This window comes from Streptomyces sp. NPDC090083 (assembly GCF_044747445.1).
Lineage (GTDB): Bacteria > Actinomycetota > Actinomycetes > Streptomycetales > Streptomycetaceae > Streptomyces.
Window position 1 is genome coordinate 1 of the sequence record NZ_JBIVED010000019.1, and the last position, 100,523, is coordinate 100,523.

The 100,523-nt window shown below is 71.0% G+C and carries 97 protein-coding genes; 39 read left to right on the plus strand and 58 right to left on the minus strand.

Annotated features, from left to right (window positions below):
• Positions 1-202: 202 nt before the first annotated feature.
• From ACIPTO_RS40765 to ACIPTO_RS40775, 3 genes are read right to left on the minus strand one after another with little or no spacing between them, the layout of a single operon-like run.
• Positions 203-778, minus strand: a complete 576-nt coding sequence (locus ACIPTO_RS40765) for a hypothetical protein (RefSeq protein WP_401200510.1) — start codon at positions 776-778, stop codon at positions 203-205.
• Positions 779-785: 7 nt separating this feature from the next.
• Complete coding sequence (locus ACIPTO_RS40770; protein WP_401200513.1) at positions 786-2,534, minus strand: serine/threonine-protein kinase; 1,749 nt, start codon at positions 2,532-2,534, stop codon at positions 786-788.
• A gap of 59 nt (positions 2,535-2,593) precedes the next feature.
• Complete coding sequence (locus tag ACIPTO_RS40775; RefSeq protein ID WP_366326399.1) at positions 2,594-3,442, minus strand: menaquinone biosynthesis protein; 849 nt, start codon at positions 3,440-3,442, stop codon at positions 2,594-2,596.
• A gap of 286 nt (positions 3,443-3,728) precedes the next feature.
• Between ACIPTO_RS40775 and ACIPTO_RS40780 the strand changes: the two genes are divergently transcribed.
• On the plus strand, positions 3,729-3,932 hold the full coding sequence (locus ACIPTO_RS40780; protein ID WP_003992177.1) for a cold-shock protein: 204 nt from the start codon (positions 3,729-3,731) through the stop codon (positions 3,930-3,932).
• A gap of 165 nt (positions 3,933-4,097) precedes the next feature.
• Here the strand turns inward: ACIPTO_RS40780 and ACIPTO_RS40785 are convergent, their stop codons facing one another.
• From ACIPTO_RS40785 to ACIPTO_RS40805, 5 genes are all read right to left on the minus strand, one after another.
• The gene (locus ACIPTO_RS40785; protein WP_366326397.1) at positions 4,098-4,634 is read right to left on the minus strand and encodes a hypothetical protein; all 537 of its coding nucleotides are present in this window, start codon (positions 4,632-4,634) and stop codon (positions 4,098-4,100) included.
• The gene (locus ACIPTO_RS40790; RefSeq protein ID WP_401200517.1) at positions 4,612-5,886 is read right to left on the minus strand and encodes a WXG100 family type VII secretion target; all 1,275 of its coding nucleotides are present in this window, start codon (positions 5,884-5,886) and stop codon (positions 4,612-4,614) included. The genes ACIPTO_RS40785 and ACIPTO_RS40790 overlap by 23 nt, the downstream gene beginning before the upstream one ends.
• Entirely contained in the window at positions 5,886-6,188 is a 303-nt protein-coding gene (locus ACIPTO_RS40795) for a DUF6317 family protein (protein WP_366326393.1), read from the minus strand. Before ACIPTO_RS40795 ends, ACIPTO_RS40790 begins: the two co-directional genes overlap by 1 nt.
• Positions 6,188-6,676, minus strand: a complete 489-nt coding sequence (locus tag ACIPTO_RS40800; protein ID WP_401200519.1) for an SAV_915 family protein — start codon at positions 6,674-6,676, stop codon at positions 6,188-6,190. The genes ACIPTO_RS40795 and ACIPTO_RS40800 overlap by 1 nt, the downstream gene beginning before the upstream one ends.
• Before the next feature lie 236 nt (positions 6,677-6,912).
• The gene (locus ACIPTO_RS40805) at positions 6,913-8,826 is read right to left on the minus strand and encodes an AMP-dependent synthetase/ligase (RefSeq protein WP_366326389.1); all 1,914 of its coding nucleotides are present in this window, start codon (positions 8,824-8,826) and stop codon (positions 6,913-6,915) included.
• Between the two features lie 353 nt (positions 8,827-9,179).
• On the opposite strand from ACIPTO_RS40805, the gene ACIPTO_RS40810 reads away from it, so the two are divergent.
• Entirely contained in the window at positions 9,180-10,028 is an 849-nt protein-coding gene (locus ACIPTO_RS40810; RefSeq protein WP_401200522.1) for a MaoC family dehydratase, read from the plus strand.
• Between the two features lie 207 nt (positions 10,029-10,235).
• The gene (locus ACIPTO_RS40815) at positions 10,236-11,528 is read left to right on the plus strand and encodes a DUF6716 putative glycosyltransferase (protein WP_401200524.1); all 1,293 of its coding nucleotides are present in this window, start codon (positions 10,236-10,238) and stop codon (positions 11,526-11,528) included.
• 21 nt (positions 11,529-11,549) lie between these two features.
• Here the strand turns inward: ACIPTO_RS40815 and ACIPTO_RS40820 are convergent, their stop codons facing one another.
• The 6 genes from ACIPTO_RS40820 to ACIPTO_RS40845 all read right to left on the minus strand — a co-directional run bounded on the left by ACIPTO_RS40820 (position 11,550) and on the right by ACIPTO_RS40845 (position 15,680).
• Entirely contained in the window at positions 11,550-12,215 is a 666-nt protein-coding gene (locus ACIPTO_RS40820; protein WP_366326383.1) for a TetR/AcrR family transcriptional regulator, read from the minus strand.
• Positions 12,216-12,261: 46 nt separating this feature from the next.
• Positions 12,262-12,585 carry a DUF4229 domain-containing protein gene (locus ACIPTO_RS40825; RefSeq protein WP_366326381.1) on the minus strand — a complete coding sequence of 108 codons (324 nt, stop codon included), beginning with the start codon at positions 12,583-12,585 and terminating at the stop codon, positions 12,262-12,264.
• Between the two features lie 108 nt (positions 12,586-12,693).
• Positions 12,694-13,218 (minus strand): GNAT family N-acetyltransferase, encoded by a 525-nt coding sequence (locus ACIPTO_RS40830; RefSeq protein WP_401200528.1) that lies wholly within the window; start codon positions 13,216-13,218, stop codon positions 12,694-12,696.
• 8 nt (positions 13,219-13,226) lie between these two features.
• Positions 13,227-14,390 (minus strand): aminofutalosine synthase MqnE, encoded by a 1,164-nt coding sequence (gene mqnE, locus ACIPTO_RS40835; protein WP_366326410.1) that lies wholly within the window; start codon positions 14,388-14,390, stop codon positions 13,227-13,229.
• A gap of 93 nt (positions 14,391-14,483) precedes the next feature.
• Entirely contained in the window at positions 14,484-14,939 is a 456-nt protein-coding gene (locus tag ACIPTO_RS40840) for an Lrp/AsnC family transcriptional regulator (RefSeq protein WP_328830872.1), read from the minus strand.
• Positions 14,940-14,990: 51 nt separating this feature from the next.
• The gene (locus tag ACIPTO_RS40845) at positions 14,991-15,680 is read right to left on the minus strand and encodes a UbiX family flavin prenyltransferase (RefSeq protein ID WP_366326377.1); all 690 of its coding nucleotides are present in this window, start codon (positions 15,678-15,680) and stop codon (positions 14,991-14,993) included.
• Between the two features lie 91 nt (positions 15,681-15,771).
• Here ACIPTO_RS40845 and ACIPTO_RS40850 point away from each other — a divergent pair, with 91 nt between their 5' ends.
• Positions 15,772-16,380 (plus strand): rhomboid family intramembrane serine protease, encoded by a 609-nt coding sequence (locus tag ACIPTO_RS40850; RefSeq protein WP_401200531.1) that lies wholly within the window; start codon positions 15,772-15,774, stop codon positions 16,378-16,380.
• 29 nt (positions 16,381-16,409) lie between these two features.
• On the opposite strand, the gene mqnP is transcribed toward ACIPTO_RS40850, so the two are convergent.
• Positions 16,410-17,312, minus strand: coding sequence for a menaquinone biosynthesis prenyltransferase MqnP (mqnP, locus tag ACIPTO_RS40855; protein ID WP_366326373.1), 903 nt, complete (start codon positions 17,310-17,312; stop codon positions 16,410-16,412).
• Positions 17,309-18,763 (minus strand): menaquinone biosynthesis decarboxylase, encoded by a 1,455-nt coding sequence (locus tag ACIPTO_RS40860; RefSeq protein WP_401200535.1) that lies wholly within the window; start codon positions 18,761-18,763, stop codon positions 17,309-17,311. The genes mqnP and ACIPTO_RS40860 overlap by 4 nt, the downstream gene beginning before the upstream one ends.
• Positions 18,764-18,851: 88 nt before the next feature.
• Here ACIPTO_RS40860 and ACIPTO_RS40865 point away from each other — a divergent pair, with 88 nt between their 5' ends.
• Together ACIPTO_RS40865 and ACIPTO_RS40870 are read left to right on the plus strand one after the other, a co-directional pair.
• Positions 18,852-19,151 carry a PLD nuclease N-terminal domain-containing protein gene (locus tag ACIPTO_RS40865; protein ID WP_366326369.1) on the plus strand — a complete coding sequence of 100 codons (300 nt, stop codon included), beginning with the start codon at positions 18,852-18,854 and terminating at the stop codon, positions 19,149-19,151.
• A gap of 96 nt (positions 19,152-19,247) precedes the next feature.
• A complete protein-coding gene (locus tag ACIPTO_RS40870) occupies positions 19,248-20,690 on the plus strand; it encodes a purine-cytosine permease family protein (RefSeq protein WP_401200538.1) in 1,443 nt (480 codons plus the stop codon).
• A gap of 52 nt (positions 20,691-20,742) precedes the next feature.
• Here the strand turns inward: ACIPTO_RS40870 and ACIPTO_RS40875 are convergent, their stop codons facing one another.
• The gene (locus tag ACIPTO_RS40875) at positions 20,743-21,537 is read right to left on the minus strand and encodes a VOC family protein (RefSeq protein WP_401200541.1); all 795 of its coding nucleotides are present in this window, start codon (positions 21,535-21,537) and stop codon (positions 20,743-20,745) included.
• 208 nt (positions 21,538-21,745) lie between these two features.
• Between ACIPTO_RS40875 and ACIPTO_RS40880 the strand changes: the two genes are divergently transcribed.
• The gene (locus ACIPTO_RS40880) at positions 21,746-22,354 is read left to right on the plus strand and encodes a TetR/AcrR family transcriptional regulator (RefSeq protein ID WP_366326365.1); all 609 of its coding nucleotides are present in this window, start codon (positions 21,746-21,748) and stop codon (positions 22,352-22,354) included.
• A 17-nt stretch (positions 22,355-22,371) separates the two neighbouring features.
• Here ACIPTO_RS40880 and ACIPTO_RS40885 read toward each other — a convergent pair whose 3' ends face one another.
• Complete coding sequence (locus ACIPTO_RS40885) at positions 22,372-23,676, minus strand: PucR family transcriptional regulator (protein ID WP_401200544.1); 1,305 nt, start codon at positions 23,674-23,676, stop codon at positions 22,372-22,374.
• Between the two features lie 101 nt (positions 23,677-23,777).
• On the opposite strand from ACIPTO_RS40885, the gene ACIPTO_RS40890 reads away from it, so the two are divergent.
• The 4 genes from ACIPTO_RS40890 (at position 23,778) to ACIPTO_RS40905 (ending at position 28,992) form a co-directional block, all read left to right on the plus strand.
• A complete protein-coding gene (locus ACIPTO_RS40890; protein WP_401200547.1) occupies positions 23,778-24,236 on the plus strand; it encodes a nucleoside deaminase in 459 nt (152 codons plus the stop codon).
• Positions 24,229-25,194, plus strand: coding sequence for an isopenicillin N synthase family dioxygenase (locus ACIPTO_RS40895; protein WP_401200550.1), 966 nt, complete (start codon positions 24,229-24,231; stop codon positions 25,192-25,194). Before ACIPTO_RS40890 ends, ACIPTO_RS40895 begins: the two co-directional genes overlap by 8 nt.
• A gap of 127 nt (positions 25,195-25,321) precedes the next feature.
• Positions 25,322-27,454 (plus strand): hypothetical protein, encoded by a 2,133-nt coding sequence (locus ACIPTO_RS40900; protein ID WP_401200553.1) that lies wholly within the window; start codon positions 25,322-25,324, stop codon positions 27,452-27,454.
• Positions 27,451-28,992, plus strand: a complete 1,542-nt coding sequence (locus tag ACIPTO_RS40905; RefSeq protein ID WP_401200556.1) for an ABC transporter substrate-binding protein — start codon at positions 27,451-27,453, stop codon at positions 28,990-28,992. The genes ACIPTO_RS40900 and ACIPTO_RS40905 overlap by 4 nt, the downstream gene beginning before the upstream one ends.
• A 74-nt stretch (positions 28,993-29,066) precedes the next feature.
• Here the strand turns inward: ACIPTO_RS40905 and ccsB are convergent, their stop codons facing one another.
• From ccsB to hemL, 7 genes are all read right to left on the minus strand, one after another.
• Positions 29,067-30,185: a c-type cytochrome biogenesis protein CcsB gene (gene ccsB, locus ACIPTO_RS40910; RefSeq protein ID WP_401200559.1), complete on the minus strand. Its 1,119-nt coding sequence runs from the start codon at positions 30,183-30,185 to the stop codon at positions 29,067-29,069.
• Positions 30,182-32,011 (minus strand): cytochrome c biogenesis protein ResB, encoded by a 1,830-nt coding sequence (locus ACIPTO_RS40915; RefSeq protein WP_366326352.1) that lies wholly within the window; start codon positions 32,009-32,011, stop codon positions 30,182-30,184. Before ACIPTO_RS40915 ends, ccsB begins: the two co-directional genes overlap by 4 nt.
• Positions 32,012-32,014: 3 nt before the next feature.
• Positions 32,015-32,776: a cytochrome c biogenesis protein CcdA gene (locus ACIPTO_RS40920; protein WP_352111894.1), complete on the minus strand. Its 762-nt coding sequence runs from the start codon at positions 32,774-32,776 to the stop codon at positions 32,015-32,017.
• A 6-nt stretch (positions 32,777-32,782) separates the two neighbouring features.
• Complete coding sequence (locus ACIPTO_RS40925; RefSeq protein ID WP_366326350.1) at positions 32,783-33,385, minus strand: TlpA disulfide reductase family protein; 603 nt, start codon at positions 33,383-33,385, stop codon at positions 32,783-32,785.
• Between the two features lie 77 nt (positions 33,386-33,462).
• On the minus strand, positions 33,463-34,755 hold the full coding sequence (locus tag ACIPTO_RS40930; protein ID WP_366326348.1) for a hypothetical protein: 1,293 nt from the start codon (positions 34,753-34,755) through the stop codon (positions 33,463-33,465).
• Between the two features lie 147 nt (positions 34,756-34,902).
• A complete protein-coding gene (locus ACIPTO_RS40935) occupies positions 34,903-35,583 on the minus strand; it encodes a histidine phosphatase family protein (RefSeq protein WP_366326346.1) in 681 nt (226 codons plus the stop codon).
• Positions 35,580-36,887, minus strand: coding sequence for a glutamate-1-semialdehyde 2,1-aminomutase (hemL, locus tag ACIPTO_RS40940; RefSeq protein ID WP_366326408.1), 1,308 nt, complete (start codon positions 36,885-36,887; stop codon positions 35,580-35,582). Before hemL ends, ACIPTO_RS40935 begins: the two co-directional genes overlap by 4 nt.
• A 370-nt stretch (positions 36,888-37,257) precedes the next feature.
• Here hemL and ACIPTO_RS40945 point away from each other — a divergent pair, with 370 nt between their 5' ends.
• Positions 37,258-37,956, plus strand: coding sequence for a hypothetical protein (locus tag ACIPTO_RS40945; protein WP_366326344.1), 699 nt, complete (start codon positions 37,258-37,260; stop codon positions 37,954-37,956).
• A 276-nt stretch (positions 37,957-38,232) separates the two neighbouring features.
• On the opposite strand, the gene ACIPTO_RS40950 is transcribed toward ACIPTO_RS40945, so the two are convergent.
• Positions 38,233-40,374 carry a glycogen debranching N-terminal domain-containing protein gene (locus ACIPTO_RS40950; protein ID WP_401200565.1) on the minus strand — a complete coding sequence of 714 codons (2,142 nt, stop codon included), beginning with the start codon at positions 40,372-40,374 and terminating at the stop codon, positions 38,233-38,235.
• A 121-nt stretch (positions 40,375-40,495) separates the two neighbouring features.
• Here ACIPTO_RS40950 and ACIPTO_RS40955 point away from each other — a divergent pair, with 121 nt between their 5' ends.
• The 7 genes from ACIPTO_RS40955 to ACIPTO_RS40985 all read left to right on the plus strand — a co-directional run bounded on the left by ACIPTO_RS40955 (position 40,496) and on the right by ACIPTO_RS40985 (position 48,152).
• The gene (locus ACIPTO_RS40955; RefSeq protein WP_401200567.1) at positions 40,496-41,602 is read left to right on the plus strand and encodes a LacI family DNA-binding transcriptional regulator; all 1,107 of its coding nucleotides are present in this window, start codon (positions 40,496-40,498) and stop codon (positions 41,600-41,602) included.
• 314 nt (positions 41,603-41,916) lie between these two features.
• On the plus strand, positions 41,917-43,158 hold the full coding sequence (locus ACIPTO_RS40960) for an extracellular solute-binding protein (RefSeq protein ID WP_401200570.1): 1,242 nt from the start codon (positions 41,917-41,919) through the stop codon (positions 43,156-43,158).
• Between the two features lie 6 nt (positions 43,159-43,164).
• Positions 43,165-44,355 carry a sugar ABC transporter permease gene (locus ACIPTO_RS40965; RefSeq protein ID WP_366326336.1) on the plus strand — a complete coding sequence of 397 codons (1,191 nt, stop codon included), beginning with the start codon at positions 43,165-43,167 and terminating at the stop codon, positions 44,353-44,355.
• A complete protein-coding gene (locus tag ACIPTO_RS40970; RefSeq protein WP_366326334.1) occupies positions 44,352-45,284 on the plus strand; it encodes a carbohydrate ABC transporter permease in 933 nt (310 codons plus the stop codon). Before ACIPTO_RS40965 ends, ACIPTO_RS40970 begins: the two co-directional genes overlap by 4 nt.
• 155 nt (positions 45,285-45,439) lie before the next feature.
• Positions 45,440-46,258 (plus strand): SAM-dependent methyltransferase, encoded by an 819-nt coding sequence (locus tag ACIPTO_RS40975; RefSeq protein WP_401200574.1) that lies wholly within the window; start codon positions 45,440-45,442, stop codon positions 46,256-46,258.
• 228 nt (positions 46,259-46,486) lie between these two features.
• The gene (locus tag ACIPTO_RS40980; RefSeq protein WP_401200577.1) at positions 46,487-46,639 is read left to right on the plus strand and encodes a hypothetical protein; all 153 of its coding nucleotides are present in this window, start codon (positions 46,487-46,489) and stop codon (positions 46,637-46,639) included.
• Between the two features lie 136 nt (positions 46,640-46,775).
• Positions 46,776-48,152 (plus strand): histidine-type phosphatase, encoded by a 1,377-nt coding sequence (locus ACIPTO_RS40985; RefSeq protein WP_401200579.1) that lies wholly within the window; start codon positions 46,776-46,778, stop codon positions 48,150-48,152.
• 33 nt (positions 48,153-48,185) lie between these two features.
• On the opposite strand, the gene ACIPTO_RS40990 is transcribed toward ACIPTO_RS40985, so the two are convergent.
• The 4 genes from ACIPTO_RS40990 to ACIPTO_RS41005 all read right to left on the minus strand — a co-directional run bounded on the left by ACIPTO_RS40990 (position 48,186) and on the right by ACIPTO_RS41005 (position 52,307).
• Positions 48,186-49,646 carry an ATP-binding protein gene (locus ACIPTO_RS40990; protein WP_401200582.1) on the minus strand — a complete coding sequence of 487 codons (1,461 nt, stop codon included), beginning with the start codon at positions 49,644-49,646 and terminating at the stop codon, positions 48,186-48,188.
• A complete protein-coding gene (locus ACIPTO_RS40995) occupies positions 49,647-50,417 on the minus strand; it encodes a response regulator transcription factor (protein WP_366326324.1) in 771 nt (256 codons plus the stop codon).
• Positions 50,418-50,610: 193 nt separating this feature from the next.
• Positions 50,611-51,207 (minus strand): FMN reductase, encoded by a 597-nt coding sequence (locus ACIPTO_RS41000; protein WP_401200585.1) that lies wholly within the window; start codon positions 51,205-51,207, stop codon positions 50,611-50,613.
• A complete protein-coding gene (locus ACIPTO_RS41005) occupies positions 51,204-52,307 on the minus strand; it encodes an LLM class flavin-dependent oxidoreductase (protein WP_366326320.1) in 1,104 nt (367 codons plus the stop codon). Before ACIPTO_RS41005 ends, ACIPTO_RS41000 begins: the two co-directional genes overlap by 4 nt.
• Before the next feature lie 218 nt (positions 52,308-52,525).
• Between ACIPTO_RS41005 and ACIPTO_RS41010 the strand changes: the two genes are divergently transcribed.
• The 3 genes from ACIPTO_RS41010 to ACIPTO_RS41020 all read left to right on the plus strand — a co-directional run bounded on the left by ACIPTO_RS41010 (position 52,526) and on the right by ACIPTO_RS41020 (position 55,351).
• Positions 52,526-53,338 carry a DUF6597 domain-containing transcriptional factor gene (locus ACIPTO_RS41010; RefSeq protein WP_401200588.1) on the plus strand — a complete coding sequence of 271 codons (813 nt, stop codon included), beginning with the start codon at positions 52,526-52,528 and terminating at the stop codon, positions 53,336-53,338.
• A gap of 106 nt (positions 53,339-53,444) precedes the next feature.
• Entirely contained in the window at positions 53,445-54,620 is a 1,176-nt protein-coding gene (locus ACIPTO_RS41015; protein WP_401200591.1) for a sensor histidine kinase, read from the plus strand.
• Entirely contained in the window at positions 54,617-55,351 is a 735-nt protein-coding gene (locus ACIPTO_RS41020; RefSeq protein ID WP_401200593.1) for a response regulator, read from the plus strand. Before ACIPTO_RS41015 ends, ACIPTO_RS41020 begins: the two co-directional genes overlap by 4 nt.
• A gap of 73 nt (positions 55,352-55,424) precedes the next feature.
• Here the strand turns inward: ACIPTO_RS41020 and ACIPTO_RS41025 are convergent, their stop codons facing one another.
• The 3 genes from ACIPTO_RS41025 to ACIPTO_RS41035 all read right to left on the minus strand — a co-directional run bounded on the left by ACIPTO_RS41025 (position 55,425) and on the right by ACIPTO_RS41035 (position 57,226).
• Complete coding sequence (locus ACIPTO_RS41025) at positions 55,425-55,952, minus strand: DUF1062 domain-containing protein (protein WP_401200595.1); 528 nt, start codon at positions 55,950-55,952, stop codon at positions 55,425-55,427.
• Positions 55,953-56,165: 213 nt separating this feature from the next.
• A complete protein-coding gene (locus ACIPTO_RS41030; RefSeq protein ID WP_366326310.1) occupies positions 56,166-56,639 on the minus strand; it encodes a MarR family transcriptional regulator in 474 nt (157 codons plus the stop codon).
• Positions 56,640-56,749: 110 nt separating this feature from the next.
• Positions 56,750-57,226 carry a hypothetical protein gene (locus ACIPTO_RS41035; protein ID WP_401200598.1) on the minus strand — a complete coding sequence of 159 codons (477 nt, stop codon included), beginning with the start codon at positions 57,224-57,226 and terminating at the stop codon, positions 56,750-56,752.
• A gap of 124 nt (positions 57,227-57,350) precedes the next feature.
• Here ACIPTO_RS41035 and ACIPTO_RS41040 point away from each other — a divergent pair, with 124 nt between their 5' ends.
• The 3 genes from ACIPTO_RS41040 (at position 57,351) to ACIPTO_RS41050 (ending at position 58,701) form a co-directional block, all read left to right on the plus strand.
• Complete coding sequence (locus ACIPTO_RS41040) at positions 57,351-57,686, plus strand: YnfA family protein (RefSeq protein ID WP_401200600.1); 336 nt, start codon at positions 57,351-57,353, stop codon at positions 57,684-57,686.
• Between the two features lie 80 nt (positions 57,687-57,766).
• The gene (locus ACIPTO_RS41045) at positions 57,767-58,543 is read left to right on the plus strand and encodes an SDR family NAD(P)-dependent oxidoreductase (RefSeq protein WP_366326304.1); all 777 of its coding nucleotides are present in this window, start codon (positions 57,767-57,769) and stop codon (positions 58,541-58,543) included.
• Positions 58,543-58,701 carry a hypothetical protein gene (locus ACIPTO_RS41050; RefSeq protein WP_366326302.1) on the plus strand — a complete coding sequence of 53 codons (159 nt, stop codon included), beginning with the start codon at positions 58,543-58,545 and terminating at the stop codon, positions 58,699-58,701. Before ACIPTO_RS41045 ends, ACIPTO_RS41050 begins: the two co-directional genes overlap by 1 nt.
• A gap of 28 nt (positions 58,702-58,729) precedes the next feature.
• Here ACIPTO_RS41050 and ACIPTO_RS41055 read toward each other — a convergent pair whose 3' ends face one another.
• Positions 58,730-59,923, minus strand: a complete 1,194-nt coding sequence (locus ACIPTO_RS41055; RefSeq protein WP_366326300.1) for an RtcB family protein — start codon at positions 59,921-59,923, stop codon at positions 58,730-58,732.
• Positions 59,924-60,169: 246 nt separating this feature from the next.
• Here ACIPTO_RS41055 and ACIPTO_RS41060 point away from each other — a divergent pair, with 246 nt between their 5' ends.
• From ACIPTO_RS41060 to ACIPTO_RS41070, 3 genes are all read left to right on the plus strand, one after another.
• Positions 60,170-61,030 carry a DUF3558 domain-containing protein gene (locus ACIPTO_RS41060; protein WP_401200605.1) on the plus strand — a complete coding sequence of 287 codons (861 nt, stop codon included), beginning with the start codon at positions 60,170-60,172 and terminating at the stop codon, positions 61,028-61,030.
• A 133-nt stretch (positions 61,031-61,163) separates the two neighbouring features.
• Positions 61,164-62,114, plus strand: coding sequence for a DUF3558 family protein (locus ACIPTO_RS41065; protein ID WP_401200608.1), 951 nt, complete (start codon positions 61,164-61,166; stop codon positions 62,112-62,114).
• A gap of 199 nt (positions 62,115-62,313) precedes the next feature.
• A complete protein-coding gene (locus ACIPTO_RS41070) occupies positions 62,314-63,630 on the plus strand; it encodes a DUF2637 domain-containing protein (protein ID WP_401200664.1) in 1,317 nt (438 codons plus the stop codon).
• Between the two features lie 58 nt (positions 63,631-63,688).
• On the opposite strand, the gene lysS is transcribed toward ACIPTO_RS41070, so the two are convergent.
• Positions 63,689-65,431: a lysine--tRNA ligase gene (gene lysS / locus ACIPTO_RS41075; RefSeq protein ID WP_401200611.1), complete on the minus strand. Its 1,743-nt coding sequence runs from the start codon at positions 65,429-65,431 to the stop codon at positions 63,689-63,691.
• A 433-nt stretch (positions 65,432-65,864) separates the two neighbouring features.
• Here lysS and argS point away from each other — a divergent pair, with 433 nt between their 5' ends.
• Positions 65,865-67,634 carry an arginine--tRNA ligase gene (argS, locus tag ACIPTO_RS41080; protein WP_401200614.1) on the plus strand — a complete coding sequence of 590 codons (1,770 nt, stop codon included), beginning with the start codon at positions 65,865-65,867 and terminating at the stop codon, positions 67,632-67,634.
• A 132-nt stretch (positions 67,635-67,766) separates the two neighbouring features.
• On the opposite strand, the gene ACIPTO_RS41085 is transcribed toward argS, so the two are convergent.
• Positions 67,767-68,204, minus strand: coding sequence for a peptidoglycan-binding protein (locus ACIPTO_RS41085; RefSeq protein WP_366326986.1), 438 nt, complete (start codon positions 68,202-68,204; stop codon positions 67,767-67,769).
• A gap of 293 nt (positions 68,205-68,497) precedes the next feature.
• Between ACIPTO_RS41085 and ACIPTO_RS41090 the strand changes: the two genes are divergently transcribed.
• Genes ACIPTO_RS41090 through ACIPTO_RS41100 form a run of 3 tightly spaced genes read left to right on the plus strand, consistent with a single transcriptional unit; the run spans position 68,498 to position 70,424 of the window.
• Entirely contained in the window at positions 68,498-69,262 is a 765-nt protein-coding gene (locus ACIPTO_RS41090) for a peptidoglycan-binding protein (RefSeq protein ID WP_401200618.1), read from the plus strand.
• Positions 69,259-70,137, plus strand: coding sequence for a helix-turn-helix domain-containing protein (locus ACIPTO_RS41095; RefSeq protein WP_401200620.1), 879 nt, complete (start codon positions 69,259-69,261; stop codon positions 70,135-70,137). The genes ACIPTO_RS41090 and ACIPTO_RS41095 overlap by 4 nt, the downstream gene beginning before the upstream one ends.
• Before the next feature lie 14 nt (positions 70,138-70,151).
• Positions 70,152-70,424 (plus strand): hypothetical protein, encoded by a 273-nt coding sequence (locus tag ACIPTO_RS41100; protein ID WP_401200622.1) that lies wholly within the window; start codon positions 70,152-70,154, stop codon positions 70,422-70,424.
• 19 nt (positions 70,425-70,443) lie between these two features.
• Here ACIPTO_RS41100 and ACIPTO_RS41105 read toward each other — a convergent pair whose 3' ends face one another.
• Positions 70,444-73,152 carry a protein kinase gene (locus ACIPTO_RS41105; protein WP_401200624.1) on the minus strand — a complete coding sequence of 903 codons (2,709 nt, stop codon included), beginning with the start codon at positions 73,150-73,152 and terminating at the stop codon, positions 70,444-70,446.
• A 70-nt stretch (positions 73,153-73,222) separates the two neighbouring features.
• Complete coding sequence (locus tag ACIPTO_RS41110; RefSeq protein WP_366326976.1) at positions 73,223-73,609, minus strand: ATP-binding protein; 387 nt, start codon at positions 73,607-73,609, stop codon at positions 73,223-73,225.
• Between the two features lie 122 nt (positions 73,610-73,731).
• Here ACIPTO_RS41110 and ACIPTO_RS41115 point away from each other — a divergent pair, with 122 nt between their 5' ends.
• Genes ACIPTO_RS41115 through ACIPTO_RS41125 form a run of 3 tightly spaced genes read left to right on the plus strand, consistent with a single transcriptional unit; the run spans position 73,732 to position 75,595 of the window.
• Positions 73,732-74,541, plus strand: a complete 810-nt coding sequence (locus ACIPTO_RS41115; RefSeq protein WP_366326974.1) for a helix-turn-helix transcriptional regulator — start codon at positions 73,732-73,734, stop codon at positions 74,539-74,541.
• Complete coding sequence (locus tag ACIPTO_RS41120; protein ID WP_366326972.1) at positions 74,541-74,780, plus strand: DUF397 domain-containing protein; 240 nt, start codon at positions 74,541-74,543, stop codon at positions 74,778-74,780. Before ACIPTO_RS41115 ends, ACIPTO_RS41120 begins: the two co-directional genes overlap by 1 nt.
• Positions 74,781-74,809: 29 nt before the next feature.
• On the plus strand, positions 74,810-75,595 hold the full coding sequence (locus ACIPTO_RS41125) for a DUF4253 domain-containing protein (RefSeq protein ID WP_401200629.1): 786 nt from the start codon (positions 74,810-74,812) through the stop codon (positions 75,593-75,595).
• Positions 75,596-75,619: 24 nt separating this feature from the next.
• On the opposite strand, the gene ACIPTO_RS41130 is transcribed toward ACIPTO_RS41125, so the two are convergent.
• The 4 genes from ACIPTO_RS41130 to ACIPTO_RS41145 form a co-directional block, all read right to left on the minus strand.
• Positions 75,620-76,456, minus strand: coding sequence for an arylamine N-acetyltransferase (locus ACIPTO_RS41130; RefSeq protein ID WP_401200631.1), 837 nt, complete (start codon positions 76,454-76,456; stop codon positions 75,620-75,622).
• Positions 76,457-76,510: 54 nt separating this feature from the next.
• Positions 76,511-78,415: an FHA domain-containing protein gene (locus ACIPTO_RS41135; RefSeq protein WP_401200634.1), complete on the minus strand. Its 1,905-nt coding sequence runs from the start codon at positions 78,413-78,415 to the stop codon at positions 76,511-76,513.
• A gap of 132 nt (positions 78,416-78,547) precedes the next feature.
• On the minus strand, positions 78,548-79,750 hold the full coding sequence (locus ACIPTO_RS41140; protein WP_401200637.1) for a PLP-dependent aminotransferase family protein: 1,203 nt from the start codon (positions 79,748-79,750) through the stop codon (positions 78,548-78,550).
• 68 nt (positions 79,751-79,818) lie between these two features.
• On the minus strand, positions 79,819-80,721 hold the full coding sequence (locus tag ACIPTO_RS41145) for an SAM-dependent methyltransferase (RefSeq protein ID WP_366326962.1): 903 nt from the start codon (positions 80,719-80,721) through the stop codon (positions 79,819-79,821).
• Positions 80,722-80,992: 271 nt separating this feature from the next.
• Here ACIPTO_RS41145 and ACIPTO_RS41150 point away from each other — a divergent pair, with 271 nt between their 5' ends.
• The gene (locus tag ACIPTO_RS41150; protein WP_366326960.1) at positions 80,993-81,178 is read left to right on the plus strand and encodes a hypothetical protein; all 186 of its coding nucleotides are present in this window, start codon (positions 80,993-80,995) and stop codon (positions 81,176-81,178) included.
• Between the two features lie 23 nt (positions 81,179-81,201).
• On the opposite strand, the gene ACIPTO_RS41155 is transcribed toward ACIPTO_RS41150, so the two are convergent.
• From ACIPTO_RS41155 to ACIPTO_RS41185, 7 genes are all read right to left on the minus strand, one after another.
• Complete coding sequence (locus ACIPTO_RS41155) at positions 81,202-81,567, minus strand: DUF805 domain-containing protein (RefSeq protein ID WP_366326958.1); 366 nt, start codon at positions 81,565-81,567, stop codon at positions 81,202-81,204.
• Positions 81,568-81,840: 273 nt separating this feature from the next.
• Positions 81,841-82,833 carry a porphobilinogen synthase gene (gene hemB / locus ACIPTO_RS41160; protein WP_366326956.1) on the minus strand — a complete coding sequence of 331 codons (993 nt, stop codon included), beginning with the start codon at positions 82,831-82,833 and terminating at the stop codon, positions 81,841-81,843.
• Between the two features lie 201 nt (positions 82,834-83,034).
• Entirely contained in the window at positions 83,035-84,744 is a 1,710-nt protein-coding gene (locus ACIPTO_RS41165; protein ID WP_401200643.1) for a uroporphyrinogen-III synthase, read from the minus strand.
• Positions 84,741-85,700, minus strand: coding sequence for a hydroxymethylbilane synthase (gene hemC / locus ACIPTO_RS41170; protein WP_366326952.1), 960 nt, complete (start codon positions 85,698-85,700; stop codon positions 84,741-84,743). Before hemC ends, ACIPTO_RS41165 begins: the two co-directional genes overlap by 4 nt.
• On the minus strand, positions 85,697-87,409 hold the full coding sequence (locus ACIPTO_RS41175) for a glutamyl-tRNA reductase (RefSeq protein WP_401200646.1): 1,713 nt from the start codon (positions 87,407-87,409) through the stop codon (positions 85,697-85,699). The genes hemC and ACIPTO_RS41175 overlap by 4 nt, the downstream gene beginning before the upstream one ends.
• Positions 87,406-88,167 (minus strand): redox-sensing transcriptional repressor Rex, encoded by a 762-nt coding sequence (locus ACIPTO_RS41180; protein WP_366326948.1) that lies wholly within the window; start codon positions 88,165-88,167, stop codon positions 87,406-87,408. Before ACIPTO_RS41180 ends, ACIPTO_RS41175 begins: the two co-directional genes overlap by 4 nt.
• 235 nt (positions 88,168-88,402) lie before the next feature.
• On the minus strand, positions 88,403-88,642 hold the full coding sequence (locus tag ACIPTO_RS41185; RefSeq protein ID WP_266769718.1) for a glutaredoxin family protein: 240 nt from the start codon (positions 88,640-88,642) through the stop codon (positions 88,403-88,405).
• 114 nt (positions 88,643-88,756) lie between these two features.
• Between ACIPTO_RS41185 and ACIPTO_RS41190 the strand changes: the two genes are divergently transcribed.
• The 3 genes from ACIPTO_RS41190 to ACIPTO_RS41200 all read left to right on the plus strand — a co-directional run bounded on the left by ACIPTO_RS41190 (position 88,757) and on the right by ACIPTO_RS41200 (position 92,247).
• Positions 88,757-89,701: an HAD-IB family hydrolase gene (locus ACIPTO_RS41190; RefSeq protein WP_366326946.1), complete on the plus strand. Its 945-nt coding sequence runs from the start codon at positions 88,757-88,759 to the stop codon at positions 89,699-89,701.
• A gap of 315 nt (positions 89,702-90,016) precedes the next feature.
• Positions 90,017-90,790 carry an ECF subfamily RNA polymerase sigma factor, BldN family gene (locus tag ACIPTO_RS41195; protein WP_366326944.1) on the plus strand — a complete coding sequence of 258 codons (774 nt, stop codon included), beginning with the start codon at positions 90,017-90,019 and terminating at the stop codon, positions 90,788-90,790.
• 233 nt (positions 90,791-91,023) lie between these two features.
• Positions 91,024-92,247 carry a DUF5667 domain-containing protein gene (locus ACIPTO_RS41200; RefSeq protein ID WP_366326942.1) on the plus strand — a complete coding sequence of 408 codons (1,224 nt, stop codon included), beginning with the start codon at positions 91,024-91,026 and terminating at the stop codon, positions 92,245-92,247.
• Between the two features lie 230 nt (positions 92,248-92,477).
• Here ACIPTO_RS41200 and ACIPTO_RS41205 read toward each other — a convergent pair whose 3' ends face one another.
• From ACIPTO_RS41205 to ACIPTO_RS41245, 9 genes are all read right to left on the minus strand, one after another.
• A complete protein-coding gene (locus ACIPTO_RS41205) occupies positions 92,478-93,557 on the minus strand; it encodes a lysophospholipid acyltransferase family protein (RefSeq protein WP_366326940.1) in 1,080 nt (359 codons plus the stop codon).
• Between the two features lie 14 nt (positions 93,558-93,571).
• Entirely contained in the window at positions 93,572-94,633 is a 1,062-nt protein-coding gene (locus ACIPTO_RS41210) for an NAD-dependent epimerase/dehydratase family protein (protein WP_366326938.1), read from the minus strand.
• A gap of 194 nt (positions 94,634-94,827) precedes the next feature.
• Complete coding sequence (locus ACIPTO_RS41215) at positions 94,828-94,926, minus strand: 30S ribosomal protein bS22 (protein WP_003948845.1); 99 nt, start codon at positions 94,924-94,926, stop codon at positions 94,828-94,830.
• Between the two features lie 111 nt (positions 94,927-95,037).
• Positions 95,038-95,250 carry a helix-turn-helix domain-containing protein gene (locus tag ACIPTO_RS41220; protein WP_004984898.1) on the minus strand — a complete coding sequence of 71 codons (213 nt, stop codon included), beginning with the start codon at positions 95,248-95,250 and terminating at the stop codon, positions 95,038-95,040.
• Between the two features lie 129 nt (positions 95,251-95,379).
• Complete coding sequence (locus ACIPTO_RS41225; protein ID WP_401200653.1) at positions 95,380-96,195, minus strand: phosphatase; 816 nt, start codon at positions 96,193-96,195, stop codon at positions 95,380-95,382.
• Positions 96,196-96,550: 355 nt separating this feature from the next.
• Positions 96,551-97,723, minus strand: coding sequence for an acetoin utilization protein AcuC (locus ACIPTO_RS41230; protein WP_401200656.1), 1,173 nt, complete (start codon positions 97,721-97,723; stop codon positions 96,551-96,553).
• Positions 97,674-98,885 carry an MFS transporter gene (locus ACIPTO_RS41235; protein ID WP_401200658.1) on the minus strand — a complete coding sequence of 404 codons (1,212 nt, stop codon included), beginning with the start codon at positions 98,883-98,885 and terminating at the stop codon, positions 97,674-97,676. The genes ACIPTO_RS41230 and ACIPTO_RS41235 overlap by 50 nt, the downstream gene beginning before the upstream one ends.
• A 67-nt stretch (positions 98,886-98,952) precedes the next feature.
• Complete coding sequence (locus ACIPTO_RS41240; protein ID WP_401200660.1) at positions 98,953-99,648, minus strand: VC0807 family protein; 696 nt, start codon at positions 99,646-99,648, stop codon at positions 98,953-98,955.
• 93 nt (positions 99,649-99,741) lie between these two features.
• Entirely contained in the window at positions 99,742-100,386 is a 645-nt protein-coding gene (locus tag ACIPTO_RS41245; RefSeq protein WP_401200662.1) for an HAD family hydrolase, read from the minus strand.
• Positions 100,387-100,523 lie beyond the last annotated feature (137 nt).

Sequence of the window (100,523 nt, forward strand, 5' to 3'; positions counted from 1 at the left end):
CCGAGCGCGTGCAGCGGGGCGTCGCGGTAGAGGTCGAGCGCCTCTTCGGGAGTGATGCGCCCGCCCTCGGCGGCACGGTCGAGGACGGACTGAAGCTCGGCCTTCTCGGTCACCGGGAGGTCCCTTTCGTCAAGGGTTGCGGACGGGCAGATGGTGCTCACGGACCTTGTCAGCCTACGCCAGCGGTTTTCCCGCCCGGACCTCAGGCCGTGTACGCGCCGACCAGCAGCCCGAGGAAGGCACCGGCCAGCAGAAACGGACGAAAAGGGACGGTGGCGGGTCCGCGCCGGGCCAGGAGGCCTCCGTAGACCGCCCTGATCAGGAACCCCGCGAAGGCCCCGAGCATCACCGTCGGCCAGCCGTACCACCCGAGCGCCACGCCCGCGCAGACCGCGAGCCGCGCCTCCCCGAGCCCCAGTCCACCGCCTCCGGGGTCGATACGGGTCAGCCCGTGGAAGCCGGCGCCGAGCGCGAGGCCGCCGAGGAGCGCGGTCATCCAGTGCCCCGCGTGCTCGGGCAGGAAGGTGACGAGGCCGAGGAGCGCGAGGGCGCCGCCCGCGAGCGGAAGTCCGGCCCCGGGCGCGGCCACCGCGAGGGGCGCGAGCAGCAGCCACACCGCCAGTTCGGGCCGGGTGCCGGTGGCGGCGGCGAGCGCGACACACACCAGCACCACGAGGAGCGCGGTGCCGGCTCCGCGCCGGCCGGCCCGCGCCACCACCGCCCCTGCCCCCGCGCCCCACAACCCGGCGCCGGCGATGAGCAGTTGGTCGTAGTCCACGCGGCCCCTACTCGACCCTGGACATCCGCGCGGTCGGCGAGCCCTCGGCCGAGCTGTCCGACGCGTACGTGAGGTCGTCGCCGACGGGGGTGAGGGTGACGGTGTGCGCGGCCTGGTTGCACACGTCCCGGTTCGTCTTCGCCCCGGCCGCCGCCGCCACGAGCCGCGTCTTCGTCACCTGTTTCAGGGTCAGCACGTCGTCGCAGACCCCGCCGAGCTGGTCGGTCTGCCGCAGCACCCCCAGCCGCTGCCCGACGTCCGCCCTGGCGATGGTGAGCCGGAAGGTGCCGTCCGGGAGGGTGCCGCCGAGCGCGGTGCCCTCGCCCTCCCAGGTGCCGAGGTAGGAGGCGGGGACGGACTGCGCCGAGGTGGCGCCGGGCGAACTCGGCGCGCGGGTCGGCTCGGCGCTGGTTCCGGTGCTGGTCCCGGTGCTGGGTTCGGTGCCGGCCGTGCTGCCCGGCCCGCCGGTCGAGGTCGCGCTGGGGGCCGAGCCCGCGGAGGTGTCCGAGCCCTTGTCTCCCGGCAGCATCCGGTACAGGAAGACGGAGCCCACGGTCACCGCGGCGAGCGCCCCGGCGACGGCGAGCGCGAGGGTGCAACTGACCCGGCGCCCGCGGCCGTCGGCCCCCGGAGCGGCCGTGGCGGCGAGGGAGACGGAGACCTTCCCCGGGCGGTGGCCGGGCGCCGGGGGCAGCGTGTCGTGCGGGGGCGCGTCACGGGGTTCGGGCACGAGGCCGGGCGTGACCGTGGGCGTCATCGGCATCACCGGCGCCGGACCGAACACCCCGGCACCGGCCCCCGCACCCACCGAAGGACTGCTGAACCCCACCGGCCCCGAGGGCATCCCCTCGGCCACCCCCGCCGCCTCAAGGTTCAGCAGCTGTACGGCACTTCGGCTGACCTGCTCGACCAGTGCCCCCGGCAGCCAGCCACCGGCCACCAGCCGGGCGGCCCCGTCCGGGGCGAGCCGCCGGGACACCTCGCCCGGAGTCGGCCGTGAGGCAGGGGACTTGGCGAGACAGGCCACCGCCAGCTCCCGCAACTCCCCGTCCATCCCGTCCAGTTCCGGTTCCTCGTGGACGACCTTGTAGAGGAGCGCGGCGGAGGAGTCGCCGGGAAAGGGGGACACGCCGGTGGCCGCGTACACCAGCACGGCGCCCAGCGAGAAGACGTCGGAGGCGCCCGTCGCCCCCTTGCCGAGGATCTGCTCGGGAGCCATGTAGCCGGGCGAGCCGACGGAGACGCCGGTGGAGGTGAGGGAGGCGGTGCCGTCGGTGGCACGGGCGATGCCGAAGTCGATGAGCAGCGGTCCGTCGAGGGTCAGCAGCACGTTGGACGGCTTCACGTCCCGGTGCACGAGCCCCAACTCGTGGACGGCGATGAGCGCTTCGGCCAGCCCCGCGCCCAGCGCCCGTACGGTCGCGACGGGCAGCGGGCCGCCGTCCGTCACGGCGGCGGAGAGGGCGGGCCCGGCGGCGTAGGCCGTGGCCACCCAGGGCACGGCGGCCTCGGGGTCGGCGTCCAGCACGGGCGCGGTCCAGGCGCCGCCGACCCGGCGGGCGGCGTCGACCTCCCGGCGGAAACGGGCGCGGAACTCCTCGTCGAGCGCGAAGTGCGGATGCACGATCTTCACCGCGACCGTACGGCCGCCCGCGCTGCGCCCGAGGTAGACCCGGCCCATCCCGCCGGAGCCGAGCCGGCCGAGCAGCCGGTAGGGCCCCACCACCGTGGGTTCGTCGTCTCCGAGCGGCTGCATGCCGTCCACCCCTCCCCCGTACGACTTCCAGCAGGGTAGTGCGCACACCCCGCCGCTGATTACGGCTGGAGCAGATCCACGGTCACGTCCGCCGGGAAACCGGTCGTGGGACCGACGCGGCGGGCGAACTCGGCGACCGCGGCCAACTGGTGGGCGCCGAAGCGGAAGTCGAGGGTGGTGAAGTACCGCTCCAGGACCTCCTCGTCGAACTCCTCCCAGCGGGCGGCCTGTTCGGCGACCTTGCCGACCTCTTCGAGGGAGAGGTTGCGGGAGGCGAGGAAGGCCTCGTGCACCTTGCGGGTGATGACCGGCTCGCGCTCCAGGTAGTCGCGGCGGGCCGCCCACACGGCGAAGACGAACGGCAGCCCCGTCCACTCCTTCCAGAGCGTGCCGAGGTCGTGCACCTCCAGGCCGAAGCGGGGCCCGTCGAGCAGGTTGGCGCGCAGGGCGGCGTCACCGATGAGGACGGCGGCGTCGGCCTCCTGCATCATCAGGCTCAGGTCGGGCGGGCAGGTGTAGTAGTCGGGCCGGACGCCGTAGCGCTCGGCGAGCAGGAGCTGTGCGAGCCGCACGGAGGTCCGCGAGGTCGAGCCGAGGGCGACCCGGCGGCCGTCCAGCTGGTCCAGCGGCACCTGCGAGACGATCACGCAGGACATCACCGGGCCGTCGCAGCCGACCGCGATGTCGGGGAAGGCGACCAGGTCGTCCGCGTTGCGGAGGAACTCGACGAGCGTGATGGGCCCGATGTCGAGGTCGCCCTGCACCAGCTGCTCGCTGAGCTTCTCCGGGGTGTCCTTGGTCAGCTCGAAGTCGAGAAGCGTGCCTGTTCTCGCGAGCCCCCAGTACAGAGGCAGGCAGTTCAGGAACTGAATGTGGCCGACGCGCGGCCGGGTGCGAGAATTGTCCACAACGTGAGGCTAGACCTCATGCGGTACGCTCCATACTTCGGCCCCACAGTCAAGCCTTTGGCGATCTTCAAACGTCCGGGTGATGTGATCTTGGCCTCTATTGCTTTCGGCTGCCCGCGTGCTAGGCTCGCCGCAAGTTGCAGTTTGGTTTCCCTTGCAGTACAGAGCCTGCGGAGCATGTAACCGCGGGCTCTAGTCGTTTTCAGACGTATGCAGTAGTGCGGGACTTGTTTTCACACTTGCAGGGTTCTGGAGCAGGGCAACCCTTTGGGCCCAAGGAGGGCTTATGGCTACCGGAACCGTGAAGTGGTTCAACGCCGAAAAGGGCTTTGGCTTCATCGCCCAAGAAGGCGGCGGCCCCGACGTCTTCGTTCACTACTCCGCGATCAACGCGAGCGGCTTCCGTTCGCTGGAGGAGAACCAGCAGGTCTCCTTCGACGTGACCCAGGGTCCGAAGGGCCCGCAGGCGGAGAACGTCACCCCCGTCTGAGTCACCTGATCGCAGTTTCTTCGGTCTCGGAGCCTGGTGCTTTGATCCGGAACAGATAGCAGTACCCAAGGAGCCCCGTGCCGCAAGGCAACGGGGCTCCTGCCTTGTGCCCCCGGCGGTCGGGCGGGCGGTCTTCGGGCTCGGACCAGGGCCTGGTGGGCCGGGTCAGGTTCCGGACGGGTGCTCCCGCATCCAGCGGCGGGCGCCGACCTCGCTCGGGTACTCGCGGACGGTGGTCCAGGAGGCGAGCCGACCGACGAAGTACGCGGCGACGGCCGGGAGGACCGGAACCAGGAGCAGGATCATCCAACGGCCGGCGAAGGCACGCCCGGGTGCCTGCCGGTTGTGGTCGCGCTTCGCCCGGACGGCCTGCGCGGGAGTGGGTGGGTCCGACAGCGCCTCACGGTGCTCCCCGCGCTGCGTCCGCCATCCCTGGACCAGGGCCCCGCAGGACGCGACCACGGTCGCCCAGTTCCACACGGTACGGACGGCCGGCGACCACTCACTGGTGAAGCCCCGGTAGAGGCTGACCGCGAACACGCTGACCACGCCCATCAGGATGAGCAGGAAGACGGTGGTGCGGACCCGGCACAGCCAGTAGGGCGCGCCACGCTCGTACCAGGTCCTGCCGAGCCTCGGCAGTGCCGGGATCCGGACGGGCGTACCGGGAGCCGGAGCCTCAGAAGATGCTCGTGACGCCATGCCACATGTCCTTTCCCAGCCGCCCGATGTCGTCACCGGTCTCGGTGGCCACATGCCCCGCACCGGTCAGCACACCACCGACCACACCGTGGTCATGGATGTCCTCGCTCCAGTGCTCGTGGAACGTGTGGTCGAGGACGTCCGTGGCGACGATCGTCGCGCCCACTCCCACCAACGCCACCCCCACCGCACCCTCGACCGGCGCCGCGGCCACCGCCAGTGCCCCCACGGCGACGCCTCCCACGGCCACTCCGACGTCCACCGTCACCGAGTGCTGCCACGACCACCCCTTGTCATGGTCGTCCTTCGCCTCCACCAGCCCGCATGCGGCGGCGGCAGCGACATCGATGACCGGGACCTCCTTGAGGAACTCCGGGAGTGCCTCCAGCCCCTTGCCCAGCCGCAACGCGTCCGCCGCGTCGGCGAGTTTGACGTTCAGGAGGCGGTCGTAGGGGAGCTTGCTGCTGCCGACGTCGGCACGGGCGATGGCCTCTTCGAGGGAGTCGACCTTCATGACCGCGTCACGGTAGGCGCCCTTGGCCGGGAGGTCCTTGGGCAGCGAGCGGCCCGCCTTCTGGTACGCCTTGCGTTCCGCGCGGAGTTCCTTCTTCGCCGTCTGCTCCGCCGACTTGGCGTCGTCCAGCTCGGCGCGCGCCTTCTTTCCGCCGGCCCGAGCGTCCTCGGCGTCGTAGGCGTACAGCCCGCGCAGCGCATCCGCGATGGTGATCTTGTCGCCGGTCGACACCGGCGCGGTGACCTGGGCGTACAGCCCGCGCAGCTTGTCCGCGGCGGCCAGGCGGGCGTGCTGGGCGGTGTGCATCACCTGCCTGCGGACCGTGTCGTACTCGGTCATCGCGGAGATCGTCTTCTGGTCCGCCGCGCTGGGCGGGTTCGCCGTGACCATGGGCAGGGGCACGCCCTTGGCGCCCATGGGAACGCCTTTGCCGGTGGCGACGTGCTCCGCGTTCTGCAGTGCCGTCTCGCAGGTGGACAGCGCGTCGGCGAGGGTGCCGAGGATGTCCCCGGCCTCGAAGACCAGGCTGGCGAAGGCGCCCGCCGTCAACGCGTCCTCGCTCCACTTCGCGCGGAACTCCTCCGCCGCGTCGCCCTTCCAGCCCGCGTCGTCGACGAGCGACTCGACGGCGGTGGTGACCGGGCGGACGACGTCGTCGAGCTGGTCCTTGGCGTTCTTGTACGTGGTGGCCATCGTGTGCAGTCCGCCGATGTCGCCGCCGACCCAGCTGTCGCCCATCAGTCCTCTCCCACCATCAGGTCCTCGAACACACCGTGGACGTCGACGTCGTGCCGGTGGAACGAGTCGCGCGCGTACGCGACCTTGTCGCCGTGGTCGTCCAGCCGGTCCGCGAAGCCGGTGTGCAGGCCGAGGATGAGATGGGCGACCTCCTTGATCGCGTCGTCGAGGCCCGCGTCGCCGCCGCTCACAAGGGGCGGCGAGACCTGGGGTTCCAGCTTCCGGTAGTCCGTGGCCTGGTCGTGGAACGTCGAGGCCATCGACGTCAGGTCGCTCAGCACCGCCTTGAAGTCGGCCGGCATCAGCGCATCTCCCGTGTGTACGCGGCCAGTTCGGCCGGTCGCCAGTTGGGTCGACCCCGGGCGACCTTCGGATCGAGGACGACGGTGCCTCCGTGCTCGCTCAGCGCCTCGGCGAGCGGCCCGATCGAGGTGCCGACCCAGGGCTGGGCCTCGCCGAACGCGGCCACGAGCTTCTCCAGGGTGCTGAAGGCGTAGGCGGCGGTCTGACGCTCCGGATGCTCGAACAGCTCGTAGACGACGAACGGCACCCGCACCGCCCGCCCGTCCTCGTCCACCGCGTCGACGTACCGCGGATGCGCAGGCACGAAGACCGGCGTCTCGTACGGCGGGACGCCGGGCCGGGGTCCGGGTCGGCCGTCGGACGCCGGGCGGGGGCTGGGCGCGGCTTCGGCGTAGTCGAGCAGACTCGACCGGCGTGCCTCGGGCGCCCCGGCCGTCGCCGGCCCTCGCGTGTAGTCGAGAAGGCGTGAACGGTCCGGCTCCCCCACCGCCTTCTCCTCTTCCCCGTCGGTCTTGGGTCCTCGTGCTCGCTCGGTCTTCGGCGGCGCCGCAGACGTGTTCGCGCCATCACAGTAGCCATCGAGGGAGGTCTCAAATCCGGCTATGTCAGCCCTGTCGACCCGTTGCATGCGCAATGCATACGGCCACTTTGACCGGCCCTGGCCGTCCCTTGACCGACTGATGACCGGGGCCGGCCGGGGCCCGTCACCGCCGCGCTCGGCGTCTAGTTGGCGTACAGCTGCTCGATGTCCTGGGCGAAGTCCCGCATGATGACCTCGCGCCGCAGCTTCATCGATGGCGTCAGCTGTTCGGCCGCCTCGGTGAAGGCCACTGGCAGGACGCTGAAGCGGCGGATGGACTCGGGCCGGGAGACCAGCTTGTTGGCGTCGTCGACGGCCCGTTGCAGGACCGCGAGCAACTCCTCGTCGTTGACCAGGAGTTCGGCCGGCACCGGGTGCTTGCCGTTCATCTGGCGCCAGTGGGTGATGCCTTCGGGGTCCAGGGTGATGAGGGCGGCGACGTAGGGGCGGCGGTCGCCGACGACCATGCACTGGGCGATCAGCGGGTGCGAGCGGAGCCAGTTCTCCAGCGGGGCCGGTGCCACGTTCTTGCCGCCCGCGGTGATCAGGATCTCCTTCTTGCGGCCGGTGATGGTGAGGTAGCCCTCGTCGTCGAGGCGGCCGATGTCGCCGGTCGCGAACCAGCCGTCCTGGGAGGCGGGGATCACTCCGTCGCCGTGCGGGTCCCAGTAGCCGCGGAAGACCTGTCCGCCGGAGAGCAGGATCTCGCCGTCCGACGCGATCCGCACCCGGGTGCCCGGCATCGGCCAGCCCACCGTCCCCAGCCGGGGTTTGAGCGGCGGGGTGCAGGTCGCCGCCGCCGTGGTCTCGGTGAGGCCGTAGCCCTCGAAGATCTCGATGCCCGCGCCGGCGTAGAACGCGGCGAGGCGGCGGCCGAGCGGGGAGCCGCCGCAGATGACGTAACGGAGCTTGCCGCCGAGGGCGTTGCGGATCTTGCGGTAGACCAGCGGGTCGTAGAAGGCGCGGGCCGTCCGCAGCGGGCGGGTCGGGCCCGGCCCCTTGCCGGACTGCCGGGCCTCCAGGGCCTCGCCGTAGCGGCGGGCGACGCTTGTCGCGCGGTCGAAGACCTTGCCGCGACCGCCCTTCTCCGCCTTCGCCCGGGCGTTGTTGAAGACCTTCTCCAGCATGTACGGGATGGCCAGCAGGAAGGTCGGCTGGAAGCTCGCCAGGTCCGCGAGCAGGTCCTCGGCCTTGAGGCTCGCCGCGTGGCCGAGGCGGACCCGGGCGCGGACGCAGGCGACGGCGACCATGCGGCCGAAGACGTGGGAGTAGGGGAGGAAGAGGAGGGTGGAGGGCTCTTCGTCCGCCTTGTTCTTGAAGACGCCGTAGAGGAGTTCGATCGCGTTGTCGATCTCCGCGAGGAAGTTGCCGTGGGTGATCGCGCAGCCCTTGGGGCGGCCCGTGGTGCCGGAGGTGTAGATGACGGTGGCGAGCGTGTCGGGCAGCAGCACCCCGCGCCGTACGGCGACTTCCTGGTCGGGGACGGTCCGGCCCAGCTCGGCCAGCCGGTCCAGGTGGCCCTTCTCGAAGACCCACATGTGCCGCAGGTCGGGCAGCCGGGGTGTCTCCGGGCCGAGCGCCGCGGCCTGCGCGACCGTCTCGGCGGCCATCGCGACCGCGCCCGAGTCCTGGAGGATCCAGCGGATCTGGAAGAGGGAGGAGGTGGGGTAGATCGGGACGGTCACCAGTCCGGCCGCCCACGCGGCGAAGTCGAGGAGTGTCCACTCGTACGACGTCCGCGCCATGACCGCGATCCGGTCCCCCGGTGAAAGGCCTTCCGCGATCAGCCCTTTGGCCACGGCCCGGACCTGGTCGGCGAACTCGGCGGCCGTGACGTCCTGCCAGTTCCCTTCGTCGTCCTGCCTGCTGAGGACCCGGTGCCCGGGGGCGGCGACCTCGTTCTCGAAGGGGATGTCGGCGAGCGAGCCGTGTGTCGCCGGGGGCACCAGCGGCGGTACGGCGACCTCCCGCACCACGCCGTCCAGCCGCCGGATCTCGGGCTCGACGAGCACGGGTGCGCCGTCGTAGTCGTAGCCGGAGGGGTAGACGAGGGACATGGCAGCTCCTGTGGCGTGCAGCTTGTACCGCTCTGCTGCGTTAGGTACGCATGGCGCGTACCGAGGTGTTCATCCCGGCTCGCGGCCAGGGGTGTTACCCCGGGTCAGGTCGAAGATCGTACGGGCCCCTCGTGGGGAGTTCGTGCGGGTTCGGGGGTGGTCCGGAGCCGGGCCTGTGCAACCTCGGCGGGTTCGCGAGGCTGTGTCGGCCGCGGGTCGACGCCGTGTCGCCGGTACGTCGGCCATGCGTCCGCCCTGGGCCGCCGGGCTGGCCCCACTTGGACTTACCTGCGGTAACCTTACTGCGAAGTAAGCCGAAAAGAGCCACCCAGGACGCCACCCGGGAGTGGGACATGGCCGACCTCCACCCGACCCTCACCGACACCCCCGCGCTCACCCCGCTCCTCCTCCGCGGCGCCCTCCTCTCCCCCTTCAAGAGGCCCCGCGCCGACGCCGAGTTCCCCCGCACCCGGCTCGTGCTGCCCGGCGTCCGCGTGGACCTGGCCCGACTGGCCGCCTACGAGCGGGTCTGCGGCTTCCCCACCGGCGACGACGCCCTCCCCGTCACCTATCCGCACGTCCTCGGCTTCCCGCTGGCCATGCGCCTGATGAGCCGCCGGACCTTCCCGCTGCCGCTGCTCGGCCTGGTCCACACCTCGGTCGAGATCACCCGACACACGGCGACACCGGCCACCGGGGAATACGAACTCACCGTGTACGTGGAGGAGTTGACCCCGCACCGGCGCGGCACGGAGGCGACGGTCAGCACCGAGATGCGGACCGGGGACGCCCTCGTCTGGGAGTCACGGAGCACCTATCTCGCCCGGCACCGCACCGAGGACCGCACGCCCAGGACGACCGAGGCGCCGGACCCGCTGCCCACCGTCGCCGAGTGGCGGCTCGGCGAGGACGTGGGCCGGCGCTACGGCGCCGCGTCCGGCGACCGCAACCCCATCCACCTCCACCCGCTCACCGCCCGCCTGTTCGGCTTCCCCCGTGCCATCGCGCACGGCATGTGGACGGCGGCCCGCTGCCTCGCCGCCCACGGGACCCCCGAACGCACCCTGGTCCGGGCCGAGTTCAGGGCGCCCGTGCTGCTGCCGGGCACCGTCGAGTACGCGGCGCTCGACGAGCGCTTCGCCCTGCGGGACGCGACCGGGCGGATCCACGTCGAGGGGTACGCGCGCCCGGCCGCCGCCTGAACCCGCATGAACACTGGGCGAACAACAGACGTCCGCTGCCCGGCGGCGTAGCACGAAACTCCAGGTGAACAACGGTCACTTGAGGATTCCGCACAGGTGAACCCCAGCCCGCCCAAGGCAGTTTCAAGACATCGCTCATACGTTCCTCAGGGTTCCTTCCTACCTTCGGCTCACTTCGCCGGACCCGCCAGGAAGGGCCCCTGAGCCATGCCCCCCAGACGCATCGCCGTACTCGCCGACTCGGACACCCGCTGGAAGTGGGGTGCCTCCGTGGCACAGCAGATCGCCCCCGGGCACGCCCTCGACGCGTACTTCCTGCACGGCCGGTCGACCCCGACCGAGCGGCAGCTCGCCGAGATCGGCATCGCACCCGACAGCAGACGCGAACTCCCCGCCGCCGCACTCGTCGACGACCCGGACCTGGCCGACGCCGCGATCGTCGTCATGGCCGTCTCCGGCGGCACGGTCCTCGCCCTCACCCACAGCCTCGGCCTCGCCTGGGCCGGCCGCGAACACCGGCCGGTCACCGTCACCGGCTACGTCGGCGTCGTCTACGAGAAGATGGTCGACGGCCTGCTCACCCGCGGCGGCACCGACATCGTCCTCGCCAACTCCACCTACGACGCACGCCGGTTCGCCGCCGCGTTCGCGAGCGTCGGCGTCGACCCGGACTCGGTCGTGGAGTGCGCGCTGCCCTTCCTCGGCGGCGAACCCTACCGGCCGTCCACCGAGCGGCCGTTCACCCTCACCTTCGCCGTCCAGCCCTCCGTGCCCAAGAGCAGGCAGGACCGGCTGCGGCTGCTGGAACGGGCCGCGGCGCACGCCCGGCGCCACCCCGACCGCCAGGTCCTGATGAAGCTCCGCAGCCTCCCCGGCGAACACACCACCCACGTCGAGGCCGACCCCTACCAGCTCCTCGTCCAGAACCTGGCCCAACCCGCCCCCGCCAACCTCCAGCTGGTCTACGGCAACATGAGCGAGGTCCTCGACCGCACCGACCTGCTGGTGACCGTCAGCTCCACCGCCGCGCTGGAGTCGATGCAGCGGGGCATCCCCACCGCGATCCTCACCGACTTCGGCGTCCGCGAGGCACACGGCAACCACTACTTCATCCACTCCGGCTGCCTGGCCTCCTGGGACGAACTCGACGCCGGCGCCCTGCCGTCGCCCGACCCCGCCTGGGCCGACGCCCAGGGCATCGGCAAGAGCGACCCCTACGCCGCCGCCCGCGCCCGGGTGGCCGCGCTGCGCGCCGCGGGACCGCTGCCGACGCTGCGCCCCTACTACACACCCGAGCGCGCCGGCATCTACCTGAGCGGTCTGCTGACCCGCAACGGCTTCGACGAGAAGGGCCGCCCGCTCGGCACCCCGCCGGGCGCGGGCGGTCCGGGCCGGGTCGGGAGGGCCGTACGGGGAGCGGCCAGGCGCGGCGCCAAGGCCGTGTACCGGGTGGGCCACCAGCGGGTCGCGCCGACGCTGCGCAAGTGGGGAGCCGTCTGAGGCGCACGGCGTGCGGGCCGGTTAGGGACGCTCCTCGGTGTCCGCCGGCGGTGACCAGGGCCGCCCCTCCATCAGGTTGCCCAGGCCCGCCCACGCGAAGTTCATCAGGGTCGCCGCCGTCTGCCGGGCGGTGACGCCCGGGGTCGCGTTGGACCAGGCGGCCAGCGACTCGGCGGCACCGACCAGCGCCTCCGCGAGACCGGCCACCTCGCGCTCGGCGAGGTCGGGGTCGCGACCGTGATGCGCCTCGCGGGCGGTGTCCGCGATCAGCTCGGTGACGAACGCGACGAGTTCGGCGCGCAGCGCGGCCACCTCCGCCGCGAAGGGCTCGCCGTGGGTGCGGGCCTGCAGATGCAGGACGGACCAGCCGTCCGGGTGCTGGGCGGTGTGGACGAAGAACGCCCGCAGCCCGTCCCAGAGCTGGCGGTCGGCGGGCGTGCGGGTGTCGACACCGGCCCGCACCGCCTCGGTGAGCGCCTGGCCCTCGCGCCGGATGCACGCGGTGAACAGGTCTTCCTTCGAGTTCAGGTAGAGATACACCAACGGCTTGGACACGCCCGCGAGTTCGGCTATCTCGTCCATCGACGCGGCCATGTAGCCCCGCTGTCCGAAGGTCCGCACGGCGGCGTCGAGCATCTGCTGCTCACGGACCGCGCGCGGCATCCGTTTGGTCTTCACGGCACCCATGGGGCAAGGGTAGTTGGACCGGACCGCACGGCTGCCGACAGAACTTCTAGGAGGCCTGGCCCTGCGGGTGGGAGGCGGGCTGGGCGGCCGGCTGGGGGGCGTCCGCCGTCTCGTCCTCCTGGCTGCGGTTGGCGTCCAGGTTGGCCTTCATCCGGTCGACCCGCTCGACGATCTGCACCGAGGCCCGGTCCCGCACCCCGCGCAGCACCACGAAACTGATCGGCGCCGAGATCACCAGCGCCAGCAGCACGATCCACATGCCGTTGGAGTCGCCGAAACCGCGTGGGAAGACGCCGAGATAGACGAGGCCCCAGACGACGCCGAGGCAGCCCGCGAAGACCCCGAGGCGCCACAGTGTGTAGCGGAACATCTCAATCCACTCTTCCGTAGCGAACAGACCTGACCGAACAGACGTGAGGGAACGGTCCTCTTCAGTGAAGCACGCGCCGCCGCCGATCTTCGGGCGGGGTCGGGGGGCTCACAGCAGCGGCAGCAGCATGAAGATGTCGTCCCGGTCGTCCCCCGGGGCGACCCGGATCGCGCCCGGCACCCGGCCGACCTCCTTGTAGCCGCAGGAGCCGTAGAACCGCTCCAGGCCGTGCCCGCCGCGGCAGGTGAGGCGGATCGCCTCGATGCCGTCGAGGCCGCGCGCGGCCCCCTCGGCGGCGGCGAGGAGGTCACGGCCGTACCCCTTGCCCTGATGGCGCGGGTGGACCATCACCGTGTACAGCCACAGCCAGTGCCGCATCAGCCGGTGCGAGTTGAACGCGAGGAACACGGTCGCGGCGACCGTGCCCGACTCGTCCCGGCCGACCAGCAGCCGGGTGCGGCCCTCCGCCATCGCGACGAAGTGCCGGACCAGCTCGGGCCTGACCTCGTCCACCGTGACCGGTGCGACGAACCCGACGGAACCCCCCGCGTTCGTGACATCCACCCAGAGGGCGAGGATCTCCTCCCGCAGGGCAGGGGTTATCGCCGGGTCCAGTTCGAAAGTGAGCGCCATCGTTCCGTTCAGACTCGCATCGGCTGCGGGGACTCGCGCCGCGCCGGGTCCGGGCCGTCGTACTCGCGGATGATCTCGTAGCGCGTGTTCCGCTCGACCGGCCGGAAACCGGCGTCGCGGATCAGGTCGAGGAGGTCGTCGCGGGTGAGCTTGTTCGGGGTGCCGTAGTTGTCGGCGTCGTGCGTGATCTTGTACTCGACGACCGAGCCGTCCATGTCGTCCGCGCCGTGCTGGAGCGCGAGCTGGGCCGTCTGGACGCCGTGCATGACCCAGAAGACCTTGACGTGCGGGACGTTGTCGAAGAGCAGCCGCGAGACGGCGAAGGTCTTCAACGCCTCGGCGCCGGTGGCCATCTGGGTCCGCGCCTGGAGGCGGTTGCGGACCTTGCCGTCCTTCATGTCGACGAAGTCGTGCTGGTAGCGCAGCGGGATGAAGACCTGGAACCCGCCGGTCTCGTCCTGGAGTTCACGCAGCCGCAGCACGTGGTCCACGCGGTGGCGGGGCTCCTCGATGTGGCCGTAGAGCATGGTGCACGGGGTCTTGAGACCCTTCTCGTGCGCCAGCCGGTGGATCCGCGACCAGTCCTCCCAGTGCGTGCGGTGGTCCACGATGTGCTGGCGGACCTCCCAGTCGAAGATCTCCGCGCCACCGCCGGTCAGGGACTCCAGGCCGGCCTCGATCAGCTCGTCCAGGATCTCGCTCGCGCTCAGCCCGGAGATGGTCTCGAAGTGGTGGATCTCCGTGGCCGTGAAGGCCTTCAGCGAGACCTCCGGGAGGGCCTTCTTCAGCTCGCTCAGCGACCGCGGGTAGTAGCGCCAGGGCAGGTTCGGGTGCAGGCCGTTGACGATGTGCAGCTCGGTGAGGTTCTCGCCGCGCATCGCGGTCGCGAGCCGGACGGCCTCCTCGATGCGCATCGTGTACGCGTCCTTCTCGCCCGGCTTGCGCTGGAACGAGCAGTAGGCACAGGACGCGGTGCACACGTTGGTCATGTTCAGGTGGCGGTTGACGTTGAAGTGGACGACATCGCCGTTCTTCCGCGTCCGCACCTCGTGCGCGAGTCCGCCCAGCCAGGCCAGGTCGTCCGACTCGTACAGCGCGATGCCGTCCTCACGGGACAGCCGCTCACCGGAGCGGACCTTCTGCTCCAGCTCGCGCTTGAGCCCGACATCCATGCCCATACCTCTTCCTCAGACAGACTCGATCAACGGTACTCCCCCGCCCTTCGGGCACGAGATGCCCCCGGACGGCGCGTGCGCGGCCAGGCCTTAGACCTCTTCGGGCAGTTCCCCGACCCGGTTCTCCCACTTCGTGGAGAGCACGATCGTGGTACGGGTCCTGGAGACTCCCTTCGTCCCGCTGAGCCGCCGGATGGTCTTCTCCAGCCCGTCCACGTCGGGCGCCCGCACCTTGAGCATGAACGAGTCCTCGCCCGCGATGAACCAGCAGTCCTCGATCTCGCTCAGGTCCTTCAGCCGGCGCGCCACGTCCTCGTGGTCGGCGGCGTCGGAGAGCGAGATGCCGATCAGGGCGATGACGCCGAGGCCGAGGGAGGCCGAGTCGACGGTCGCGCGGTACCCGGTGATGACACCGGCCGCCTCCAGCCGGTTGATGCGGTCGGTGACACTGGGTCCCGACAGGCCGACGAGGCGCCCCAGCTCCGCGTAGGAGGCCCGGCCGTTCTCTCTCAGGGCCTGGATGAGCTGCCTGTCCACCGCGTCCATGCGATCGATCGCCTTCCGATTCGTACCAGTGAATAGATGAGGTGCCGTACGTCAGGTGGTGGTGCGGGAACCCCCGAGGTCGCCCTTCCACCGCCGGTACAGCCCGTGCGGGACGCCCGCCGAGTCCAGCACCCGCCCGGCGACGAAGTCCACCAGGTCCTGGATGTGGGTGGCTCCGGCGTAGAACCCCGGCGAGGCGGGCACCACGGCCGCGCCCAGGTCGTCCAGGGTCACGAGGTGCCGCAGCGTCTGCCCGTTCAACGGCGTCTCGCGTACGGCGACCACCAGCTTGCGCCGCTCCTTCAGGGTCACGCTCGCCGCCCGCTGCAGCAGGTCCTTGCTCAGCCCGAGGGCGATCCCGGCGACACACGCGGTCGACGCGGGCACCACGATCATCCCCTTCGAGGGATACGACCCCGAGGACGGCCCCGCCGCCAGGTCGCCCGCGCTCCAGTGCCGTACCGCGCCGGTGTCGACGGCGGGCTGGAAGGTGCCGGGCTTGCCGTCGGCGCCGCGGGCCAGCCATTCCCGCAGGTCGTCCTGCCAGTGCGCGTCCCGGTAGGAGATCCCCGTCTCGTCCAGGAGCGTCAGCCGGGACGCGCGGGACACCACGAGGTCGACGCTCTCGCCGGCGTCGAGGAGCGCGCGCAGCACGGCAGCCGCGTATGGGGTGCCGGAAGCGCCGGACACCCCTACGATCCAAGGCGTACGCGGCGTCTCTCCTGGCTTGACTGGGTTCACGACACCGAGCCTAGCTGGCGTCGCGAGGCGGGAACCGGCCAAGGGTGCCGGGGCGTTCTTCAGTGGGGACGAGTCAGTCGTGGGGGGTGCCATGTCCGGTGCGGGGTCGGAGTGGTCGCGGGGCGACCGCGCGAAGGCCGCGGCCAAGCTGATGGTGGGCTGGGTCGCGCTGTTGTGGCTGCTGGAAGCGGTGGACGTGGTGTCCGGCCATGCCCTCGACAGCCTCGGGATCATCCCGCGCGAACCCTCCGAGTTGATCGACATCGTGCCCGCGGCGTTCATCCACTTCGGCTTCGCCCACGTGGCGGCGAACAGCGTGCCGCTGCTGGTGTTCGGTTTCCTCGCCGCGCTGGGCGGCATCCGGCGGTTCGCCGCGGTCTGCGCGCTGATCATCGTCGCGGACGGCCTCGGCGTGTGGCTGCTGTCCCCGGCACACACGAACACGGCGGGCGCGTCCGGCCTGATCTTCGGCCTGTTCGGCTTCCTGCTGATCGGCGGCTTCGTCGAGCGCCGGCCGCTCGGCATCGTCGTGGGACTGCTCATCGGCGCGGTGTGGGGCGGCTCGATCCTGTTCGGGCTCGCGCCGACCCAGTCGGGAGTGAGCTGGCAGGCACACCTGATCGGGCTGGTGGCGGGGGTGGGCGCGGCGTTCGCGTTCCGGCGCGGACCCACCCCGCGGGCTTCGCTCACCGCCGCCTAGCCGGTGAGCGGGACGGCGGGGCGGGTCGCCTACACCGTCAGTCCGCGCACCAGCAGATCCAGCAGCGCGCACACGAACAGCGCGATGCCGATGAACCCGTTGACGCTGAAGAACGCCCTGTTCAGCCGCGAGAGGTCGTGCGGCCGGACGATCGAGTGCTCGTACACGAACGCGCCCGCGACGATCAGCAGGCCGAACCAGAAGAAGGCACCGGCGCCGGTCGCCGCGCCGTACCAGGCGAGCAGCGCGGTCGTGATCGTGTGGCAGACCCGCGCGCCCCAGATCGACGCCGGGACGCCGAAGCGCGCCGGCACCGACATGACGCCGATCTCGCGGTCGGTCTCGATGTCCTGGCAGGCGTAGATCAGGTCGAAGCCGCCGATCCAGATGCCGACGGCGAGACCGAGGATCACCGCGTCCCAGGACCACTCGCCGGTGATCGCCAGCCAGCCGCCCACCGGCCCCATGGCCTGGGCGAGGCCCAGGATGGCCTGCGGGAAGTTCGTGAACCGCTTGCCGTAGGGATAGACGACCATCGGGATCACCGCGATGGGCGCCAGCGCCAGGCAGAGCGGGTTGAGGAGCGCCGCCGAGCCCAGGAAGACGACGAGGGCGACGAGCGCGCCCGTCCACGCGTGCTTGACCGACATCGCGCCGGTGACCAGCTCGCGGTGCGCGGTGCGCGGGTTACGGGCGTCGATCTCACGGTCGATGATCCGGTTGACGGCCATCGCGAAGGTCCGCAGACCGACCATGCAGATCGTCACCAGCAGCAGCCGCCCCCAGTGGATGTTCCTGTCCAGCTCGAACATCGCGGTCAGCGCCGCGATGTAGGCGAAGGGCAGGGCGAAGACGGAGTGCTCGATCATGACGAGGCGTAGGAACGCCTTGGTGCGCCCCGGCTGCGGGATCGCGGCTGATGCGCTGCTCACGAAAGTCCGTACTCCTTCCACCGGCGGTCGACCTTCGCCGCCGTCTCCGGGTCGGACAGCACCATCTCGGGCCAGCCGCCGTCCCGTGTGTAGCCCTCCTCGGGCCATTTCCTCGTCGCGTCGATTCCCGCCTTGCCGCCCCAGAACTGCTGGTAGGAGGCATGGTCGAGGTGATCGACGGGTCCTTCCACGACCGAGAGGTCGCGGGCGTAGTCCGTGTTGCCGAGGGCCCGCCACGCGACCTCGTGCAGATCGTGGACGTCGCAGTCGGAGTCGACGACCACGATCAGCTTGGTCAGGGACATCATGTGCGCACCCCAGACCGCGTGCATCACCTTCTGGGCGTGCTTCGGGTACTTCTTGTCGATGGAGACGATCGCGCAGTTGTGGAATCCGCCCGCCTCGGGCAGGTGGTAGTCGACGATGTCCGGCACGATGATCTTCAGCAGCGGCAGGAAGAACCGCTCCGTCGCCCGCCCCAGCGGTCCGTCCTCCGTCGGAGGCCGGCCCACGACGATCGACTGGAGCAACGGCCGCTTCCGCATCGTCACGCAGTCGATGGTCAGCGCGGGGAAGGGCTCCTGCGGCGTGTAGAACCCGGTGTGGTCCCCGAACGGCCCCTCCGGCAGCATCTCGCCGGGCTCCAGCCACCCCTCGATGACGACCTCGGCCTGCGCCGGCACCTGGAGCGGCACGGTCTTGCAGTCGACCATCTCGATCCGCTTGCCCGCGATGAACCCGGCGAAGAGGTACTCGTCGATGTCACCGGGGAGCGGCGCGGTGGAGGCGTAGGTCACGGCGGGCGGGCATCCGAAGGCGATGGCGACCGGCAGCCGCTCACCGCGCCGGGCCGCGACCTGGTAGTGGTTGCGGCTGTCCTTGTGGATCTGCCAGTGCATGCCGATGGTGCGCTTGTCGTGGCGCTGGAGCCGGTAGAGCCCGAGGTTGCGGATCCCGCTGTCCGGGTCCTTGGTGTGCGTGAGCCCGAGGTTGAAGAAGGACCCGCCGTCCTGCGGCCAGGTGAAGAGCGCGGGCAGCATGTCGAGGTCGACGTCGTCACCCGTGAGCACCACCTCCTGCACCGGCGCTTCCTTGACCTTCTTCGGCGGTACGTGGGTCATCGACCCGAGCTTCCCGAAGGCGTCCCGCACTCCGACGAACCCCTGCGGCAGTTCGGGCCGCAGCAGCCCGCCGATCTTGTCGGAGATGTCGCCGTACGACTTCAGTCCCAGCGCTTTCAGCAGCCGCCGGTCGGTCCCGAAGACGTTCATGGCGAGGGGCATCGAGGACCCCTTCACCTTCTCGAAGAGGAGCGCGGGTCCACCGGCCTTCTGGACCCGGTCGACGATCTCCCCGACCTCCAGATAGGGGTCCACCTCGGCCTTGATGCGCTTGAGGTCGCCCTCGCGCTCCAGTGCCCTGAGCAGGGAGCGAAGATCGTCGTAAGCCATGTGTCCCAGTATCGGCCACCCGCTAACCTGACCCCGTCACCGGGGCCACCCCACCTGTCGTCCGACCACTCTGGAGAATCTCGCCGCCATGCTCAGGTATCTGCCGGTTCTGCTGGTCCTGGCTCTGTGGATCTACGCGTTCGTGGACTGCCTGAACACGCCCGAGGAGGATGTGCGGGGCATGCCGAAGCTGGCGTGGGTGTTCGTGATCCTGCTCTTCGGCGAGGTGCTCATCGGCCCGGTGGCCTGGCTGATCGCGGGCCGCCCGCGGCGCACCGGGGCCGGACCGACGGCCGCGCCCGGCCGGTGGATCGCGCCGGACGACAACCCCGAGTTCCTGAAGTCCCTGAACAAGGACGACCTCAAGGACGACCCGAAGGCGGAGTAGGACGGCCGACACGTGCAGGTTGTACGCCGGTGAGCGATCCGGTACGGACAGAGCGCCCCTGGGCCCGGCCCGCCCGGGACCGGACACTTACCTCGCATGACGACTGCTCCCGCCGACTCCGCCGGCACCCTCGCCCCCGCCTACGGTGACAAGGTCATCGCCGTCGAGACGGCGGGCGCCGAGCCGATCCCCGACGCCGAACGGCACGGCAGCCCGCTCCAGTTGCTCTGGACCTGGGCCTCACCGAACATCGAGTTCGCGACCGTCTACATCGGCGTGATCTCGGTCCTCTTCTTCGGCCTGTCCTTCTGGCAGGCGACCGCGGCGATCGTCCTGGGCACGGCCCTGGGCGCGGTCACGCAGGGCTTCCTCTCCCTGGACGGCCCGCGCTTCGGCGTCCCGCAGATGGTGATCGGCCGCTTCTCCTTCGGCTTCCGCGGCAACATCGTCCCGTCGGCGGCCAACGGCCTTGTGGCGGGCGTCGGCTGGTTCGCGGTGAACAGCGTGAGCGCGGCCTTCGCGCTCAACACCCTGACGGGCCTGCGGCCTCTCCCGTCCCTGCTGCTCGTGGTGGCCGCCGAGATCCTGATCGGCTTCATCGGCCACAACTTCGTGCACACCTTCGAGAGGTACGCGTTCCCGGCGCTGGCGCTGATCTTCCTGCTGGCCGGGGTGTGGACCTTCAAGGACGCGCATCTGGGCGGGGGCGGTACGGGCGGCGGAGTGGGCGGCTTCCTGCTCGCGTTCAGCGCGGCCTGGGGCTATGCGGCGGGCTGGAACCCGTACGCCACGGACTACGCGCGCTATCTGCCGCGCACGGCGAACAGGTTCAGGACGGTCCTCTACCCGGCCCTCGGCCTGTTCGTGTCGGTGACGTTCGTGGCGGTGACGGGTGCCGCCTCGGCCACCCTCCTGGCCCCCGAGGACGCGACCCCCACGGCCGCCTTCACCGGTCATCTCCCGTCCTGGCTGGGCGACTTGGTGCTGATCGCGATCATCCTGGGCGCGGTCTCCGCGAACGCCCTGAACGTCTACTCCGGCGCGATCTCCCTCACCGCGCTGGGCCTGGGACTCCCGGCCTGGCTCAACCGCGGCGTCCTGGTGGTGGTGTCGGGCGTGGCCGGTACGGCGGCGGCATGGGCGTCGTTGTCCGACGCGGGTTCGGCGTACGAGGCGTTCCTGCTGGTGATCGCGTACTGGGTGGCGCCGTGGCTGGGCGTGGTCCTGGTGGAACGCTGGTTCCGGTCCCGCACGCCCACCGAGGAACTGGCCCCCCGCCTGACCGACCCCGCCTTCACCAACTGGCCCGGCCTGGCAGCCCTGTTGATCGGCATCGGCGTCTCGGTCCCCCTCTTCTCCAACCAGCAGGACTACGTCGGCTACGTCCCGGAGCACTGGCCGTCCTTCGGCGACAGCACGCCGATCGTGGGGTTCGCGCTGAGCGCGCTGCTGTACGCCGCGTTCCGCCGCGTCAGCGGCCGAGCCTCGGCACCCGGCCCGGCACACCCCACAGGCCCGGCCGCGGAAGCCCGGCCGTGACAGGAAGCGGGGAGCGGCCCCACGACCACTGACCACCCCGGTCGCCGCCAGCTCAGGAAGGCGACACTGGCGCTGGCGGTGGCGGTGGCGGTGGCGGTGGCGGTGGCGGTGGCGGTGCCAGCACACAGAACTCATGGCCTTCCGGATCGGACAGACACGTCCACGGCACATCACCCTGCCCGAGGTCGACATCCGTGGCCCCGAGACCCCGCACCCGCCCCACCTCCGCCGCCTTGTCGCAGGCCGGACAGGGCAGCAGGTCCAGATGAACGCGGTCCGGCACCGTCTTCGGACCGGACACGCGAAGGAACTCCAGATACGGGCCCGTCCCCTCGGGGGACCGCAACGACGCGTAGTCGGCGGTCGGTTCGCCCGGAGTCCAGCCCGTCACCTCGGCCCAGAACCGCGCCACGGCCCGCGGATCCAGACAGTCGACCACCACCGCGGCGACCGGACCGGTGTCGCGGTAGGTCTCCCGTGGCTCCAGCACGCAGAACTCGTTGCCCTCCGGATCCGCGAGCACGGTCCACGGAACGTCCCCCTGGCCCACATCGGCCGGCGTGGCCCCGAGGGAGCGCAGCCGGGCGACCAGCTCCTCCTGATGGGCCGTGGAGGTGGTGGCGAGATCGAGGTGAAGACGGTTCTTGACCGGCGTCTTGAGGTGCGGGACGGGGACGACGTCGATGCCCAGGCCGACCGTCTCGGGCCAGACGCGTCCACCGCCCGGACCCGTATAGGTCGTCACTCCGGGGCTGAAGGCGCTCCAGCCGAGGGCCTCCGCCCAGAACCGCCCCACCGCCGGGGCGTCGAGGGCCTTGATGTTCACCTGGACGGGTCGCAGCGCCATGAGGCCGACCCTATGCGCGCCCCGCACCCGACGCAGCGCGCCCCGCACAGCCCACCGGACCCAGCGGCCGTCCGTATCCCCCGAAACGGACGGACGCGGGCCCGGCCACCACCAAGTCTGGACCGCCGTACGGCCGAACCGGAAGAGGGTTCCAGAAACCTGCTCTAGAAATTCACTCTAGAACTTGGTTCCCCCTACGCTGTCCCGCATGAGCCCCAAGCAACAACGCGGCGAGGTCACCGCAGACCTGATCCTCGACGCCGCGCTCCGCCTGTTCGCGGAGCAGGGCGAGCAGGGCCTGACCGTGAACGCCGTGACCAAGGCCAGCGGTGTCAGCCTCGGCAGCCTGTACCACCACTTCGGCAGCCTGGACGGGCTGTTCGACGCGCTCACGGAGCGCTGGCTGAGCCGGTTGCTGGGCGAGCTGATCACGGCGATGCGGGCGACCCGCACCGCACGGACCGGCATCCGCGCGATCGTACGGACGCATCTGGCCTTCGCCCGCGAACACCGGGACGCCGCCCTGCTGTTGCACTCCGCCAGGACCGACCAGCGGAACATGATCCAGGCCAGACAGCTGCGGGACGCCCAGGAGGCCAGGCTGTCGGTGTTCGCCGTGTGGATCCAGTCGCACGTGGATTCAGGCGAGTTGGCGCCGCTGCCGCTGCCCCTGCTGGAGTCCCTCGTCCTGGGCCCGCTGGTCGGCGTGGTCCGCCGCTGGCTCTCACAGGTCGACGACGTCGAGATGGACCTCGACGAGGCCGCCCGCGTCCTCCCGGAGCGGATCTGGCGGTCGGTCGCCGCCGACCCGGGATAGCGGGGAACGCCAGGGATCTACGCCACCGTCCGCAGCCCCCGCACCCGCGCCGCCCCTGTCCCCGTCCCCCGCACCACGCGATGCGCGCACACCGCCGCCAGCAACTCCCCCAGCAGATCGGGGTCGTCGATCTCCAGACCGAGCAACGACTCGATGCGCTCCAGGCGTTGGTAGAGCGACTGGCGGCCGATGTGCAGCAGGGCCGCCGTGCGCGTCGGCGAGCAGCCGTGCCGGAGATGGACCTCCAACGTCCGCACCAGGTCGCTGGGATGGGCCGCCTCCCACGCCAGGAGCGGGCCCAGCGCGTGCTGCACCAGCCGGGTCAGCCGGTCCCGGTTCGCGTCGATGCCGCCGCGGGTCAGCTCGCGTTCCAGGGCCAGGGAGCGCGCCGAGGTCACCAACGGGCCGTCCGGGCGGGCGGGTTCGGCGGCCGGCACGGTCAGCGCCAGTTCCAGTGTCGTACGGGCGGCCCGCAGTGTGTCGCTCCAGCGCAGCCAGCCGCCGCCCGCCTCGACCGCGTGCCCCACCGCGACCGCCAGGCCGGGGTCGGCGGCCGTGCGGAAGGCCTCCTGGACGGTGCGGACGAGGTCGCCCGAGACGGACGCCGGGAGCGCGAGCAGGGCCAGGACGTCGGCCGGGAACGCGGCGCGCAGGACGCTCGCGCCGCCGAGCAGCCGGAGCGCCCGGTCCACGGCCGTCAGGTCTCTCGCGCCGTGGACGGAGACGCCGATCAGGCGGGCGCCGGGCCCGGGACGGAAGCCGGCCAGGGCGGACCTCGCCTCGACCTCGGGCTGGTTCAGCGCGGCACGGTCCGCGAGATCGGCCAGGAGAGCGGCCGTGTGGTCGTCGCCCCACGGGCGGACCACCGAACGGCCGGAGAGTCCCCGGGCCACGATCGCCCGGTTGGCCGCCTCGGTGATCCGGACGAAGGGGACGACCCGGCGCAGGGCCAGCAGGGGCAGGTTCAGGCGGCGGGCCTCGTCCGTGACCTCCGGCGGCATCGTCGGCAGGGAGCGGCCGGTCTCCACCGCCAGGCCGGACGCGCCCCGGGCCGCCAGCTCGCGGACGTAGCGGCGGCGGACCTCCGCGTCGGTGTCGGTGAGGCCGAATCCGTCGGTGAGGAGGAGTTCGCCGCCGTCGAGGAAGTTCGCGCCCTCGTAGACCTCGCTGACGGGGTTCCCCCCACTTCGGGCGAAGCCGAGAAGAAGCGGGAGGACCCAGCGCACGGGGCGGTCGAGACCGGTCTCCCCGGCGAGGAGTTCGGGCTCGGCGGCGCGGACGGGGTCGAGGGCCAGGACCTCACGGAGGGTGAGCGTGGGCACGGGAACCTCCAGAGGCGCTGACAGTTCGTCCGGCTAAGGGCTGCGGGGAGAGTACTTTCCGCACGTTGCCCTCGTGTTTCGGCCACTGGAGAGTGGTGACCATGAACCGCATCGATCAGGCACAGGCACGGACCTGGCTCGCCACCGCCGTCGCGGAGGCCCGCGCCGGGCTCGCCGAGGGCGGCATCCCGATCGGCGCCGCACTCTACGGCGCCGACGGCACCCTGCTGGGCCGCGGCCACAACCGGCGCGTCCAGGACGACGACCCCTCGACGCACGCGGAGACGGCCGCGTTCCGGGCGGCGGGACGGCAGCGGTCGTACCGGGGCACGACCATGGTGACGACCCTCTCCCCCTGCTGGTACTGCTCCGGGCTGGTGCGGCAGTTCGGCATCTCGCGGGTCGTCGTCGGCGAGGCCGCCACCTTCCACGGCGGCCACGACTGGCTCGCCGGACACGGCGTGGAGATCGTCCTCCTCGACGACCCCGAGTGCACCGCCCTGATGCGCGACTTCATCAAGAACAACCCGGAACTGTGGAACGAGGACATCGGTGACTGAGCCCCGTATTCCCACGATCGATCTGCGCCCCTGGCTTTCCAGGGACGAGGAGGCCCGCAAGGACATCGCCCGTACCGTCGACGACGCGCTGCAGACCGCCGGGTTCCTGCTCGTCACCGGGCATGGGGTGGATCCCTCCCTGCGGTCGCGGATCCGGGAGGCATCCCGGGCCTTCTTCGGACTGCCCGCCGAGGTGAAGGCTGCCTACTCCGCCAAGGTCGGCGGGCGGGGGTGGCTCGGGCCCGGGGCGGAGGCCAACGGGTACTCGGAGGGGACCGAGACGCCCCCCGATCTGAAGGAGTCGCTGACCTTCGCCACCGACCGGCCCTTCGAGGACCCGGTGGTCAACGCGGAGTGGTACGCGCCGAACGTGTGGCCGGCGGAGATCCCCGGACTGCGGTCGCTCTGCGAGGAGTACCTCGACCGGATGGGCGAGCTGGAGAAGCAGTTGCTGTCGCTGCTCGGGGTCGCGCTCGGGCTCGAACCCGACTTCTTCTCACGGCACATGGACCATCCGACGTACGGGTTCAACATCAACTGGTATCCGGGCACGGAGGTCGTCGGGGAGCCGGAGCCGGGGCAGTTCCGGATCGGGCCGCACACCGACTTCGGGACGGTGACGATCCTCGACCGGCAGGCCGGGAAGGGGGGACTCCAGGTCTTCACCGACGAGGGCGGCTGGGAGGACGCGCCGTTCGATCCGGCCGCGTTCACCATCAACATCGGTGACCTGATGGCCCGTTGGACCGGCGACCGGTGGCGTTCGGGACGGCACCGGGTGCTGCCGCCGCCCGCCGACTCACCGGCCGAGGAGCTGATGTCGCTGGTGTACTTCGGCGAGTGCACCCCGGGCACGCTCGTCGAGTCCGTGCCCGCCCCCGTCGGGAGGGTGGCCTACGACGCCGTCGACTCGCACGTCTACCTGCGGGAGAAGCTGGACTCGATCACCGTCGGCTGAACGAAGGCCCCCGTTCCGTCGTTTTCGTAACACAACGGACACCACGCGCCCTGGTACGAAACAACTCCCCCTATTTACCCTGGTGTTGATAGACAGGGTGCCGGACGACCGCTCAGGGGGAGATGCGGTGGGAAGAGGGCTGCATGGACGCGCGGCACTGTTCGAGGCACAGCCGCCCGGTCTCGCCGCGCGCCTGACCGGTCTGCGCCCGTACGAACTGCTCACCTCGCCGTACGAGCACCCGGAACCGCCCTTCGTGGTGCTCGCGGGCGCGCGCGGCCTCGGCAAGAGCACGGCGCTGGCCGAGCTGCGGACCGCGTACCGCGGGCACACGCCGGTCGCGCTGGTCGACTGCGAGGCCGACCGGCTGACCCGGCTGCCGGACGGGCGGCCCGCCGCGACCTGGTCGCCGGTGTGGCAGGCGCTGGAGACGGTCGCGGAGCAGCTGCGGGAGCCGGTGGTGCGCGGCGCCGGGAGCATCGACTTCCCGCGGCTGGAGGCCGGGTTGCTCGCCGTGTGCGCGACCGGCTGGGGCGCGCGGGACGAGGACAGCGCCCGTGAGGAGGCCCGCCGCATCCTGCTGCTGAGCGACCCGGCGCGGCGCTGGGCGACGATCGCGCAGGGCTGGGCCGGCAAGGTCGCGTCCCGGCTGATCGCCAACCTGTCGGGTACGGGACCGGTGGGCCAGGCCGTCATCGAGGCGACCCTGGACACCCTCTTCGACCTGGTGTGGACGCCGAACGGGCTGCTGAAGGCGGGCGCGGACTGGTACAGCGCCTACCCGGGCGCGAGCGGTGACGCCAAGCGCGGGCTGATCGAGATCGCCCGGGACTTCCGGGCCGACGGCACCTCCCGGGCGGACGCCGAACGCTGGCTCCTGCGCGCCCTGCTGGCCGATCTGTCGGACACCTACCGGCGCCGGTGGGAGCGGATGCGCCGGGTCGGGCGGCCGGTCGTGCTGGTCGACAACGTGCAGGCGGGGCCCGGCCCGGGGCTGCTGAAGGCCGTGCTGAAGGAACGGGCCGACGGCACCGGGGACCAGGTGGTGTTCGTCGCCGGTCTGCGCGGTCACCGTCATCCCGATCTGCCGGACGCGGTACGGCATCCGCTGCCGGAGGTGGCGCGGGCGAGCGGGTGGACGCCGGGGGCCTCGCCGTCGTCGCGGGCGCTGGTGGTGACGTTGCCGCCGCTGACGCCGGAGGAGGCGCGGCGCGCCATCGCCGACGTGTGTGTGCCGGACGGCACCACGCGTGTCGAGGTGCCGCCCCAACTGCCGTACGCCATTCACCGGTTGACGGCCGGGAGTCCGCTGGGGGCGGTGGTGCTGGGGCAGGCCGTGCGGCAGAACCGGCCGGTGGGGGCGGTCAGTCCGGGCGAGCTGCTGACCGCCGGGCTGAAGCCGGACGCGGACGGGGAGCGTGAACCGCGGCCCGTGTACCGGGAGTTGCTCGACCGGCTGGTGCCGCCGGGACTCGCGGAGGAGCTGGCCGTGCTCGCCACCGCGCACGACGGGGACTCGGCGCGGGCCCTGGCGGAGGCCCGGCTCGGGGACAGTTTCGGGGCGGCCGGGGTGAACCGGCTGCGCACCCAGCTGACCGCGGAGGGACTGCCTCCGGCCGAGGGCTACTTCGTCGGCGACCCGTTCCTGCGCACCCTGCTCCTCCTCCGGCTGCACCTCGACGACGCCGACCACGGCCGCTGGCGTGCCGTCCACCGCTCCCTGCTCACGCACTACGAGGGCCTGCCCGGCGACCCGGACACCCCGGCCCGCGCGCGCTACCGGCTGCACCACGAACTCGCCCTGGGCGACACGGCGGACGCGGTCGCGTATCTGCGGAACACCTTCCGCGTCATCACGCCGTACGCCTGGCTGGAGACGCTGCTGTTCGTCACCGCCGCGCCCTACTACCACGCGCACGATCCGCGCGGCCGGGACATCGGCGCGCCCGGCGACCACCGCAAGGCGGTCGCGCTGGCCCGCACGGACGCGGCCGAGGACCCGCCGGAGGGCGTGGACGCGGCACTGCATCTGACGGTACGGCGGCTGCTGCACGCGGTGTGGCAGGTGACGGATCCGCTGGTGCTGCCGGACGAGGAGGTCGCGGGCCGGATGCACTTCGATCTGGAGCAGTTGTCGAACATCTGGCCCGCGGGCAGCGAACCGCTGTGGCGGGCCGCCCAGCAGTGGCCCGAACAGGCCCTGGCCGGGCGTCCGTTACGGGTGCCGGGCGGCGACGACCGGGACGGGGGTCCGCGATGAGACCGTGGTTGCGTGAGGTGGTCCAGCGGGTCAGGACCATTCCGATCTACCGTTACACGGCCGTCGTGGTCGCCGCCGCGCTGGTCTTCGGCGTCGTCGTGCTGACCCGCGCGCTGACGCACGACGACCGCTCGTGCGCGGCCGGGGTGGCGCGGCCCGAGGACAGTGACGAGTGCGTCGGGGTGTCGACCTCGGCGTTCGACTTCGGGCAACGTCAGTTCGCCGACACCATCAGGGCGGTGGCCCGCGAGAACGGCAGGCTGAAGCCGGGCACGTACGTCACCGTCGCGCTCTTCGAGCCGTTCACCGCGACCGACGCCGACACCATGAACGACGTACGGCACGAGTTGCAGGGCGCCTATCTCGCGCAGTACCAGGCCAACCACGACGACAACGGCGAGACCCCGTACATCCGGCTCGTGCTCGCCAACCCCGGTGCCTCGGGCGACGCCTGGGAGCGGACGGTCGACCGGATAGTGGCGATGACGACGTCGTCCGACCGGCTGCGGGCGGTCACCGGCATAGGGACCAGCACCGACAACAACAAGAAGGCCGTGGCGAAGCTGACCCGGCTCGGCGTCCCGGTGATCGGCACCTCCATCACCGCCGACGATCTCGCCAACGGGCAGCGGGGCAAGGACCCTTACCCCGGTCTGGCCCGCGTGTCCCCCACCAACACCGACGAGGCGCGGGCCCTCGCGTCCTTCGCCCGGGTGACGGCGGACCGGGCGCTGCTGGTCTACGACAAGCCGGGCGACCCGTACACGAGGACGCTGCAACGGGCCTTCTCCACGCTGCTGAAGGGCTCGCCGTACGGTTCGTGGCCGTTCACCCCGCCCGCCGACCGCAGCCAGGAGGGCAGCACGCCCAACACCTTCCGGCAGATCACCGACCTGGTGTGCGACACGGACGCCAGGCTGGACACCGTGTTCTTCGCCGGACGGCACACCCAACTCCGGCAGTTCATCAACGCGTTGGGCCGTCGCGGCTGCCAGTCCCGTTCGTTCACGGTGCTCAGCGGCGACGAGGGCTCGTACCTCACCGGCGACCGGAAGCTCGACCGCGGTGCCCTCCAGCACGGTGTCGCCGTCCGCTACACCGCCCTCGCCCACCCGGACGCCTGGCTCGACAGCCCCCCGGCGAGCGGGGGTTCGGCCCAGGACACCCGCGACCTCGGCCGGCTGCTGACCGCCGCGAAGGCCCACCCGGTCGGCCCGATCGGCCCGGTCTCCCTCGACGACGGCCAGGCGATCATCGCCTACGACGCGATGCGCCTCGCCGTCCACGGCGTCCGCGAGGCCACGCCCGACCAGCAGAAGATCCCGCCGCTGGCCGACGTCGGCCTCCAGTGGCCACAGGTGAAGGGCTCGTTGCGGGTGAAAGGCGCGAGCGGCTGGATCTGCCTGGACGTCCACGGCAACCCGTACGACAAGGCCGTGCCGATCGTGGAACTCACTCCGCGGGGCGGCTCCCGCTTCGTGAAGATCGCCTGGCCCGAGGGCAGGCCGCCCGCGAAGGACTGCCTGCCTCCGGCCTGACCGCTCGACGGCGAAGGCCGGCTCCGGTGACCCATGTCACACGGAACCGGCCTTCGCCGTCGAGGAGTCGTGGCTCAGACGCCGGCGTAGGAGTGCTTGCCGCCGACGAAGATGTTGACGCCGTAGTAGTTGAACAGCCAGCAGCCGAAGGCGATCAGGGCCAGGTAGGCGGCCTTGCGGCCCTTCCAGCCGGCAGTGGCGCGGGCGTGCAGGTAGCAGGCGTAGGCGACCCAGGTGATGAACGCCCAGGTCTCCTTCGGGTCCCAGCCCCAGTAGCGGCCCCACGCGGACTCGGCCCAGATCGCGCCCGCGATGATCGTGAACGTCCACAGCGGGAAGACGGCCGCGTTGACGCGGTAGGAGAACTTGTCGAGGCTCGCCGAGGCGGGCAGCCGCTCCATCACGGAGGTGGCGAAGGCGCCGGGCTTGCCGCCGCCCGCGAGCTTGTTCTCGTAGCTGTCCTTGAAGAGGTAGAGCAGCGTGCCGACGGCGCCCACGTAGAAGACCGCGCCGCAGATGATCGCCGTCGAGACGTGGATGTACAGCCAGTACGAGTGGAGCGCGGGAACCAGCTGATCGCTGGCGGTGTACAGGACGGTGACGGCGATACCGAGATCGAGGAGGACCGTCGTGACCAGGAACAGGCCGAGCCAGCGCACGTTCTTCTTGAGCAGCAGCAGCGTGAGGTACACACCGACGGCGACCGTGGAGAAGGTGATGTTGAACTCGTACATGTTGCCCCAGGGCGCCCGCTCCACCGAGGCCGCGCGGGCGATGACACCGCTCAGCTCCACGAGGAACGCGAGCACCGTGAGGGACACGGCGATACGGCCGTAGAGGTCGCCCTGCTCGTCACCGCCGTGCGCGCCGGGACCGTCCGGGACGTCGCGCGAGCCGGACGCGGCGCGGACGACGACCTTCGGCCGCTCCAGGACGGCGGTGCCGCCCGCATTCTGCACGGTGACGGCGGGCACGTCCGCCTTCTTCGCGGCGGTGCCGGTCAGCGCGGCGGCCGTACGGCCGATCTTGCTGCGGCTGCCGAAGGTCCATTCGGCGATGTACGCGAGGAAGGCCAGGGTGTAGACGGCCATCGCGGAGTAGATCAGCGTGTTGCTGAGGTTGGCCAGGTGCTCGTTGGTGGCAGCGGCCAGATTGGTCACGGAGGCGAATTCGGTTGCGGCGGCGAGAGTCACTTCTCAGCCCCTTCGGCGGGTACGGGCGGTTCGACGCCGGAGTCGGAGTCGTGGGTGTCGGCGTCGGAGACGGGGGTCTTCGGGTCGTCGTCGGACGTCGGGTCGTCGTCGGTCTTCGTCGGGGCCCGGTCGTGCACGAGCGCGGCCAGGTCGCCGAGTTCCTCGGGGAGTTTCGCGGACTCGCTGCGGCCGAGCCCGGCCATCTCGACGACGGTGACACCGTCGTCGCCGGTGGTCGCCCGCACCCAGACGCGGCGGCGCTGGATGAACAGGGAGCCGGCCAGACCGAGGATCGCGGTGAGCGCGCCGGCCAGGGCCCAGTCGGTGCCGGGCTGCTGGACGACCTGGAAGCCCGCCCACTCCTTGATCTGCTTGTCGAAGGTGATCGACCCGGCGCCGTTCGGCAGCTTCATCGTCTCGCCGGGCAGCAGCTGGGACTTGAGGATGGCGCCCTTGGCGGTCTTGAACTGCTTCAGGTTCTTGGTGTCCAGCTGGTACACGTTCTGCGGGATGCCCGAGTTGACGCCCAGGTCACCGTGGTAGCCGGTCACGTTGAGCACCGGGTAGTCGAGCCCCGGGTACTGGGAGAACATCGTGCCGCTGCCCTTGGCGTAGGTCGGCACGAACAGGGCCGCGAAGCCGAGCTGTTCGGCGACGCCCTGGGCGTTCTTGTAGCCGTCGAGGACCTTGATCGCGCCCTGCGAGGTGACGTTGGAGTCGATCGGCAGCATCGGCACGGCCTGGTGGAAGACCACGTTGCCCTTGCCGTCCCGGACGGTGACGACCGGGGCGTAGCCGTGGCTGACGAGGTAGACCTTCGAGTCGCCGATCTCCAGCGGCTCGTTGACCTTGATGGTGTGCTTCTCCGCCTTGCCGTAGGCGCCGAGGCTGTAGGTGATGTCGGCCTGGTAGGTGCGCGGGGTGCCGCGGTTGGGGCCGGTGCGCTCGTAGGTGCCGGTGAAGCTCTTCAGGTTGAAGCTGAAGGGGACCAGGTCGTCGTCGCTGAAGAGGTTGCCGGACTTGAAGTCGTCGTACTGGGTGAGGGTGTTGGAGAAGCCGTCGCCCTCGATGATCAGCTTGTCGCCCTCGGACTTGAAGAGCTGGCCCCAGGCGAAGGCGATCAGCATCACGATCAGCGCGAGGTGGAAGAGCAGGTTGCCGGTCTCGCGGAGGTAGCCCTTCTCGGCGGCGACGGCGTCACCGGCCACATGGGCACGGAAGCGGCGCTTCCGCAGGGTCGCGAGGGCGGCCTCGCGGACCTCCTCGGGCGCGGCGGCGGTGCGCCAGGTGGCGTACGCGGGAAGCCTGTTGAGCCGCTTGGGGGCACCCGGCGGACGGCCGCGGAGCTGGCCGACGAACTGCCAGGTGCGCGGGATGATGCAGCCGATGAGGGAGACGAACAGCAGGACGTAGATCGCGCCGAACCAGGCGGAGCCGTAGACGTGGAAGAGGCCGAGCTTCTGGTAGATCGGGCCGAGCGTCCTGTGCGCGTCCTGGAACTCGGAGACCTTCAGCGCGTCGGTGCCGGACTGCGGGATCAGCGAGCCGGGGACCGCGCCGAGCGACAGCAGGAACAGCAGCATCAGCGCGACCCGCATCGAGGTCAGCTGGCGCCACATCCAGCGCGCCCAGCCGAGCACCTCGCGGCCGGTCCAGGCGAGCCAGCCGGTCAGGCCGGGCCTGCGGTTGCCGCCGAAGGAGCCGGGCATGGCGGTCTCGACGGGGGCCGTGGAGAGCTGCGAGCCGGCGGCGCCGAGGTCCTGTTCGTCGGCGGAGGAGTCGGCCCGGGGCGTCTCGGCGGGCGAGTCGGCGGTCGTCTTGCTCATCGATCAGATCCCTACAGTGAAGCCGTCGGACCAGCCCTGCATGTCCTGCACCAGCGCGTCCCAGGCACCGGTGAGCAGCAGCACACCGGTCACGATCATCATGGTGCCGCCCACGCGCATCACCCAGACGTAGTGGCGCTTGACCCAGCCGAAGGCGCCGAGGGCCTTGCGGAACGCGACCGCGGTGAGGACGAAGGGGACACCCAGGCCGAGACAGTACGCGACGGTCAGTATGGCGCCGCGACCGGCACTCGACTGGTCCATCGAGAGAGCCTGCACGGACGCGAGGGTCGGGCCGATGCACGGGGTCCAGCCGATCCCGAAGAGCGCGCCGAGCAGCGGTGCTCCTATGAGTCCCGTGGTCGGCCGCTTGTGGAAGCGGAACTCACGCTGGGTCAGCCACGGCATCATCCCCATGAAGAACACGCCCATGAGGATCATGAGCACGCCCAGCACCTTGGTCAGGACTCCCTTGTTCTCCTGGAGCGTCTGCCCGAAGAAGCCGAACAGGGCTCCGCCGGAGACGAACACGACGGTGAAGCCCAGGACGAAGAGGGAAGCGCCCGCGACCATCCGGCCGCGGCGGGCGTCGCCGAGGTCGGTGCCGGTGACTCCCGTGACATAGGAGAGGTAGCCGGGCACGAGCGGCAGGACGCACGGGGAGAAGAAGGAGACGAGTCCGCCGAGGACCGCGATCGGCAGCGCGAGCAGCAGGGCTCCGCTGCGGACTGTGGTGTTGGGGTCGGTGACCGCCGCGAGCAGCACGTCAGCTCACTTCTCCGCGATGACCGGGTCGAGCATCTCGCGGAGCTTGTCCTCGCTGAGTGCCTGGAGCGCGCGGGCCGCGATCTTGCCGTCCCGGTCGATGACGATCGTGGAGGGGATGGCCTGCGGGTTGAGGGTGCCCTTCTTGAAGCGGAGCATCAGCCGGCCCGTCGGGTCGTAGAGACTCGGGTACGGGACGGCGTACTTCTTCTCGAAGGCGACGGCCGGTTCGGTGCTGGTGTCGCGGGTGTTGAGGCCGACGAACTGGACGTCCTTGTCCGCGGTGGCCTTGGCGACCTGGACGAGGTTGTCCGCCTCGGCGCGGCACGGGGAGCACCAGGAGCCCCACACGTTGACGACGAGGACCTTGCCCTTGTAGTCGGCGGTGTTGAGCGTCTTGCCGTCGATGGTCTTGCCGGACAGGTCGGGGGCGGCCTGGCGGTCGCCCTTCTTGACGGTCGCGATGCCGTCGGAGCCGGTGATGAAGTTGGTGTTGCCCGAGCCTCCGGAGGTGCCTCCGGAGCTGCACGCGGACAGTACCAACGCGGCGGCGGCGACACCGGCGGTCGACAGGACGGCGCGGCTACGGGCGCGGCTGGCGGCACTCATGTGAAAAGTTTCGCATGCCCGTTCCGGGGATCTTGAGCACCCCCCTCAAGGGCGCCCCTCGGGCGGAAAACCGCATTTCAGGCGGCGCTTCCGGTGGCCGTGGAGGAGGAGCTGGGGCTCGCGGCCAGGAAGGACTTCCAGCCGCCGGCGGGGGCCTGGCCGACGTCGAGGGTGCGCAGCTTGGCGAGGACCTCGGGCTTCTGCACGTCGATCCAGTCGGTGAACTGCCGGAAGGAGACCAGGCGTACGTCCGCGCCCTTCTCCTTCTCCTGCGCGATGTGCTTGAAGGCCTTCTCGACGGCGTCCATGTAGATGCCGCCGTTCCAGTGCTCGAAGTGGTTGCCGATGAAGAACGGCGCGCGGTTGGTCTCGTAGGCGCGCTGGAAGCCGGAGATGTAGGCCTGCGCGGCCTGCGTGCGCCAGCCCGGGTAGTTGTAGGCGGGCGCGTTGGTGGAGTTGACCGACTGGTTGGCCAGCATGTTGTAGTCCATCGAGAGGACCTCGAAGCTGTGCCCGGGGAAGGGGACGGCCTGCAGCGGGTAGTCCCACACACCGTTGCGCTTGACGGGCCACACCTGGCGGCCGCCGGGCGAGGAGGCGTCGTAGCGCCAGCCCAGCGAACGGGCCGTGGGCAGCAGGTTGTCCTGGCCCAGCAGGCAGGGGGTGCGTCCGCCGACGAGTTCCTTGTCGTAGTCGAAGGGCAGCGACGGCAGATCGTGCCAGCCGGTGTTGGTGCGCCACTCCTTGACGAACGACTTGGCCTGGTCGATCTCGCTGCGCCACTGCTGCGGCGTCCAGTTGGCGACCGTGCCGTGCCCGGAGCAGAAGTGCCCGTTGAAGTGGGTGCCTATCTCGTGGCCCTCCGTCCACGCCCGGCGCACGTTGGTGAGCGTGGCCTTGACGTGCTCGTCGGTGAGATAGCCGATGTCGGAGGCACCCTGCGGATTGTTCGGCGGGTTGTACAGGCGCTTCTTCGACTCGGGCAGCAGATACAGGCCCGAGAGGAAGAAGGTCATGCTCGCGCCGTGCTGCTTGGCCAGGTCGAGGAAACGGGGGAACAGACCGTTGCCCACCTCACCCGCACCGTCCCAGGAGAAGACCACGAACTGCGGCGGAGTCTGCCCCGCCTCCAGCGGCACCGGCTTCGCGGGCTGCTTGGGCTGCGCACCCGTGAACGACGTGGAACCGTCACCGATGGGCTTGGCGCGGGGCTCCATGGACTTGCTGGGGCTGCTGGAGTGTCCCTTGCCCGAACTGCCGCCGGAGGGGCCCGAACCGTTCGAGCCGAGCGTGCCGCACCCCGCGAGTCCTACGGCCGCCGCGGCGCCCGCACCGACTCCGAGCGCGCCCCGTCGAGTGAGACTCCGCATTGCTTCCCCATCCGTCGCGTCCTCTGTGGTCTACCTGTGAGAGGACGTGACGGACAAGAAAGTTCGCCGAGAACGATGTGGGTTGCGAAACAAATGTCACAGGGCTGTCACCAGACCTGCCCCTGACGGGTGATGAACCGGCCTTTTTCAGGCGCCGAACGCCTTGTCCTTGCCCTTGACGGGCTTGGCGCCGGCGAGGAGGTGGGCCGGGACGAGATCGCGGGCCGGCTCGGTGTAGCCGACGGACACGATCTTGTCGCCGCGGTAGGTGAACGTCGTCAGCGAGGCGAGGGTGCACTGCCGCTTGCGCGGGTCGTGCCACAGCCGCCGCCGCTCGACGTACGACCGCACGATCCAGATCGGCAGCTGATGGCTGACCAGCACCGCCTCGTGTCCGCGCGCGGCGTCCTTGGCCGCGTCCAGCGCGCCCATCATGCGGACGACCTGGTCGACGTAGGGCTCGCCCCAGGACGGCTTGAACGGGTTGACCAGGTACTTCCAGTTGTCCGGGTTCTTCAGCGCGCCGTCGCCGACGCCGAAGGTCTTGCCCTGGAAGACGTTCTCGGCCTCGATGAGCCGGCCGTCGGTCCCGAGGTCGAGGCCGTGCGCCTTGGCGATCGGGGTGGCGGTCTCCTGCGCGCGCTCCAGCGGGGAGGCGACGACGTGGGTGACATCGCGGGAGGAGAGGTGCTCGGCGACCCGGTCGGCCATCTGCCGCCCCAGCTCGGAGAGGTGGTAGCCGGGGAGACGGCCGTAGAGGACGCCTTCGGGGTTGGCGACCTCCCCGTGCCGCATCACATGGACGACGGTGATGTCACTGCTGCTCATTCGGTGGCCTCCGCCGCCGCTCGGGCCGCCGCCGGAAGGGCGTCGGCGATCCGCTGGATGGCCACTTCGTCGTGGGCCGTGGACACGAACCAGGACTCGAAGGACGAGGGCGGCAGATAGACACCCTGCGCCAGCATCGAGTGGAAGAACGCGGTGAAGCGGTACGACTCCTGCGCCTTGGCGTCCTCGTAGTCGCGCACGCTCCGGTCGGTGAAGAACACCGAGAACATGTTGGAGGCCTGCTGGATCCGGTGCGCCACGCCTTCCTTGGCGAGCGCCTCGGTGACCAGGGCCTGGATCTGCGCGGACACGGCGTCGATCGTGGCGTAGGCCGCGTCGTCGAGCAGACGCAGCTGGGCGAGGCCCGCGGCGGTGGCGACCGGGTTCCCGGAGAGGGTGCCGGCCTGGTAGACGGGCCCGGCGGGGGCGAGGTACGCCATGATGTCGGCGCGCCCGCCGAACGCGGCGGCGGGGAAGCCGCCGCCCATGACCTTCCCGAAGGTCATCAGGTCCGGTACGACCCCGTCGATCCCGAACCAGCCGGCCCTGCTGGTGCGGAAACCGGTCATCACCTCGTCGGAGATGAAGAGGGCGCCGTTCTTCCGGCAGGCGTCCTTGAGCCCCTGGTTGAAGCCGGGCACCGGCGGCACGACGCCCATGTTCCCGGGCGAGGCCTCCGTGATGACGCAGGCGATCTCACCGGGGTGCCGGTGGAAGGCCTCGTTGACCGCTTCGAGGTCGTTGTACGGCAGCACGATCGTGTCGCCGGCCTGGGCGCCGGTGACGCCGGGGGTGTCGGGCAGCGCGAAGGTGGCGACACCGGAACCGGCGGCGGCGAGCAGCGCGTCGACGTGACCGTGGTAACACCCGGCGAACTTGATGACCTTGGGCCGGCCGGTGAACCCGCGGGCGAGCCGGATGGCGGACATGGTCGCCTCGGTCCCGCTGGACACGAGCCGCACCTGCTGCACGGGCTCGACGCGGGCGACGATCTCCTCGGCGAGCGCGACCTCGCCCTCACCGGGGGTGCCGAAGGAGGTGCCACGCGAGACGGCGTCGTGGACGGCGGCGATCACCTCGGGCTGCGAGTGCCCGAGGATCATCGGGCCCCAGGAGCAGACGAGGTCGACGTACTCGCGTCCGTCCGCGTCCGTCAGGTAGGGGCCGGTGCCGGACACCATGAAGCGGGGCGTGCCGCCGACGGCGCGGAAGGCGCGCACCGGCGAGTTCACGCCGCCCGGGGTGACGACCGCGGCACGGTCGAAGAGAGCCTGCGAGACGGGTGCGTCGTAGGGATACGGCAGGGCGTGCGGCGCCCCGCTCGCCCCTCCGTCGGGCGTTTCGCTGGGCGTTCCGCTGGACGATTCGGTCATGACCTGCGACTTCTCCGGCTTCTCGGACGTCTCGGATTACTGGGGGTCCGGTGACCCAGTGACCTCCTCAGGGTAGGCGGCGGGAGACCGGGCAAGGGCCCCCACCCGTCTGCGAGACTGGGACCTGATACACACGAGGACACACAGCTCGTGCGGGCGCCGGTGTTCAGGGCTTGCGCAGATCCTGCGGACAGGTGTTTCAGCGCACGTTTCGGCGGGCGGCCGTGGGGGAGGTCACTGACACGATGATCGGGTTGCGCGGCGAGGGCCACGCGTCCTGGAAAAGCAGTCGGGTGGAGATATGCATCGCGGTGGCGGACTGGGCGAGGGGACTGACGACCTGGGTCCTCGGCGTGCCCGGCGGGGGAAGCACCGGCGCGACGCGGAGGAGGCCGCGGAAGCGGCACGGCAGAGTGGTCCTGGACCGGGCGGGTCAGCCGGTTCCGGTGGATCTGGTGGGTCTGGTGGATCCCCTGTGGGTTCGGATGAGTCGGATCGCGCTGAGCGCCGTATCGAACGTCGGATCGATCAGTTGCGGGCGGGGAGCAGGAATGGTGGTCGGGTGGGGGTGACCTACAAATACTTCGGCGCGCCCGACGGCGCGACCGCGGCCCGCGTCCCGATCTCGATGCGCCCCGAGGAACTGGGCGGCGACGAGCTCGGGATGAACGGCATGTTCACCAAGATCAAGCCGGAGACGATGGCCGCGATGGTCCTCACCGGCATCGAGGGCGTCCCGCTCAACAAGGTGCCCCCGCTGGAACTGGTGGTCCTCCACCCCGACTACGCCGTCGTCAAACTCCCGATGACGGTCGTCGACCCCCTGCGCGGAATCGGCGAGGAGGCGGTGGGCGCGGCGGCCTTCATCTGGTCGACGGTGCCGGACCGCGGTGGGCCTCGGGACGCGTTCAACGTGTACCAACTGCTGCACGAGTGGCAGGACTTCAGCCACCGGTTGCATGAGGCGGGGCATCAGCCGTACTGCCTGGTGTGGCCGTGAGGTGAGGGTCTCGGCGGTGCCGTGAGGTGACGCGACGCGAGATATCGGGCGGGGTCTTCGGGCCTCGCCTTTTTCGTGGGCGGGGTGTCGGCGCTTGCCGAGGGCAGGCGGGGGCGCCGTGAGCGTCGCCGCCCCGCGCGGCCGTGAACTCGGCGTCCGCAGACGGCACTTCGGCCTCGTCAGCACGGGCACCGGGGCCACCGAGGTGCGGGTGGAGCACCCGCACCTCACCGGCGTCCGGGGGCGTTCGGCTGCCGGCTCCGCGCCGGAACCCCGTCAGCCCGCCGTCACCGCAAGCCCCTCCGGTGCCGAGACCTCCGCCCTCCCGTCCGCCCCCACCGTCACGTCCAGCCGACGGCCGTCGACCTGGAGTCCGCTCACGCTCAGGGGCGCGTAGTCGCGGGCGAAGGCGGGAGTCACCGTGACCGTGCCCCGGGGGACGTCCGCGGTCAGGCCGAGGGCCGCTTGGAGGACCAGGACGGAGGCCGCCGCCGCCCACGCCTGCGGGCGGCAGGACGCGGGGTAGGGCGCGGGGGCGGGGCCCGCCTCCGCGCCGTGGCCCGCGAAGAGTTCGGGCAGGCGGGCGTCGAAGGCCGTCGAGGCCGTCAGGAGGCCGTCGGCCAGGGACGCGGCCTCGGCCGGGAAGCCGGCCCGTATCAGGCCGTGCACCGCGATCGCGGTGTCGTGCGGCCAGATCGAACCGACGTGGTAGCCATACGGGTTGTAGCCCACCCCGACGCTGCTGTACGTGCGCAGGCCGTGGCCGGAGTCGAGGTCGGGGGCGGCGAGACGGGCCGCCAGCAGGGCGCTCTCCTCCGCGGTGAGGAGGCCGGTGCCCAGCAGGTGGCCGAAGCCGGACGTCACCGAGTCGACCGGCCTGCCGTCGCCGTCCAGGGCGACCGCCGGGAACGGGCCCTTCTCGTCCCGCACCCAGAAGCGTTCGCGGAATCGGGCGGCGAGCCGGTCCGCCCACTCCTCCCAGGCGTCCGCGCCCGGGCGGCCGAACGCCCGGAGCAGGGCGGCTCCGGCGCGGGCCGCCTCGTAGGCGTACGCCTGGACCTCGCACAGGGCGATCGGCGGGTGGGCGCGGCGGCCGTCGCGGTAGCGGATGGAGTCGTCGGAGTCCTTCCAGCCCTGGTTGGACAGGCCGTGGCCGTCGGTCTGGTCGACGTACTTGAGGAAACCGTCGGCACCGGCCGCGTCCCCCATCCACGCGAGGGCCGCCTCGGCGTGCGGCAGCAGTTCCTCGACCTCGGCCGGGGCCATCCCCCAGCGCCAGGCGTCGTGCAGCAGGGTGATCCACAGCGGGGTGGCGTCGACCGTGCCGTAGTACACGGGCGGGAGGGACAGGCCGCCTCCCGACTGGAGTGTGGCGCGGCGCACCTCGTGCAGGATCTTGCCGGGCTGCTCCTCCGTCGCCGGGGCGGTGACGGTGCCCTGGCGGCGGGCGAGCGTGCGCAGGGTGCCTGCGGCGAGGTCGGTGCCGAGCGGGAGGAGCATGCGGGCGGCCCAGAGCGCGTCGCGGCCGAACAGGGTCAGGAACCAGGGGGCGCCCGCGGCGAGGAACTGGTCGGGGCGGGCGGCGTCCGGCGAGCGCGGGTCCGTCAGGCGGAGGCGGTCCAGGTCGGCCAGGGACTGGGCGAGCCACTGGTCCAGGTGACGGTCCGCGCTCTTCAGCACCGCGGTGCGCCAGGGGAGTTGGTCCGCCGGCGGGGCCGGGAACTGGTCGCCGTCCGCGTACGACGCCGTACAGGTGAGCGTCACGCTCCAGGAGGCGCCGGGCGCCAGCTCCACGTCGTAGGAGAGGTCGTGGGACGGTCGGTCGTCCGTGCGTGTCGTGAGTCCGTCCGGGGCCGGGGCAGCCGTCAGCCGTACGGCGAAGTCGTCCGCGGTCCACGTCAGCGTGCCGGTGCCCGCGTCCGCCGTCCGCGGCCGGATCTCCTCGGCGGCGCGTCCCGACTTGACCTGTTCCATGGACGCGAGGTCGGTTCCGGCGGTCAGGACGAGGCGGAAGCGGACGTGTTCGCCGCCCGCGTTGGTGAGGTCGAAGGTCTCCTCGAAGCGGCCGTCGGCGGTGGTCCGGCGGCGGTGCAGGGCGACCGCCGGGTCCGGGGTCACCTCGCCGAGGCCGCGCAGGATCGACCGGAAGTCCGCGCGGTCCGCGCCGCGCGGTCCGCCCTGGACCGGGGCCAGGGTGATGCCCTCGACCGTCGCGACGAGCCGGGACAGGGCCCTCCGGTCACCGTGGTAGAAGCCGTCCGCACCCCCGCTGAGCTGCCCGTCCGTGCGTGAGATGGCGAGGCTCGGCGCGTGCGGGGTGACCACCGCGTCGTGCAGGAACGGTTGCAGGCCCTCGGCGGCGGGCGGGGGCGGAGCGACCGAGCCGTCGGTGTCCTGGGTCTTGACAGTGGTGTCCAAGGAAGTAGAACCTCTCAGCGTTGGATCGTTCAAAGGACACTAAGTCAGACGTCAGAGCGATGACAACGGCTTTGGAACGCTAAAACCCAGACACCATCTCCTCGGCAAGTCGGAGAGCCGCATGCCCCGCTCCAGCAGAAGCACCTCGGCCAAGGGTGGCCAGGTGACCCTCGCGATGGTCGCCACCCGCGCCGGGGTCTCCCCGCAGACCGTGTCGAACGCGATCAACTCGCCGGCCATGCTGCGGCCCGAGACCCTGGAGCGGGTGAGCCGCGTCATCGAGGAGATGGGGTACCGCCCCAGCCGCGCCGCGCAGACACTCCGCACCCGCTCCAGCAGGCTCATCGGCTACGGCGTCCAGCCCGGGCCGGCCAGTTCGCCGGTCCTGGACCGCTTCCTGCACGCGCTGTCGCAGGCCGCCGACGAGGCGGGGTACCGGATCCTGCTGTTCGCGGCGCCGCCCGGACTGCCCTCCCTCGACGGGTACGAGGAACTCCTCGACCAGCACGAGGTCGACGGCTTCGTCCTCAGCGGCACCGAGCACGGCGACCCGCGCCAGGCGTGGCTCGCCAAGCGGGACGTGCCGTTCGTCGGCTTCGGGCGGATGTGGTCGGGGCGGCAGATCGGTGACTGGGTCGACGTCGACGGCGCCTCGGGCACGGACGCCGCCGTCGAGCACCTGGTCTCCCTCGGGCATCGCAGGATCGCCTTCCTGGGCTGGGAGCGCGGTTCCTCCGCCGCCGGTGACGACCGTGCCGAGGGCTGGCTGCGGGCGATGCGGCGGCACGGTCTGCCCACCCGCGGGCGGCGCGCGCAGTCCGTGAACGAGATCGACGCGGCCCGCACCGCCGTACGACCGCTCCTGGACGGGGGCGCGACCGCGGTGATCGCGGCGAGCGACATGCTCGCGCTCGGCTGCTACCAGACCCTGCGCGAGCGCGGCGCCGCCCCCGGCCGTGACGTGGCCGTCGTCGGCTTCGACGACTCCCCCACCGCCGGACTCCTCTTCCCCGCGCTGACCTCCGTGGCGCAGCCCCTGGAAGAGGTCGGCCGGGAGTGCGTACGCCTCCTCCTGGCCCGCATCGGCACACCGGACGCGGCACCGGAACGGCTGCTGCTGGAACCGTCGTTGGTGGTACGGGACAGTGCGCGGGAGGTGGCGGGCGGGGCGGCCGCCGGCAGACCGGCGGGCGGCAGTGCCTGCGCGGAGTCCGCCTTACCCGGATAGCCGACCCCCCAGGTCGAGCAGCGAACCGTCACCGCCTCGGCCCTCGCGCACCTCGGCCGGCCGGGCGCCGGGCAGCGAGCCGCAGACCTGCGCCGCCCCGCCCCGGCAGCACCCCCGGCGCGCTCGCCCGACCCCGGGCCTCCTCGCGCGCCGCCCCTCAACTCGGCCCGCCCCGGCCTCACTTCACCCCACCCCTCATCCCCTCGTTCCCCCCTTCCCCCTTCCCCCTCCCCCCTCCTCCCCCGCCCCGGACCCGCGCCCCAGGCCATCCGGGTGGAGCCGCCCGCATCATCCGTAACCCTCGGAGGAATTCCATGGTCAACCGTCCGGCCGTCACGGCCCTCGTGTCCTGTGCGGTGCTGCTGGCCGGCACCGGCTGTTCGTCGGATTTCGGCGGTGGCAAGACCGCGCAGGACAGCGGGTCGAAGCAACATCTGACCGTGCTGATCGCCAGTTCCGGTGACGCGGAGACCAAGGCCGTCAAGGACGCGGCGGCGGCGTACGCGAAGGAGTCCGGCAACACGGTGACCGTGGACGTCGCCAAGGACATCAACCAGCAGCTGGCGCAGTCCTTCGCGGGGCACAAGCCGCCGGACGCGTTCTACGTCAACTCCGACCAGTTCGCCAACTACGCGAAGGCCGGCTCCCTCTACCCGTACGGCGACCAGGTCGGGGACGCGGACGACTTCTCCGCGCAGCTGCGGGCCTCGTTCACGTACGACGGAAAACTGGTGTGTCTGCCGAAGGACAACTCCACGCTCGGCCTCGCCGTCAACACCGACCTGTGGCGGAAGGCCGGGCTGACCGACAAGGACTACCCCACCACCTGGGCTCAGTTGAGGACCGTCGCCACGAAGCTGACCAAGGGCAAGGTCACCGGCCTGGTCGTCAACGGGGAGTGGGCGCGGCTGGGTGTGTTCATGAAGGAGGCGGGTGGGTGGATCACCGACGCCGGCCAGACGAAGATGACCGCCGACAGCGCCCAGAACGTCGAGGCGCTCACCTACGTACGGTCCCTGCTCGCGTCCGGTGCGATGAAGTTCGCCAAGCAGGTCGACACCAACTGGGGCGGTGAGGCCCTCGGCACCGGCAAGGCCGCGATGACCATCGAGGGCAACTGGCTCAGCGGCGGCATGAAGGCCGACTACCCGAACGTGAAGTACGCGGTGGCACCACTGCCCGCGGGCCCGTCCGGCAAGGGCACGCTCGCGTTCAGCCAGTGCTGGGGCGTGGCCAAGGACAGCGCTCACCGGGCGGCGGCCGTGGACCTGGTGAAGTACCTGACGACCAGCGCGCAGCAGGTGAAGAACGCCGCCGCGTTCGGCGTGATGCCCTCCCGCACCAGCGCCCAGGCCGAGTACGTGAAGCAGAATCCTTCCGCCAAGGCATGGGTGGACGGCAGCGCCTACGCGCAGGGCCCGGTGACCATCGCCGGTTTCGACAAGGTCCTCACGCAGTTCAACACCCAGCTCGCCGCGCTGGCCGGCACCGACCCGAAGAAGATCCTCGCCGACCTGCAGAGCAACGGCGAACAGGCCCTCACGAAGGGCGACTGACCCGCCATGTCCTCCCGTGACACCGCCTCCGCGTCGTCCCGCGGCACCGCCGCCGCGGCGACCGGCGGCACCCCCCTGACGGCCGACTCGCCGGGCGCTCCTGACACGCCCGGCGGGTCCGGCCCGGCCGCGGCGCCCCGCACCGGGCACGCCCCGCGTGCGGGGCGCCGCGCCGAACGGACCTGGGGCTGGCTGTTCGTCAGCCCGATGGTGGTCGTGCTGGGCCTCTTCCTGGTGCTGCCGATCCTGATGGCCCTGTGGGTCAGCCTGCTGCACTGGGACGGCCAGTCCAACCCGTTCAGCGGGCAGGCCAAGTTCGTCGGCCTCGACAACTACCGTTCCCTGCTCACCGAGAACGGCCTCGACCGCACCCTGTTCGCCACCGCGCTGCGCAACAACTTCTACTACGTGCTGCTGACCGTGCCGCTGCAGACGGTCCTGGCGCTGAGCCTGGCGCTGATCGTCAACCAGCGGATGCTGCGCGGCCGGAGCGCGCTGCGTACCGTCTTCTTCTTTCCCTCGGTGACCAGTTCGATCGCGGTCTCCACGGTCTTCCTCTTCCTGTTCCAGGGCAGCGGGGCGGTCAACTCCCTTCTGTCGTGGCTGGGGTTGAAGGGACCGAACTGGTTCAACGACCCGCGCGGGGTGCTCTCCCTGCTGCTGGGCGGGCTCGGTCTCGTCGACCCGGAGCATCCCTCGGGCGCGCTGGCCCAGCACGCGTTCATGGGGCTGTCCTGGTTCGACTGGCTGTCCGGGCCGTCCGTCGCGATGTGCACGATCATCCTGCTCGCCGTGTGGACGACCTCCGGCACCTTCATGCTGATCTTCCTCGCGGCCCTGCAGAACATCCCCCGGGAACTGGAGGAGTCGGCGGCCATCGAGGGCGTCAACCGCTTCCAGATGCTGCGCCATGTGACGCTGCCCGCGCTGCGGCCGGTCCTCTTCCTCGTCCTCACCCTGGGGATGATCAGCACCTGGCAGGTCTTCGACCAGGTGTACGTGATGGGTCAGGGCGCCCCCGGCAACACCACCCTCACCCCGGCCTACCTGTCGTACTCGACCGCCTTCGACGACGCCAACTACGGGCAGGGCGCGGCCATCGCGTTCCTGCTGCTCGCCCTGATCCTGATCATGACCGGTCTCCAGCGTCTCGCGCTGCGCGAGCGCGGCACCCGTCTCCCCCGGAGGAAGCGATGACCGCCCCGTCCACGCCGGTCCGGACCGAGACCCGGGCGCGGGGGCGAGGGCGGGAGCGGGGGCTGCCCGTGCTCGGCCGCTTCCCGCTCGCCCTGCGGATCCTCGGGTACACGCTGGTCGCGGCCGTGGGGCTGCTGTATCTGCTGCCGTTCGTGATCCAGCTCGTCACCGGGTTCAAGACGGACCCGGACGCGGCGGCCCATCCGCTCGGGCTGATCCCCGCCACGCCGACGACCGCCGCCTACCAGCGGCTGTTCGGGCTCGGCAGGGCGGCCGGGGACGGGGTGCCGTTCCTGCGCTGGCTGGGCAACTCGACGTTCATCGCGGTGGTGGTCACCGCCGGGCGGGTGCTGTTCGACTCGATGGCCGGCTACGCGCTCGCCCGGCTCCGCTTCCCGGGCCGCACCCTGCTGTTCGGCTTCGTCCTCGCCGTCATGGCGGTGCCCGGTGTGGCCCTGCTGATCCCGCGGTTCCTGGTCCTCAACACGTTCGGGCTGTTCGACACCTACACCGGGATGATCCTGCCGCTGCTGGTGGACGCGGCCGGCATCTTCATCATGAAGCAGTTCTTCGAGGCGATCCCCCGCGAGGTGGAGGAGGCGGCGCGGGTCGACGGCGCCGGTGTCTTCCGTATCTTCTGGTCGATCGTGCTGCCCATGGCCCGGCCCGCCCTGCTCACCCTGACGATCCTGTCCTTCCAGGGCTCGTGGAACGAGTTCACCCACTTCCTGGTCGCGACCCAGTCCAGTCAGTACGAGACCCTCACCACCGGTCTCGCCCGGCTGGTCTCCGGCGGCCTCGGCGGCGGCACCCAGTACCCGCTGAAGCTGGCGGCGGCGCTGCTGTCCACCCTCCCGGTCGCGGCCCTGTTCTTCTGCTTCCAGCGCTACTTCGTGCAGGACGCGAACGCCGGGGCGGTCAAGGAGTAGCGGGCCACGGGACGAGGGCGGGACGGAGGCCGCACAGGGGGGCGGGAAAGGTGGCAGAACGGGTGGCACCGTTTGTACAGTGCGGTCCTGAGCCCGACAACCGGCATGCCAGGATGATGATCTGACAGCCACTCACCAAGACGGAGCCTGGCCCCATGACCTCTCCCAGCGGAGAAGGCAGTGGCGCGCAGCCACTGATCATCGACACCAGCAAGCCCCACCCGGCCCGGATGTACGACTACTTCCTCGGCGGCAAGGACCACTACGAGGTCGACCGGGAAGCCGCCGAGCAGTTCATCAAGGCGGCGCCGGAGGTGCAGGAAGGGGTCCGGGCGAACCGCCGCTTCATGCACCGGGCCGTCCGGCACGTGGTCGCCGAGGGCGGGGTCCGCCAGATCCTCGACATCGGCACCGGCCTGCCCACCGAGCCGAACGTGCACCAGATCGCGCACGCCATCGCCCCGGACACCCGGATCGTCTACGTCGACAACGACCCGATCGTCAGCACCCACTCGATGGCCCTCATGGAGGACACCGACACCTCCGTCATCCTGGCCGACCTGCGCGACCCGCGCTCGATCCTCGACCACCCCGAGGTCCGCAAGGCCATCGACTTCGGTCGGCCGGTCGCGGTCCTGCTGGTGGCCGTCGTCCACTTCCTGTCCGACGAGGGCGACCCCTACGGCATCGTCGCCACCCTGCGCGACGCCCTGCCGACCGGTTCCTATCTGGTCCTCTCGCATGCCACCGGCGACGTCCACGAGGACGGCCGGCACGACGCGGCCTCCGTCTACAACCGGGCCACCGCGACCCTCAACCTCCGCAGCCACGCCCAAGTCCTGGACTTCTTCGGCGACTTCACCCTCGTCGACCCCGGCCTGGTCCGCGTCACGCACTGGCGCCCGGAGGACACCCCGGCGCCGGGTGCCGCGCCGATCGGCATCTACGGCGGAGTGGCCCGGAAGGACAACTAGGCGTTCCGGTCCGGCAGTTGGCCGTCCGCCCCGGCCCGGACCGGGCGATCCGCCGTGGTCCGGGCGGAGTCGGACCCGCCCGGAGCACCACAGGCAGCCCCCGGCCGGGGGGTGGTGCAGGCTGCACCCCGGACCGGGCAGCTCACCCCCTCGTGGCGGAAGCCCGGCGACGGCATCGTTGATCCCGCAAGACCAAGGTCGACGACTCGCCGGAAGGAACCCCCTGCCATGTCCCGCACCGCCGTCTCCCTCACGAAGAACACCCGCACGGCCCCGCCGACCACCACCCGGCGAACCCCCGGCGCCACGCCCCGCGTCCTGCCGCTCTGGCAGGCGATGGCCCACCTGTTCACCCCGGCCGACGGCCCGGCACGCCCCTGAACTCCCGCGCCCCACTCCAGGAAGTAGCCGCCGAAGCCCGCAGGACGCGCGTCCGGCCCGCGACCCGAACAGCACGACCGCCTCCCGCCTCCCCGTGTGCACCCCGCGTTCACGTCCTCCGCGAAGCATGCGGCCCATGAGACGTGTCACCCCCGCCCTGGTCCTGGGCGTCACCGCGCTGCTGGCCACCCCCTTCACCGCCCAGGCCTCCCCCGGCCACGGCGGCGGCACCCACACCGACAGCTACGGCACGAAGGCCGTGTACCAGCCGGAGCAGGACTCCCGCTCGTACCAGAAGGTCCCGGCCGGCTTCACTCCCGTCTTCACCGAGAACGTGTCGCGGCACGGGTCCCGTTCCGCGACCGACGGCTCGGACGGCGACCTGATCCTCGCGCTCCTGGACAAGGCCCGGGCCGAGGGCCAACTCACCGCGAAGGGGAAGGAGTTCGGGCCGAAGACCAAGGCCCTCGAAGCCGCCATGAGCGCCATCGGCTACGGGAACCTCAGCGCGCGCGGCAAGGAGGAGATCCACGACACCGCCGTCCGCACGGCCAAGCGGCTGCCGGCCCTCTTCGCGTCGATCGCGAGGAAGCAGGAGCCCATCGACGTCGTCAGCTCGGGGCAGGGCCGCGCGGTCGACAGCGCCAACCTCTACGGCGCCGCCCTCGCCGGGACCGACCCCGACCTGACCTCCCTGATCGGCGCGACCCGCACCGACAAGGACCTCCTCTACTTCCACAAGGCCGACGGGGGTGCCGCGTACCGCGAGTACATCGCCGGCGACCAGCGGCTCGCGACCACCCTGAAGACCCTCACCGACCAGCCGAGGACGCACCGCGCGGCCCGTGACGTACTGAAGAAGCTGTTCAGGCCGGCGTTCGTGGACCGGATCACGGCGGGCGAGTTCGCCTCGGTCGGCACCGACGTCGAGGCCGCGACCGCCGTCTACAACCTGTACGCCATCGCCCCCGCGATGAGCGGGGAGAGCCCGGGCGGCAAGGGCTGGGGCATGGACCGGTACATCTCGGCGGCCGACGCCGACTGGTTCGGGTACGTCTCCGACACCGAGGACTTCTACGAGAAGGGGCCGGGCTTCGCGGACAGCGACATCACGTACAGGATGGCGGATGTCCTGCTCGACGACTTCTTCAGGAAGGCCGAGGCGAAGCGCGACGGCACCAGCGACCTCGGCGCCGAACTCCGCTTCACGCACGCCGAGGAGATCATCCCGCTGGCCGCGCTGATGGGCCTGCCGGGCAGCACCCAGGGCGTCACCGCCGAGCACCCGTACACCTACGCCACCAACTCCTGGCGCGGCGCCGCCGTGGCCCCCCTCGGCTCGAACATCCAGTGGGACGTCTTCCGCAAGGGCAGCACCTACCTGGTCCGCATGCTCTACAACGAGAAGGAGACCGCGTTCAAGGCGGGCTGCCGCCCCGTCTCGAAGGGCAGCACGTTCTACGACCTGAACGAACTGGAGCGCTGCTTCGGGCGTACGGCCTCCAACGGCTGACCCGGCGAGCGGCCGGTGCCCGGCCGGGGCACGTCAGTTCCGCAGCCCCGGCCGCGCGCCCCGGATCCCCGGTCCCGGGTCCGCCACGCCCCCGACGGTGAAGCCGATGACCGAGCCGCCGCCGTCCCGCCGCAGCGCGAAGGGCGCTCCGCCGTGGGCGAGGGCGACCTCGCGGACGATGGACAGGCCGAGGCCCGAGCCGGGGAGGGAGCGGGCGTCGGCCGCGCGGTAGAAGCGGTCGAAGATGCGGAAGAGGTCGGTCTCCGAGACGCCGGGGCCCCGGTCCAGGACCTCGACGCGGATCGGGCCGGGCCGGGCCGGGCCGGAGACCGCGATCTCGATCGGGGTCCGGCCCGCGCGGTCGAACTTGGCCGCGTTCTCGACGAGGTTGGAGATCGCGCGCTGGAGCATGCCGGGGCGGCCGTCGGTCGTCGTGTCACCGCTCGCGCGGACGGTGATGTCCCGGCCGGTGCGGCGCCGGGCCAGGCCCGCCACGTCCTCGGCGATGTCGGCGAGGTCGACCTGCTGGGGCGGCTCGGTGTCGGACTGCCCGGCCGCGAGGTCCACCAGCTCGTTGACGAGGTCGGTGAGTTCGCGGGCCTCCTGCGAGAGGTCGGCGACGAGTTCCTCGCGCGTGGCGGGCGGCAGTTCGTCGATCCGCCGCAGCAGCGAGATGTTCGTACGGAGCGAGGTCAGCGGGGTGCGGAGTTCGTGGCCCGCGTCCTGGATCAGCCGGCGCTGGTCCTCCTCCGACTGCGCGAGCCGGCCGAGCATCCGGTCGAAGGCGCGGCCGAGGCGGCCCACCTCGTCGTAGCCGGTGACCGGGACCTGCACGCCGAGGCGGCGGGTGCGGGCGACGTCCTCGGCGGCGGCGGTGAGCACGATCAGCCGGCGGGTGATGCGCCGCGCCAGCCACCAGCCGCACAGCCCGGCCAGCACGACCACGGCCGCCATCAGCACGAACGTCCGCTGCTGGAGGGCCCGCAGCAGGTCCTCCGTGTCGCTGAACTCCTGCGCGACCTGCACCGCGCCCCGCCCGGCACCGAGCGCGACGGTCGCGATGCGGTACACGTCGTCGCCGACCGCGACGTCCTTGTGCTCCTCCGTCTTACCGGCGATCCGCTCGCCCGCGATGGCCCGGTCGTCGCCGGTGACGGGCAGCGCGGGGCTGCCGCTGTCGAGGACCCCGCCGTCCGGGCCGAGCACCTGCACGTCCGTCCGGGCGGGCCGCACGATGTCGTGGCCGGGCGCGGAGGACGAGAAGTCGTCCGGGGTCATCTGGTGCGTGCGCACCTCGTCCTGGAGGTCCTGGACGACCTGGTCGAACACGGACTCCTGGTCGACGCGGACCAGCCGGGCCGCGGCGCCGTACGACAGCACGCCGACGAGCAGGGTGACGGCCGCGGTCACCGCCGCGAAGGACACCACGAAGGTGGTGCGCAGCGAGACGAGCCTGGGCCGCCTGGTGGCCACGAACCGCCGCAGGCGGCCCACTCAGTCCTCCCGCAGCACGTAACCCACGCCACGCACCGTGTGGATCAGCTGCGGCGCGCCGGGCTCGTCGAGCTTGCGGCGCAGGTAGCCGACGTAGACGGCGAGGTTCTTGGAGCCGGGGCCGAAGTCGTAGCCCCAGATGCGGTCGTAGATCGTGGAGTGGTCGAGGACGATGCCCGCGTTGCGGACGAGGAGTTCGAGGAGTTCGAACTCGGTCCGGGTCAGCTCCAGTTCGCGCTCGTCGCGCCAGACGCGGCGGGCCTGGAGGTCCATGCGGAGGCCGGCCGCGGCGATCTGCTTGTCGGAGGACGCCGTCGCGTGCGGGTCGTCCCGCAGTACGTCGGAGGCGGTGCCGGAGGCTCCGGCCGGGCCGGGATTTCCGGGGACGCCGTTGGCCGGGACCGGGCTGGTGCGGCGGAGCAGGGCGCGGAGCCTGGCGAAGACCTCCTCGACGTCGAAGGGCTTCACGACGTAGTCGTCGGCGCCCGCGTCGAGACCGGCGATGCGGTCGGCGGTCTCCACGAGTGCCGTCAGCATGAGGATCGGGGTGCGGTCGCCCTCCGCGCGCAGCACGCGGCAGACCTGGAGGCCGTCGATGCCGGGCATCATGACGTCGAGGAGCAGGACGTCCGGCGGGGTGCGGTGTGCCTGCGCGAGCGCCTCGACACCGTCGGCGACCGCGGTCACCTGGTAGCCCTCCAGGGTCAGGGCCCGCTCCAGGGCATGACGGATGGCGCGGTCGTCTTCGGCGAGCAGCACAGTCTGGGGCACGTCACCCAGTGTGCCAAGGCCTCCGGCGGTGGAGCGGTGGGGGCGGGTCTACGATCACCCTTTTTACCTGGCTCTCACCGTGGTGGGCGCAACCCGGGCCCCGCTCCTACCGTCTTCTCACGGTCGGGTGCGGCGGGCGTACCTGGGGGCTGCGCCCCCGGACCGCCGCTCCGTCACCGCACGAACCTCGTCCTCACACGCCGGACGGGCCGATGTTCAGCGCCGCCAGCCGGTCCGCGAACGGCACGACCGCCGGCCCGTCCACCGGGTGGTTCGCGGACAGTCCCCGCATCAGGGTGGCCAGCTCGCCGGCCGCCCGCTCGATCCGGTCCGGCAGACCCTCCGCGCCCCAGTCCTCCGAGGCGGCGTAGACCGCGGTCGGGACGACGACCGCTCGGAGGTAGGCGAAGAGCGGGCGCAGCGCGTGCTCCAGGACCAGGGAGTGGCGGGCGCTGCCGCCGGTGGCCGCGATCAGGACCGGCTTGCCGGTCAGCGCGTCCTGCTCCAGCACGTCGAAGAACGACTTGAACAGTCCGCTGTACGACGCCGAGAACACCGGGGTGACGGCGATCAGACCGTCCGCCTCCGTCACCGCGGCCAGCGCCGCCGCCAGCTTCTTGCCGGGGAAGCCGTTGGTGAGGTTGTGGGCTATCTCGACCGCGAGGTCGCGCAGCTCCACGACCTGGATGTCGACGGGGGTCTGCCCGTCCACCGCCGCTGCCAGCCGATCGGCCAGCAGCCGCGTGGACGAGGGCACGCTCAGCCCCGCCGAGACGACTACGAGCTTCATGCGGCGCTCACCTCCTGAGCGGACTCCGCGGACTTGGCGGACTTGAGGGACTCATGGGTCGGCGCCTCCGGCACGTCCGCCGGGCGGTTCGCCGCGAACTCCTTGCGGAGCACCGGCACGACCTCCTCGCCGAGCAGGTCGAGCTGCTCCAGGACCGTCTTCAGCGGCAGCCCGGCGTGGTCCAGCAGGAACAGCTGGCGCTGGTAGTCACCGGCGTACTCCCGGAACGCGAGCGTCTTCTCGATGACCTCCTGCGGGGAACCGACCGTCAGCGGGGTCTGGTCGGTGAAGTCCTCCAGGGAGGGCCCGTGGCCGTAGACCGGGGCGTTGTCGAAGTAGGGGCGGAACTCGCGCACCGCGTCCTGGGAGTTGCGGCGCATGAAGACCTGGCCGCCGAGGCCGACGATCGCCTGCTCGGGCGTGCCGTGGCCGTAGTGGGCGTACCGCTCCCGGTACAGCTCGACCATCCGCTTGGTGTGGTCGGCCGGCCAGAAGATGTTGTTGTGGAAGAACCCGTCGCCGTAGAAGGCCGCCTGTTCGGCGATCTCGGGGCTGCGGATCGAACCGTGCCAGACGAACGGCGGTACGCCGTCCAGCGGGCGGGGGGTGGAGGTGAAGCCCTGGAGCGGCGAGCGGAACTTGCCCTCCCAGTTCACGACGTCCTCGCGCCACAGCCGGCGCAGCAGGGCGTAGTTCTCGATGGCGAGGTTGATGCCCTCGCGGATGTCCTGTCCGAACCAGGGGTAGACCGGGCCGGTGTTGCCGCGGCCCATCATCAGGTCGACCCGGCCGTCGGCCAGGTGCTGGAGCATCGCGAAGTCCTCCGCGATCTTCACCGGGTCGTTGGTGGTGATGAGGGTGGTGGAGGTGGAGAGGATCAGCTTCTCGGTGCGGGCCGCGATGTAGCCGAGCATCGTGGTGGGCGACGAGGGCACGAACGGCGGGTTGTGGTGCTCGCCGGTCGCGAAGACGTCGAGCCCGACCTCCTCGGCCTTCAGCGCGATGGCGACCATGGCCTTGATGCGCTCCCGCTCGGTCGGCGTCCGTCCGGTGGTCGGGTCCGGCGTGACATCCCCGACACTGAAGATCCCGAACTGCATGGTCGTTCACCCTCCAGGTTGTTGATTGTTCAACTATACCTCCTAACGGAAGCGGCGGCGGACGTATTCCGACACGGGCGGAGGGAGGCAGGCACCGGGCCGGGACAGGGCGGGGCAGGCACCGGGCTGAGGCGGGGTGAGGCAGGCACCGGCCCCGCCGCCGTCGCCCTCGCCCTCGCCTCCCGGCCGTTGTCAGTGGCCCGTCCTACGATCCCCTCATGGCCGCCCCGGACCGTGACACCCGAGGAATCGTCGACCCCGCCGAACTCCTCGCCCGCGTGCGCTTCCGCCGCCCCGAACCCGCCGAGCCCCTCCGCCCGTACATCGAGCACTACTGGCTCATCGACTGGGACCTGACCGAGCCCTACGTCTCCCACGTCGTCCCGCACCCGGCCGTGCACATCGTCTTCCAGCGGCTCGCCGGCGAGGACGCCTTCGTCGAGGTCGCGGGCATCCCGCACGGCCTCTTCGCCCAGAAACTGGAGGGGCGCGGACGGGTCTGCGGCATCAAGTTCCGGCCCGGCGCGTTCCGTTCCGTCGCGCCGGACCGTCCCGTGTCGGAGTGGACGGGCCGACGGGTCCGGCAGCCCGAGGTGTTCCCCGGCACCGACCCCGCCACGGTCCTCGGCCCCGCCGACGAGACCGCCCGCGTCGCCGCCCTCGACGCCTTCCTGCTCGCCCTCGCCCCCCGGCCCGACCCGCAGGCCGAGCTCGCGACCACCCTGGTCGACCGCATCCGCACCGACCGCGCGATCCGCCGCGTGACCGACTTCGCCCGCGCGGAGGGCCTGTCCGTACGGCTGCTGCAACGCCTCTTCGCCGCGTACGTCGGCGTCGGCCCGAAGTGGGTCATCCTGCGCTACCGCATCCACGACGCCCTGGAGCGCGCGGGAACCGACGCGCCCGTGGACTGGGCGGGCCTGGCCGCCGACCTCGGCTACGCCGACCAGGCCCACCTGGTCCGCGACTTCACGGCCACGGTCGGAGTGACCCCGACGGCATACGCGCAGGGCGCGCAGGGCGGCCACTGACCCGGCTTCCCGCGCTCGGGGCCGGACCGCCGGGCCCGCCCGCCCGCTGGTAGCTTTCGCAGCGGCCGGACGACAGTGGGGCCGCACGACGGCGGAAGAGAGCACGGTGAACCGGACCCAGACCCTGACCCGCTGGCTCACCGCGGACAACAACCCCATCCAGGTCTTCGGGACCGTCGCCGCCATCGTGATCGGCGCGCTCACCGTGCGCCCGGTCGGCACCTCGGGCACCGGACTCGCGGTGCTGTGTCTGCTCGTCCTGGTCTCGCTGACGACCTGCACGCGGCTCATCCCCGAGGGCCGGTTCTCCCCCCGCACCCAGCTCGCGGTGGTGTGCGTCTGGTCGCTCGGGGCCGCCGCACTGCTGGCTCTCGACCGCTACGGGGCCTCGGCGCTGTTCGCCTACCTCGTCACCGGGCACGCCGGATACCGGCTCGACAGCCGCCGCTCGCTGCCCTTCGCCGTCTGCACCAGCGCCCTGTGCGCGGGGGTGCTGCTGCTGCCGTGGGGCGGACACCACACCTCGTGGATCGTGGGCGCCTTCACCGGGGTCAGCGTGCTGGTCGGCATCTCCAACCGCGCCCGCACCGAGGCACTGCGCTCCGCGCGGGCCGCCGCCCAGCAGGCGGAGCTGGCCTCGCGGGCCGAGGCACGGGCCGAGGCGCTCGCCGAGCGGGCCCGGATAGCGCGGGACGTGCACGACGTACTGGCCCACTCACTGGCCGGGGTGAACATGCAACTGGAGGTCACCGACGCCCTGTTGGAGTCCGGTGACATCGGGCGGGCCCGGGAGGCGGCCCAGCGGGCGCAGAGCCTGGTGCGCTCGGGGCTGACCGAGGTGCAGCGCACGGTCGGGGACCTGCGCGAGGACGCGCTGCCGCTGGTGGAGACGCTGCGCTCCATGCTCGACTCCGCGACCGGCGCCGGTACCCTGACCGTCGGCGGGCCCCCGCGTGAGCTGCCCGTCCGCCGCACCCAGGTGCTCGTGCGCTGCGCCCAGGAGGCGCTGACCAACGCGCACAAGTACGCGCCCGGCGCCCCGGTCCGCATACGCCTGGAGTACCTGGAACCGCGGGAGGGGCTCCCGGAGGAGACGGTCCTCGAAGTGGTCAACTCCGCTCCGCCGGAGGGCTCGCGGCCCTTGGCGGGAGCCGGGAGCGGGATGGGTCTTGTCGGGATGCGCGAGCGCCTCGACCTGGTGGGCGGCACGGTCACGGCCGGGCCGATCGTGGACGGCGACGACGCGGGAGGATGGCGAGTGCGCGTGGTGATCCCGGCATGAGCGACGAACAGCAGGCACAGGGGCAGGGGCGGACACAGGGGCAGGGGGCGGCCTCGGGCGAGCGGCAGGCCCTCGTCCGGGTGGTCGTCGCCGACGACCAGACCGCCGTGCGCGAGGCGCTGGCGACCGTACTGGATCTGCAGCCCGGCGTGGAGGTCGTCGCGACGGCCAGGGACGGCGAGGAGGCCGTACGGGCCGCCGAGGAGCACGCGCCCGACGTGATCCTCATGGATCTCAACATGCCGCGGATGGACGGGGTCGAGGCCACCCGGCTGCTCACCGAGCGCTTTCCCCGGGTCGCCGTCGTGGTGCTCACCACCTTCGCCGACGAGGAGTACATCCTCGCCGCGCTCGGTGCCGGCGCCCGCGGCTACCTCACCAAGGAGTCCGGCCGGCAGGACATCACCCGCGCCGTGCGGGCCGCGGCGGCCGGGCAGTCCGTGCTCGACCCCGCCGTACGGGACCGGCTCGTCGCCGCGGCCGCGCGGGGCGGGGTGCCCGCCGAGCGGCCGGCCGGCGGACTCGCCCCGGACCTCACCCGCCGGGAGATCGAGGTCCTCACCCTGATCGGCGAGGGCCTGACCAACCGGGGCATCGCCGAGCGGCTGGTGGTCAGCGAGGCCACGGTGAAGACCCACATCAACAACCTCTTCGCCAAGGCCGGTCTGCGGGACCGGGCGCATGCCGTGAAGTACGCGTTCGTCCACGGGCTGGTGAAGACCCCCGGGTGAGGACCATGGCGGGTGCGGCGTCATGACGGACAGGGACCGCCGGCGGAACCGCACCCGAACCCGCCCGGCTCGCTCAGCACTTGAGCGTGAACGTGAAATCGCCGGTGAGTCTCGCGTCCAGCCGGACCCCCGACACGAGACTCCCCTCCGCGATCAGCCGTTCGACCCCGGCCCGCGACAGACCGCAGCCCTCGGCGATCAGCCGCACCGGCCGGACCGGTATCCGCGCCCCGAAGCGCACCTCGACGTCGATCGCCTCGCGGTGCGGGTACTCCGTTCCGCCGGTGTCCAGACGCCAGGCACCGGACCAGTCGAGGGCGACGCGGTTGCGCCGCCGCAGCAGCGGGTCCTGGAGCAACTCGGCTGCCAGGACAGGGTCGTTGGCGTGCAGCCGGTCCAGCAGGGCGGGCGGTACGGAGCGCACGTTCGCCCGCTCCAGGACCGTCAGTCGCGTGGTGGCCCCGCAGCCGGTGCAGAGCGCGAGGAGCCACGCGTCGATGAGTTTGTGATGGGCGTTGACACGGAACTTGCCGTGCGCCCGGAAGCGTTCGGACGCGCACGCGTGGCAACGGCGGCGGACCAGCGGAAGGCGAGTGGGCATGACAAACCAGGTCGCGAGCACAGAAGTACACCGGTTCCAGTGAGAAGACCGCAGCGGAAAGAGGCGCGGCGCACAGGCGCGACGCGCGACAGATCAGCACTCGGGAGGTCTCACACGGTGTACAACGAAACGTCCTTGCCCAGACGACGGGATGCGGCAGCACGCTAACGGCGCACGACGGCGCCGCTCAACGGGTTTTCGGCGCCGCCCGAGCTACACGTCCCCCGCCCGCAGCCGCGCAATCTGCTGCCCGCTGAACTCCACCGTCCGCCTCATGTGCCCGACGATCACGGCGAGTTCGGTGTCGTCGAGGTCGTCGAAGAGGGTGAACCAGCCGCCGCCCAGCCGGTTCCACATGCGCCCGAACTCGGTGATCTTCTCCGGCACGGTCGCCACCAGCACCCGCCGCCGGTCCCCCGAGTCCCGCTCGCGCACCACGTAACCGGCCCGCTCCAGCCGGTCCACGAGCCGCGTCGCCGACCCCGTCGTCAGCCCGGTCAGCTCGGCGACCCGGCCCGTGGTCACGGGCCCGGCCTCCAGGGTGAGCAGGTTGAGGCACTGCAGATCGGTCGGATGCAGCCCGAGCCGGTCGGCGACGGCCTGGTTGAACAGGGCGTACGACGCCATGTACCGGCGCGATACGGAGGACAACTCGTCCAGCAGCCGTGCCCGCGCGTTCCCGGACATGTCGCACCCCTCGTCGCCCGTGCCGTTCCGCACATGCCGTCCGTGCCGTGCGGAGATCGAGATCGTACGACGTGCTCGCGGGCGTGGCTCCGCCGTCCTCGGGGTGTGGCTCAGAAGTAGTAGGTGTCTCCGGTGTCCAGGACGAGCACCCGCTGCTGGTCGTTGGCCCGGTTCCCGTCCACCGTGCCTCCGCCCCACAGCGTGTCCAGCTCCAGCAGCACCTCGGTGGACGCGTCCCGCAGCCGTACCCGCAGGTCGATCCGTTCGCCCACGCCGTCCGCGGCGAGCGCCCCCGTCCGGCAGACCACCATCCGCTCCCCCGACCGCGCGCACCCCGCCGGCAGCGCCTGCCGGTCCGCGAGCGGCTTCGACCAGCGCAGCCGTACGGTCGCGTCGGGCACCGCGGACGGGCCGTGGTTGCGCGGGGTGAACCGGACGTCGATCCGGCCGGCGGTCATCACGGCGGAGCCGTGATACGCGAGGTCCGCCTCCGGACCGGGGAGGTCCGGGTGTCCGGGCGCCGCGCCCGTCACCGCCAGCGCGGCACCCACTGCCGCGAGAGTCCGTAGTACCCCAAGTACCCGCATGCGATCCGCTCCTCAGTACGCCGCGCCCCTGCACCACGCGACCGTGGTCGTACGGATGTATCCCACGCGGAGCGGGCGACAGGCGCCGTCCATCAGGTGACAGCCGCGTGATCTGATGGCGCCCATGCTCGTGCTCCGCTCCGCAGCCCTCTTCGCCGTCGCCGCCTTCTTCGAGATCGGCGGCGCCTGGCTGGTCTGGCAGGGGGTCCGCGAACACCGCGGCTGGCTCTGGGTCGGCGGCGGGATCATGGCCCTCGGCGTCTACGGCTTCGTCGCCACCTTCCAGCCCGACGCCCACTTCGGCCGCATCCTCGCGGCCTACGGCGGGATCTTCGTCGCCGGTTCACTGGCCTGGGGCGCGGTCGCCGACGGCTACCGGCCCGACCGCTGGGACATCACCGGCGCGCTGATCTGCCTGGCCGGGATGGCCGTGATCATGTGGGCGCCCAGGGGGAACTGACCCGGAACCGCGCCACCGGGCCCCCTATCCTGGACGAAGCCGTACGCACGAACCCGTCGAACCGTCCCCAGGAGCAGTCCATGGCCACCGCCGCACCGTCCGCCGCCTCCCGCATCGCGGTCGTCACCGGGGCGAGCGGCGGCATCGGCGCCGCCACGGCCCGGCAGCTCGCCTCCGCCGGATACCGCGTCGTCGTCACCGCCCGCCGCAAGGACCGTATCGAGGCGCTCGCCGAGGAGATCAACGCGAACGGCGGCCAGGCCACGGCCTACGCGCTCGACGTCACCGACCGGGCCGCCGTCGACGAGTTCGCGACCGCCTTCAGGACGATCGGCGTGCTGGTCAACAACGCGGGCGGCGCGCTCGGCGCCGACCCGGTCGCGACCGGTGATCCCGCCGACTGGCGCACGATGTACGAGACGAACGTGCTGGGCACCCTGAACATCACGCAGGCCCTGCTCCCCGCCCTCACCGCGAGCGGCGACGGCACGGTCGTGGTCGTCTCCTCCACGGCGGGCCACGGCACGTACGAGGGCGGCGCGGGCTATGTCGCCGCCAAGCACGGCTCGCACGTCCTCGCCGAGACACTGCGGCTGGAGATCGTCGGCACCCCGGTGCGGGTCATCGAGGTCGCGCCCGGCATGGTCAAGACGGACGAGTTCGCCCTGACCCGCTTCGGCGGCGACGCGGAGAAGGCGGCGAAGGTCTACGCGGGCGTCGCCGAGCCCCTCACCGCCGACGACGTGGCCGACACCATCACCTGGGCGGTCACCCGCCCCAGCCACGTCAACATCGACCTCCTCGTCGTCCGCCCCCGCGCCCAGGCCTCGAACACCAAGGTCCACCGGGAGCTGTGATGCCGGACGCGGACGAGGACTCCTTCGAGAAGCGCCGCCTGGCCGAGGAGACCAGGAACGAACGCAAGGTCTGGTACTTCCTCGGCTACTTCCTCTTCGGCATCCACATCGTCGCGTTCGTGATGATCTACGCCGTCACCCACGCCCCGAACAAGTAGACGCGGCGCGGCGGTCGAGCCTCCGGGGTCAGCCCTTCACGCACACGACCTGCTTCAGCTTCGCCACGACCTCGACGAGATCCCGCTGCTGGTCGATGACCTGCTCGATCGGCTTGTAGGCGCCCGGGATCTCGTCCACGACACCGGAGTCCTTGCGGCACTCCACGCCCCGCGTCTGCTCCTCCAGGTCCTTCGTCGAGAAGCGGCGCTTCGCGGCGCTGCGGCTCATGCGCCGACCGGCGCCGTGCGACGCGGAGTTGAAGGACTTCTCGTTGCCGAGCCCCTTCACGATGTACGAACCGGTGCCCATCGAGCCGGGGATGATCCCGTACTCGCCGGAGCCGGCCCGGATCGCCCCCTTACGGGTGACCAGCAGGTCGACGCCCTCGTACCGCTCCTCGCTCACGTAGTTGTGATGGCAGGAGATCTCCGCGTCGAACGTCGGCTTCGCCTTCTTGAACTCCTTGCGGATCACGTCCTTGAGGAGGGCCATCATGATCGTGCGGTTGTACTTCGCGTACTCCTGCGCCCAGAACAGGTCGTTGCGGTACGCCGCCATCTGCGGGGTGTCCGCGACGAAGACGGCGAGGTCGCGGTCGACCAGGCCCTGGTTGTGCGGGAGCTTCTGAGCCGTGCCTATGTGGTGCTCGGCCAGTTCCTTGCCGATGTTCCGGGACCCGGAGTGGAGCATCAGCCACACCGAACCGTCAGAATCCACGCAGACCTCGCAGAAGTGGTTGCCCCCGCCGAGCGTCCCCATCTGCTTCGTGGCCCGGTCCTCCCGGAACTTCACCGCGTCCGCGACCCCGTCGAACCGTCCCCAGAAGTCGTCCCAGCCGCCGGTGGCCAGACCGTGCAGCCGTCCCGGGTCGACCGGGCTGTCGTGCATCCCGCGCCCGACCGGAATCGCCTGCTCGATCTTGGAGCGCAGCCGCGACAGGTCGCCGGGAAGGTCGTTCGCCGTGAGGGAGGTCTTCACCGCCGACATCCCGCAGCCGATGTCGACTCCCACCGCCGCGGGACACACCGCTCCGCGCATCGCGATGACGGAGCCGACCGTCGCGCCCTTTCCGTAGTGGACGTCCGGCATGACCGCCAGGCCCTTGATCCACGGCAGGGTCGCCACGTTGCGCAGCTGCTGGAGCGCGCCCTCCTCGACCGACGCCGGGTCGGTCCACATCCGGATCGGAACCTTCGCGCCCGGCATCTCCACGTACGACATCTCGTCCTCATTCCCCCGGAGTTCACCAAAAGTCATACATCGCAAAACCGGCGCCAAGGTCAACGAATGGGACAGCGGACCGGCATCCACGGCTGTGCGTGCGATAGACATTGTCTCCAGGGGGTCCCCTGGTGCGGCAAGCGATTAACCAGCGGGGACACTGGCAGACCCTGGACCGTTCAAGGGGTCGAGGGACACCGAGGACAACCGACGCACACCCGACACACCGTCGAGAGGAGCCCGACCGTGCAGCGGAAGGCGTACGTAACCGGCACCGCCGCACTCCTCGTGGCGCTGCTGGCCGGCTGCACGAGCGGCGCGACCGACAGCGGTACGACGGACGACGCGAACCCGGGAGAGGCCGGCTCGGCGACGGCGGTGGCCCAGCCGGGCAGGTACCGCACGCTTCCCGAGCCCTGCGGAGCGGTCGGCCACGACACGCTGGACTCCCTGCTGCCCGGTATCCAGCAGATCACCGACCCCGAGCAGCGCGAAGCGGCGTACGCGGGCGACGCGACGCTGACGTACGACACGGACCGCAAGGTCGGCTGCCGCTGGAAGGTGGAGTCGGCGGACGCGACCGATCACCTGCTGGTCGACTTCGAGCGGGTGGTGTCCTACGACAACGCCGTGAGCGACGACAGCCAGGCGCAGACGATCTTCGCGACGAAGGAGGCGGCGGCGGATCTTCCGGAGCCGTCGGCGAGCACGACCGCGACCCCGTCGGACTCGTCGTCCGCTTCCACGGACCCCTCGCCCTCGTCCTCCTCCTCGGCCTCCTCAGCCTCCTCGGCCTCCTCTTCGCCCTCCTCGCCCTCTTCGCCCTCTTCGACGCCCTCCGCCACCTCCTCGTCCTCCGCAGCCGCCCTCCAGCCCCGCGTCCTGTCCGGTCTGGGGGACGAGGCGTTCCTCGACGACGCGTTGAACAGCTCCGGTTCGACGGCCCAACAGCGCACGGTGACTGTGGTGTTTCGCACGTCCAACGTCATCGTGACCGTCGAGTACGCGGAGCAGCCGGCGACGGTCGGCGTCGTGCCGGACAGCCAGAAGATGCAGGACAGGGCGCGGAAACTGGCCGCGCGACTGGCCGACTCGCTCAACGGTTAGAGCGTTCACGGGTGCCGTCCCGGGAGGCCCGCAAAGGCCGTGAACCGGGACCGCACAGGTGACTCACCGCGTACCGTGGCCCCTCGGACCCGATCCGACGGCAGGAACCACGAGCGTCATGAGTGAAGGAACCATGCATCAACCAGCACAGCGAGACCGGAGCGACCAGCAGCGGACGAAGCGCCTGAGCCGCGTCCTTGTCTGCGCGGCGGCCGTCCCGATGATGCTGATCGCGGCCGGCTGCTCCTCGGACTCCGGCTCCGGCGACGGCGCGAACAAGGACACGGCAGGCCCCGGCGCGACGACGTCCGCGGACGCCACCGCCGCGCCGACGGTGCAGGCGGCGGCGTACAAGAAGCTGCCCGAGCCGTGTGCGGTGCTGTCGAAGAAGACGTTGACCGATCTGGTGCCGAAGGGCGCCACGTCGGGCAAGGAGGGTACGTCGAGCGACACGGCGTCGCGGGGCAGCTGCTCCTGGACCAGCCTGGACAACAAGGGCGTCAAGGGCTCGCAGTTCCGCTGGCTGAACGTTTCGTTGCTGCGGTTCGACTCCTCGCAGACGCAGGGCGAGGGCAACCGGCTGGCCGCGTCGTACTACGCGAAGCAGGTGCAGGCGGCGCAGGCCGTCACCGGCGCGAAGAACACCAAGTCGGAGCCGGTCGCGGGCGCGGGCGACGAGGCGACCTCGGTGCGCTACGACCTGAAGAAGAAGGAAGGCGCCTTCAAGCAGCAGACGGTGGTCGCGCGCGTCGAGAACGTGGTCGTCACGCTCGACTACAACGGCGCGGGCCTCGCGGGCGACAAGGCGCCGAGCGCGGACACCCTGACCAAGGCGGCGGAGAAGGCCGTGAAGGAGGCCGTGGCGGCGGTCTCCTCGGCCAACGGCGCCGGTACGGGCGGGAGTTCGGGCTCCGGCTCGGGCGACGCGAGCAGCACGCCCTCGAAGTCCGCGTCCAAGGCGCCCGCCACGTCCGCCTCCCCGTCCGCCTCCAAGTCGGCGGCGAAGTCGGCGGCGAAGTCGGACGCGAAGGCCCCGGCGGCCACCGCGTCCTCCTCCGCCTCTTCCGCGGCGGACAAGAGCTGACGGCACATTTCACATCGGGTCCGATGTCGGACCTCAACTCGCAGGTCAGCAAGGCCCTTTGACGGAGCCCGGCCCTCTCACGGACCGGGCTCCCGACAGACCGGCACCCAGGACGCCGCACACTTGTGCCACCCTGTTGCGCGCAACGACAAGTAAGGGGAGGGGAGTCCGGGTGTCCGCGCCCATTCAGCTCACACGTATGCACCGCGTGCTCATCGGTGTGGTCGTCGCCGGTGCGATGGTCATCGCCGGTATCGGTTTCGCCGGTTCGTACGCCGCCGTACGCGAGCTCGCCCTGAAGAAGGGCTTCGGGAACTTCGCGTACGTCTTCCCGATCGGCATCGACGCGGGCATCTGTGTCCTGCTCGCCCTCGACCTGCTCCTGACCTGGATCAGGATCCCCTTCCCGCTGCTGCGCCAGACGGCGTGGCTGCTGACGGTCGCGACGATCGCGTTCAACGGCGCCGCCGCCTGGCCCGACCCGCTCGGGGTCGGCATGCACGCGGTGATCCCGATCCTGTTCGTCGTCTCCGTCGAGGCGGCCCGGCACGCGATCGGCCGCATCGCCGACATCACCGCCGACAAGCACATGGAGGGCGTCCGCCTCACCCGCTGGCTGCTCTCCCCCGTCCCCACGTTCCTCCTCTGGCGCCGGATGAAGCTCTGGGAGCTGCGCTCCTACGAGCAGGTCATCAAGCTGGAGCAGGACCGCCTCGTCTACCAGGCCCGCCTGCACTCCCGCTTCGGCCGCGCCTGGCGCCGCAAGGCCCCGGTCGAGTCGATGATGCCGCTGCGGCTCGCCCGCTACGGCGTCCCGCTGGCCGAGACGGCTCCCTCGGGCCTGGCGGCGGCGGGCATCGAGCCCGTCGTGCTGCCGGCGGCCCCGCAGCTGGAGCCGGCCCGGGAGCCGGAGCCGCAGCAGGCGCCCGCGGTGCAGCAGAGTCCGCAGCCGGTCCGGGAGCAGCTGCCCGCCGCCGACGCGGACCAGGCTCCCCAGCAGCCGGAGCCGCAGAACCCGTGGCTGCACTCGCGGGACCCACAGACGGTCGAGTACCAGGGCGGCTACGACCCGACGTACGACCCGGACGCCGCCTACCAGGAGTGGTACGCGGAGCAGCAGCAGGCGGAGCAGTTCCAGCAGTACGAGGAGGAGCAGCAGCAGTTCGAGCGGCAACGGCGGTTCGAGCAGCAGCAGTTCCCCCAGCAACAGCAGCAGCAGTACGAGGAGCCGCCCGCTCCGGAGCCGTCACCCGAGGACACCGGTACCTTCCCGATCCCGGCCGGTCCGGGCCGTACCCGTGAGATGGGTCCGGGCGGCGGTACCGAGCCGACCGAGGAGGACTACTACCAGGTCTTCAAGAAGTCGATAGACGGCAGCTATCCGACGTCGGGCCAGTTCCGTGGCAACGTCGAGGACACGTACGGCATCAAGCTCCCGCAGCGCGAGGCCGACCGGCTGGTCAACAGCTTCACGAACCGCCACACGGAGGAACTCCAGGAGTATCACAGCGCCTGAGAGGCGAAGCCGGAACGACGAAGGGGCCCTCGGTCGAGGGCCCCTTCGTCGTTCCGCCTCACTCGCCGAGCAGCCTCCGGACCCGCTCCTGTCCGACGGCGAGCAGCAGCGTCGGCAGCCGCGGCCCGGTGTCGCGGCTCACGAGCAGGTGGTAGAGGAGGGCGAAGAACGTCCGCTGGGCGGTCTTGATCTCCGGCGGGAGTTCCTTGGCGGTCGCGTCGGCGGAGAAGCCGGCCTGGACCTTGGGGACGCCGTAGACGAGGTGGCTGAGGCCGTCCAGGGACCAGTGCTCGGCGAGGCCGTCGCGCAGCAGCCGCAGGGACTGCTGGGAGGGCTCGTCGAGGGACTTGAGGAGTTCGGTGTCGGGTTCGTCGCGCACGATGGTCCGCTGGTCGGCGGGGACGTGCGCGTTGATCCAGGCCTCGGCCTTGTCGAGCCGGGGGCGGACCTCGTCGAGGGTGGACAGCGGGTTGGCGGGGTCGAGTTCGCTGAGGATGCGCAGCGACTGGTCCTCGTCGCCCGCGGTGATGTCGGCGACGGACGCGAGGGTCCGGTACGGCATCGGGCGGGGCGTGCGCGGGAGCTCACCGGCGGCGGTCCGCACGGCACGCGAGTGCGCGGCGAGGTCGGCGGGCAGGGCGGACCCGTCCGCGACCTTCCCGTCGAGCTTGTCCCACTCGTCGTAGAGGCGCTGGATCTCCTGGTCGAAGGCGATCTTGAAGGACTGGTTGGGGCGGCGGCGGGCGTAGAGCCAGCGCAGGAGCTGGGGTTCCATGATCTGGAGCGCGTCGCCCGGGGTGGGGACGCCGCCCTTGCTGCTGGACATCTTGGCCATGCCGCTGATGCCGACGAAGGCGTACATGGGCCCGATGGGGCGCTCGCCGCCGAAGATCCCGACGATCTGACCGCCGACCTGGAACGAGGACCCCGGGGACGAGTGATCCACACCGCTGGGCTCGAAGACGACGCCCTCGTAGGCCCAGCGCATGGGCCAGTCGACCTTCCAGACGAGCTTGCCGCGGTTGAACTCGCTGAGCAGGACGGTCTCGGTGAAGCCGTCCTCGGTGCAGACGTAGGTCAGCTCGGTGGTGTCGTCGTCGTAGGCCGTGACGGTGGTGAGGTCCTTGCCGCAGCTCCCGCAGAAGGGCTTGTACGGGAAGTACCCGGCGGAACCGGAGCTGCCGTCGTCCTCCTCGGCCGCGCCGGACCCGGCCTCGGCCTCCAGCTCGGCCGCGTCGACGGCCTTCTGCTGCTGCTTCTTCGGCGGGGCCTTCTTGGTGCGGTACTGGTCGAGGATCGCGTCGATGTCACCGCGGTGCTTCATGGCGTGCAGGATCTGCTCGCGGTACACCCCGGAGGTGTACTGCGCGGTCTGGCTGATCCCGTCGAACTCCACGCCCAGCTCGGCCAGGGAGGCGACCATGGCGGCCTTGAAGTGCTCGGCCCAGTTGGGATACGCCGACCCGGCCGGCGCGGGCACGGAGGTCAGCGGCTTCCCGATGTGCTCGGCCCAGCCCGCGTCGACCCCGTCCACCCCGTTGGGAACCTTGCGGTAGCGGTCGTAGTCGTCCCAGGAGATGAGGTGCCGGACCTCGTGACCCCGGCGGCGGATCTCGTCGGCGACGAGGTGCGGGGTCATGACCTCGCGGAGGTTCCCGAGGTGGATGGGTCCCGAGGGGGACAGCCCGGACGCGACGACGACCGGTTTGCCCGGGGCCCGACGCTCCGACTCCTCGATGACCTCATCCGCGAAACGGGAGACCCAGTCGGTGGTCTCGGTGCTCTGAGCCACGATCGGCACGTCCTTCTTTCTGGCACGGGGCAGCCGGTACGGTCGCACGACTGACCGTCCCATTGTCCCAGCCGAGCCCACATCCACGAAAACGCCTTTTCCAAGCGCGTGACCCTCCGGGGGCGGGGGCGGGCCGGGTCGGGGGTGGGCGGCACGGTTGTGCGCGGAGCGCGGGCCCGGCGGGGGGCTGGTCGCGCAGTTCCCCGCGCCCCTGAGGATGTCGGGGTTCGCGGCGTGAAGAGTGCGAGGAGCCCTGGATGGCGGCGCAGCCGCCTTCTAGGGGCGCGGGGAACTGCGCGACCAGCCCCCACCGGCCCGCAGCCAGGAGACGCGGCCAGCCCCTCCGGCCCTCCCCGCAGGCCCCGACCCGGGAAACCCGCTTTACCCCCCGTGGGATACTGACCGTGTCTATCAACCCCACGAGGAGAACGGCTCTCACCCCATGACCTCGGTCACGTCGCTCACCGACCTAGTCCACCAGCGCCTCGCGGACGCCCTCACGGCAACCCTGCCGGAGGCCCCCGCGGACCCCCTGCTGCGACGGAGCGACCGAGCCGACTTCCAGGCGAACGGCATCCTCGCCCTCGCGAAGAAGGCGAAGGCCAACCCCCGAGAGCTGGCCACCCAGGTCGTCGCGAACGTGACCACCGGCGACGTGATCAAGGACATCGAGGTCTCCGGCCCCGGCTTCCTGAACGTCACGATCACCGACCGGGCGATCACCGGGACCCTGGCCGCCCGCTACGCGGACGACACGGACCGCCTGGGCGTCCCCCTCGCCCCCCACCCCGGCACGACGGTCATCGACTACGCCCAGCCGAACGTGGCGAAGGAGATGCACGTAGGCCACCTCCGCTCCGCGGTGATCGGCGACGCGGTCGTCCAACTCCTGGAGTTCACGGGCGAGTCGGTGGTCCGGCGGCACCACATCGGTGACTGGGGAACCCAGTTCGGGATGCTCATCCAGTATCTGGACGAGCACCCGGGCGAGTTGGACCACACGGACGCGAACGTCACCGGTGAGGAGGCGATGTCCAACCTGGACCGCCTCTACAAGGCCGCGCGCAAACTCTTCGACTCCGACGAGGAGTTCAAGACCCGGGCCCGCCGCAGGGTCGTGGACCTCCAGGCCGGCGACCCGCAGACCCTGGCCGCCTGGCAGAAGTTCGTGGACGAGTCGAAGATCTACTTCTTCTCCGTCTTCGAGAAGCTGGACATGGAGATCCGGGACGCGGACATCGTCGGCGAGTCGGGTTACAACGACATGCTGGACGAGACCTGCCGCCTCCTGGAGGAGTCCGGCGTCGCGGAGATCTCGGACGGCGCGCTGTGCGTGTTCTTCGACGACATCAAGGGCCCGGACGGCAACCGCGTCCCCCTGATCGTCCGCAAGTCCGACGGCGGTTACGGCTACGCGGCGACGGACCTGTCCGCGATCAGGGACCGGGTCTTCAACCTGAAGGCGACCTCGCTCCTCTACGTCGTGGACGTCCGCCAGTCCCTGCACTTCAAGATGGTCTTCGAGACGGCCCGCCGGGCAGGCTGGCTGAACGACGACGTCACGGCGTACCAGCTGGCCTTCGGCACGATCCTCGGCAAGGACGGCAAGCCGTTCAAGACCCGTGAGGGCGTCTCGGTGAAGCTGGAGGACCTGCTGGACGAGGCGGTCCAGCGCGCCACGACGGTGGTCCGGGACAAGGCGGAGAAGGTGGGCCTCACGGAGCAGGAGATCGTCGACAACGGCCGCTACGTCGGCATCGGCGCGGTCAAGTACGCCGACCTGTCGACGTCCGCGGTCCGCGACTACAAGTTCGACCTGGACCAGATGGTCTCCCTGAACGGCGACACGTCGGTGTACCTCCAGTACGCCTACGCCCGCATCCAGTCCATCCTCCGCAAGGCCGGCGAGTTCCGCCCCCAGGCCCACCCGGAACTGGAACTGGCTCCGGCGGAACGCTCGTTGGGCCTGCATCTGGACCAGTTCAGCGAGGTCGTGACGGAGGCGGCCAAGGAGTACGCCCCCCACAAGCTCACGGCCTACCTGTACCAACTGGCGTCGACCCTCACGACGTTCTACGACCAGTGCCACGTCCTCTCCCCGGACAACGCCCCCGAGGTGGTGGAGAACCGCCTGTTCCTGGTGGACCTGACGGCCCGGACCCTGCAACGGGGCATGGCCCTGCTGGGCATCAGGACCCCCGAGAAGCTCTGACGACACCGGACTTCTCGCCGGAAACGCCGAACCGCGAGCTGTCCCTCCCCCATGAGGGACAGTTCGCGGTCGTCAACGCCCCTTCGTCAAGGCGTTGTTGGCCCTACTGTCTGCGACTCGGCCGCCGTCGGCTCAGATGCCGTTGGCGAAGTTCTTGAACGCGGCCCGGGTGCCGGAGCCCGCGTCGCCGTCGATCGCACCGGTGTAGCCCCAGTTCTGCAGCAGCCGCTGGAGCGCCTTGATGGTGTTCACGCCGGGGTCGCCGTCGATGGCGCCGGTGTAGCCCCAGTAGGTCTGGAGGTTGCGCTGGAAGGCCTTCCAGCTGTTGGTGCCGAGCTGTCCGTCGATGCTGTCGGTGTAACCCCAGTACGTGTGCAGCCAGTTCTGCACCTTCTTCGCCTCTGCGGTGGTGAGGCCGAAGTTCTGCGTCGCCAGGATCGAGACGTCGGAGGCCTGTACGGAGGCGGCCGGCGCGGCGAAGCTGGGGGCGGCGAAGGCGACGCCTCCGACCGCGATACCGGCGACGGCGGTGAGGCTGACGAGGGTCCTGGCCACGACATTCGGTCGCATGCGTTCCTCTTTCAGGTAGTCGGTCGACGTGCTGGAACGAGACTGCGGTCCGCCCGGTCCGGCCTGCCACCGTCCCCGCCCAAGTGACGTCTCGACGGGACGACACCCCCTCCGACCTGCGAGGACAGGGACAGCGGGGACGGCGGGACGGGACGCCGCACGACCCGTCGCCGACGATGGCCGATTCTCTCCAGCCCCGGGAACCGAAAACCCGTGCGATGCGGTGTCAGTGATGCAGAATGCGACTCGGCAGGGACCGCCGACCCGGCCCCCGAACGCGCACTGGGGGGAACATGTCGCGTTGGAAAGTGCTGCCGGAGGAACTCGATCCGCGCGTACGGCAGTTGGTGGTCCGTCTGCGCCGGCTGAAGGACCACAGCGGCCTGAGCATCCGGCAGTTGGCCACCAAGACGGGCTACAGCCCCAAGTCCTGGGAACGCTATCTGGGCGCCCGCGCGCTGCCGCCGGTGGAGGCGCTGGAGGCCCTCGCGCGCGTGTGCGGCGAGGACCCGGTCCGCCTGCTGGCACTGCGGGAGGTGGCGGCGGAAGGCTGGCGTACCGCTCCCGAACACGCGCAGCCGCCAGGCGACTTGCCCCCGCCGAAGCAGCCCTCCCGCTCCCTTGAGGGACGCGCCCTGCGCATCGCGCTCGTGGCGGGCTCGGTGACCCTCGTCCTGGCGGTCTCGTCGGCGGTGCTGGTGACGGTCCGCCTCATGAACGACAACACCCCTGGCAGCCCCACGACTTCGACCCGGTCGTCGGCACCGGCCGCCGAGCCGACGGCCGCGTCGCCGTACACCTGCCGTCCGGAGCGGGTCGACGGCCGCTGGTACGCGGGCAACAGCCTCACGCAGCAGGAGAACCTGGCCGTCGGCGACGGCGGGCCCGCGGTCGCCGAGGCGCAGTGTCTGCTGCGCAGGTCGGGCATCTCGCCGGGCGGCATCGACGGGATCTTCGGCCCGCTGACGGAGCACGCGGTCAAGGAGTTCCAGAAGCGGTCGGGACTCGTCGTGGACGGCATGGTCGGCCCGCACACCTGGAAGGCCCTCAGGGGATGAATCAACTGGCCGCAGCCTTACGACAGTTACGTACCGAGACCGGTCTGAGCCTGGCGGGCCTGGCCGCGAAGACGCCGTACAGCAAGTCGTCCTGGGAGCGCTACCTCAACGGCAAGACGCTGCCCCCGAGGGAGGCGGTCGAGGCGCTGTGCCGCCTCGCGGGCGAACCGGTGGGCCGGTGTGTGGCGCTGTGGGAGATCGCGGAGGCGGAGGGAAGCGGCCGGGGGGCGGTCCCCGCGATCCCCGCGACCGCGGCGGCCCCGACGACGGCACAACCGGCCGTCCCCCTGCCCTCACCTCAATCCGCATCCCCGTCCACGCCCCCGGCCCCACCCCCGCCTCCGGCCCCGGAGCGGCGCGGTGTCGTCACCCTCGCGGTCCTCGCCTCCATCTGCGCGGTCGCCGTGACCGCCATGGTCCTGGCCCTGCTCCTCCTCCCGGGTCCCCGCGCCTCCGAATCCCTCTCCCCCACCGCCGCCACCACGGCCACCCCGACCGGCCAGGGCTGTCACGGCGCCGACTGCGAGGGCCGCAGCCCCATGGCCATGCGCTGCGCCGCCCAGCCGGACACCGTCGCCCGGCACGAGACGGCCACCGGCGCGTGGATGGAGCTGCGCCACAGCCGCGTCTGCGGCACCACGTGGGCCCGCACCTGGGGCGGCCGGATCGGCGACCGCATCGAGATGAGCGTGCCGGGGCGGACGGGGTCGACGCACGGCGCACGGGTGGGCAGCGCCATGGACGCGGATTCGTACGTGTACACACTGATGGCGGTGACGGCGCCTGGGACGGTGGTCCGGGCGTGCTTCCAGCCCGCGGCGAAGGCCGGGGCCGCCCCGGGGCTGAGGGAATGCTTTGACGGGCGTGTGAGGTAGCTGTGCAGGGGTGCGTGGCGACCCTCTCGGTCCAGGCCGACCTCCTGCCCGCTCCCGAGGGCACGACCGCCTACCTCCGCCTGCCCACACGGCTGAAACTCCCTTCGGGCCGGCACCCGGTGACCCTGCCCAAGACCGCCGGGCCCATCGCCCACGCCGTCGTCCGCGACGGCACGCTGCTGCGCGTGGAGGGCCCCGGGTACGAGGCCGGTACGGGCCGGCGCCTGCTCGACACGGTCGCGGACAACCGTCAAGTGCGGCGGGTGCGGGAGAGGTTGGGGCGCTAGGCAGGCCGGGCGGGGGGCGTCAGGCTCCGTCTCTCGCCACGAGGTCTGTCTCCTCCTGTGCCTCCGGCGTCGCGGCCAGCTGTTCCAGGAAGCGGTCGGGGCTCTGCGGGCGGGACGCCGGGGAACGGGACAGCATCCGGCCGAGCAGCGCGCGGAGTTCCTCCGAGACGGGCAGGGCGTCCACGGACACGTCGGTGTGCACGATCTCGTAGATCACGTCCTGCACCGAGGACGCGGTCCACGGCTGGGCGCCCGACAGGCACTGGTACAGCAGGATGCCCAGGGTGTAGAGGTCCGTCCTGATGTCCGCCGGGTTGCCGAGTGCCTGTTCCGGCGCCATGTAGCCGGGTGTCCCGATCACCATCCCGACGAGGGTGACGTCCCTGTCGTCGATCTGCGGCCGGGCGATGCCCAGGTCGATGATCACGGCGCCCCGCTCGGGATGGAGCAGGACGTTGCTCGGCTTGAGGTCGATGCGTGAGATGCCCATGCTGTCGATGAAGGCGAGGGCCTCGCCCAGTTGCCGGCCGATCCGCGCGACCACCCCGACCGGTAGCGCGCCCCGCTCGCTCAGCACGTCCTGGAGCGAGGGCCCTTCCACCAGTTCCATGATCAGGGCGGGCTCCGCGTCGGCGGACTCCAGGGCGTCGAGCGTACGGACGATCTGCGGATGGTTCAGCTGCCGGCTCACCTCGGCCTCCCGCTGGAACCGTGCCAGCATGCGCGGGTCGTCGCGCGAGGCGCGGTGCAGCACCTTGATGGCGACGGACCGGCCGGTGAGCAGGTCAAGCCCCCGGTAGACGGCTCCCATCCCGCCCTGGCCCAGGAGGCTGGTCATCTCGTAGCGCTCGGCCAGCACACCGACGGCGGGCGTGGTCGGCTCGGGGGTGCCCGGCGGATCGGCGTCCGGCGGTGCGGCGCCCGTCGACGGGTCGCCGAGGGGAGCGCCGGTCTGTGCCGGGTCCGCGTCGGCCCGGCGCGCCTGCGCATCGGGCAGCCCGGACGGCCCGGTGGGACGCGGTGCCGGGAAGCCGATCGCGGTCGGGTCGTACGGCCCGGGGTCCGGCGGCGGGGAGATGATCCCCAGGTCCGCGCGTTCGCTCTCGCTGCTGTGGACGAAGCGCGCGAGCTGGCGTTTGTAGGTGTCCGAGAGCTTGTAGTACGCGAGTGCCGGCTCGGGTCCGCCGTACCGCGTGGCGTTGGCCCGGCCCGGCTCGCTCACCACGTCGAGCATGCCCGCCCGCACCAGATGGCGCAGCAGTCGTTCCACCGCGGGCGGGGTCATGTGCAGCAGCGGATCGATGCCCTGCGGGCCCGTCACCTCGGTCGAGGTGAACGGTCTGCCCTCGCTGCGCAGCGCCCAGTCCACGACGTGGTAGCCGCCGAGCCGTCTGCGGTCGCCGTCGATCGCCACGGGCGCGGCCGATCCGCCGGCCGGTCCGCCGGACGTGATGGCGGCGATCGTCTCGGACACGACCGCTTCCAGCTGTGCGTAGAAGTCGATCCGCGCCCAGTCGGCCTCGGCCACGCTCAGCACCGGGCAGCCGTCCTCCCACGCGACCACGGAGTTGAACTCCTGGAGCAGCCGTCGTGGGACGCCACGGGCCTTGAAGCTGAGGTAGCCGATGAACCGGGCGAGCCGGGTCTCGTCCAGGTTCGCCCGCGACAGGGCGTATGTGGCGTCGGGTCCGTAGGGGGTGGGATCGGGGGCGGGGGCAGGGGTGGGCGCGGGAGCCGGTGGGCCCCAGGCGCCCTGGCCCGGAACGGGCGGTGAGCCGTCCCGGCCCGCCCGCACCAGTCCCCGTACGAGCCGGTCGGGCGCGTCCCAGAGGCACGGCACGTACATCCGCCACCCGAAGACGCTCTCGTAGACGCCGTTGCCGCGGTCGGAGTCCTGGAGGGCGCGGTCGTGCAGGTCGGGGCCCGCCACCACGATGAAGTGGGCGCCGCGTGCGGTGAGCACGTTCTTGATGCGGCCGAGCAGCGCCTCGAAGAGGGCGATCGGTTCCTGTCTGTTGTCGGTGAGCTTGTCGACCTCGTCGAGGACGACGACGGGATGCACCCGCAGCCGTGCCGTCTCCCGTCTCCGGCGTCTCAACAGCCTTCGGCCGCGCGGTTGTTGGTGGTAGGGACGGCCCTCGCTGCCGTTGAGCAGATGCACGATCCGGACGAGGTCGTGCTCGACGTCCGTCTCGGAGTAGGCGAGGAACGCGGCCTCCGTCGCCTGCGACCTGGTCCTGCGGCCGTTGAAGCTCATCGTGGGCGCCAGCCGGTGCTGCGGGGAGAGCCCGAGCGAGGTGGCCCGCTCCGAACTCTCCGACTGGGTCTGCGTGAACGACAGCGAGGTGCGCGAATAGGCCAGCAGCAGCGAGCGCTGCACCTCGCGCGGCAGCCGGGCCAGCAGGTCCCGGTCGTCCAGGGACTCGAAGATGCGCCGCACGACGGCGAACAGCAGCTGGTCGGTCGTCATGGCGCGCGCCACGTTCAGGTGCACCACCAGCAGTTCGTCACCGCCGCCCCACGCGCCCATGGTCTCCGCCAGCGCGCGCAGCACCAGCGTGGACTTGCCGACCCCGCGGAAGCCGCTCACCAGGAAGGCGCCGCCGTGCGAGTAGGTCAGCCGCTCCTTCAGCGCCTCGACCAGCGCCTCGTGTCCGAGCGCCGGGATGGCCCCGTCCCCGGCCGGCAGCGGCTCATGGATGTACCGGAACTGCCGGTGTAGCGGCATGTGCAGCACGACATCGCCCCCGAGACCGCTTCTTCGCCGTACGTTCCAGCTTAGGCCGCAAAGTGCCGCTCTAGCAGCTGAACTCCGCCCACACCACCTTGCCCAACTCCCGTTCCCGCACCCCCCACTTGTCGGCCAGCGCGGTGACGAGCAGCAGTCCGCGCCCGCCCTCGTCCGTGTCCTCGGGATGCCGGTCGACCCGCGGGACACCGCCCCCGCTGTCGTGCGCCTCGACGCGCAGCACATGGCCGTCGTACCGCAGCAGCACCCGGAACTGGCGCCCCGCGGGCACCCCGTGCACCAAGGCGTTGGTCGCCAACTCGCTGACGCAGAGCAGGACATCACCGCCGCGTTCGGCCTCGGCGAGCCCCTGCTCCACGAGGAAGGAGCGGGCGAAGCGCCTGGCGGCGGGAACGGACCGGCGTTCGCGCCGGAAGAACTTCTCACTCGGGTTCACGGGACAAGAGTTGCGCAGCGTGACTACTGTTGACAGCGCGTGAGCCCTGTTCTCGATTTTGTACGGGCGGAGTACGGGTCCGCACGGGGTCCGGAACGGGTGGACAGGGGGAGCACCACAGCATGAACTCCAAGAAGAACCGCTCGACGATGCGGATGCTGGGCAAACAACTCCAGGCGGCGCGCAGGGCGGCCGGTCACACCCAACGCCAGCTGGCGGAACAGGCGTTGGTCGACGAGGAGACGATCGCGTCGGTCGAGCAGGGGCGGCGCCGCCTGATGCCGGACCTTGCCAGGACGCTGGACGTCATTCTCGACACCAAGGGCACGTTGGAGGCGGGGGTCGAGAACCTGCCGGAGATCGACCAGTTCCCGCTCTTCGCAGAGGAGTACATGCTGCACGAGCGGGATGCCATCGCCCTGTCCTGGTACGACGCCTTGGTGGTCCCGGGCCTGCTCCAGACCGAGACGTACGCCCGCGCACTGCTCAGCAGTCGGCTTCCCGCGTACGACGAGGAGGAGTTGGAGACAAAGCTCGCAGGGCGACTCAGCCGCCAGGAGATCATGCACCGCAAGGTGCCGCCGACGATGAGCTTCGTGGTCTGGGAACCCGCACTGCTGTGGCCCAACGGAGGTCGCGAGACGCACCTCGACCAACTGCGCGCGCTGCGCGAGTACTCCGAAGTCCCGGGCCTGACCCTCCAGATCCACCCGCTGAACCGCACCTCTCACGCGGGGGCCGCCGGTTCCTTCACGCTCCTGGAGACACCGGACCACCAGCACCTCGCCTACACCGAGTCGCAGCGTGGCAGTCAGTGGGTCTCGGACCCGGATGAACTGTCCGCCCTGACCCGCAAATATGCGATGCTGCGAACGCAGGCCCTCACCATCGAGGACTCCCAAAGCCTGCTGGACCGTCTGCTAGGAGAGTGATGAGCGCGGCACTTCAGTGGTTCAAGTCGAGCTACAGCAGCGAGGAGGGCGGCCAGTGCCTCGAAGTCGCCTACTCCTGGCGGAAGTCGAGCTACAGCAGCAGTGAGGGCGGCCAATGCGTCGAGGTCGCCACCTGCCCCCACACCATCCACATCCGCGACTCCAAGAACCCCGAACACACCGGCCCCACCCTCCAACTCACCCCCGCCGCCTGGGCCGCGTTCACCGCGACGCGCTGAGTGTCAGTGGTCGCCTCTAGAGTCACGGCATGGCGACTCTTCCCAACCCGCTGCCCAAGCTGGCGGCCGATCCGAGCGGCACCTCGCTCGGGCTTGAGCTCCCTGCCGGGAGTCTGATCGACGCGACCGCCGAAGGCCCCGCGGACGAACCGTTGTTGTGGTGTGCGGGTGAGACGGCGCGGCCGGGAGCCTGGGCCGCGCTGCGGGCCGCGCGGAGCACCGGGCTGCTGCCGGTGCTGCTGGACGTGGACGGGGGCCACGGCGGGCCGCGGGACTGGGAGTTGAGCCCGTACGAGCTGTCGTATCCCGGGGATCACGACGCCGACGAGGTGCTGGGCGAGCTCTGGGAGGCGTACGCCTCGGAGGATGACGAGTGGCCCGGTCTCGCCGAACCGCTCACCCTGGTCGCCGATCCGGACGCGCGGGCCGCCGAGGTCGCCGACTCCCTCGCGGACGGCGGCAGTTGGCTCAAGGACCCGCGCCTCGCCCTCGTGCCGGCCCGCCGCAGCGCCGACATCCCGGCGGCGATCGGCTGGATCGGCGCCGCGAACCACGAGAGCGACACGGGCCTGCTCTGCGCGGTCCTGCGTTCCTGGGAGGACCGCTTCGGAATACGCGTCGTGGCCCTCGCCTACGACCGGCTGGTGCTGTCGGTTGCGGCCCCGCCGACGACCCCGGAGGAGGCCGAGGAGATCGCCGCCGAGCACTTCGCCTTCTGCCCGGACAACATCACCCAGGGCCACCACGGAACGCTGCACGCGTACGCCCGGCACGAGGTGCTCGGCCAGCGGGTGTGGTCCTTCTGGTGGGACTGACCCGCCCGGCCCGGCCGTCCCGGATCAGCTGAGCAGCCGCATCCCGTCCGGCGCCTCGATCCCGAACTCCTCCTCCAGCACCAGCCGCGCCTCCCCCTCGTCCGCCAACTCCCGCTTGTGGACCCGTCCGTCGGCCCATGTCTCGGTCAGCACGCGTCCGTGCAGCAGGACATGGCGTTCGGGGGTGACGCGCTGGACGTACAGACGCTGGGTGAAGGGGGAGCGCGGGTTCGTGGCGATGTGCCAGTTGATGACGTCGAAGTCGACGTGCTCGAAGGGGTCCAGGGTGAAGGCGTACTGCGTCTGCCAGGAGCCGCCGTCCTTCCCGCCCGTGTACGCCTCCAGCTCCCACAGCTCCAGCGGTCCCCGATGCGGCGCCTGGACCAGCCGGTGCCGGCGTCCCGCGCCCTCGAACTCCTCGCCGGTCACCAGCGGCACCGGTTCCAGCAGCGCCCCGATCGCCCCGAACCCGACGTCGGCCAGGTAGGGCCGCGGTTCGCCCGGCACCTCGACGAGCAGCGCCATGTGGGTGCGCGGGCGGCTCTCGATCCGGTCGGTGCCGACCATGACCCGCGCCGTCAGCAGGGTCACGCCGAACCCGAGTGCCCGCAGCGCGGCGGCCAGCAGCGTGTTCTGCTCGTAGCAGTAGCCGCCGCGCGGACCCCGCAGCAACTTGGCCGCCAGGTCCGGCAGTTCGAGGGAGGGAGCGGTACGCCGCAGCGCGTCCAGGTTCTCGAACGGGATGCCGCGCATATGGGCGAGGTGCACGGCCCGCAGCGTCTCCGCGTCGGGCCGCCGCGCTCCCTCCGCACCGATGTGCGCGAGGTATTCGTCCAGGTCGAGGGCGTCGCTGTCTGCCATGCCTCCAGCCTACGAAATCACCGGACGAACCCCGCCGTCACCGGGCGGACCCGCTCACTGCTGGGTCGCCGGTTCCAGCGCCTCCACCGCCGCGGCCGCCGCCGTCGAGTCGGGGCCGTAGAAGATATCGATGTCGACCTCCTCGCCGCCCATCGTCAGGGTGTCCCACGCGCCGCTGAGGACGAGCATGCGCAGGGTGCGGGACTCCAGGGTGTTGAGGCGTTCGAGGATGGCCTCGTCGTCCGGCATGCCGGGGAGGCGCGGGGCGAGGCGGTCGCGGATGGCGCCCATGCGGGCCAGCAGGGTGGCCGTGTCCGCCTCGCGGTCGGGCTCCTCCGCGATGCCGTCGATGCCGTGGTCGATGATGTCCTTGATCGCCCAGGTGACGCCCTGGTCGTCGGTGGTGACCATCGCCTTCCACGCGCGGCTCTTGTGCCGGTACTGGAGCATCGACATGGCCGCCTCGTGCCGCAGGAAGTCGGCGTCCCGGAACGGGCGGCCGTTCCAGGCGCTGTTGAGCGAGCGGGCCAGCGAAATCGCCGACGCCAGGCCGCTGTTGAGGCCCCGGCCCGGCCAGAAGTGGATGGAGTTGGCCGCGTCGCCGAGGAGGAAGCCGTAGGTGCCGGGCGAGCTGACGGTCGGGGGCAGCAACTCGGCGGAGAAGCGCGGGCGTTGCACCATGTCGAGGCGGAAGCTGGTGACCGCGCTCAGGTCCTGGGCGGAGACGTCGAAGAGCCGCAGGCCCTCGTGCACGCGCTTCCACAGGGGGGAGCCCTTGATGAGCGCGGGCAGGAACAGCGTGCCGTGGGTCGCGCACTGGAAGTCGCCGTGCTCGTCGCGGTCCATCAGGCACGGGCGGGAGGCGATGCACTCCTCGAACACCCGGCGGACCGGGTCGATGCCGATGACCTCGGTCAACTCGGTGTCGGTGAGTCGCATGTTGAGGAAGCCCTCGCCGCGCAGCGAGTTGAGCAGGAACCGGTTCTGGGCGACCGTCAGCAGGATGGCCATGGGGTCGGGCAGTTCCGACTTCACCCTCAGCCCGAGGACCACGTCCCGCAGATGGACGCCGTCGAGGGAGTAGATGGACTCGTCGGCCTTGCCGAAGCGGGCGGCGAAGTGCTCCCGGGTGCGCGACCGGCCGCCGTCGCAGATCGCCAGGACGTGCTGGGTGGCGAGTTCGTCGCGCTGTTCCGCCGGGTCGAACTTGGCGGGGATGAGCCGTATGCGGTCCCGCTTCTCGTTCGCCAGCTCCAGCAGGGTGTCCTCGATGTAGGCGATCCGCATGTTGCGCGGGTGGTGGTCGCCGATCGAGTCCGGGCCCGAGGGCCACATCTCGGTGTAGTGCTCGGGGTCGAAGAGCCGGTCCTGCACGTACTGCGGCCACGCGAGGTACTGCCGGCTCTGCACGGTCACCACCTGCTGGCGGCGCACGTTGCCCTCCTCCGCGCCCTTCCAGGCCACGGCACGGCCGGCCTTGCGCCAGCGGCCCTCGTAGACGGTGATCCTGACCTGCGCGCCGAGGAAGTGCTCCAGCAGCAGGGCCATGGACAGGCCGACGGGGCCGCCGCCCACGACGGTGACCCGCAGCACGGACCCCTCGTCGCTCTCCTCCGGGTGGGTCACCGAGCGGGGCAGGTTGAGCGCCATCAGGGTCTGCATGGCGTCGGCGACCTCGAAGCGGAACTCCTGGTCCCCGATGGTGATCTCGTCGCCGGGCTGGAGCAGCCGTGCCTCGACCTCCTCGCCGTTGACCTGCGTGCCGTTGCTGCTGTCGCAGTCGCGCAGGACGTATCCGGCGTCCTGGTCGAAGACGATCTCCGCGTGGAAGCGGGAGACGCTCGGGCTGGCGATGACCACCGTGTTCCCCGCGTTGCGCCCGAACGTGACCCGGGTGTCGACGATCGGGATGCGCTCTCCCGCCAGCAGACCTTCACGTCCGACGAGCACCGGTGCCATGGCCATTTCCTCCCAGGGGTCAACTCGGTGCGTTTCCAAGGGGATTCACCGATTCGGGGTCTCTGTGTTCGAGCCCTGCGGCAACCATAAGCGCACCGCGGCGAGTTGGAATCCCCCCATCAGGTCACCAGGTCAGCCCGCGAGTCCCGCCCCCAGCCTCCGGAGTCCCTCCCGGATCTCCCCCGGCGTCTGCGTCACGAAGCACAGCCGCATCGTCGAACGCTCGGCCTCCCCGGCGTAGAAGGGCGCACCCGGGACGTAGGCGACGTCCTGGCGCACCACCCGCGCCAGCAGTTCCGTCGTGTCGTACGACTCCGGGAGCCGCGCCCACAGGAACATGCCGCCCTCGGGACGCTCCCAGCTCGACCCCTCGGGAAGGGAGTCGGGCAGGCCCGCGAGCATGGCGTCGCGCCGGTCCCGGTACACGGACGCGACGCGGGCCACATGCGCGTCGAGGTCGTTGTCCGCCAAGTACCGCGCGGCGGCGAGCTGGTTGACGGTCGGGGTGTGCAGATCGGCGGCCTGCTTGGCGACGACGCAGGCCCGCAGCAGGTCACTCGGCGCCCGCAGCCAGCCCAGCCGCAGGCCGGGGGCCATCACCTTGGAGAAGGAGCCGAGCAGGACCGTGCGGTCCGCCGCGCCCTCCTGGGCCGCGATCCACGGCAACCGCTCGCCCTCGAAGCGGAGTTCGCCGTACGGATCGTCCTCCACGATCCACAGCCCGCGCCGCGCGGCGACCTCGGCGACGGCCGCCCGGCGGTCGGCGGGCAGCGTGCGGCCGGTCGGGTTCTGGAAGGTGGGCACGGTGTAGAACAGCTTCGGCCGCTCCCGCCCGACGAGTTCGTCCAGCGCCTCGGGATCGACGCCGGCCGCGTCACCCGGCACGGCGACGATCCGCGCACCGGCGAACGCGAAGACCTGAAGTGCCGCCAGATAACAGGGCTGTTCGACCAGGACCACGTCCCCCGGCTCCAGCAGTGCCGTCGCGAGCAGCGAGAGCGCCTGCTGCGAACCGGTGGTGACGAGCAGGTCGTCGGCACCGGTGGCCAGCCCGCGGGCCGAGGTCCGCGCGGCCAGGGCGGTACGCAGCACCGGCTCGCCCTCGGTCGTGGCGTACTGGAGCGCCCGCGCGGGCGTCTGCGTGAGCACCGCCTGATACGCGGCGGCGATCCCGGCGGCGTCGAAGAGTTCGGGGGCCGGGAGCCCGCCCGCGAAGTTGATCACCTCGGGGCGGGCGGTCACGGCGAGGATGTCCCGCACCGGCGACCCCCCGATCGCACGGGCGCGCGCGGCGAGCGGGGGCAGGGGGACGGCGGGTGTCTCGGTGACGGTCATGGCGGACAGCGTAGGAAGGTACGTGCCGTATACAAGCGGGTTTCCGCGATCCGGACAGGCCCCCGCGCTCAGGCCTTCGTGCCGGTCGCCCCGTAGACGTTGATGTCGTCGTCCGTCACATCGTTGATGTCCCGGTAGGTGATCTTCTCGATGTCGTCGAGGCTCTCGAAGTACGCCTGTTCGACCGCCGCCGGCGCGGGCGCGGGACCGGGGTGCCACTTGTGCACCGGGAGCACACCGGGCTCGTCCAGGGTGACGTCCGGGGTCTCGGTGAAGAACCGCTCGACCTCGTCCCTGTTCCGGAACACGAAGGTGAACCCCCGCTCCGTGTAGGTCCGCTGGACCGCGCGGGCCGGGACCGGGTGCATCTCGTCGGTGAGGTGGCTGAGCACCAGGTGGCTGCCGGACGGCAGCACGTCCACCAGCTCACGCACCAGCGGGTAGGCCTCCTCGTCCTCGACGAAGTGCAGGATCGCCACCAGCAGCAGGGCCACCGGCCGGCTGAAGTCGAGCGTCTTGGCGGCCTGTTCGAGGATGTCGGCCGGGCGGCGCAGATCGGCGTCGATGTAGTCCGTGCGCCCCTCGGGGGTGCTGGTGAGCAGGGCGCGGGCGTGCGCGAGGACCACCGGGTCGTTGTCGACGTAGACGATCCGCGCCTCGGGGTCGATGTCCTGGGCGATCTGGTGCACGTTCTCCGCGGTGGGCAGCCCGGTGCCGATGTCGAGGAACTGGCGGACCCCGTGCTCCTGCGACAGCCGGGTGACCGCGCGGCGCATGAAGTCCCGGTTGTGCCGTACGTCGAGGTAGCCGCGGGGGTTGGCGGCGAGCGCCGCGGCGGCGGCCTCGCGGTCGACCGGGTAGTTGTCCTTGCCGCCGAGGAAGACGTCGTAGACCCGGGCGGGGTGGGCCTTGGTGGAGTCGATCCTCCTTCTCAGCTCGGCGGGGTCTTGGCTGAGGGCGTCACCGGGCATCCGCGTCTCCCAGAAGAGTGGTCGTACGAAAGGCAGCAGGAGCAATGGCCAACAACCTAACCCCCGCCGGGACTTGATGGTGCCCAAGTCCGGCCCGCGGCCCCCGGCCCTCTTCCCGGCGTCCCACGACGTGCCTGCGCGGACCGGCGTCCCCGCAGGTCAGCGCGGGCGGGACGGCCCCGGCGTCCCGGATCCGCCGACAGCCGTGGACCCGGGCCCGCCCCACCGCCCAAGCTGCACCTGACGACGCTTCGCTTCCACAGGGGGACCCATGCCGGCCCGCACCACCCGCACCCGCACCCGCACCCGCCCGCTCACCCGCACCCGCGTCCGCGTGCTGGCCGCGACGGCGGCCGTGCTCGCCGCGCTGCTGCTGTCGGGCTGCAAGGACGGCACGGGCGTACGCGACGAGGGCCCGTCGGGCGTGACCCCCACCTCGACGGGGTCGACGCCCTGACGGGCCCTCGGTGACGCGTGCGATCAGACGTGCGTCGGAACGCCGTCGATCTCCTTCGGGTTCGGGCCGTACTGGTTGACGCCGGGCTGGCTGTCCGAGCAGGTGAAGACCAGCAGGATGATGCCGCCGACGAACGGGACGAACGAGATGAAGAACCAGCCGCCCGAGCGGCCCGTGTCGTGCAGCCGGCGGACGGTGACGCCCAGGCCGGGCAGCAGGATCGCCAGGTAGAAGAGGACCACGAGGTACGGGAACTTGATCGCCACGCCGATGATGCCCAGGACGATCGCGATGATCGCCGCGAACAGCGCGAACATCCAGTACTCCTTGCGGCGCGCGCGCCCGCTGAATACCGCGTACTTCTTCAGCACCTCGATGAACCAGCTCATGGTGTCCCCCAGGGATCGACATTCCAGACCGTCCGGAACGGATCAGGCCAGGCGCAGAAGGTATGGACCGTGATGCGCACGCGTCAAATCCGTATAAGTGCCGGACGAGGAAGGCCATTTGGGGTCAGAACCACCCACACCAACCGTCGATTTCACGCCAGGACACGTTCCGGCCGCCGGACCGAGACCACCCCGACGCCGGAACGATCTCGAAGCGTTGCCTGTTGACGGGAGTTCAGCAGGGTCACGAACGACCGGCTGAGCCCCGGGAGTTCAGCGGAGCTTCTGCGCCGCCTCCACCGCCCAGTACGTGAGGATGTTCTGCGCCCCGGCCCGCTTGATCCCGGTGAGAGCCTCGAAGATCGCCTGGTCCCGGTCGATCCAGCCCTTCTCGGCGGCGGCCTCGATCATCGAGTACTCGCCGGAGATCTGGTAGGCGGCGACGGGCACGTCCACGCTCTCGGCGACCTTGGCGAGGATGTCGAGATAGGGCCCGGCCGGCTTGACCATCACCATGTCGGCCCCCTCCTCCAGGTCGAGCGCCAACTCCCGCATGGACTCACGGGCGTTGGCCGGGTCCTGCTGGTACGTCCTGCGGTCCCCCTTGAGCGAGGAACCGACGGCCTCACGGAACGGCCCGAAGAACGCGGACGCGTACTTCACGGTGTACGCGAGGATCGCCACGTCCTCCCGCCCGATCTGGTCGAGCGCGTCCCGGACGACCCCGATCTGCCCGTCCATCATCCCGCTGGGCCCGACGACATGGGCCCCGGCATCCGCCTGCACCTGGGCCATCTCCGCGTACCGCTCAAGAGTGGCGTCGTTGTCGACGCGCCCCTGCTCGTCCAGCACCCCGCAGTGACCGTGGTCGGTGGTCTCGTCCAGACACAGATCGGACATCACGAGCAGCTCGTCCCCGACCTCGGCCCGCACATCGCGCAGAGCCACCTGCAGAATCCCGTCAGGATCGGTCCCCGCGGTCCCCAGAGCGTCCTTCTTGGACTCCTCGGGCACCCCGAACAGCATGATCCCGGAGATCCCCGCCGCGACGGCCTCGGCGGCGGCCTTCTTCAGACTGTCCCGGCTGTGCTGCACGACCCCGGGCATGGCCCCGATCGGCACCGGCTCGGAAACCCCCTCCCGCACGAACGCGGGAAGGATGAAGTCGGCCGGGTGCAGCCGGGTCTCGGCGACCATCCGCCGCATGACGGGGCTGGTCCGCAGCCGCCGGGGGCGCGAGCCGGGAAAGGATCCGTACGTCGTCATGACGTCTACGCTACGCCCGGCCCGGGGACGCCTTTGCCGACGGTGAGTCGGTGATCAGTCGGTGACCTTTTCAGCACAGGTCGGCACGATCCAGCCCGTCCGGCGATTGAGGACGAGGCCCTTTCGGGGCCGAAGCGGGAGTGTGGGGGCGCAGCGCCCCACGGACGCCCGCCCCCACTCACCGCAACCGCGAACGCGACCTCAGGTGGTGGTCCGCCGCCGCCGCGCACCCGGCCGCCGCTCACTGGGCCGGGTCACAGGATCCCCCGCCTCCTGAGCCGCGGCCCGCCGACGGAGCCCGAAGTTCGCCAACGCCTCGGCCAGCTTGTGCACGGACGGCTCCGGAGCCATCACGTCCACCCGCAGCCCGTGCTCCTCGGCGGTTTTCGCCGTGGCGGGCCCGATACAGGCGATCACGGTCACGTTGTGCGGCTTCCCGGCGATCCCCACCAGGTTGCGCACCGTGGAGGACGACGTGAAGAGAACGGCGTCGAAGCCACCCCCCTTGATCGCCTCCCGCGTGTCCGCCGGCGGCGGCGACGCCCGCACGGTCCGGTACGCGGTCACGTCGTCCACCTCCCACCCGAGCTCGATCAGCCCGGCGACCAGCGTCTCCGTGGCGATGTCGGCCCGCGGCAGGAACACCCGGTCGATCGGATCGAAGACGGGGTCGTACGGCGGCCAGTCCTCCAGCAGCCCGGCCGCGGACTGCTCCCCGCTCGGCACCAGATCCGGCTTCACCCCGAAGGCGATCAGCGCGTTCGCGGTCTGCTCCCCCACCGCGGCGACCTTGATCCCGGCGAACGCACGCGCGTCCAGCCCGTACTCCTCGAACTTCTCCCGCACGGCCTTGACCGCGTTCACCGAGGTGAAGGCGATCCACTCGTACCGCCCGGTGACGAGCCCCTTGACCGCCCGCTCCATCTGCTGCGGCGTCCGCGGCGGCTCGACGGCGATCGTCGGCACCTCGTGCGGTACGGCGCCGTAGGACCGGAGTTGGTCGGAGAGCGACGCCGCCTGCTCCTTCGTACGCGGCACGAGGACCTTCCAGCCGAACAGCGGCTTGGACTCGAACCACGACAACTGGTCGCGCTGCGCGGCGGCGGACCGCTCACCGACCACGGCTATCACCGGCCGGCCGCCGTCGGGGGACGGCAGCACCTTCGCCTGCTTCAGCGTCTGCGCGATCGTCCCGAGGGTCGCGGACCAGGTCCGCTGACGAGTGGTCGTACCAGCCACCGTGACGGTCAGGGGCGTGTCCGGCTTACGGCCCGCGGCCACCAGCTCACCGGCCGCCGCGGCCACGGAGTCCAGGGAGGTGGACACGACGACCGTGCCGTCCGACGCCCCGACCTCCGTCCAGCACCGGTCCGAGGCCGTACGGGCGTCCACGAACCGGACGTCCGCGCCCTGCGCGTCCCGCAGCGGGACACCGGCGTACGCGGGCACGCCGACGGCCGCGGCGACACCGGGCACGACCTCGAAGGGAACACCCGCGGCGACGCAGGCGAGCATTTCCTCGGCGGCGTACGTATCTAGTCCGGGGTCCCCGGACACCGCACGCACGACCCGCCTGCCGCCCCGCGCGGCCTCCATGACAAGATGTGCCGCATCCCGCACGGCGGGTAGGCCAACGGTCGTTGACGCGCCGTCAACAACCGTTAGTTGAGGCGTGCCTGTGCCCGGGAGCGAGTCCGAAGAAGGACCCGCGTCCGGATGCACGACGGCCACACCGGGTCGGGCGTGCGCACGGACGACGTCGAGCACCTCGTGCTCGGCGACGAGGACGTCCGCGCTCGACAGCGCCTCCACGGCGCGCAGAGTGAGCAGTCCCGGATCTCCGGGTCCGGCACCCAGGAAGGTGACGTGCCCGTGTTCAGGACCGGCGGCGGGAAGAGTGGTGGGGCTCACTTGGCTTGCTCCCCCATCAGACCGGCCGCGCCCTGGGCGAGCATCTCGGCGGCGAGGTCGCGACCGAGCGTCAGCGCTTGGTCATGCGTCTCGGGCACGGGACCGGTGGTGGACAGCTGCACCGTACGCGAACCGTCGGTCGTGCCGACTATTCCGCGCAGGCGCATTTCCTTGACAATCTGCCCGTCGGCCAGAAGGTCGGCGAGCGCGCCCACAGGGGCGGAACAGCCGGCCTCCAGGGCGGCGAGCAGGGACCGTTCGGCGGTCACGGCGACCCGGGTGAGCGGGTCGTCGAGTTCACCGAGCGCCGCGATCAGGTCCGCGTTGTCCGCGGCACACTCGATCGCCAGGGCCCCCTGGCCGGGGGCGGGCAAAATCGTGTCGACCGACAGGAAGTCGGTCACTTCGTCGATCCGGCCGATCCGGCTGAGTCCGGCGGCGGCGAGGACCACGGCGTCCAGCTCACCGTCCCGCACGAAGCCGACGCGGGTGTCGATGTTCCCGCGGATCGGGACCGTCTCGATGTCGAGCCCGTGGCTGCGCGCGTACGCGTTCAGCTGGGCCGTGCGGCGGGGGGAGCCCGTACCGATGCGCGCCCCGCGGGGCAGGTCGGTGAACTTCAGGGCGTCCCGGGCGACGATCACGTCCCGCGGGTCCTCGCGCTCGGGGACGGCGGCGAGCGCCAGCTCGTCGGGCTGCGTGGTCGGCAGGTCCTTCAGCGAATGAACCGCGAAGTCGACCTCACCACCGAGCAGCGCGTCCCGCAGCGCGGTCACGAAGACCCCGGTGCCGCCGATCTGAGCGAGGTGCTCGCGGGAGGTGTCGCCGTAGGTGGTGATCTCCACGAGCTCGACGGGCCGTCCGGTCACCTGGCTCACGGCGTCCGCCACCAACCCGGACTGGGCCAGGGCAAGTCTGCTCCGCCTGGTCCCGAGTCTCAGTGCCTGCTTACTCATACTGGCCCTCGGTTCTTGCTGTTCTCGTGCTCAGAGTCTTGTCGGGCCGTGGAGACGGAGGCCACCGTCTCCTGGTCGAGGTCGAACAGGGTGCGCAGCGCGTCCGCGTACCCGGCGCCGCCGGGCTCGGCCGCGAGCTGCTTGACCCGCACGGTCGGCGCGTGCAGCAGCTTGTCGACGACACGGCGCACGGTCTGGGTGATCTCCGCGCGGTGCTTGTCGTCGAGGCCGGGCAGCCGTCCGTCGAGCCGGGCGATCTCACCCGCGACGACCTCGGCGGCCATGGCACGCAGGGCGACCACGGTCGGCGTGATGTGCGCGGCCCGCTGGGCTGCCCCGAAGGCCGCGACCTCGTCGGAGACGATACGCCGGACCGCGTCCACGTCGGCCGCCATCGGAGCGTCTGCCGAGGCGTCCGCGAGCGATTCGATGTCGACCAGCCGCACTCCGGCCAGCCGGTGCACGGCCGCGTCGACGTCCCTCGGCATCGCGAGGTCGAGGAGCGACAGCGCCGGTGCGGGGCGCGGGATGTGGGCCACGGGCTCGGGCCTGCGCCGCTCGGGGATGCGTCCGACGGTCGCGGCCATGGCGGCGAGTCCGGCGATGAGCTCCGCCTCGGCCTCCGGCGTCCGCCGGGCCGCCTCGCGCCGGTCGAGGGCCGTGCCACCGGCCCAGGCCGCGTGCTGCTCCAGCGTCGCCGCGTCCATCCCGGCCACGGCGGCCTCCCCCATCACGGAGAAGCCGCTCGCCCCCTGCACCGCGGACAGGTCCAGCGGACACCCGTCCTCGGCCCCGACGGACGTCGGCGGAAGCTCTTCGCGTACGTCGTCCACGAGGGCCGCGGGTCCGGCGGTGGCGTCCTGGGGCACCCGGCCCGCCACGGCCTCGGCGACCGCGTCGGCCGTCAGGACCAGGCCCGTCGCGCCCGTGCAGGACACGGCGACATCGGCACGTGTCAGCTCGAACGGCACCGAGTCCATCGGTACCGCGCGGGCGGACACGTCCGTTTCGGGGCTGTCGGTGATGATCTGGGCGAGCCGCTCGGCGCGGTCGGCGGTGCGGTTGGCGACGACGATCTCGGCGACCCCGGCACGCGCGAGGGTCGCGGCGGCCAGCGACGACATGGAGCCGGCGCCGATGACCAGGGCGCGTTTCCCCCTGGCCCAGTCCTCGACCGCCGTGCCGGAGGACAGCTGTTGAAGACCGAAGGTGACCAGGGACTGGCCCGCGCGGTCGATGCCGGTCTCGGAGTGGGCGCGCTTGCCGACCCGCAGGGCCTGCTGGAACAGGTCGTTCAACAGCCGCCCGGCGGAGTGCAGTTCCTGCGCCTTGGCGAGGGAGTCCTTGATCTGGCCGAGGATCTGGCCCTCGCCGACGACCATCGAGTCGAGGCCGCAGGCCACCGAGAAGAGGTGGTGGACGGCCCGGTCCTCGTAGTGCACATAGAGATAAGGAGTGAGCTCGTCCAGGCCGACGCCGCTGTGCTGGGCGAGCAGCGTGGACAGCTCCGCGACGCCCGCGTGGAACTTGTCCACGTCGGCGTAGAGCTCGATGCGGTTGCAGGTGGCCAGCACCGCGGCCTCGGCGGCCGGTTCGGCGGCCACCGTGTCCTGGAGGAGCTTGACCTGGGCGTCCGCGGTGAGCGTGGCCCGCTCCAGGAGACTGACCGGCGCGCTGCGGTGGCTCAGGCCGACGACGAGGAGACTCATGCCGGCATCACGGCGGGGACGTCCCCGTCAGGGCCCTGCTCGGCGGAGTCACCGCGGCGCGCGTCGGCCGGGTGCGCCGCCTGGTTGGCGGCCTCCTCACCGGCCTTGCGCTGCTCGTGGAAGGCGAGGATCTGCAGCTCGATCGAGAGGTCGACCTTGCGGACGTCGACACCGTCCGGGACGGTCAGCACGGTCGGCGCGAAGTTCAGGATGGACGTGACACCGGCGGCCACGAGACGGTCGCAGACGGGCTGGGCGGCACCGGCGGGGGTCGCGATGACGCCGATGGAGACGCCGTTGTCGCTGATGATCTTTTCCAGCTCGTCCGAGTGCTGCACCGGGATGCCCGCGACGGGCTTGCCGGCCATCGCCGGGTCGGCGTCGATGAGGGCGGCGACCCGGAAGCCGCGGGAGGCGAACCCGCCGTAGTTGGCGAGGGCGGCGCCGAGGTTTCCGATACCGACGATCACGACCGGCCAGTCCTGGGTGAGGCCCAGCTCGCGGGAGATCTGGTAGACGAGATACTCGACGTCGTAGCCCACACCGCGGGTGCCGTAGGAGCCCAGGTACGAGAAGTCCTTGCGCAGCTTCGCGGAGTTGACCCCGGCGGCGGCCGCGAGCTCCTCGGAGGAGACCGTGGGCACCGAGCGCTCCGAGAGTCCGGTCAGCGCGCGGAGGTACAGCGGAAGACGGGCGACGGTGGCCTCGGGAATCCCTCGGCTACGGGTCGCCGGTCGGTGAGTTCGGCCAGTTGCCACGGTGCTCCTGCGGGTAGAGCGGGGCTGTGGGCGGTCACACGTACCCAGACCGCCCCGTCGGAAGCAGGCTATGTCTTTGTGAACGCGTGCACAAAGATGGTGTCCGATTTGCCCGGCCAACGTGACCGGGGTCACGCCCGGTATTCCAGGGGGCAAAACCGCCACACTCCTCGTAATTCCCGCCCCCGAGACCAAACCGCCGTCGATCCTAAGCGACGTTCGGGTGCGCGTTGAACTACTTGGTCAGTTCCCGGCGCAGACGGCCCTCGTCCACCCGCCAGAAGGTGTGCTGTTCACCATCGATCAGGACGACCGGAATCTGCTCCCAGTACGCGTCGTGCAGGCGCTGGTCCTCGGTGATGTCCTTCTGTTCCCAGGGGACCCCGAGATCGGCGCAGACCTTCTCCACGACGAGCTGCGCGTCCTCGCACAGATGACAGCCGGGCTTGCGGATGAGGGTGACGAGATGACTCATGCACACCATTCTCGCGCCACCGGTGCACTTCTTTAACGGCCCGGTCGCGGAGAGTTCACAGCCTCCGAACCTCTCGGCTCCGGAACCACCGAACAAACTGGCTATGCTCACGACATGGCCGCTCTCGGATGGCTCACTCCCCGTAGGCGCTCCGCCACGGCGCGGAGCGTGTTGGCAGGCGAGGCCTCTGCGGAGGCAGCGCGCAAGTCGTCGCAGGACGCCCAGGACATACAGGACGCCCTCGCGGAGGAGAAAGCGGCGGAGGAACCGGAGTTCCCGGTCCTCGGCGACGACAGAGCGGCCGCGTTCTTCGATCTGGACAACACCGTCATGCAGGGCGCGTCGATCTTCCACTTCGGCCGCGGCCTGTACAAGCGGAAGTTCTTCGAGACCCGCGACCTCGCCCGGTTCGCCTGGCAGCAGGCGTGGTTCAGGCTGGCCGGCTCCGAGGACCCCGAGCACATGCAGGAGGCGCGCGACTCCGCACTGTCCATCGTCAAGGGCCACCGCGTCGCCGAACTCCAGTCGATCGGCGAGGAGATCTACGACGAGTACATGGCCGAGCGCATCTGGCCCGGCACCCGCGCCCTCGCCGAGGCACACCTCGCCGCGGGCCAGAAGGTGTGGCTCGTCACAGCGGCCCCGGTGGAGATCGCCAACGTGATCGCCCGCCGCCTCGGCCTCACCGGCGCGCTCGGCACGGTCGCCGAGTCCGTCGACGGCGTCTACACCGGCAAACTGGTCGGCGAACCCCTGCACGGCCCCGCGAAGGCCGAAGCGGTACGGGCGTTGGCGGCGGCGGAGGGCCTGGACCTGTCCCGCTGCGCCGCGTACAGCGACAGCCACAACGACATCCCGATGCTCTCGCTGGTCGGCCACCCCTACGCCATCAACCCGGACTCCAAGCTGCGCAAGCACGCGCGCGAGCTGGACTGGCGGCTGCGCGACTACCGCACGGCCCGCAAGGCGGCCAAGGTCGGCATCCCGGCGGCGGCCGGCGTGGGCGCGGTGGCGGGCGGCACGGCCGCGGCGATCGCATTGCATCGCCGACGCCGGTGACGCGGTAAACACAGCCAATCCACGGGTCTTACCCGCGTAACCGCCTGTCCAGTCACGTTGGCTGCACACGGCCACAACACGCCCCGGTCCCTGACTGAATTCGGACCGTTCTGATCAACAACCGGTCACTCTGCGGTACTTGATCGGGCGCCAACCGGTTACGGAAGCGACGTAATCGATGATTTGAGCAACTGGGTGTAGCAGCGCCTGCACGAAGCGTTATTCTCCTCAGACGCAATCCGGTACCCCTCCGTCGCTACGACGGGTGAATGTTCCGGTACTGCACGTGATGGAAGCTCTGCCTCTGGGAGTCCCGTGTACCCACACGTCGGGGTTGACGCCTCGGGCCTGGCTACGCTGCGCGCAACGGTCCAAGACCTGTTGCGCGGCTTCGTCCCCACCGCGTACGCCGTCCCCGCCGCCTTCGCCACCACCGCACCCGTAGGCCCGTGCTACGCACTGGCCGACGGCGGCGCGGCCGTCGGCAGAAGAGGGCGCGCGGCCGGTGCCGCCACCGCACGCCGTCCGGCCGCTGACAGCGACAGCGGCCGGATGATGGACCTCGTGGAGCGCGCCCAGGCCGGCGAAGCCGACGCCTTCGGCCGCCTCTACGACCAGTACAGCGACACCGTGTACCGGTACATCTACTACCGAGTGGGAGGCAAAGCCACCGCCGAGGACCTCACCAGCGAGACCTTTCTGCGCGCCCTGCGCCGCATCGGCACGTTCACCTATCAGGGTCGGGATTTCGGCGCCTGGCTGGTGACCATCGCCCGCAACCTCGTCGCCGACCACTTCAAGTCGAGCCGCTTCCGGCTGGAAGTGACCACCGGCGAGATGCTCGACGCCAACGAGGTCGAGCGCTCCCCCGAGGACTCCGTCCTGGAGTCCCTGTCGAACGCCGCGCTGCTCGACGCCGTGCGCCGACTCAACCCGCAGCAGCAGGAGTGCGTCACACTCCGCTTCCTCCAGGGCCTCTCCGTCGCGGAGACCGCCCGGGTGATGGGCAAGAACGAGGGCGCGATCAAGACCCTCCAGTACCGGGCCGTGCGCACGCTCGCACGACTCCTCCCGGACGACGCCCGCTGACCGCACACGCTCGGTGACGCCCAACTCGCGCTCAGTGAAAGTCCGTTGAGTTCGCGGTCGGATCATCCGTCGTCCGTAACCCAAGTGCCGCGCCACTCGTTGTGCGGGATACAGGCTCCCTGTGGTCACACCCCGACCCTCTCCGATCACTCGATCGTGTGGATGCGGTCAGGAGGTGCAACCCTCAGGACCCCCTGGGGAGTCGACCGTCATGACGAGAGGAGGTGCCGCCAGTGATCGCGAACGTATCGGCGCACCGGCGGGCGAACGCCTTCGCCCAGGCCCTGGATGAGGAGCAGTCCGACCGGGGTACGGCGGCCGAGCAGTCCGAAGGACCGGCTCCGGCCACCCCGGCTGCTGCGGAACAGACCGAGCAGGGCCGCATGCTGGCCTTCGCCGCCGGTCTGGGCGAGCTGCCCCAACCCGTGCTGGACCCCGAGGTCAAAGTCGTCCAGCGGGCCCAGCTGGTCGCCGCCTTCGAGGCCATGCTGCAAGGGGGCGAGGCACCAGGACCTTCGGTACCGGAACAGCGTTCCCCCCGGTCCAAGGGCGCGCACCGGGCCACCGGTCTGGGCAAGCTGCGACCGCGCTCCCGGCTCACCAAGGGCCTCGCGGCCGGCGGACTGAGCGTCGGGGTCGCCGCGGGCGCCTTCGGCGGAGTGGCCGCGGCGAGCTCGGGCGCCCTGCCCGGCGACTCGCTCTACGGCCTGAAGCGCGGCATCGAGGACTTCAAGCTCAACTACCTGTCCGACGGCGACGACCAGCGCGGTGTGGCCTACCTCGACCAGGCGTCCAACCGCCTGAGCGAGGCACGCCGGCTGATCGAGCGGGACCGCGGCGGACACCTCGACCACGAGCAGCTCGGCGAGATCCGCCGCACGCTCGCCGGGATGACGCACGACGCGTCCGAGGGCCACCGCCTGCTGCACGAGGCGTACGAGCAGGACCCGAACTCGCTGGGCCCCATCCAGGCCCTCTCCGCGTTCTCCCGCTCGCACCGCGAGGCCTGGGGCGCCCTGCGCGACCGCCTCCCCGTCCAGCTCGGCGACGTCAGCGACCAGGTCTCCTCGGTCTTCGACGCCATAGACGAAGAGGTCGCCCCGCTGCAGTCCCTGCTCCCCCAGCCGCCCTCCACGGCCCCCGGCACCGGCAGGCACCGCGCACCGGGGACTCCGTCCACGGGAGGCGGCAAGAGCGACACCCGCCGCTCCACCACACCGAGCGCGCCGGACGGCTCCGCGGAGACCAGCCACTCCAGCACCCCCAGCGAGTCCGCCGGCTCCGGCGAGGGCCTCCTCGGCGGCAGCACGGGCGGCCTCCTGGACCCGCCGAAGACCTCCGGCACGGAGTCGCCGTCCGCGAACAAGCCGTCGATCCCCGAGCCCGACGTCACCCTGCCGCCACTCCTCCCGGGCCTCCTGCCCGGCCTGGGCATCGACAGCGAGGACGCGAACTAGCTCCGCCGGTAAAGCCCCGGGCGCCCCTCCCAGGAGGAGCGCCCACCGGCCCGCAGCCAAGAACCCCGCCGCCTCAAAGGGGCGCGGGGAACTGCGCGACCAGCACCTCACCGACCCGCAGCCAAAAACCCCGCCCGCTTCAAAGGGGCGCGAGGAACCGCGCAGCCAGCCCCACCGCCCCGCACCCAAAAACCCCACGGAACCGGCGGAGCCACCCGCGCACGGGAAAGCTAGAAGAACACCGACCGCCGCTGCACCAGCAGCTTGTACAGCGTGTGCTGGATCTGCTCCCGCACCTGGTCCGTGAGATTGAACATCAGCATCGGATCCTCCGCGGCCTCCGGCGGATAGCCGTCCGTGGGGATCGGCTCACCGAACTGAATCGTCCACTTCGTCGGCAACGGGATCGCGCCGAGAGGCCCGAGCCACGGAAACGTCGGGGTGATCGGGAAGTACGGGAAGCCCAGAACCCGGGCCAGCGTCTTGGAGTTGCCGATCATCGGGTAGATCTCCTCCGCGCCCACGATCGAGCACGGGATGATCGGCGTGCCCTTGCGCAGGGCTGTGGAGACGAAGCCGCCGCGGCCGAACCGCTGAAGCTTGTAGCGCTCGCTGAACGGCTTGCCGATGCCCTTGAAGCCCTCCGGCATCACCCCGACCAACTCGCCCCGGCCCAGCAGCCGTTCCGCGTCCTCCGCGCACGCGAGGGTGTGCCCGGCCTTGCGGGCGAGTTCGTTGGCGACCGGCAGCATGAACACCAGGTCGGCCGCCAGGAGGCGGAGATGGCGGCCCGCGGGGTGGTTGTCGTGGACGGCGACCTGCATCATCAGCCCGTCCAGCGGCAGCGTCCCGGAGTGGTTGGCGACGATCAGTGCCCCGCCCTCGGCCGGGATGTTCTCGATGCCCTTGACCTCGACCCGGAAGTACTTCTCGTACAGCGGGCGCAGCACCGACATCAGGACCTGGTCGGTCAGCTCCTCGTCGTAGCCGAAGTCGTCGACCTCGTAGTCCCCGGTGAGCCGGCGGCGCAGGAACGACAGGCCGTGGGCGATCCGGCGCTCCAGACCGCTCTGCGCGCCCTGGACGCCTTGGACTCCCTCGTCGTGCGGCTGCTCCGGCTCCTGTTCCTCGCGTGTCACAGGAACATCATCCTGCCCGGCGGCCACACCCGGCAGGGGCTGGACCTCATGGACCGGCGCGGACTCGCCGTTCTTGCGCCGGATCCCCGGGCTCCGGCGCCGCTGCGGCCGCTGCACGCCGTTCGCGCGGGACCGGTCGTCGTCGAACGGAATGACCTTGGCATCAGCCATCGTTGATGCGCTCCTCAGTTGGCGCTCGGCGTCGGGGGACGGCCGCTGTCCGGCCGGGACAGCGCGGCGAGCCGGTCGAGGCCACCCGCCACGGCCTCCGGTGGCAGCAGCCCCGGGCCCTGGCTCCGCGCGAAGTCGGCGAAGGTCTCGGCGGTCGTGTACTTCGGCCTGTACCCCAGCGTCTCGCGCATCTGGACCGTCGACACGACCCGGCCGTGGGTGAGCAGCCGGATCTGTTCCGGGGAGAAGTCCGACATCCCCAGCGTACGCACCAGGGAACCGGCCCAGGTGACCGCCGGCAGCAGCAGCGGCACGGTCGGGCGGCCCAGGCGCCGGGAGCACTGGGAGAGCAGCAGGACGCCGTCCCCGGCGATGTTGAAGGTGCCGCTGTTGAGCGTGCCCCGCTCCGGGTCGTGCGAGGCGATCCGCAGCACGTCGATGACGTCGTCCTCGTGCACGAACTGGAGCCGCGGGTCGTAGCCGAACACCGTCGGCAGGACCGGCAGCGAGAAGTACGACGCGAGCGGCGAATCCGCCGTAGGACCAAGGATGTTGGCGAACCGCAGCACGCACACGGCGACATCGGGCCGGCGGCGGGCGAAGCCGCGCACATATCCCTCGACCTCGACCGTGTCCTTCGCGAAGCCGCCGCTCGGCAGGGACTTCGGCGGGGTTCCCTCGGTGAACACGGCGGGATCACGCGGCGCGGACCCGTAGACGTTGGTGCTGGACTTCACCACCAGGCGCTGCACGACCGGCGACTTCTGGCAGGCGCCCAGCAGCTGCATGGTGCCGATGACGTTGGTCTCCTTGACCGTGGTCCGGCTGCCGCTGCCCAGGGCGGTGCCCGTCACGTCCATGTGGACGACCGTGTCGGCGCCCGACTCGGCGAGCACGCGCGCGATGGTGGGCTGCCGGATGTCGGCCTGGATGAACTCCGCGCCGCCCAGATGATGCCCGGGCGCGACCGCGTCCACCGCGATCACCCGGTCCACCTGCGGGTCACGCTGGATCCGTCGTACGAACCGGCCCCCCAGCTGACGGGCCACTCCGGTCACGAGCACGACCTTCCCCAAGATCAGCGCCTTCCTTCTGAGTTACCCGTGTGCGGCCAACCTAGCGGTTGGGTGTTGCGCTGTGATGACCGCCCGACCGACGACATTCCGAGTACCCGCGAACGGCGCGGTCGGACATGGCATCGGACATAACTGTGGCCCCCCACCGCATGCGGTGGGGGGCCACAGGAGACGCTCTCGCGGCGCCGCGTCGCCTACTTCTTGTTACGACGCTGAACGCGCGTGCGCTTCAGCAGCTTGCGGTGCTTCTTCTTAGCCATCCGCTTGCGCCGCTTCTTGATAACAGAGCCCACGACTACCCTCGCTCACTTCTCATCACTCGGTGCTGGGCATCATGGGCCCATACGACCTACAAGGGGCCAGCCTACCCGTCCGAGCGCTGAGGTCGTAATCGAGGTGTCGCCTCAGGCCGTCTCCACCCCCACATAACTCTCGCGAAGGTACTCGTGTACCGCTTGCTCGGGGACGCGGAAGGACCGCCCCACCCTGATAGCGGGCAGATGACCGCTGTGCACCAGCCGGTACACGGTCATCTTCGACACTCGCATCACCGAGGCGACCTCCGCCACGGTAAGGAACTGAACCTCGTTCAGAGGCCTCTCGCCAGCTGCAGCCATGACACACCTGAACCTTCCGCACTCGACGGTCACCGGCTTCCCCTTCCGGTGACTCTTCGTCGTTGCGTGCTCACTCCCCAATGTAGGGGCGTGTGATGCGAGTGGGGAAGAGGTGCACCCATCGGCGGCCTACTGTGACAGACACGCTCGATTGAGTACGTAGCGGGTGAGCGGACGGTAGTAATCGGACCGCACCGCGTCATCAAGTGGAACGGCCACGGACACCGATCCCTCGGCCTCACCCACGAACAGCGCGGGGTCGTCGGTATCCGCGAGCCCAATGGCCTCGAACCCCAGCTGACCTGCTCCGCAGACCCATCCGTGGTCCCCGATCACCAGCTCCGGAAGCGTCCCGCCGGCCTCCGCCGCCGCACCCAGCACGATCCGAACCGGCAGCGGCGAGTGCGTGTGTGCGCCCGGCTCACGCCCGGAGTGTTCGGGCCCCGGTTCACGGACCAGCGCGACGCCCTGTACGTAGTCAAGGTTGTAGGTGCGTAGACCGAACTGGGTCGTTATGTCGACACAGTGACCCTGCGCCGGGGTGAGAACAGCACATCCCGCCGCCGACAAGGCGTCCGCCAACGAGGCGTAGAACTCAAGCAGCCGATGCGGATGCCCGGTACCGAGAAGCACCGCCCCGCTGCGCTGCGCCACCGCGCCCACCCGGTCGGCGAAGGCGTCCAACGCGGCCAGAGTCCGTCCCGGATCGATCACATCATGCCCGGAAGTGTGCGCCGGGTCGGCCGAAACCCCACACTTGTCCGCCATCAGCCCGATCAAGTCCCGCTGCCCCCACGTCCATTCGGGATCGAGCCCGATCAACACCCGGGGGTCGCGGGCCGCGAAGGCGCGATAACTCCGCAGGCTCTCCTCCCGCGAGGTGGCCACGGGTCCGGCCAGCCGGGCGGCCAGCAGATGGGCGCGGAGGGCGCCGGTGCTCAACACGAGCCCGATGGTGACGGACCCGGCGACCGCCCACCGCGAAAACCCCGGAAACACCGCGCAGTTGGCGTAACACCGGTGACAGGCCGACGACAGAGAAGGCCACCGCAGCCGACCTGACACGGGAATCGACACCGAGGGCGGTGCGCGGAGGACCCGTCTCCGGCACCCTCCAAACCGCGGCCGGAATTATTCAGCCCGTCCGGCGTTTGAGGACGAGGCCCCTTCAGGGCCGACGGGGGTCTGGGGGCGCAGCCCCCAGGAACAGCCACCCCCACTCACCCGCACCGCACAACCACCGCCACCCTCACCTACGCTCACCCACCCGCTCCCCCACCCGCACAACCACTCACCCCACCTACGCCAACAACCCCCGCAACGGAAACACCGCCCGCCGAGCCGCCAACACCGCCTGATCCAGCCGATCCGCAGGGTCATACCCCGACTCCCAGTCGGCGTAGCCCACCGGCCACCGCCCATCAGTCATCCGCTGCGGCCCCAACTCCCGCGTCCGAGCGAACACCTCCTGCCGCCACCCCGCAGGGATCATCGCCTCCGGCAGAATCTCCCGCCCCGCGGCGATCGCGACGAGATGCGTCCACGACCGCGGCACGACCTCCACCACGGCATAACCACCCCCACCGAGCGCGACCCACTTCCCGTCCGCGTACTCGTGCGCCAGCTCATGACACGCGACCTGCACGGCCCGCTGCGCGTCCAGCGACACCGCGAGATGCGCCAGCGGATCCTCGAAGTGCGTATCCGCACCGTGCTGCGAGACCAGCACCTGCGGCCGGAAGTCCGCGATCAGCTCCGGCACGACGGCGTGGAACGCCCGCAACCACCCCGCGTCCCCGGTCCCCGCGGGCAACGCCACGTTGACCGCGGCCCCCTCCCCCGCCCCGCCCCCGGTCTCCTCGGGCCACCCGGTCTGCGGAAACAGGGTCCGCGGATGCTCGTGCAGGGAGATCGTCAGCACCCGGGGGTCCTCCCAGAACGCCGCCTGGACCCCGTCCCCGTGATGCACGTCGACGTCGACGTAGGCGACCCGCTCCGCCCCCAGCTCCAGCAGCCGGGCGATAGCCAGCGAGGCGTCGTTGTAGACGCAGAACCCCGACGCGGACCCGGGCATCGCGTGATGCAGCCCGCCGGAGAAGTTCACGGCGTGCAGGACGTCCCCGCTCCACACCGCCTCGGCGGCTCCCACGGACTGCCCGGCGATCAACGCCGACACCTCGTGCATCCCGGCGAAGGCAGGATCGTCCGTGGTCCCGAGCCCGTACGACCCGTCCGCCGAGTCCGGATCCGCCGAGGCCGCCTTCACCGCCTCGACGTAGTCCTCCCGGTGGACCAGCCGCAACGTCGAGTCACCGGCGGGCTTCGCCGCGACGACGTCCAGGTCCTTGTCGAGCCCGAAGGCGTCGACGAGTCTCCGGGTCAGGGCGAGCCGGACGGGATCCATCGGATGGTCCCGGCCGAAGTCATAGCCCGTTACTGCCTCGTCCCACATCAGCTGTGCGCGCCCGCTCATGCCCGTCACCGTACCGGCCCGCCTGGGGCGCGAACGAGCGGGCGTACACCAACGTCACCAGCACCAACACCATCGGCACGAGCATCGCCCCGCGGTAGCTCCAGGCGTCGCCCAGCGCCCCCACCAACGGCGAACCGATCAGGAAGCCGACGTAGTTGAACACATTGAGGCGGGCGATGGCCGTGTCCGAAGCCCCCGGGAACAGCCGCCCGGCCGCCGCGAACGTCTGCGGCACCAGCACGCACAACCCGAGCCCCAGCAACGTGAACCCGAGCATCCCGACCCCGGCCCCCGGCGCCACGGCCACCACGGCGAACCCCAGCGCGGCCACCACCGCCCCGAGACGTACGACGGCCACGGCCCCGAACCGCCGCACCCCGAGGTCCCCGATCCCCCGCCCGAGCAGGCACATCACCATGTAGACGTTGTACGGGACGGTCGCCACCTGCTCCGAACTGCCCAGCACGTCCTTCAGGTACTTGGCGCTCCAGTTGGAGACGGTCGAGTCCCCGATGTAGGCGAAGGTCATCACCAGGCACAGCGGCAGCAGCAGCTTGAAGACCAGCGGCCCGGCCTCCGTGCCCTCCGCCTCACTCCCCGGCGCACCCCCGTCGACGTACCACCGGCTCCCCACCAGCGCGGCGGGCAGCAACACCACCACGACCGGCAGATACGACATCCACAGCGCGAGATGCCAGTGCGCCCCGGCCCACGCCAGCGAGGCCCCCACGATCCCGCCCAGGCTGTACGCGGCATGGAAACTCAGCATGATGCTGCGCCCGTACGTCCACTGCAGGCTCACCCCGAGCATGTTCATCGAGGCGTCCAGCGCACCCACGGCGAGCCCGAACACACCGAGGGAGACGGCCAGTTCGGCCATGCTGTCGCCCGCCCCGACGCCGAGCAGCGCCAGCAGGACCACCGGCTGGGACCAGCGCAGCAGCACGCTGGGCCGTATTCGCTTCACCAACTGCTCGGTGGTGACGCTGCCCACGCCGGCGAGGATCGGCACGGCGGCGAGGAAGACGGGCAGCAGCCCGTCCGAGACCCCGTACCGGTCCTGGATCGCCGGGATGCGCGTCACGAGCAGCGCGAAGGTGGCGCCCTGAGCGAAGAAGCTGAACGCCAAAGAGGCCCTACCGCGCCGCAGCACATCTGTCATGGCGGCGAGCGTAAGGGCCCCGGCGTACTCGTGGGTAGATCCAGCCAAAGATGAATTCCGCTCAGCTTTACCGAGCGACGGCCAGCGAGGGCATCACCGCAGGTGCGGGCGCCTCCGACGCCTTCAGCTCCGCCTCGATCATCTCCGCCATCGGCCCCACGGCGACACCGCCACTGATCACGGACGTCACGGCGATCGTGCCGATCATCACGACCGTGCCGAGCCACACCATGGTGTCCACGGGCAGCGTGTACACACCGACGATCCGCGCGACGCACTCCGCGAGCAACATCACACCCCACACCAGCGAGAACCGCCGCTCGGCCCGCTGAAAAGCCGCCGAGCCACTCAGCAGCCGCTCGAACGCGGCATCCCGCGCCGGGTCCCCCTTCACCAGGAAGGGCTTCATCCCGGCGGTCATCATCGGCTTCCCGATCACCACGGACACCAGGATCCCGATCCCTACGGCACTGCTGACCCCGCTGTCCTTCGCGAGCATCAGCCGCGGGTCCCCGGCCACGAAGCTGAGCAGCAGCCCGACCACGTTCACGAACAGGATCAACGCGGCGAAGGCGTTGATCGTCCGCTCGGCGACGACCCCCCACACGGTCCGCACCGCCGGCACGACACTGCTCCACCCCAGCGCCGCCACCGTGCTCATCCCGAACGCACTCTTGAGCAGGTAGTACGACCCGATCGGCACCGCCACGTCCATGAGGAGCGGCGCGAAGTTCTTCTTCAGGGAGCCCGTGTTCGTCGTCATGCCCTCAGCTTCCCGCGAGGACCCGACCCGCCAGTAGAACCGATCGTCCGGAGCTAGGCATGACAAATGTCAGCGCCCGGACGCTGCCCGGGGTCATTCCAGCAGGTCAACCAACTGCCCCATGTCACCGAAGAGTTGAGTGACCCCCACCAGCCGCTCAGCGGGAGTCATGGCAGTGAACCCGTACACGTCCATCCCCGCGGCAACAGCCGCCCGCACCCCCAGCGGACTGTCCTCGACGACGACACAGCGCTCCGGCGCCACACCCATCCGCTCGGCCGCGTACAGGAAGAGATCCGGCGCCGGCTTCCCCCGCCCCACGTCCTCGGAGCTGAAGACCCTCTCGTCCTCGAACCACGCGTCCAGCCCCGTCGTCCGATGCCCCACCCGAATCCGCTCATGGCTCCCGGACGACGCCACGCAGTACGGCACCCCGTCCGCGACCAGCCGCTCCAGCACCTCGACGGCCCCGGTGACCGGCTTCAACTCCCGCTCGAACGCGGCGAACACCCGCGCGTGAAAGACATCGTCGAAGTCGTCCGGCAACCGCTCCCCGGTGCGCTCCTCGACGAGATCGTGGACGCGGTGCATCGCGGAACCCATGTAGTCACGGAGGGACTCCTCGTAGGAGGTCGGATGCCCCAGCTCGGTCAGATAGCCGGCCAGCAGCCGGTTGGAGATCGGCTCACTGTCGACGAGGACACCGTCGTTGTCGAAGATCACGAGATCATAGCGCATACCGTCGAGCCTAAACGCAGAAAACCCCTGTACCGAATAAATGGTACAGGGGTTCTCACACAATTTGTTCGGCGGCGTCCTACTCTCCCACAGGGTCCCCCCTGCAGTACCATCGGCGCTGTAAGGCTTAGCTTCCG

What these genes read in the sequence shown, in the direction of transcription:
- ACIPTO_RS40770 (WP_401200513.1), bottom strand. Translation starts at nt 2,534, where the DNA reads ATGCAGCCGCTCGGAGACGACGAACCCACGGTGGTGGGGCCCTACCGG.
- ACIPTO_RS40780 (WP_003992177.1), top strand. Translation starts at nt 3,729, where the DNA reads ATGGCTACCGGAACCGTGAAGTGGTTCAACGCCGAAAAGGGCTTTGGC.
- ACIPTO_RS40785 (WP_366326397.1), bottom strand. Translation starts at nt 4,634, where the DNA reads ATGGCGTCACGAGCATCTTCTGAGGCTCCGGCTCCCGGTACGCCCGTC.
- ACIPTO_RS40790 (WP_401200517.1), bottom strand. Translation starts at nt 5,886, where the DNA reads ATGGGCGACAGCTGGGTCGGCGGCGACATCGGCGGACTGCACACGATG.
- ACIPTO_RS40795 (WP_366326393.1), bottom strand. Translation starts at nt 6,188, where the DNA reads ATGCCGGCCGACTTCAAGGCGGTGCTGAGCGACCTGACGTCGATGGCC.
- ACIPTO_RS40805 (WP_366326389.1), bottom strand. Translation starts at nt 8,826, where the DNA reads ATGTCCCTCGTCTACCCCTCCGGCTACGACTACGACGGCGCACCCGTG.
- ACIPTO_RS40810 (WP_401200522.1), top strand. Translation starts at nt 9,180, where the DNA reads ATGGCCGACCTCCACCCGACCCTCACCGACACCCCCGCGCTCACCCCG.
- ACIPTO_RS40815 (WP_401200524.1), top strand. Translation starts at nt 10,236, where the DNA reads ATGCCCCCCAGACGCATCGCCGTACTCGCCGACTCGGACACCCGCTGG.
- ACIPTO_RS40820 (WP_366326383.1), bottom strand. Translation starts at nt 12,215, where the DNA reads ATGGGTGCCGTGAAGACCAAACGGATGCCGCGCGCGGTCCGTGAGCAG.
- ACIPTO_RS40825 (WP_366326381.1), bottom strand. Translation starts at nt 12,585, where the DNA reads ATGTTCCGCTACACACTGTGGCGCCTCGGGGTCTTCGCGGGCTGCCTC.
- ACIPTO_RS40830 (WP_401200528.1), bottom strand. Translation starts at nt 13,218, where the DNA reads ATGGCGCTCACTTTCGAACTGGACCCGGCGATAACCCCTGCCCTGCGG.
- mqnE (WP_366326410.1), bottom strand. Translation starts at nt 14,390, where the DNA reads ATGGATGTCGGGCTCAAGCGCGAGCTGGAGCAGAAGGTCCGCTCCGGT.
- ACIPTO_RS40840 (WP_328830872.1), bottom strand. Translation starts at nt 14,939, where the DNA reads ATGGACGCGGTGGACAGGCAGCTCATCCAGGCCCTGAGAGAGAACGGC.
- ACIPTO_RS40850 (WP_401200531.1), top strand. Translation starts at nt 15,772, where the DNA reads ATGTCCGGTGCGGGGTCGGAGTGGTCGCGGGGCGACCGCGCGAAGGCC.
- ACIPTO_RS40860 (WP_401200535.1), bottom strand. Translation starts at nt 18,763, where the DNA reads ATGGCTTACGACGATCTTCGCTCCCTGCTCAGGGCACTGGAGCGCGAG.
- ACIPTO_RS40865 (WP_366326369.1), top strand. Translation starts at nt 18,852, where the DNA reads ATGCTCAGGTATCTGCCGGTTCTGCTGGTCCTGGCTCTGTGGATCTAC.
- ACIPTO_RS40870 (WP_401200538.1), top strand. Translation starts at nt 19,248, where the DNA reads ATGACGACTGCTCCCGCCGACTCCGCCGGCACCCTCGCCCCCGCCTAC.
- ACIPTO_RS40875 (WP_401200541.1), bottom strand. Translation starts at nt 21,537, where the DNA reads ATGGCGCTGCGACCCGTCCAGGTGAACATCAAGGCCCTCGACGCCCCG.
- ACIPTO_RS40880 (WP_366326365.1), top strand. Translation starts at nt 21,746, where the DNA reads ATGAGCCCCAAGCAACAACGCGGCGAGGTCACCGCAGACCTGATCCTC.
- ACIPTO_RS40890 (WP_401200547.1), top strand. Translation starts at nt 23,778, where the DNA reads ATGAACCGCATCGATCAGGCACAGGCACGGACCTGGCTCGCCACCGCC.
- ACIPTO_RS40905 (WP_401200556.1), top strand. Translation starts at nt 27,451, where the DNA reads ATGAGACCGTGGTTGCGTGAGGTGGTCCAGCGGGTCAGGACCATTCCG.
- ACIPTO_RS40915 (WP_366326352.1), bottom strand. Translation starts at nt 32,011, where the DNA reads ATGAGCAAGACGACCGCCGACTCGCCCGCCGAGACGCCCCGGGCCGAC.
- ACIPTO_RS40925 (WP_366326350.1), bottom strand. Translation starts at nt 33,385, where the DNA reads ATGAGTGCCGCCAGCCGCGCCCGTAGCCGCGCCGTCCTGTCGACCGCC.
- ACIPTO_RS40930 (WP_366326348.1), bottom strand. Translation starts at nt 34,755, where the DNA reads ATGCGGAGTCTCACTCGACGGGGCGCGCTCGGAGTCGGTGCGGGCGCC.
- ACIPTO_RS40935 (WP_366326346.1), bottom strand. Translation starts at nt 35,583, where the DNA reads ATGAGCAGCAGTGACATCACCGTCGTCCATGTGATGCGGCACGGGGAG.
- ACIPTO_RS40945 (WP_366326344.1), top strand. Translation starts at nt 37,258, where the DNA reads ATGCATCGCGGTGGCGGACTGGGCGAGGGGACTGACGACCTGGGTCCT.
- ACIPTO_RS40955 (WP_401200567.1), top strand. Translation starts at nt 40,496, where the DNA reads ATGCCCCGCTCCAGCAGAAGCACCTCGGCCAAGGGTGGCCAGGTGACC.
- ACIPTO_RS40960 (WP_401200570.1), top strand. Translation starts at nt 41,917, where the DNA reads ATGGTCAACCGTCCGGCCGTCACGGCCCTCGTGTCCTGTGCGGTGCTG.
- ACIPTO_RS40965 (WP_366326336.1), top strand. Translation starts at nt 43,165, where the DNA reads ATGTCCTCCCGTGACACCGCCTCCGCGTCGTCCCGCGGCACCGCCGCC.
- ACIPTO_RS40970 (WP_366326334.1), top strand. Translation starts at nt 44,352, where the DNA reads ATGACCGCCCCGTCCACGCCGGTCCGGACCGAGACCCGGGCGCGGGGG.
- ACIPTO_RS40975 (WP_401200574.1), top strand. Translation starts at nt 45,440, where the DNA reads ATGACCTCTCCCAGCGGAGAAGGCAGTGGCGCGCAGCCACTGATCATC.
- ACIPTO_RS40980 (WP_401200577.1), top strand. Translation starts at nt 46,487, where the DNA reads ATGTCCCGCACCGCCGTCTCCCTCACGAAGAACACCCGCACGGCCCCG.
- ACIPTO_RS40985 (WP_401200579.1), top strand. Translation starts at nt 46,776, where the DNA reads ATGAGACGTGTCACCCCCGCCCTGGTCCTGGGCGTCACCGCGCTGCTG.
- ACIPTO_RS41000 (WP_401200585.1), bottom strand. Translation starts at nt 51,207, where the DNA reads ATGAAGCTCGTAGTCGTCTCGGCGGGGCTGAGCGTGCCCTCGTCCACG.
- ACIPTO_RS41005 (WP_366326320.1), bottom strand. Translation starts at nt 52,307, where the DNA reads ATGCAGTTCGGGATCTTCAGTGTCGGGGATGTCACGCCGGACCCGACC.
- ACIPTO_RS41010 (WP_401200588.1), top strand. Translation starts at nt 52,526, where the DNA reads ATGGCCGCCCCGGACCGTGACACCCGAGGAATCGTCGACCCCGCCGAA.
- ACIPTO_RS41020 (WP_401200593.1), top strand. Translation starts at nt 54,617, where the DNA reads ATGAGCGACGAACAGCAGGCACAGGGGCAGGGGCGGACACAGGGGCAG.
- ACIPTO_RS41025 (WP_401200595.1), bottom strand. Translation starts at nt 55,952, where the DNA reads ATGCCCACTCGCCTTCCGCTGGTCCGCCGCCGTTGCCACGCGTGCGCG.
- ACIPTO_RS41030 (WP_366326310.1), bottom strand. Translation starts at nt 56,639, where the DNA reads ATGTCCGGGAACGCGCGGGCACGGCTGCTGGACGAGTTGTCCTCCGTA.
- ACIPTO_RS41035 (WP_401200598.1), bottom strand. Translation starts at nt 57,226, where the DNA reads ATGCGGGTACTTGGGGTACTACGGACTCTCGCGGCAGTGGGTGCCGCG.
- ACIPTO_RS41040 (WP_401200600.1), top strand. Translation starts at nt 57,351, where the DNA reads ATGCTCGTGCTCCGCTCCGCAGCCCTCTTCGCCGTCGCCGCCTTCTTC.
- ACIPTO_RS41045 (WP_366326304.1), top strand. Translation starts at nt 57,767, where the DNA reads ATGGCCACCGCCGCACCGTCCGCCGCCTCCCGCATCGCGGTCGTCACC.
- ACIPTO_RS41050 (WP_366326302.1), top strand. Translation starts at nt 58,543, where the DNA reads ATGCCGGACGCGGACGAGGACTCCTTCGAGAAGCGCCGCCTGGCCGAG.
- ACIPTO_RS41055 (WP_366326300.1), bottom strand. Translation starts at nt 59,923, where the DNA reads ATGTCGTACGTGGAGATGCCGGGCGCGAAGGTTCCGATCCGGATGTGG.
- ACIPTO_RS41065 (WP_401200608.1), top strand. Translation starts at nt 61,164, where the DNA reads ATGCATCAACCAGCACAGCGAGACCGGAGCGACCAGCAGCGGACGAAG.
- ACIPTO_RS41070 (WP_401200664.1), top strand. Translation starts at nt 62,314, where the DNA reads ATGCACCGCGTGCTCATCGGTGTGGTCGTCGCCGGTGCGATGGTCATC.
- argS (WP_401200614.1), top strand. Translation starts at nt 65,865, where the DNA reads ATGACCTCGGTCACGTCGCTCACCGACCTAGTCCACCAGCGCCTCGCG.
- ACIPTO_RS41085 (WP_366326986.1), bottom strand. Translation starts at nt 68,204, where the DNA reads ATGCGACCGAATGTCGTGGCCAGGACCCTCGTCAGCCTCACCGCCGTC.
- ACIPTO_RS41090 (WP_401200618.1), top strand. Translation starts at nt 68,498, where the DNA reads ATGTCGCGTTGGAAAGTGCTGCCGGAGGAACTCGATCCGCGCGTACGG.
- ACIPTO_RS41095 (WP_401200620.1), top strand. Translation starts at nt 69,259, where the DNA reads ATGAATCAACTGGCCGCAGCCTTACGACAGTTACGTACCGAGACCGGT.
- ACIPTO_RS41105 (WP_401200624.1), bottom strand. Translation starts at nt 73,152, where the DNA reads ATGCCGCTACACCGGCAGTTCCGGTACATCCATGAGCCGCTGCCGGCC.
- ACIPTO_RS41115 (WP_366326974.1), top strand. Translation starts at nt 73,732, where the DNA reads ATGAACTCCAAGAAGAACCGCTCGACGATGCGGATGCTGGGCAAACAA.
- ACIPTO_RS41120 (WP_366326972.1), top strand. Translation starts at nt 74,541, where the DNA reads ATGAGCGCGGCACTTCAGTGGTTCAAGTCGAGCTACAGCAGCGAGGAG.
- ACIPTO_RS41125 (WP_401200629.1), top strand. Translation starts at nt 74,810, where the DNA reads ATGGCGACTCTTCCCAACCCGCTGCCCAAGCTGGCGGCCGATCCGAGC.
- ACIPTO_RS41130 (WP_401200631.1), bottom strand. Translation starts at nt 76,456, where the DNA reads ATGGCAGACAGCGACGCCCTCGACCTGGACGAATACCTCGCGCACATC.
- ACIPTO_RS41135 (WP_401200634.1), bottom strand. Translation starts at nt 78,415, where the DNA reads ATGGCACCGGTGCTCGTCGGACGTGAAGGTCTGCTGGCGGGAGAGCGC.
- ACIPTO_RS41140 (WP_401200637.1), bottom strand. Translation starts at nt 79,750, where the DNA reads ATGACCGTCACCGAGACACCCGCCGTCCCCCTGCCCCCGCTCGCCGCG.
- ACIPTO_RS41145 (WP_366326962.1), bottom strand. Translation starts at nt 80,721, where the DNA reads ATGCCCGGTGACGCCCTCAGCCAAGACCCCGCCGAGCTGAGAAGGAGG.
- ACIPTO_RS41150 (WP_366326960.1), top strand. Translation starts at nt 80,993, where the DNA reads ATGCCGGCCCGCACCACCCGCACCCGCACCCGCACCCGCCCGCTCACC.
- ACIPTO_RS41155 (WP_366326958.1), bottom strand. Translation starts at nt 81,567, where the DNA reads ATGAGCTGGTTCATCGAGGTGCTGAAGAAGTACGCGGTATTCAGCGGG.
- hemB (WP_366326956.1), bottom strand. Translation starts at nt 82,833, where the DNA reads ATGACGACGTACGGATCCTTTCCCGGCTCGCGCCCCCGGCGGCTGCGG.
- hemC (WP_366326952.1), bottom strand. Translation starts at nt 85,700, where the DNA reads ATGAGTAAGCAGGCACTGAGACTCGGGACCAGGCGGAGCAGACTTGCC.
- ACIPTO_RS41175 (WP_401200646.1), bottom strand. Translation starts at nt 87,409, where the DNA reads ATGAGTCTCCTCGTCGTCGGCCTGAGCCACCGCAGCGCGCCGGTCAGT.
- ACIPTO_RS41185 (WP_266769718.1), bottom strand. Translation starts at nt 88,642, where the DNA reads ATGAGTCATCTCGTCACCCTCATCCGCAAGCCCGGCTGTCATCTGTGC.
- ACIPTO_RS41190 (WP_366326946.1), top strand. Translation starts at nt 88,757, where the DNA reads ATGGCCGCTCTCGGATGGCTCACTCCCCGTAGGCGCTCCGCCACGGCG.
- ACIPTO_RS41205 (WP_366326940.1), bottom strand. Translation starts at nt 93,557, where the DNA reads ATGGCTGATGCCAAGGTCATTCCGTTCGACGACGACCGGTCCCGCGCG.
- ACIPTO_RS41220 (WP_004984898.1), bottom strand. Translation starts at nt 95,250, where the DNA reads ATGGCTGCAGCTGGCGAGAGGCCTCTGAACGAGGTTCAGTTCCTTACC.
- ACIPTO_RS41230 (WP_401200656.1), bottom strand. Translation starts at nt 97,723, where the DNA reads ATGAGCGGGCGCGCACAGCTGATGTGGGACGAGGCAGTAACGGGCTAT.
- ACIPTO_RS41235 (WP_401200658.1), bottom strand. Translation starts at nt 98,885, where the DNA reads ATGACAGATGTGCTGCGGCGCGGTAGGGCCTCTTTGGCGTTCAGCTTC.
- ACIPTO_RS41240 (WP_401200660.1), bottom strand. Translation starts at nt 99,648, where the DNA reads ATGACGACGAACACGGGCTCCCTGAAGAAGAACTTCGCGCCGCTCCTC.
- ACIPTO_RS41245 (WP_401200662.1), bottom strand. Translation starts at nt 100,386, where the DNA reads ATGCGCTATGATCTCGTGATCTTCGACAACGACGGTGTCCTCGTCGAC.